The organism is Pseudomonas pisciculturae (assembly GCF_015461805.1).
GTDB classification, from domain to species: domain Bacteria; phylum Pseudomonadota; class Gammaproteobacteria; order Pseudomonadales; family Pseudomonadaceae; genus Aquipseudomonas; species Aquipseudomonas pisciculturae.
The window spans coordinates 1-112,259 of sequence record NZ_JACVZE010000004.1 but is presented as its reverse complement, the minus strand read 5'-3'; the positions used below and the strand labels follow the sequence as shown (position 1 = coordinate 112,259).

At 57.7% G+C, this 112,259-nt stretch carries 109 protein-coding genes, 9 tRNA genes, 1 pseudogene and 1 riboswitch (1 of these 120 running past the window's edge); of the genes and pseudogenes, 82 read left to right on the top strand and 37 right to left on the bottom strand.

Annotation, left to right across the window (positions count from 1 at the left end; genetic code table 11):
- Together ICY20_RS12460 and ICY20_RS12455 are read right to left on the bottom strand one after the other, a co-directional pair.
- Positions 1–935, bottom strand: the 5' portion of a protein-coding gene (locus ICY20_RS12460; protein ID WP_194937631.1) for a hypothetical protein. It extends 646 nt beyond the left edge of the window; only the first 935 of its 1,581 coding nucleotides appear in the window; the start codon lies at positions 933–935; the stop codon falls past the left edge of the window.
- A complete protein-coding gene (locus tag ICY20_RS12455) occupies positions 932–1,840 on the bottom strand; it encodes a helix-turn-helix transcriptional regulator (protein ID WP_194937630.1) in 909 nt (302 codons plus the stop codon). The genes ICY20_RS12460 and ICY20_RS12455 overlap by 4 nt, the downstream gene beginning before the upstream one ends.
- A 251-nt stretch (positions 1,841–2,091) precedes the next feature.
- Here ICY20_RS12455 and ICY20_RS12450 point away from each other — a divergent pair, with 251 nt between their 5' ends.
- The 3 genes from ICY20_RS12450 to ICY20_RS12440 all read left to right on the top strand — a co-directional run bounded on the left by ICY20_RS12450 (position 2,092) and on the right by ICY20_RS12440 (position 7,095).
- The gene (locus ICY20_RS12450; RefSeq protein ID WP_194937629.1) at positions 2,092–3,930 is read left to right on the top strand and encodes an ATP-binding protein; all 1,839 of its coding nucleotides are present in this window, start codon (positions 2,092–2,094) and stop codon (positions 3,928–3,930) included.
- 380 nt (positions 3,931–4,310) lie between these two features.
- Positions 4,311–6,119, top strand: a complete 1,809-nt coding sequence (locus ICY20_RS12445; RefSeq protein ID WP_194937628.1) for a deaminase — start codon at positions 4,311–4,313, stop codon at positions 6,117–6,119.
- Between the two features lie 274 nt (positions 6,120–6,393).
- Positions 6,394–7,095 (top strand): hypothetical protein, encoded by a 702-nt coding sequence (locus tag ICY20_RS12440; protein WP_194937627.1) that lies wholly within the window; start codon positions 6,394–6,396, stop codon positions 7,093–7,095.
- A 200-nt stretch (positions 7,096–7,295) separates the two neighbouring features.
- On the opposite strand, the gene ICY20_RS12435 is transcribed toward ICY20_RS12440, so the two are convergent.
- Both ICY20_RS12435 and ICY20_RS12430 read right to left on the bottom strand, forming a co-directional pair.
- A complete protein-coding gene (locus ICY20_RS12435; RefSeq protein WP_194937626.1) occupies positions 7,296–7,526 on the bottom strand; it encodes a DUF6124 family protein in 231 nt (76 codons plus the stop codon).
- 340 nt (positions 7,527–7,866) lie between these two features.
- Positions 7,867–8,856 (bottom strand): zinc-dependent alcohol dehydrogenase family protein, encoded by a 990-nt coding sequence (locus ICY20_RS12430; protein ID WP_194937625.1) that lies wholly within the window; start codon positions 8,854–8,856, stop codon positions 7,867–7,869.
- Between the two features lie 322 nt (positions 8,857–9,178).
- Here ICY20_RS12430 and ICY20_RS12425 point away from each other — a divergent pair, with 322 nt between their 5' ends.
- Positions 9,179–9,880 carry a hypothetical protein gene (locus ICY20_RS12425; protein ID WP_194937624.1) on the top strand — a complete coding sequence of 234 codons (702 nt, stop codon included), beginning with the start codon at positions 9,179–9,181 and terminating at the stop codon, positions 9,878–9,880.
- An 89-nt stretch (positions 9,881–9,969) separates the two neighbouring features.
- Here ICY20_RS12425 and ICY20_RS12420 read toward each other — a convergent pair whose 3' ends face one another.
- On the bottom strand, positions 9,970–10,704 hold the full coding sequence (locus ICY20_RS12420) for a hypothetical protein (RefSeq protein WP_228758414.1): 735 nt from the start codon (positions 10,702–10,704) through the stop codon (positions 9,970–9,972).
- Positions 10,705–10,949: 245 nt separating this feature from the next.
- Here ICY20_RS12420 and ICY20_RS12415 point away from each other — a divergent pair, with 245 nt between their 5' ends.
- The gene (locus ICY20_RS12415; RefSeq protein ID WP_194937623.1) at positions 10,950–11,177 is read left to right on the top strand and encodes a hypothetical protein; all 228 of its coding nucleotides are present in this window, start codon (positions 10,950–10,952) and stop codon (positions 11,175–11,177) included.
- A gap of 161 nt (positions 11,178–11,338) precedes the next feature.
- Here ICY20_RS12415 and ICY20_RS12410 read toward each other — a convergent pair whose 3' ends face one another.
- Together ICY20_RS12410 and ICY20_RS12405 are read right to left on the bottom strand one after the other, a co-directional pair.
- Entirely contained in the window at positions 11,339–11,953 is a 615-nt protein-coding gene (locus ICY20_RS12410) for a hypothetical protein (protein WP_194937622.1), read from the bottom strand.
- A gap of 24 nt (positions 11,954–11,977) precedes the next feature.
- The gene (locus ICY20_RS12405) at positions 11,978–13,237 is read right to left on the bottom strand and encodes a hypothetical protein (RefSeq protein WP_194937621.1); all 1,260 of its coding nucleotides are present in this window, start codon (positions 13,235–13,237) and stop codon (positions 11,978–11,980) included.
- A gap of 128 nt (positions 13,238–13,365) precedes the next feature.
- Here ICY20_RS12405 and ICY20_RS12400 point away from each other — a divergent pair, with 128 nt between their 5' ends.
- The 5 genes from ICY20_RS12400 to ICY20_RS12380 all read left to right on the top strand — a co-directional run bounded on the left by ICY20_RS12400 (position 13,366) and on the right by ICY20_RS12380 (position 16,610).
- Positions 13,366–13,929, top strand: coding sequence for a nucleotidyltransferase family protein (locus ICY20_RS12400; protein WP_194937620.1), 564 nt, complete (start codon positions 13,366–13,368; stop codon positions 13,927–13,929).
- 238 nt (positions 13,930–14,167) lie between these two features.
- Entirely contained in the window at positions 14,168–14,608 is a 441-nt protein-coding gene (gene tspO, locus ICY20_RS12395) for a tryptophan-rich sensory protein TspO (protein ID WP_159963346.1), read from the top strand.
- Positions 14,608–15,552, top strand: coding sequence for an alpha/beta hydrolase fold domain-containing protein (locus ICY20_RS12390; RefSeq protein WP_194937619.1), 945 nt, complete (start codon positions 14,608–14,610; stop codon positions 15,550–15,552). The genes tspO and ICY20_RS12390 overlap by 1 nt, the downstream gene beginning before the upstream one ends.
- A 36-nt stretch (positions 15,553–15,588) precedes the next feature.
- A complete protein-coding gene (locus tag ICY20_RS12385) occupies positions 15,589–16,128 on the top strand; it encodes a hypothetical protein (RefSeq protein WP_324187953.1) in 540 nt (179 codons plus the stop codon).
- Positions 16,125–16,610, top strand: coding sequence for a GNAT family N-acetyltransferase (locus ICY20_RS12380; protein ID WP_324187952.1), 486 nt, complete (start codon positions 16,125–16,127; stop codon positions 16,608–16,610). The genes ICY20_RS12385 and ICY20_RS12380 overlap by 4 nt, the downstream gene beginning before the upstream one ends.
- 341 nt (positions 16,611–16,951) lie before the next feature.
- Here the strand turns inward: ICY20_RS12380 and ICY20_RS12375 are convergent, their stop codons facing one another.
- Genes ICY20_RS12375 through ICY20_RS12365 form a run of 3 tightly spaced genes read right to left on the bottom strand, consistent with a single transcriptional unit; the run spans position 16,952 to position 19,724 of the window.
- Positions 16,952–17,716: an ABC transporter ATP-binding protein gene (locus ICY20_RS12375; RefSeq protein ID WP_159963429.1), complete on the bottom strand. Its 765-nt coding sequence runs from the start codon at positions 17,714–17,716 to the stop codon at positions 16,952–16,954.
- The gene (locus tag ICY20_RS12370) at positions 17,713–18,717 is read right to left on the bottom strand and encodes a FecCD family ABC transporter permease (RefSeq protein ID WP_159963430.1); all 1,005 of its coding nucleotides are present in this window, start codon (positions 18,715–18,717) and stop codon (positions 17,713–17,715) included. Before ICY20_RS12370 ends, ICY20_RS12375 begins: the two co-directional genes overlap by 4 nt.
- On the bottom strand, positions 18,714–19,724 hold the full coding sequence (locus ICY20_RS12365; protein WP_194937618.1) for an ABC transporter substrate-binding protein: 1,011 nt from the start codon (positions 19,722–19,724) through the stop codon (positions 18,714–18,716). The genes ICY20_RS12370 and ICY20_RS12365 overlap by 4 nt, the downstream gene beginning before the upstream one ends.
- Before the next feature lie 117 nt (positions 19,725–19,841).
- Positions 19,842–20,035, bottom strand: a riboswitch (cobalamin riboswitch).
- Between the two features lie 107 nt (positions 20,036–20,142).
- Here ICY20_RS12365 and ICY20_RS12360 point away from each other — a divergent pair.
- Positions 20,143–20,583: a hypothetical protein gene (locus ICY20_RS12360; RefSeq protein WP_194937617.1), complete on the top strand. Its 441-nt coding sequence runs from the start codon at positions 20,143–20,145 to the stop codon at positions 20,581–20,583.
- 158 nt (positions 20,584–20,741) lie between these two features.
- On the opposite strand, the gene ICY20_RS12355 is transcribed toward ICY20_RS12360, so the two are convergent.
- Positions 20,742–22,124, bottom strand: coding sequence for an aldehyde dehydrogenase family protein (locus ICY20_RS12355; protein WP_194937616.1), 1,383 nt, complete (start codon positions 22,122–22,124; stop codon positions 20,742–20,744).
- Positions 22,125–22,227: 103 nt separating this feature from the next.
- On the opposite strand from ICY20_RS12355, the gene ptrR reads away from it, so the two are divergent.
- On the top strand, positions 22,228–23,100 hold the full coding sequence (ptrR, locus tag ICY20_RS12350; RefSeq protein ID WP_159963434.1) for a putrescine utilization regulator PtrR: 873 nt from the start codon (positions 22,228–22,230) through the stop codon (positions 23,098–23,100).
- A 108-nt stretch (positions 23,101–23,208) separates the two neighbouring features.
- Here the strand turns inward: ptrR and ICY20_RS12345 are convergent, their stop codons facing one another.
- Both ICY20_RS12345 and ICY20_RS12340 read right to left on the bottom strand, forming a co-directional pair.
- Positions 23,209–23,403 carry a hypothetical protein gene (locus ICY20_RS12345; RefSeq protein ID WP_194937798.1) on the bottom strand — a complete coding sequence of 65 codons (195 nt, stop codon included), beginning with the start codon at positions 23,401–23,403 and terminating at the stop codon, positions 23,209–23,211.
- Between the two features lie 114 nt (positions 23,404–23,517).
- Positions 23,518–24,714: an amino acid aminotransferase gene (locus tag ICY20_RS12340; protein WP_194937615.1), complete on the bottom strand. Its 1,197-nt coding sequence runs from the start codon at positions 24,712–24,714 to the stop codon at positions 23,518–23,520.
- Positions 24,715–25,057: 343 nt separating this feature from the next.
- Here ICY20_RS12340 and uvrB point away from each other — a divergent pair, with 343 nt between their 5' ends.
- On the top strand, positions 25,058–27,073 hold the full coding sequence (gene uvrB, locus ICY20_RS12335) for an excinuclease ABC subunit UvrB (RefSeq protein WP_159958771.1): 2,016 nt from the start codon (positions 25,058–25,060) through the stop codon (positions 27,071–27,073).
- Positions 27,074–27,196: 123 nt separating this feature from the next.
- Here the strand turns inward: uvrB and ICY20_RS12330 are convergent, their stop codons facing one another.
- Both ICY20_RS12330 and ICY20_RS12325 read right to left on the bottom strand, forming a co-directional pair.
- Positions 27,197–28,747, bottom strand: a complete 1,551-nt coding sequence (locus tag ICY20_RS12330; RefSeq protein ID WP_194937614.1) for an MDR family MFS transporter — start codon at positions 28,745–28,747, stop codon at positions 27,197–27,199.
- Positions 28,737–29,783, bottom strand: coding sequence for an HlyD family secretion protein (locus ICY20_RS12325; RefSeq protein ID WP_159958767.1), 1,047 nt, complete (start codon positions 29,781–29,783; stop codon positions 28,737–28,739). Before ICY20_RS12325 ends, ICY20_RS12330 begins: the two co-directional genes overlap by 11 nt.
- 197 nt (positions 29,784–29,980) lie before the next feature.
- Between ICY20_RS12325 and gltX the strand changes: the two genes are divergently transcribed.
- The 10 genes from gltX (at position 29,981) to ICY20_RS12275 (ending at position 35,790) form a co-directional block, all read left to right on the top strand.
- Positions 29,981–31,462, top strand: a complete 1,482-nt coding sequence (gene gltX, locus ICY20_RS12320; RefSeq protein WP_159958765.1) for a glutamate--tRNA ligase — start codon at positions 29,981–29,983, stop codon at positions 31,460–31,462.
- A 147-nt stretch (positions 31,463–31,609) separates the two neighbouring features.
- A tRNA-Ala gene (locus tag ICY20_RS12315) sits at positions 31,610–31,685 on the top strand.
- 78 nt (positions 31,686–31,763) lie between these two features.
- Positions 31,764–31,839, top strand: a tRNA-Glu gene (locus ICY20_RS12310).
- A gap of 50 nt (positions 31,840–31,889) precedes the next feature.
- A tRNA-Ala gene (locus tag ICY20_RS12305) sits at positions 31,890–31,965 on the top strand.
- Positions 31,966–32,044: 79 nt separating this feature from the next.
- Positions 32,045–32,120, top strand: a tRNA-Glu gene (locus tag ICY20_RS12300).
- 181 nt (positions 32,121–32,301) lie between these two features.
- The gene (locus ICY20_RS12295; protein WP_122486854.1) at positions 32,302–32,841 is read left to right on the top strand and encodes a TetR/AcrR family transcriptional regulator; all 540 of its coding nucleotides are present in this window, start codon (positions 32,302–32,304) and stop codon (positions 32,839–32,841) included.
- Between the two features lie 15 nt (positions 32,842–32,856).
- The gene (locus ICY20_RS12290) at positions 32,857–33,690 is read left to right on the top strand and encodes an alpha/beta hydrolase (protein WP_194937613.1); all 834 of its coding nucleotides are present in this window, start codon (positions 32,857–32,859) and stop codon (positions 33,688–33,690) included.
- Positions 33,691–33,729: 39 nt separating this feature from the next.
- A complete protein-coding gene (locus ICY20_RS12285) occupies positions 33,730–34,164 on the top strand; it encodes an acyl-CoA thioesterase (RefSeq protein WP_159958761.1) in 435 nt (144 codons plus the stop codon).
- A 55-nt stretch (positions 34,165–34,219) separates the two neighbouring features.
- A complete protein-coding gene (locus tag ICY20_RS12280; RefSeq protein WP_159958759.1) occupies positions 34,220–35,179 on the top strand; it encodes a tRNA dihydrouridine synthase in 960 nt (319 codons plus the stop codon).
- Positions 35,180–35,343: 164 nt separating this feature from the next.
- Positions 35,344–35,790 carry a hypothetical protein gene (locus ICY20_RS12275; protein ID WP_194937612.1) on the top strand — a complete coding sequence of 149 codons (447 nt, stop codon included), beginning with the start codon at positions 35,344–35,346 and terminating at the stop codon, positions 35,788–35,790.
- Between the two features lie 76 nt (positions 35,791–35,866).
- Here ICY20_RS12275 and ICY20_RS12270 read toward each other — a convergent pair whose 3' ends face one another.
- Positions 35,867–39,145 (bottom strand): EAL domain-containing protein, encoded by a 3,279-nt coding sequence (locus ICY20_RS12270; protein WP_194937611.1) that lies wholly within the window; start codon positions 39,143–39,145, stop codon positions 35,867–35,869.
- Positions 39,146–39,211: 66 nt separating this feature from the next.
- A complete protein-coding gene (locus tag ICY20_RS12265) occupies positions 39,212–40,102 on the bottom strand; it encodes a LysR family transcriptional regulator (protein ID WP_159958753.1) in 891 nt (296 codons plus the stop codon).
- 139 nt (positions 40,103–40,241) lie between these two features.
- On the opposite strand from ICY20_RS12265, the gene leuC reads away from it, so the two are divergent.
- The 19 genes from leuC (at position 40,242) to ICY20_RS12170 (ending at position 59,258) form a co-directional block, all read left to right on the top strand.
- A complete protein-coding gene (gene leuC, locus ICY20_RS12260; RefSeq protein WP_159958751.1) occupies positions 40,242–41,660 on the top strand; it encodes a 3-isopropylmalate dehydratase large subunit in 1,419 nt (472 codons plus the stop codon).
- 10 nt (positions 41,661–41,670) lie between these two features.
- Positions 41,671–42,315: a 3-isopropylmalate dehydratase small subunit gene (leuD, locus tag ICY20_RS12255; protein WP_032888286.1), complete on the top strand. Its 645-nt coding sequence runs from the start codon at positions 41,671–41,673 to the stop codon at positions 42,313–42,315.
- A 146-nt stretch (positions 42,316–42,461) separates the two neighbouring features.
- Entirely contained in the window at positions 42,462–43,226 is a 765-nt protein-coding gene (locus tag ICY20_RS12250; RefSeq protein WP_194937610.1) for a class I SAM-dependent methyltransferase, read from the top strand.
- Between the two features lie 53 nt (positions 43,227–43,279).
- Positions 43,280–44,362: a 3-isopropylmalate dehydrogenase gene (gene leuB / locus ICY20_RS12245; protein ID WP_159958747.1), complete on the top strand. Its 1,083-nt coding sequence runs from the start codon at positions 43,280–43,282 to the stop codon at positions 44,360–44,362.
- A gap of 64 nt (positions 44,363–44,426) precedes the next feature.
- Positions 44,427–45,539: an aspartate-semialdehyde dehydrogenase gene (gene asd, locus ICY20_RS12240; protein WP_159958745.1), complete on the top strand. Its 1,113-nt coding sequence runs from the start codon at positions 44,427–44,429 to the stop codon at positions 45,537–45,539.
- 249 nt (positions 45,540–45,788) lie between these two features.
- Positions 45,789–46,799 (top strand): aspartate-semialdehyde dehydrogenase, encoded by a 1,011-nt coding sequence (locus ICY20_RS12235; RefSeq protein ID WP_194937609.1) that lies wholly within the window; start codon positions 45,789–45,791, stop codon positions 46,797–46,799.
- A 162-nt stretch (positions 46,800–46,961) separates the two neighbouring features.
- The gene (locus tag ICY20_RS12230) at positions 46,962–49,499 is read left to right on the top strand and encodes a FimV family protein (protein ID WP_194937608.1); all 2,538 of its coding nucleotides are present in this window, start codon (positions 46,962–46,964) and stop codon (positions 49,497–49,499) included.
- 230 nt (positions 49,500–49,729) lie between these two features.
- Positions 49,730–50,554, top strand: coding sequence for a tRNA pseudouridine(38-40) synthase TruA (truA, locus tag ICY20_RS12225; protein ID WP_159958783.1), 825 nt, complete (start codon positions 49,730–49,732; stop codon positions 50,552–50,554).
- 64 nt (positions 50,555–50,618) lie between these two features.
- A complete protein-coding gene (locus ICY20_RS12220; protein WP_194937607.1) occupies positions 50,619–51,239 on the top strand; it encodes a phosphoribosylanthranilate isomerase in 621 nt (206 codons plus the stop codon).
- A gap of 243 nt (positions 51,240–51,482) precedes the next feature.
- Positions 51,483–52,403: an acetyl-CoA carboxylase, carboxyltransferase subunit beta gene (accD, locus tag ICY20_RS12215; RefSeq protein WP_101272130.1), complete on the top strand. Its 921-nt coding sequence runs from the start codon at positions 51,483–51,485 to the stop codon at positions 52,401–52,403.
- Positions 52,400–53,707 carry a bifunctional tetrahydrofolate synthase/dihydrofolate synthase gene (gene folC, locus ICY20_RS12210; RefSeq protein WP_159958737.1) on the top strand — a complete coding sequence of 436 codons (1,308 nt, stop codon included), beginning with the start codon at positions 52,400–52,402 and terminating at the stop codon, positions 53,705–53,707. The genes accD and folC overlap by 4 nt, the downstream gene beginning before the upstream one ends.
- Positions 53,691–54,344 (top strand): SPOR domain-containing protein, encoded by a 654-nt coding sequence (locus ICY20_RS12205; RefSeq protein ID WP_159958735.1) that lies wholly within the window; start codon positions 53,691–53,693, stop codon positions 54,342–54,344. Before folC ends, ICY20_RS12205 begins: the two co-directional genes overlap by 17 nt.
- A 257-nt stretch (positions 54,345–54,601) precedes the next feature.
- Positions 54,602–55,159, top strand: coding sequence for a CvpA family protein (locus ICY20_RS12200; RefSeq protein WP_003192538.1), 558 nt, complete (start codon positions 54,602–54,604; stop codon positions 55,157–55,159).
- Positions 55,160–55,200: 41 nt separating this feature from the next.
- Positions 55,201–56,706, top strand: a complete 1,506-nt coding sequence (gene purF, locus ICY20_RS12195; RefSeq protein WP_032888260.1) for an amidophosphoribosyltransferase — start codon at positions 55,201–55,203, stop codon at positions 56,704–56,706.
- Positions 56,707–56,771: 65 nt separating this feature from the next.
- A complete protein-coding gene (locus tag ICY20_RS12190) occupies positions 56,772–57,983 on the top strand; it encodes an O-succinylhomoserine sulfhydrylase (RefSeq protein ID WP_159958733.1) in 1,212 nt (403 codons plus the stop codon).
- An 11-nt stretch (positions 57,984–57,994) separates the two neighbouring features.
- Positions 57,995–58,759 (top strand): SDR family oxidoreductase, encoded by a 765-nt coding sequence (locus ICY20_RS12185; protein ID WP_159958731.1) that lies wholly within the window; start codon positions 57,995–57,997, stop codon positions 58,757–58,759.
- Positions 58,760–58,866: 107 nt separating this feature from the next.
- Positions 58,867–58,942 (top strand) — tRNA-Val (locus ICY20_RS12180).
- A gap of 55 nt (positions 58,943–58,997) precedes the next feature.
- Positions 58,998–59,074 (top strand) — tRNA-Asp (locus tag ICY20_RS12175).
- Between the two features lie 107 nt (positions 59,075–59,181).
- A tRNA-Asp gene (locus tag ICY20_RS12170) sits at positions 59,182–59,258 on the top strand.
- Between the two features lie 169 nt (positions 59,259–59,427).
- Here ICY20_RS12170 and ICY20_RS12165 read toward each other — a convergent pair.
- The gene (locus ICY20_RS12165; RefSeq protein ID WP_194937606.1) at positions 59,428–60,711 is read right to left on the bottom strand and encodes an NAD(P)/FAD-dependent oxidoreductase; all 1,284 of its coding nucleotides are present in this window, start codon (positions 60,709–60,711) and stop codon (positions 59,428–59,430) included.
- A gap of 184 nt (positions 60,712–60,895) precedes the next feature.
- Here ICY20_RS12165 and ICY20_RS12160 point away from each other — a divergent pair.
- Positions 60,896–60,972, top strand: a tRNA-Val gene (locus ICY20_RS12160).
- A 184-nt stretch (positions 60,973–61,156) separates the two neighbouring features.
- Positions 61,157–61,606, top strand: coding sequence for a hypothetical protein (locus tag ICY20_RS12155; RefSeq protein ID WP_194937605.1), 450 nt, complete (start codon positions 61,157–61,159; stop codon positions 61,604–61,606).
- Positions 61,607–61,629: 23 nt separating this feature from the next.
- Here ICY20_RS12155 and ICY20_RS12150 read toward each other — a convergent pair whose 3' ends face one another.
- Complete coding sequence (locus ICY20_RS12150; protein WP_159958725.1) at positions 61,630–63,057, bottom strand: MFS transporter; 1,428 nt, start codon at positions 63,055–63,057, stop codon at positions 61,630–61,632.
- A 77-nt stretch (positions 63,058–63,134) separates the two neighbouring features.
- Entirely contained in the window at positions 63,135–63,680 is a 546-nt protein-coding gene (locus ICY20_RS12145; protein ID WP_159958723.1) for a DUF4410 domain-containing protein, read from the bottom strand.
- Positions 63,681–64,000: 320 nt separating this feature from the next.
- Between ICY20_RS12145 and ICY20_RS12140 the strand changes: the two genes are divergently transcribed.
- From ICY20_RS12140 to pcp, 3 genes are read left to right on the top strand one after another with little or no spacing between them, the layout of a single operon-like run.
- The gene (locus ICY20_RS12140) at positions 64,001–64,717 is read left to right on the top strand and encodes a DUF969 domain-containing protein (protein ID WP_159958721.1); all 717 of its coding nucleotides are present in this window, start codon (positions 64,001–64,003) and stop codon (positions 64,715–64,717) included.
- A complete protein-coding gene (locus ICY20_RS12135; RefSeq protein WP_159958719.1) occupies positions 64,714–65,664 on the top strand; it encodes a DUF979 domain-containing protein in 951 nt (316 codons plus the stop codon). Before ICY20_RS12140 ends, ICY20_RS12135 begins: the two co-directional genes overlap by 4 nt.
- A gap of 7 nt (positions 65,665–65,671) precedes the next feature.
- Positions 65,672–66,313, top strand: coding sequence for a pyroglutamyl-peptidase I (gene pcp, locus ICY20_RS12130; protein ID WP_194937604.1), 642 nt, complete (start codon positions 65,672–65,674; stop codon positions 66,311–66,313).
- Positions 66,314–66,328: 15 nt separating this feature from the next.
- Here the strand turns inward: pcp and ICY20_RS12125 are convergent, their stop codons facing one another.
- The 4 genes from ICY20_RS12125 to ICY20_RS12110 form a co-directional block, all read right to left on the bottom strand.
- Positions 66,329–66,646 carry a hypothetical protein gene (locus ICY20_RS12125; protein ID WP_228758413.1) on the bottom strand — a complete coding sequence of 106 codons (318 nt, stop codon included), beginning with the start codon at positions 66,644–66,646 and terminating at the stop codon, positions 66,329–66,331.
- 121 nt (positions 66,647–66,767) lie between these two features.
- The gene (locus tag ICY20_RS12120; RefSeq protein ID WP_159958713.1) at positions 66,768–68,165 is read right to left on the bottom strand and encodes a heavy metal sensor histidine kinase; all 1,398 of its coding nucleotides are present in this window, start codon (positions 68,163–68,165) and stop codon (positions 66,768–66,770) included.
- Positions 68,162–68,833, bottom strand: coding sequence for a heavy metal response regulator transcription factor (locus ICY20_RS12115; protein ID WP_159958711.1), 672 nt, complete (start codon positions 68,831–68,833; stop codon positions 68,162–68,164). The genes ICY20_RS12120 and ICY20_RS12115 overlap by 4 nt, the downstream gene beginning before the upstream one ends.
- A gap of 42 nt (positions 68,834–68,875) precedes the next feature.
- Positions 68,876–69,142 carry a DUF2790 domain-containing protein gene (locus ICY20_RS12110; protein ID WP_159958709.1) on the bottom strand — a complete coding sequence of 89 codons (267 nt, stop codon included), beginning with the start codon at positions 69,140–69,142 and terminating at the stop codon, positions 68,876–68,878.
- 213 nt (positions 69,143–69,355) lie between these two features.
- Here ICY20_RS12110 and ICY20_RS12105 point away from each other — a divergent pair, with 213 nt between their 5' ends.
- Positions 69,356–70,033, top strand: coding sequence for an HAD-IA family hydrolase (locus ICY20_RS12105; RefSeq protein ID WP_159958707.1), 678 nt, complete (start codon positions 69,356–69,358; stop codon positions 70,031–70,033).
- A gap of 19 nt (positions 70,034–70,052) precedes the next feature.
- On the opposite strand, the gene ICY20_RS12100 is transcribed toward ICY20_RS12105, so the two are convergent.
- The gene (locus ICY20_RS12100) at positions 70,053–70,343 is read right to left on the bottom strand and encodes a hypothetical protein (protein ID WP_159958705.1); all 291 of its coding nucleotides are present in this window, start codon (positions 70,341–70,343) and stop codon (positions 70,053–70,055) included.
- A gap of 137 nt (positions 70,344–70,480) precedes the next feature.
- Positions 70,481–70,675 carry a carbon storage regulator CsrA gene (gene csrA, locus ICY20_RS12095; RefSeq protein ID WP_003192511.1) on the bottom strand — a complete coding sequence of 65 codons (195 nt, stop codon included), beginning with the start codon at positions 70,673–70,675 and terminating at the stop codon, positions 70,481–70,483.
- 262 nt (positions 70,676–70,937) lie between these two features.
- Between csrA and ICY20_RS12090 the strand changes: the two genes are divergently transcribed.
- On the top strand, positions 70,938–71,303 hold the full coding sequence (locus ICY20_RS12090; protein ID WP_159958781.1) for an SPOR domain-containing protein: 366 nt from the start codon (positions 70,938–70,940) through the stop codon (positions 71,301–71,303).
- Between the two features lie 31 nt (positions 71,304–71,334).
- On the opposite strand, the gene ICY20_RS12085 is transcribed toward ICY20_RS12090, so the two are convergent.
- The 3 genes from ICY20_RS12085 to ICY20_RS12075 all read right to left on the bottom strand — a co-directional run bounded on the left by ICY20_RS12085 (position 71,335) and on the right by ICY20_RS12075 (position 73,562).
- A complete protein-coding gene (locus ICY20_RS12085; protein WP_159958703.1) occupies positions 71,335–72,024 on the bottom strand; it encodes an endonuclease in 690 nt (229 codons plus the stop codon).
- 4 nt (positions 72,025–72,028) lie between these two features.
- Positions 72,029–72,280 carry a DUF1654 domain-containing protein gene (locus ICY20_RS12080; RefSeq protein ID WP_194937603.1) on the bottom strand — a complete coding sequence of 84 codons (252 nt, stop codon included), beginning with the start codon at positions 72,278–72,280 and terminating at the stop codon, positions 72,029–72,031.
- A 193-nt stretch (positions 72,281–72,473) separates the two neighbouring features.
- Positions 72,474–73,562 (bottom strand): asparaginase, encoded by a 1,089-nt coding sequence (locus tag ICY20_RS12075; RefSeq protein WP_159958699.1) that lies wholly within the window; start codon positions 73,560–73,562, stop codon positions 72,474–72,476.
- A gap of 563 nt (positions 73,563–74,125) precedes the next feature.
- On the opposite strand from ICY20_RS12075, the gene ICY20_RS12070 reads away from it, so the two are divergent.
- Genes ICY20_RS12070 through ICY20_RS12040 form a run of 7 tightly spaced genes read left to right on the top strand, consistent with a single transcriptional unit; the run spans position 74,126 to position 81,090 of the window.
- Positions 74,126–75,082, top strand: a complete 957-nt coding sequence (locus ICY20_RS12070; RefSeq protein WP_159958697.1) for a sugar ABC transporter substrate-binding protein — start codon at positions 74,126–74,128, stop codon at positions 75,080–75,082.
- Between the two features lie 57 nt (positions 75,083–75,139).
- The gene (locus ICY20_RS12065) at positions 75,140–76,693 is read left to right on the top strand and encodes a sugar ABC transporter ATP-binding protein (protein WP_159958695.1); all 1,554 of its coding nucleotides are present in this window, start codon (positions 75,140–75,142) and stop codon (positions 76,691–76,693) included.
- Positions 76,690–77,667: an ABC transporter permease gene (locus ICY20_RS12060; protein WP_110622328.1), complete on the top strand. Its 978-nt coding sequence runs from the start codon at positions 76,690–76,692 to the stop codon at positions 77,665–77,667. Before ICY20_RS12065 ends, ICY20_RS12060 begins: the two co-directional genes overlap by 4 nt.
- A gap of 3 nt (positions 77,668–77,670) precedes the next feature.
- Positions 77,671–78,693: a LacI family DNA-binding transcriptional regulator gene (locus ICY20_RS12055; RefSeq protein WP_159958691.1), complete on the top strand. Its 1,023-nt coding sequence runs from the start codon at positions 77,671–77,673 to the stop codon at positions 78,691–78,693.
- Between the two features lie 23 nt (positions 78,694–78,716).
- A complete protein-coding gene (gene rbsK, locus ICY20_RS12050) occupies positions 78,717–79,634 on the top strand; it encodes a ribokinase (RefSeq protein WP_194937602.1) in 918 nt (305 codons plus the stop codon).
- Positions 79,631–80,035, top strand: coding sequence for a D-ribose pyranase (rbsD, locus tag ICY20_RS12045; RefSeq protein WP_122513260.1), 405 nt, complete (start codon positions 79,631–79,633; stop codon positions 80,033–80,035). Before rbsK ends, rbsD begins: the two co-directional genes overlap by 4 nt.
- Before the next feature lie 26 nt (positions 80,036–80,061).
- Positions 80,062–81,090, top strand: a complete 1,029-nt coding sequence (locus ICY20_RS12040) for a nucleoside hydrolase (RefSeq protein WP_194937601.1) — start codon at positions 80,062–80,064, stop codon at positions 81,088–81,090.
- Positions 81,091–81,123: 33 nt separating this feature from the next.
- Here the strand turns inward: ICY20_RS12040 and ICY20_RS12035 are convergent, their stop codons facing one another.
- Entirely contained in the window at positions 81,124–81,336 is a 213-nt protein-coding gene (locus tag ICY20_RS12035; RefSeq protein ID WP_159958685.1) for a hypothetical protein, read from the bottom strand.
- Positions 81,337–81,506: 170 nt separating this feature from the next.
- Here ICY20_RS12035 and ICY20_RS12030 point away from each other — a divergent pair, with 170 nt between their 5' ends.
- Together ICY20_RS12030 and ICY20_RS12025 are read left to right on the top strand one after the other, a co-directional pair.
- Positions 81,507–81,815, top strand: a complete 309-nt coding sequence (locus ICY20_RS12030; protein ID WP_159958683.1) for a hypothetical protein — start codon at positions 81,507–81,509, stop codon at positions 81,813–81,815.
- Between the two features lie 144 nt (positions 81,816–81,959).
- Entirely contained in the window at positions 81,960–82,280 is a 321-nt protein-coding gene (locus tag ICY20_RS12025; protein WP_159958681.1) for an I78 family peptidase inhibitor, read from the top strand.
- A 73-nt stretch (positions 82,281–82,353) separates the two neighbouring features.
- Here the strand turns inward: ICY20_RS12025 and ICY20_RS12020 are convergent, their stop codons facing one another.
- Positions 82,354–82,566 (bottom strand): cold-shock protein, encoded by a 213-nt coding sequence (locus ICY20_RS12020; protein ID WP_003234260.1) that lies wholly within the window; start codon positions 82,564–82,566, stop codon positions 82,354–82,356.
- Positions 82,567–82,855: 289 nt separating this feature from the next.
- A complete protein-coding gene (locus ICY20_RS12015) occupies positions 82,856–83,170 on the bottom strand; it encodes a hypothetical protein (RefSeq protein WP_159958679.1) in 315 nt (104 codons plus the stop codon).
- A gap of 366 nt (positions 83,171–83,536) precedes the next feature.
- Between ICY20_RS12015 and thrS the strand changes: the two genes are divergently transcribed.
- The 9 genes from thrS to ICY20_RS11970 all read left to right on the top strand — a co-directional run bounded on the left by thrS (position 83,537) and on the right by ICY20_RS11970 (position 90,993).
- Complete coding sequence (gene thrS / locus ICY20_RS12010) at positions 83,537–85,459, top strand: threonine--tRNA ligase (RefSeq protein WP_116626444.1); 1,923 nt, start codon at positions 83,537–83,539, stop codon at positions 85,457–85,459.
- The gene (infC, locus tag ICY20_RS12005; RefSeq protein ID WP_015884933.1) at positions 85,459–86,010 is read left to right on the top strand and encodes a translation initiation factor IF-3; all 552 of its coding nucleotides are present in this window, start codon (positions 85,459–85,461) and stop codon (positions 86,008–86,010) included. The genes thrS and infC overlap by 1 nt, the downstream gene beginning before the upstream one ends.
- Positions 86,011–86,070: 60 nt before the next feature.
- Positions 86,071–86,265, top strand: a complete 195-nt coding sequence (gene rpmI, locus ICY20_RS12000; protein WP_002553160.1) for a 50S ribosomal protein L35 — start codon at positions 86,071–86,073, stop codon at positions 86,263–86,265.
- A 30-nt stretch (positions 86,266–86,295) separates the two neighbouring features.
- Complete coding sequence (gene rplT, locus ICY20_RS11995; RefSeq protein WP_003174975.1) at positions 86,296–86,652, top strand: 50S ribosomal protein L20; 357 nt, start codon at positions 86,296–86,298, stop codon at positions 86,650–86,652.
- A 109-nt stretch (positions 86,653–86,761) separates the two neighbouring features.
- Entirely contained in the window at positions 86,762–87,778 is a 1,017-nt protein-coding gene (gene pheS / locus ICY20_RS11990; RefSeq protein ID WP_122486900.1) for a phenylalanine--tRNA ligase subunit alpha, read from the top strand.
- Positions 87,779–87,804: 26 nt separating this feature from the next.
- Positions 87,805–90,183, top strand: a complete 2,379-nt coding sequence (pheT, locus tag ICY20_RS11985) for a phenylalanine--tRNA ligase subunit beta (protein WP_159958677.1) — start codon at positions 87,805–87,807, stop codon at positions 90,181–90,183.
- Between the two features lie 3 nt (positions 90,184–90,186).
- Positions 90,187–90,489 carry an integration host factor subunit alpha gene (gene ihfA / locus ICY20_RS11980; RefSeq protein ID WP_002553164.1) on the top strand — a complete coding sequence of 101 codons (303 nt, stop codon included), beginning with the start codon at positions 90,187–90,189 and terminating at the stop codon, positions 90,487–90,489.
- Positions 90,470–90,826 carry a MerR family transcriptional regulator gene (locus ICY20_RS11975; protein WP_010209127.1) on the top strand — a complete coding sequence of 119 codons (357 nt, stop codon included), beginning with the start codon at positions 90,470–90,472 and terminating at the stop codon, positions 90,824–90,826. Before ihfA ends, ICY20_RS11975 begins: the two co-directional genes overlap by 20 nt.
- 90 nt (positions 90,827–90,916) lie before the next feature.
- Positions 90,917–90,993, top strand: a tRNA-Pro gene (locus tag ICY20_RS11970).
- A 183-nt stretch (positions 90,994–91,176) separates the two neighbouring features.
- Here the strand turns inward: ICY20_RS11970 and tnpC are convergent.
- Genes tnpC through tnpA form a run of 3 tightly spaced genes read right to left on the bottom strand, consistent with a single transcriptional unit; the run spans position 91,177 to position 93,423 of the window.
- Positions 91,177–92,724, bottom strand: coding sequence for an IS66 family transposase (gene tnpC, locus ICY20_RS11965; protein ID WP_194937600.1), 1,548 nt, complete (start codon positions 92,722–92,724; stop codon positions 91,177–91,179).
- 49 nt (positions 92,725–92,773) lie between these two features.
- Positions 92,774–93,109, bottom strand: a complete 336-nt coding sequence (tnpB, locus tag ICY20_RS11960; RefSeq protein ID WP_194937599.1) for an IS66 family insertion sequence element accessory protein TnpB — start codon at positions 93,107–93,109, stop codon at positions 92,774–92,776.
- Positions 93,106–93,423, bottom strand: a complete 318-nt coding sequence (gene tnpA / locus ICY20_RS11955; protein ID WP_194937598.1) for an IS66-like element accessory protein TnpA — start codon at positions 93,421–93,423, stop codon at positions 93,106–93,108. Before tnpA ends, tnpB begins: the two co-directional genes overlap by 4 nt.
- A 513-nt stretch (positions 93,424–93,936) precedes the next feature.
- On the opposite strand from tnpA, the gene ICY20_RS11950 reads away from it, so the two are divergent.
- From ICY20_RS11950 to ICY20_RS11920, 7 genes are all read left to right on the top strand, one after another.
- Positions 93,937–95,376, top strand: coding sequence for a hypothetical protein (locus ICY20_RS11950; RefSeq protein WP_194937597.1), 1,440 nt, complete (start codon positions 93,937–93,939; stop codon positions 95,374–95,376).
- Between the two features lie 9 nt (positions 95,377–95,385).
- On the top strand, positions 95,386–96,198 hold the full coding sequence (locus tag ICY20_RS11945) for a hypothetical protein (RefSeq protein WP_194937596.1): 813 nt from the start codon (positions 95,386–95,388) through the stop codon (positions 96,196–96,198).
- A complete protein-coding gene (locus ICY20_RS11940; protein ID WP_194937595.1) occupies positions 96,199–97,731 on the top strand; it encodes a coiled-coil domain-containing protein in 1,533 nt (510 codons plus the stop codon).
- A complete protein-coding gene (locus ICY20_RS11935; RefSeq protein ID WP_194937594.1) occupies positions 97,731–98,780 on the top strand; it encodes an AAA family ATPase in 1,050 nt (349 codons plus the stop codon). Before ICY20_RS11940 ends, ICY20_RS11935 begins: the two co-directional genes overlap by 1 nt.
- A gap of 138 nt (positions 98,781–98,918) precedes the next feature.
- Positions 98,919–100,082: a PDDEXK-like family protein gene (locus tag ICY20_RS11930; protein ID WP_194937593.1), complete on the top strand. Its 1,164-nt coding sequence runs from the start codon at positions 98,919–98,921 to the stop codon at positions 100,080–100,082.
- A gap of 128 nt (positions 100,083–100,210) precedes the next feature.
- Positions 100,211–101,317 (top strand): HNH endonuclease, encoded by a 1,107-nt coding sequence (locus ICY20_RS11925; protein ID WP_194937592.1) that lies wholly within the window; start codon positions 100,211–100,213, stop codon positions 101,315–101,317.
- Positions 101,318–101,450: 133 nt separating this feature from the next.
- Entirely contained in the window at positions 101,451–102,272 is an 822-nt protein-coding gene (locus ICY20_RS11920) for a GIY-YIG nuclease family protein (protein ID WP_194937591.1), read from the top strand.
- Between the two features lie 284 nt (positions 102,273–102,556).
- On the opposite strand, the gene ICY20_RS11915 is transcribed toward ICY20_RS11920, so the two are convergent.
- Complete coding sequence (locus tag ICY20_RS11915) at positions 102,557–102,973, bottom strand: hypothetical protein (RefSeq protein WP_194937590.1); 417 nt, start codon at positions 102,971–102,973, stop codon at positions 102,557–102,559.
- A 750-nt stretch (positions 102,974–103,723) separates the two neighbouring features.
- Here ICY20_RS11915 and ICY20_RS11910 point away from each other — a divergent pair.
- The 6 genes from ICY20_RS11910 (at position 103,724) to ICY20_RS11885 (ending at position 108,083) form a co-directional block, all read left to right on the top strand.
- On the top strand, positions 103,724–104,221 hold the full coding sequence (locus tag ICY20_RS11910) for a toll/interleukin-1 receptor domain-containing protein (RefSeq protein ID WP_194937589.1): 498 nt from the start codon (positions 103,724–103,726) through the stop codon (positions 104,219–104,221).
- A gap of 48 nt (positions 104,222–104,269) precedes the next feature.
- Complete coding sequence (locus tag ICY20_RS11905) at positions 104,270–104,713, top strand: TIR domain-containing protein (RefSeq protein WP_194937588.1); 444 nt, start codon at positions 104,270–104,272, stop codon at positions 104,711–104,713.
- Positions 104,714–105,149: 436 nt separating this feature from the next.
- The gene (locus ICY20_RS11900; RefSeq protein WP_194937587.1) at positions 105,150–105,626 is read left to right on the top strand and encodes a TIR domain-containing protein; all 477 of its coding nucleotides are present in this window, start codon (positions 105,150–105,152) and stop codon (positions 105,624–105,626) included.
- A gap of 104 nt (positions 105,627–105,730) precedes the next feature.
- The gene (locus tag ICY20_RS11895) at positions 105,731–106,333 is read left to right on the top strand and encodes a TIR domain-containing protein (RefSeq protein ID WP_194937586.1); all 603 of its coding nucleotides are present in this window, start codon (positions 105,731–105,733) and stop codon (positions 106,331–106,333) included.
- Positions 106,330–107,517 carry a toll/interleukin-1 receptor domain-containing protein gene (locus tag ICY20_RS11890; protein WP_194937585.1) on the top strand — a complete coding sequence of 396 codons (1,188 nt, stop codon included), beginning with the start codon at positions 106,330–106,332 and terminating at the stop codon, positions 107,515–107,517. Before ICY20_RS11895 ends, ICY20_RS11890 begins: the two co-directional genes overlap by 4 nt.
- On the top strand, positions 107,514–108,083 hold the full coding sequence (locus tag ICY20_RS11885; protein WP_194937584.1) for an SLOG domain-containing protein: 570 nt from the start codon (positions 107,514–107,516) through the stop codon (positions 108,081–108,083). Before ICY20_RS11890 ends, ICY20_RS11885 begins: the two co-directional genes overlap by 4 nt.
- A gap of 335 nt (positions 108,084–108,418) precedes the next feature.
- On the opposite strand, the gene ICY20_RS11880 is transcribed toward ICY20_RS11885, so the two are convergent.
- Complete coding sequence (locus ICY20_RS11880; RefSeq protein ID WP_194937583.1) at positions 108,419–109,873, bottom strand: tyrosine-type recombinase/integrase; 1,455 nt, start codon at positions 109,871–109,873, stop codon at positions 108,419–108,421.
- Between the two features lie 456 nt (positions 109,874–110,329).
- On the opposite strand from ICY20_RS11880, the pseudogene ICY20_RS11875 reads away from it, so the two are divergent.
- Positions 110,330–111,034 (top strand): annotated as a pseudogene (locus ICY20_RS11875) (IS66 family transposase); the annotation flags it as partial.
- A gap of 1,100 nt (positions 111,035–112,134) precedes the next feature.
- A partial coding sequence (locus tag ICY20_RS11870) for a transposase (RefSeq protein WP_194937326.1) occupies positions 112,135–112,259 on the top strand: 125 nt, incomplete at its 3' end.

The window sequence follows — 112,259 nt, the reverse complement described above, 5'->3', positions numbered from 1 at the left end:
TGCTTGCCCACATTGATGCGGTTGGTGTCGCTCCATTCATACTGGCGCGCCTCGGCTTCTTCGCGGGCCTTGCGCTGCCATTCCAACGCCTGTTCTTTGCTGAGCGGCTCGGAGTGCACGCCGTCGATCTCGACCACTTCGGTGCTGTTGGCGATATCTTTGCCCTGGCCCTCGGGCACCAGGCGTTTTTGCTCGCCGTATTCCCCGCGCTTGAACAACTGCTCGGTGGCCTTGGCGTCGCTGCCGTATTTGGACTGGTACTCATGCACCACGTTGCCCTGGCCGTCGACGATCACGATGTCGACCGAGTTGAGGCCGTTGGAGTTAACCACCTTGGCGCGGTATTCGCTGCCCTTGGTCACCGCATCGATATTGAAGGTGTCGACGTGATGCTGCTCGGCGATAAAGCCATCCAGGTTCGGCGAAAAACTGATATCGCCATTGTTGTTGGTGATCATCACCTTGGCGCCGGCCGTGGCTTCGGCCAGGGCCACATCAATGCGCGTGGCGTATTGGCCCACACCTAACGAGCCGCTGACGCCCGCGCCTTTCTCCAGCTCGCGTGCGATCCAGCTGGCCTCGCTTTGCCCACGCGCCAAGTGCCCTTGCAAAGAACTCGCCGAGTCATTGAAGCGTATGACTGACGTCACTACTTCCTTGGCCGTCGCCAACCGCTGTGCATCGCTTTGCCAGAGGGCAGGGTGCTTGCTGAATTCCTGCGCCAGCCACTCTTCGACGGGCATGTCTGCATGCTGCTCGCTGGAATGCACGAACTCGGACAGCAACCGGCCAGTGGCCTCGGTGTTATCCGCGCCACCCCACATCTGCGTCTCAATGACGTGTGCCTGTTGCTCCTGGTACTCGTCGCTGCTCAACAATGCGGCGTCCAGTGGGGCCAATGAGGTGGGCTCAGTCGTGTTTACCGGTGGGTTCATTGCTCGGTTCCTGTGATGGGCTGGGTTGCAGCGTGCAAGTAGTGTTCAAGTTCGCGGTACAACTGCGCCGCCAGCCAGGCCGGTTCCAGCACGCGTACGTGAGGAACCCAATACTGGATGATCGGCAAAATCTGGTTGGCATGGCTGATGGTGCTGCTGACGATCAACTCGCCGTTCTCCAGCGTGCGCAGCACCTGTTGCCCAGGCACCACCGGGCGGCGCAGAAAGTAGTAAGCGATGGCTGGCGCAACCGAGAGCTGCACCGTGGTTTTGGTTTTACTGAACCAGATATCGTCGTCGTCTTCGATCTGACGATGCACCGCCGGCTGCGCAACGAAAGGCTCGTGGGTGACGTGCAAGACGCTGATGCGCCCCAGGGTAAAAGCCTTCAGTTGGCCATTTTCAGTGGCCGCCAAATACCAGATGCCTTTGTTGTTCACCAGGCGATAAGGGCACAGCGTGCGCGGCTTGCCCGCATACATCAGGCGGCACTGGCGCTGTTGGCGAATGGCGTCGTTCAACTGGCGGAACGGCTGGTCGTGGGGCTCTACGTTTTCGTGATGGTTGGCCTTGACCAGAAAATGGCGTTGTTCATCCGGCGCCAGCAACGAACGCAGAAACCGATGGCCGTTGTTTGGAAACAGTCGGTTAACCCCCGTGACCTTCGCAAACGCCTCAAGGTCGCGCGGTTGCAGCTTGCCCTGATGTTCCTTGACCAGTTGGTAGCGCCCATCGGGCAGGCGCTCGACCACATCGGCGAGTCGGCTCAGGTCGCGGTAAATGGTGCGTTCACTCACGCCAAACTGCTGCGCCAAGTCATAGCGGCACAGGGATTCACCGTGATTGAGCTGCAAAAGGATATCCGCCAGCCGCATGGCCAGGGTGTCGTGTAGCGGTGTGGCCATGATGGGCTGCCCAAATCCGTTTGAAGATGCACCGACCTTAATGCTTGCCACTGACAGGTGATGTCAGTGGAAATAACTCCGGGGTGTCAATGTGCCATTAATTGAGAGTGAATCAAGCCTTTTTTGGGCGGGGGCGGCTTGTGGGGCCAGCGTTAAAAGTATTGATCAGCGCCGAACGTCTGCCGGCTACGCGTGGTCATAGCTTTGCTGATACGCTGGTAATAGCCGAATGCCATTCCCTTGGTAGCCCCATGAAAACCCTACGCACCGCCTTCCCGGCAGCCTTTCCCCGTGGCACCTCCCACGAGTCGGAAACCGCCCTGTCGGACATCGAATTCCTGCACCGCATCAGCCTTGACCTGATCGGTGAACAAGACCTGGAAGCCCTCTACGGCAAGATCGTCGACGCCGCCGTGTCCATCACCGGCTCGCAGTTCGGCACCATGCAGCTGCTCTGCCCCCAAGGCCACCCGTCCGGCCATGGCGGCGAGTTGCAACTCTTGTGTTCACGCGGCTTGCCGCCCGAGGCGGTAGGGTTCTGGCAATGGGTGAGCCCCATGGCCTACAGCAGCTGTACCCAGGCGCTCAAAGTAGGCCAACGCGCCATCATCCCCGACTTCGAAGAGTGGGCCGACATCGCCGGCACCGAAGACCTCAACGCCTTCCGCCGCACCGGCATCCGCTCGGCCCAGACCACCCCGTTGTTGTCCCGCGATGGCCGCTTGCTCGGCATGATCTCTACCCACTGGAGCCAGCCGCACCAACCGTCCGAACGTGACCTGCGCCTGCTCGACATCCTCGCCCGCCAAGCCGCCGACCTGCTGGAACGCACCCTCGCCGACGAAGCCCTGCGCGACGCGCAAATCCAACTGCGCGCCCTCAACGAAACCCTCGAACAACGCGTCGCCGAACGCACCGCCATGCTCATGCAGGCCGAAGAAAAACTGCGCCAATCCCAAAAAATGGAAGCCGTCGGCCAACTCACCGGCGGCCTGGCCCACGACTTCAACAACCTGCTCGCCGGCATCTCCGGCGCGCTCGAACTGATGAGCCGCCGCATCACCCAAGGCCGCCTCAGCGACGTCGACAAATACATGGTCGCCGCCCAAGGCTCAGCCAAACGCGCCGCCGTCCTCACCCAACGCCTGCTGGCCTTCTCCCGCCGCCAAACCCTGGAACCGCGCGCCACCAACGTCAACACTCTCATGTACGGCATGGCCGAACTCATCCAACGCACCGCCGGCCCCGCCATCCAGATCGAAACCGTAGGCGCTGCGGATGCCTGGGCCGCCTTCGTCGACGTCAGCCAACTGGAAAATGCCCTGCTCAACCTCTGCATCAACGCCCGCGACGCCATGCCCGAAGGCGGCCGCATCCAACTGCAAACCAGCAACCACTGGCTCGACCCCGACGCCGCCCGCGCCCACGACCTGGCTGAAGGCCCGTACCTGCGGCTGAGCGTCACCGACACCGGCACCGGCATGTCGCCTGATGTGATGGCGCACGTGTTTGAACCGTTCTTCACCACCAAACCCATCGGCCAAGGCACCGGCCTGGGCCTGTCGATGATCTACGGCTTTGCTCAACAGTCGGGTGGGCAGGTGCATATCCAGTCTGCTGTGGGTGAGGGCACTTGCGTGTCCCTCTACCTCCCACGCCATCACGGCGCCGCGCCGGGCGATGAACTGGCACCGGGGCAAACCGCGCTGGAAGTGGCGCAGCATGGCGAGACGGTGTTGTTGGTGGACGATGAATCCACCGTACGCATGTTGCTTGCTGATGTGCTGGGGGAGTTGGGTTACACGGTGATTGAAGCGGCGGACAGTGCGGCGGGGCTGAAGCTGTTGAGGTCGGATGTGCATATTGATTTGCTGGTGACGGATGTGGGGCTGCCGGGTGGGATGAATGGGCGGCAGATGGCGGAGGCGGGGATGGAATTGCGGCCTGGGTTGAAGACGTTGTTTATTACGGGGTATGCGGAGAATGCGGTGATGGGGTATGGGCAGTTGGGGGAGGGGATGGGGGTGTTGACGAAGCCGTTTGCGGTGGAGGTGCTTGGGGGGAGGGTTAGGGAGTTGTTGGGGAGGTAGGTGGGGAGGTTTTTTTGGGTCTTTACTCCTTTGGATTGAAGGGGGAACGTTCGCAGTTGACTTTGCTTGGACTCAAGGTGTTTTGGATGTCTACGTCTTCGAAAAGCGGTAAAAGCTCGATCATTTTAAGTTCTGCGTTCGCGCCGATGATGATGCTTCTTGAAGCCAGGTGCTCGGATAAACTGACTGAAGAAAGCCAGTCTTCATGCACGTAGTTTTTAGCCTGCCTATCCACTGAAATCACTTTGCCATATTCTTGAGACTAAGATTTTTCCATTTTTAAGCTCCAGCTCATAAATGAGAGCTTATTTGGGTGGGATGTAGTTGTAATGTCACTGAATTTTTAGGTGGTCAAATTGCGCTTTGTAGGGAGAGCTTAAATGCAAGAAACGTCAGCTGCCATTAATAGCGTGTATGAAGACGCAAAAGACTTTCTTATCATTGGGTTGACTGGGCGCACTGGTTCCGGATGTACTACCGCAGCTCAGAAATTATGTAAAGCTGAATTTGATGTTCCAGTCGATGGCTACGAGGGACTAAGTCGCAATGAATTGAAGAAGCACCAAATAATAAAAAAATATCTGGATGGTTCAGGATGGACTCCGTTCTATAAGATTGAAGCAAGTAGTTTAATAACTTATCAGTTGTTGCAGCTTTCAGTTTCAGATTTTGTTGCATACTTTACTAGTTTGACATTTAGTAATCCTCTCGATGAAGAAGAAGTAGAAAAGCTTTTGTCGGTCTTTGAGTCGATCAGAAGCAAGCAACCGATTGTAGAAAATAAAAATGCTATTCAGCCTCATGAAGTTGAAAGTTTGTTTGAGTTTTACTATGTTGGTCTTCCTGAGTTGACTGTTTGTGTTAAGAGGCAGTTGGGAGGGGCTAGTTTCACGCAGTTTTATCAGCGGGCGGGTGATAATATAAGGTCGTCGGGCAAGGCGAATGATTCAGCCTTTAATCCTGAGCAACCATTTAATTTTCCAAATAATTTAAATTATTTGATTAAGCTGGCCCATAAAAAAGCTCGACTGGATAATGTTCCTTGTAGGATTGTTATTGATGCGATAAGGAACCCGTATGAGGCGTTCTTTTTAAAGAGGCGTTATGCAAATTTTTATCTCGTTTCTATTAATACATCTAATGCTGAGCGCTTACGTAGCCTGAGAGAGTATAGGAAACTTACGGACGTTGAAATTAAAGCGCTAGATGACAAGGAGTATCCGGAGAAAATTTCTGGGACTAAAAAATTTGTTGCGCAAAATATTCAGGCTTGCATTGAGGTTTCTGATATACATATTCATAACTCAAAGCGAAGTGAGTATACACATAACGACTTAGTAAGCCAATTGGCTTGGTACGTAACACTCATGATGCACCCTGGGCTCATAATGCCCACGTCCATTGAAAATTGCATGCAAATAGCGTATACCGCCAAACAGAGTTCGGGTTGTATTTCAAGGCAAGTTGGTGCCGTTGTTACAGATGAGTCATATAGCGTAAAAGCAATAGGGTGGAATAGTACGCCACAAGGGCAGTTGCCGTGCTTGTTGCGAAGTGCGGATGATCTTATTAAGGGGCGAAATAAATCTGATTTTAGTGAGTATGAACTGGAAGATAAGGTTTTTAGGCAGGCATTAAGTTCTAAGTATTCCAATTTGATAGCGGTAAATAAAAACTCGAATAGGAATTTTTCATTTTGTTTCAAGGGTATTCAAAATGAAATTGAGGGCGAGAAAAATCAGGTTCATACAAGAGCTCTTCATGCCGAGGAAAACGCCTTTTTGCAGATATCTAAATACGGAGGGCAGAAATTATCTGGAGGTGTACTTTTTACAACTGCAAGTCCGTGCGAGTTATGTGCAAAAAAAGCCTATCAACTCGGCTTTAAAAAAATTGTATATATCGATCCTTACCCGGGTATTGCTACTCAGCACATATTGTCTGCTGGAAAAAATAAGCCGGAGCTTGAGCTTTTTCGTGGTTCAGTGGGGCGTGCTTTTTATCAGCTGTATCAACCATTAATGCCGCACAAAGATGAGATGGAGCTTGTTTTTGAAATTCCAAGCTTTAACAATCCCGAGCGCCCCTCTAAGTCTGTATTAAGGCGAGAGAATGATGATCTTTTAAAGGCTAATAAAAAGCTGCAAGCGGAAATCGATTCTTTGCGCTTAATTGTTTCTGGTAAATAATGTTTGGATGGTTGTGGGTTTTTCAGGCTGCCGAAATGAAGTTGTTACTTTGAATAATAATTATGGAAAATGGGGGTGGATTGATTTTTCTAGAAAACAGTCTGCTCCTTTTTCTCGGTTTGGAAACAATAAAATATTTTGTGTGAGCCAAAGTGTATAATGTAGATGAGGGGGGCTGATTAAGGTGGGAGGTGCTGAAAGTTGAATTTGTCCCGGTGTTTCTCGTGATTTCGTTGATTTGATAAGTATAATTTACAATTTTGGAGGTTGTTAGATGGACGCAAGTTTTATTCCGTCAACTGTTTTTGTAGCTTTTGGAGTCATTGTTGCTGCGCTCTTGACTGGCGTTTTTTCAATTATGAACTTGGTTGGCGCTAAAGAAAATAAAGTGTCAGAATTTCGGCTTGCCTGGATAGATGGGTTGCGAAATGAGATAGCTGAATATACGTCGGCAGCTCAAGAGCTATCACGAATATACAAGCCTGAAAGGTTTGCGCCGCTCAAAATTCATTCAGAAAAAGAAGCGCACGAGCTTAAAATTGAGTCTTATAAAGAGACAAGAGAGGCTTACGCCCGAGCCACAGAGAATTTGACGAAAATACAGCTAAGACTAAACCCTGTACAGATAGAAAAAGAGCCAGGTAGTCACGAGGCAAAGCTGATGGCGGCGGTTTTAAAAGCTCGGAAGTCCGGAAGTCAAGAGTTTTCAGAGGTCTTGAAAAATTGTAATGATATAAGGACAGCTGCTGCGCCAATATTAAAAAGTACATGGGATTCTGTTAAGCGAGGAGAGTCTGCCTATCGTAGATTTCGAGTTGTTGCAATTGTTATAGTGTTGGTGGGCTTCAATGCAGTAATAGTGTCTGGGATTTATATTGGACTCAGTATGTACAATGCTCATGAAAGAAATGCACAAAAGGAATTGGCGCTTAAGCTTTTCGACGCTGTGGGAAAACTCGATAAAAAACTAAACTGACTGAGGAGAGAAATCCGGCTAAGTGAGAGAGCTCTATCTCGAAGAATGTATTCTTTTGGCTCTAATGCGGAATCGGTTTGGATTTCAATGACGTTTGGTTGATAGATTCGTATTGTATGGCTATTAAAATTTGAATCATCGAGTTGTTGTGCTTTATTCACAATAACTCGGTGATCTGCATTATTTTAGTAGGTGCCTTGTCAGCTGAAACAAGGCATTTCACGGTCAAGAAGCTTGGCGATGAGCAGAACTCCTATTTCGCTAAGTTGGTGAATTGCCAGCGCAACATCACGTTGCTTTCCGCTCAAATCGTCAGACAGTTCAAGCAGCAGAACGCAAACAGATCTGAAGGTCTCGTAACTATTGATAATGAGGGCTTCATTGCTTGCGTCTGAAGCAACGCTAAAGAGAGTACTCGAATCGTTAATCATCGTTAAATTCCTTACCTTGATGCCACCACCCCATCGCTACTAAACAAAGAGGCGGTAGCTGTACGCAGGTTAGTAGACCGGTGGAACCTAACAAAACCGGCGCGCCCGAGGGCGCCCTGCGCACAGCCACCATCAAGCACAGACTGGGACGTCTGATAGATGAAGCTCATGCACTTGTTAGGTTAAATCGTGGGCTACTAAACCCGATCACCGAAAAATTCAGCGACCGCGCAACCTTAGATTCCACCACCCCAGCGCACAAGCCGGCGGATTCTGGCGCACGCGTAGGCAATCGGGCAAGCCGTTGCCTCGCTTTGGGAATTGTCCTAGGACGTTTCTCTTACACCGTCACCACCACCTTACCCACCTGCTGATTCGCCTCCAAAAACCGATGCGCATCCTGCACGTCATCCAATGCAAACGTCTTCGCAATCACCGGCGACAACGCCCCCGATGCCAGCCCGTCCAGAATGAACGCCTTGGCCCGTGCCAACACCACCGGGTCGGCGACGATCTCGGCGTACAAATACCCCTTGAGCGTCAAACATTTGCCCAGCACGGTAAACAATGGAAACGGCGTCGGCTCGGAGCTCAGTGCGCCGTATTCCAGCAATATCCCGCCCTTGGCCATGCTTTGGGTGAGGGCTGCAAAGCCCGGCCCGCCGATGGGGTCGAAGACTACGCGGGCGCCTTGGTCGTGGGTGAGTGCCATTACGCGTTCTACCAGGTCTTCTTCGTCGCTGACGATGACGTGGGCCGCGCCGGCATCGAGCAGGGCCTGTTTTTTCGCGGCGGTGCGGGTGACGGCGATGGCGGTGGCGCCGACGCTGCGGGCGATTTGGAAGGCGGCCAGGCCCACGCTGCTAGAGGCGGCGGTGACGATTACGACGTCGCCTGTGGTGAGTTTGGCTTGTTCCACCAGGGCGCCCCAGGCGGTGACGTATTGCATCCATGAGGCGGCGGCTTGGATGAAGCTGAGGTTTTGCGGGTGTTTGACGGTGAGGTGTGCGGGTACGTTGGCCACTTCGCCGTACGTGCCCCAGCGGGCGATGTCTAGCGGTGGGATGACGCTGACGGCGTCGCCTGCTTGCAGGTCGGTGACGTTGGCGCCGACTGCGATCACCACGCCGGCGGCTTCGTAGCCCAGGCGGCTGGGGAATTCGGCTTCTTGCAGGTAGGCGTGGTTGCGGAACATGACTTCGGCGCGGTTGAGGCCGAAGGCTTTGACGTCGATTTGTACTTCATCGGCGGCGGGGGCCGGTACGTCGATGTCTTCCAGTTTCAAGACGCTGGCGTCGCCGTATGCGTGAATTCTGACGATGCGTGCCATGGTGTTGAGCCTCGGGGTGATCAATGAGGTGTTCAATTTAGGCGCGAGGCGGCGTGGGATAAAGGCTTTTTAGGGGGCGGGTCGGTGAGTGACGCTGGCGACGGGGGACTTTGCCGTGGAGATGATTGGCGCCGATTGATGGGCATACCCTACGCGCTTGCGCTTTGCGCTTCGGATGAGTTCGAAAAACTTAATTTATGCCATGGCGGGCCGTTAATGTTTCAGCCTCCCTTGCGGTCTGATTTCGAGCGGTAAGGGGCGCAGTGCTTTCTGAGTGATGCAGAAAGTCTTGATAAGTCAATTTCAGGGAGTCTTTGGGTGTATGTGGGATGAAGTATCAGCGTGGGCCGCAGTGGCTAGCTTTTTGGTAAGTCTCGGCGCTTTGTGGGTCGCCTTGTCGGGCGCCAAATCGAGCTTAAGTGTCGCAACGGAAGCACTCACTACCGCCAGGCAGGCCAATGATATCGCCTTGGGGAAATTGCGAGAGCCTTCTATCGTTGAATTTGCGTTTTCTTATACCGCCGGGAAGGATACTTTTGATTTTACTGACCCGAAGGTGTTAATTGAGCCTCTTGAGCAATTTATAACGCTTCATAATGTTGGTAAAACCAACGTGGACGCGATCCATATTGAAGTCATTGGGTTGGCGCCGCTCACCTATTTGCTCGATGATCCGACGTTGGAAATTAGACCGCTACCGTCAATTGATATGGATGTTAAGTTTAAATCTGTTCTTCAGCCTAATGGCTTGGTCAATATCGATATTCGGAAAATGATATTGGAATATTTGGTTGCGCTGGAACCCAAGTTGGAAGAAAAGCACGGTGTATACACAACTGCAATCAATGTGGTGTTGGCGCCTAAATCTATTTCGGAAGACGTTGCTATAGGTGCTACATCCGATTTGACGAGAGACGATAGACGCTTGCTCGTTGTAAAGTTTTTCCCGGCTTTGATCGAAACACCTGAGGCAAGAGAGATTTTAAGTGGTGTAGAGGTGAAGACTCGCGTTCTTGCACCTTGAAAGTAGTCATTGCTCGGAGGGGGTTACAAGTTAAATAAGGTGAGTCGTTATATACAATATAAAGTATATGACGACGCCACCTCCCTCCTTCATTCTTCGTGTATTGAACCGTTGCTTATAAAGCGTTTCTGCCGCTCCCAGGCCAATTGTATTGCCTGCGTATTGGGCACAAACCGGGACATATGCCGTATCCCCACCACCGGCACCTTCCGCCCGCCGATGGTGGCGGTAAAACCATACGTCGCGTAGTAGGCAGACGTGTCCACATGGTCAAGCGGCTGCCCATTGCCGAATCTTTCCCAGAGTATTTTGGCCGCTGATGGGCTGCTTAGCCCATTGCTGTAAGCGATGATCAGCTCCGGTTCGGCGAGGCTCATGGTCACGTGTTCGAAAAAAATCATTGATCGGTGTGTTAGCAATTTCATGCAGGCCAGCGAAGATTTTTGTGCAGCCTTTGTTATCGATGCTGCATTGGCTGAGCAGAGCAATAAGGCGTTGGTATAGACAGTGGTGTTCGAGTCGAAACCCAGGTCATCGGGAAGTTTTATCAGTCGACTGGCGAGTGGCGTTCTTCCCCAATGCCTTTTTTTTAAACCGTAAACGACATTTGAAAACGTGGGTTGCTCGTAGCCCGTCCTCACGGCTCCGGCATTGGTGTCGTTGTCATCTGCCAGTGAACCGTTAAAGCCGATCATGATCAGGCGTTTGTGGCTTGGTGGTGCTGCGAGCAACTCGAACGAGCAGTCAAAGGGGCGAGCACGCAGATCACTGAGTTCAAGATCGTTCAGGGTTTTGAGGATAGCGTTACGGGTGTTGAGTGGCATGGGCGTGACCAGGCAATAGCGGCTTTTTAGGGGCAGCGGTTCGCTATGGTGGCTCCAACAGGCGAATCCGCTGGTGCTTCCTTTGAATGAGGCAGAGGGCATCGTTGCAGGGAATTTGAAGGGGGGCAACTTGCCATCTCGTGGGTGGCGGATGAAAACGCCCCGTTAGTGCCGATACCGGTCTACCATGCCCCCCCCGGCAGTGGTTCCACGCGCTACCGATCATTTTCTTAAAAGGTATCGCCATGTCCATTGACCAAATCAGCTTGCCAAAAGGTGTAGGCCCTCACGCTACCAAATTGCTGGACGCTATTACCGGCGCGTCCACCCACGAAGACCTCAACCGCGCGGGCGGTAAGGCTGAGGGGTTTGTGTTGGGGTTGGAGGCTGCGAAGGCGATCAAGAGCCAGGTCGCGGAGTCGTTGTATGTGGCGTATGACGATGCGGCGAGTCATCGGGCCAGTGAGCTCTAAGGCTGGTTACGCAGCGCACTTGTGGCGAGGGAGCTTGCTCCCGCTGGGCTGCGCAGCAGCCCCAAAACCTGCCGCTGCGGTGGGTCAGGTGATAAGCCGGGGCCGCTTCGCGCCCCAGCGGGAGCAAGCTCCCTCGCCACAGGGGGAGTGTTTGCCGGGGGTTAGAAGGCTTGGTTTACGCTGACGCCGCGCATGATCGAAAACCTCGGATCAATCAACTTCAACCCTTGCTCACCTTTGATGCGCCCCACTGTCACGCGGTAGGTCTTCGGCGCTTCGGAAAGGTTCTCCGCATGACGCGCCAGTTTTTCAATCGCCGGGGTTTTGGCCCAGGCGGCGATGGGTTTTTGGCGGATGTCGACGGTCACTAGCCAGGATTTTTCCACGGCAGGGCCCATCTGTTGGGTGTTGACCTCGGTGTTTTGGATCTTTGCGATTTCATAGCCCTGGGCGTAGCAGAACCCGCTGCGGGGTTGCACGTAGGCGGCCTGGCCGGGTTCGGTGAGGGTGTAGGTCTTGTCGTTTTTGGCCAGCAGGCCGGCGTCCACCAGGGCGTCGAAGGCCGGGGCGTTGGCGCTGGAGGTGCCGTTGCTGAAACCGCTGCTCAGGGTCACTGGGAAGTTTTTGAACATCGGTGCGCTGACGCAGGAGGCGCCTTGCAGTTGGGGTTGCAGGGCGGCTTGGATGTCGGCGTCCGAAGGCTTTTCGCTACAGGCGGTGAGCAGCAGGGCGCTGGTGGCGAGGGCGAGGGTGCTGGCGATTTTTTTCAGTGGCATGGTCATGTCCTTGATCCGTGAGTACTAGCGCACAACTTTCAGCGCGGTGTACTGGTACACCGAGGGCGTTGAGTCAGACACCGAGTCGAGGGTGAGTGTGATCCCCAGATCCTCGATAAACGCGCGGGTGGTTTTGTAGTAGCCCTGGTCGCATTGCAGTGGGATGGCGTCACCGGTCAGCTCGGCAAAGACTTGTTTGGCCGGGTAGCGCGTGCCCACCTTGCAGCTCATGACGGTTTCTTGGGGTTTAGCGTTGGCCTTGGCGGGCACATTGACCAGGCTCAGTCGGGCGCTGAGGGTTTGGCCGGGGGCCCAGCTTGACGGCACGCTGACTTCAGCCTGCTGGGTGAGGGCGACGGTTTCATCACCAATGCCGTGCATCCTGGCTTTGGCCTGGATGAGGTCGGCGACGGTCAGGCGTTCGACGTGGAAGGTCGGGCTGTAGATCTCGTTGCTCTTGAGCAGGCCACCGTCGGCGGTGTACTCGACCGTGATCGGCCGCACCTTGCCGGCCGGGCTGTTTTTGTCGACGTAGGTGTAGCTCAAGGTCTTGAACTTGGGCCGTAGCAGCGGCGCGTTGAGCTGGGTGAGCACGGCGGGCGGCACGGTCACGCTGTCGATAGGGGTTTCGGGCCGTTGAGTGGGGTAGTCGGCCGGGGCAATGTCGGGGCGCAGTTGCACCAGCATCGCGGCATTTACGGCGCCTTGCAGTGAGCAGCTGATTCGCGACTGTTTGCCCTGTTTGCCTTCGGGCTCCACCAGCAACACGCGTTCGACCTTTTTGGTGCCCGGCGCGGTGCCCGGTTGGGGCACGATCAGGTGCCAGCCATCGTCGAGTTTGAGTTCGCTGCGCACATAGGCGCCGCCTACGCTCAGCAGTGCGTTCGGTTGCGCCATCAGCGGGGCGAGGTGTTTGGCGACTTCGTCGACGCCGCCTTCAACGATAAAGCCCCAGTAATAGTAGTGGCCCAGTTGGCCGAGGTCGGTGCTCTCGTCGACGTACGACAGCAGTTTCAAGCCTGCAATCGGTGGGGCGCTGACGGGCACGGTATTCGCGTCGCTCTCGCTGCGGTTTTTTACCGCGATCCAACTGGTGGATTTGTCGTGCTGGAGCGGTGCGTAGGCTTTCCAGGTGTCGCGGTGGGTGTTGAGGCTGCTGAAAAAACTCGCATCGCACGCGGTGAATGCCTTGAGCGTGTCGGTCAGGGCGGCGTCGCTGGCGTGGGTGATGGCCGGTGCGCACAGGGCGCAGGCGAGCAGGGCGGCGGGGAACGGCAATTTCATGGGGGAGACTTCCTTATCCGAATGCGAGGGTGCGGCGGGGGCATTATCCAGAAGTGGGGCGTTGGGCTCCAGTTGCTTGCTGCGTGATGTGTCCTTAGGCTACTGGCACTGACCTCGAAGGAGCGCCCATGACATTGACCGTCGATAGCTTGCTTGAACTGGCGATGGCCAACCCCATCAATGCCGAAATCACTGCGCGGCTGCCTGAGTTGGGTGTGGACCAGTGTTTTTTGACGGCGGGCTGTCTGTTTCAAGCGGTGTGGAATCATCAGTCGAATTTGCCCGCTGACCAGGGGGTTAAGGACTACGACGTTTTTTACTTTGATACGGACCTGTCCTACGAGGCCGAGGATGCGGTGATCCGTGCGGCCGAGGTGCTGTTCCAGGATTTGGGGGTGAACGTCGAGGTGAAGAATCAGGCGCGGGTGCACCTTTGGTATGGGCAGCGGTTTGGGCGGCCTTATCCGCAATTGCACACGGCCAGGCAGGGGATTGATCGGTATTTGGTGGCGGGCACTTGCATCGGGTTGGAAGTGGCGACGGGCGAGGTGTATGCGCCGTATGGGTTGGATGATGTGGCGCAGGGGGTGCTGCGGATCAACCCGCTGCATCCGGAACCGGTGTTGTTTGAGCAGAAGGCACGGAGTTATCAGGCACGCTGGCCTTGGTTGAGGATTGTCGAACCTGGTTAGCATGAGTGGCGATGCGGGTAGGGGGCTAGGCAATGGGGGCGCGGCGATCCCTTCGCAGCCTCGCTAAAGCTCGACAGCTCCCACATTTGACCGCATTCGTTCAGGTGAAACGCGGTCAAAAGTGGGAGCTGGCTTGCCTGCGATGGCGGCAGCACTGGCAACATCGCAGCCAGATCGGCAGTGAACTTTTACCCATGCACCCCACCTCAAAGCTAAAACACCCAGCCAAGGACCGACCATGACCTTCTTCATCTTTCTGCTCGCCTGCGCCGCCGCTGCCAGCACTGGCATTATCTTCAAGCCCGGCGCCTGGTACGAATCCCTCGTCAAACCCAGCTTCACTCCGCCCAATTGGTTGTTCCCGGTGGCCTGGACAACTATCTATCTGCTGCTGGCCTGGGCCGGCTACCGCCTCAGCCTGATCCCCGGCAGCCAAACCGTGCTGGCGCTGTGGGCGGCGCAGATTGCGTTGAATACCTTGTGGACGCCGGTATTTTTCGGCGCCCATCGCATCCTGGCGGGGATGATTATTCTCGCGGTGTTGTGGCTCACTGTTGCCGCGATGGTGGTGTTGGCCGTGCGCCTGGACCTGATCACCGGCTTGATCCTGTTCCCTTATCTTGCGTGGCTGTGCGTGGCGGCGGCGTTGAATTTCTCGATCCTGCGGAATAACCGTTGATGGCTCACCAACCCTGGCCCGCCAGCGAGCCCGAACTGGCCCAGATGCGCCGCTTCAACAAGAAGCTGGCGTGGATGCCACGTTTCAAAATCCGCAATCGCGTGACGCCGCGTTTGATTCAGGCACTGTTGCGGGTCAGCCAGCGCCTCAAAAAGGCACCAGCCGCCGAGTGCACATTCGCAGGCTCGGTCCCCGTGCGCATCCTGCGCCCCAGCGGCAAGCCCAAGGGCGTGGTGCTGGATATCCACGGCGGCGGCTGGGTGATCGGCAATGCGCAGATGGACGACGACCTCAACCTGGGCATGGTCAACGCCTGCGACGTGGCGGTGGTCTCGGTGGATTATCGGCTGGCGGTCGACACGCCGGTCGAAGGCTTGATGGACGATTGCCTCACGGCCGCGCGTTGGTTGCTAAGCGCCGAGGAGTTCGCGGGCCTGCCAGTGATAATCGTCGGTGAATCGGCCGGTGGGCACTTGGCGGCGGCGACGTTGTTGGCGTTGAAGCAATGGCCGGAGCTGCTCGCACGGGTCAGCGGCGCGCTGTTGTATTACGGCGTCTACGACCTGACCGGTACCCCCAGCGTACGCGCCGCCGGGCCGGATACGTTATTGCTGGACGGGCCGGGCATGGTCGAGGCGTTGCGTATGCTCACGCCGGGCTTGAGCGACGCTGAGCGTCGGCAACCGCCGTTGTCGCCGCTGTATGGCGATTTCACCGGCTTACCGCCTGCGTTGATGTTTGTGGGCGAGTTGGACCCGCTCAAGGATGACACGCTGCTGATCGGCGAGCGTTGGCCAGGGGCGCAGGTGCATCTGGTGCCGGAGGCGGCGCATGGGTTTATACATTTTCCGGTGGGGGTGGCGCAGGCGGTGTTGGTGTATGGCCGCAGGTGGATAACCCAACAACTGAATGGCGCGGTTCTCAATCTTCAGGCGCCGGAGTAATCTCTCGCCTCCCAACGTTAAAGCCAAGGAAAGCATGTGAAGGTTCTTCAAGGACTCATCGGTCTATCAGCGCTCTACCTGCTGGCCGGTTGTGAACAAGTCACCGAAAAGACACTGCACTTCGACGTGCCCTACGGCTACTTCGAGACCGCGTTTCGCCAGGACGTCACCGGCAACGGCCAGTTGACCTGCAAGGTCACCACCGACAATCAGGACCGTGGCGAGAAGTGGATGCCGTCGGTGATCCTGGCGGCCGCCGAGGACAAGGCTGAGGACGATACGTTGTTTTTGTCCAGCTATACGCTTGCCGACAGTGACAAACGTTTATTCAAAATGCGCACCTTCAACAAGGCGCAGCCGGTCATCGACTCCCTCATTTTTAACGCGCCTGACCAGAACGGGGTGTATACCCTGCGCCTGACCTGGCAAGCGGATGGCGCTATCGGCTATCAGGTTGAAAACGCGGGCACTTGGGAGGAGAAACAGCTGCTACAGGACCCCGGCTTTACGGTGCGCCATGTGAGCGTGCATGCGTCGGGCATGAAGGGCAGTGCGGTGTGTGAGTTGCGTCAGTGATTATCCAGCCGGTTGAAGTCGCGGATATTCCTGAGGTGCTGGACTTCGTCTTGCAGGCCCGCGCCGAGTTGTTTCCCAAGCTGAGTGCTGCCGGCATGCCGGATGACCTCGCGCAATTCGAGGCCACTTACCTACAGGGTGATGGGCGATTTCTGCTGGCTCGCAATGACGGCCAGATCGTCGCGGCCATTGGTTACCTGCCCTATGACCAGCGTTTCCCCCAGCTCGATTACCAAGGCCGAAAGACGGTAGAGGTGGTGCGCCTGTTTGTGCTGCCGGCGTTTCGCCGGTTCGGCCTGGCGGGGCAGTTGTACCGAGCATTGGAAGCGCTGGCGCAGGGGGATGGGGTTGAAGTGATGTACCTGCATACCCACCCGTTTTTGCCGGGGGCGATTGATTTTTGGGTGAGGCAGGGGTTTGAAGTGGTGGATGTGGAGGCGGACCCGGTGTGGCAGACGACTCATATGCAACGGCTGCTGTGAATTCGAAGACACAGCAGGTCCAAATGTGGGAGGGGGCTTGCTCCCGATAGCAGTGTGTCAGCCAGAAAATGTACAGCTGACCCACCGCCATCGGGAGCAAGCCCCCTCCCACATTTGGACTGTGTATAGGCTTCAATTCGGGCGTAGGCGCAGGATTTGGGTGCCTTCGAATGCGGCTGTCAGCGGCTGTTGTAGTCCTTTGCCACACCACTAAACCCATGTGGGAGGGGGCTTGCTCCCGATAGCAGTGTGTCAGCCAGAAAATGTATAGCTGACCCACCGCCATCGGGAGCAAGCCCCCTCCCACATATGTTCCCGTGTGTTCTTGTGATCGTGGTCGTTCAGTTCGGGCGCAGTCGCAGGATCTGTGCGCCGTCGAACGGGTCTGTCAGGTAATGCGCCTGCACCCCGAACGTCTCTTGCAACCGCTGCGGCGTGAGCACTTCCAACGGCTTGCCCAACGCGACCAATTGCCCTCGATCCAGCACCGCCAAGCGATCACAGGTCAGCGCCTGGTTCAGGTCGTGCAGGGCAATCAAGGTGGTCACGGGCAACCCTTGAACACCTTTCAAAATGGCCAACTGATGCTGGATATCCAGATGATTGGTCGGCTCATCCAACAACAAAATCTGCGGCCGTTGCGCCAGGGCCCGGGCGATGTGTACGCGTTGGCGTTCGCCGCCCGAGAGGCTGCGCCAGGCGCGGTGGCTCAGGTGGGTGGCGTCTACGTCGTGCAGCGCCTGGCGCACGATGGCGTCGTCATCAATCGACCACGGGCTCAGCGCCGACAACCACGGCGTACGCCCCAACGCCACGGCGTCGAATACGCGGATGGCGTCGTCGGTGTCGGCCTGTTGTTCCACCACCGCCAACTGTTGCGCAATGGCGCGGCGGGATAACTGCCCCAGGCGTTGGCCGCCCAACAACACTTCGCCAGAGGCCGGCGCGCGCAGCCCGGCGAGCAGTTTGAGCAAGGTGGATTTGCCGGAGCCATTCGGCCCGACGATGCCGAGGGTTTCCCCCTGTTGCACTTCCAGATTGATAGCGCGCAGCAACTCGGCGTCACGCACTTTGAAGCCCAAGCCACTGCAACTGAGTACGCTCATCGTGCGTTCCTGCGGCCGATCAGGATCAGCGCAAACACCGGCGCCCCGACCAATGCCGTCACCACGCCCACCGGAATCACCTGGCCCTTGATCAGGGTGCGCGACAGCACGTCCGCCGCAATCAAAAACAGCGCGCCGCCCAATGCGCTGGCGGGCAGCAAGCGCGAGTGCCCGGTGCCCAGCAGCAGGCGCACTGCATGGGGGATCACCAGGCCCACAAAGCCGATGGAGCCGACAATCGACACCATCACCGCCGTCACCAACGCCGCGCAGCCTACCAACACGAACTGCACCCGGCGCACCGGGATACCCAGGGACGCCGCCGAGTCGGTGCCAAAGGTAAACGCATCCAGCGCCCGACGATGCCACAGGCACACGGCCAAGCCCACGAGCGCCACCGGCACCGCCAGCCACACCGATGGCCAGCGCACGCCGCTGAGGTTGCCCAGCAGCCAGAACATGATGCCGCGGGCCTGCTCGGAGCTGGCCGACTTGGTGATGAGGAACGCGGTCAGCGCATTGAACAACTGTGAACCGGCGATGCCCGCGAGGATGATCTGCCCGGTGCCGCTGGACGTACCGCTGGCCCGTGCGAGCAAAATCACCAAGGCGAACGCCGCCATGGCGCCCACAAACGCGCCGGCCGACAGCGATATCAAGCCGCCGCCCACGCCCATCAACGCCACCAATACCGCGCCGGTTGAGGCGCCGGCACTGATGCCCAGCAAGTACGGGTCGGCCAGCGGGTTACGCAGCAATGACTGCAAAATCACCCCGCAGGTCGCCAGCCCCGCACCGCAGGCGGCGGCGACCAGGGCGCGGGTCAGGCGGTAGTTCCACACCACGCCTTCATCGATGGGGTCGAGCACGTAACCGGCCCCCCACAGTTTGTTGGCCAGCACCTGGAGCACCACTTGCGGCGAGATGGCGGTTTCGCCGATGGCCACGCCAGCCAGTACAGCGGCCAACAGCAGGGCCAGGGCGAGTAGGGTTCGGGTCATTTGTGCAGGTCGTAGCCGTCGATGGCGGTGGCCAGTTGTTCAAGGCCGTCAAACATGCGGATGCTGGCCTGCAACGCGAGGGCGTCGAGGATGATGATGCGGTTGTGTTTCACCGCGTCCATGTTGCGGGTGACCGGGTCGCTGCGCAAAAAGGCGAGTTTCTTTTCATGGTCGTCAGCGGGGTAGCGGCGGCGATCCATGCGGGCGATCACCAAAAAGGTCGGGTTGGCCTTGGCGATGGTTTCCCAGCCGACGGTAGGCCACTCTTCATCGGACTTCACCACGTTGGCCAGGCCCAGGGTTTGCAGCATGAACTCGGGGATACCCTTGTGGCCGGCCACGTAGGGGTCGCTGGCCATTTCGGAACTGGAGAACCATACCAACGCGCTGGCCTGTTTGAGGCCTTTGCCCTGCGCCGTGGCGACAGACTTGGCCAGGCGTGCCTTGAGCTCGTCGTTCAACTGTTGGCCGCGATCTTGAACGTCGAAAATCTGTGCCAACTGGCTGATGCTTTTGTAGATGGTCTCGATGCGGAACGGCTCCAGACGCGTGCCGTCGGCGCCCACCAGGTTGTCTTTGCCTTCACAGTCGGAGGGCAACAGGTAGGTGGGGATGTTCAGTTCGTGGAATTGCTCGCGGGTGCCCACCACGCCTTGGGGGCCGACTACCCATTCCAGCTCGGCGGCCACCAGTTGCGGGCGTTTGGCGATCACTGCTTCAAAGCTGGGCTCGTTGTTGGCCAGGCGCTCGATGCGCTCGTTCTGGGCCTTGAACTGCGGCAGTACGTTGTTGAACCACAATGAAGTGCCCACCACGTTATCGCCCACGCCCAAGGCGTAGAGCATCTCGGTGGCGGCCTGGCCGATGGTCACGCTGCGCGCCGGTGCCTGCGCGAAGGTCACAGCGCTGCCGCAGTTCTGTACGGTCAGCGGGTAATGAGTCGGTGCGGCCTGGGCCAGGGCACAGAAGCCAAGGCTGGCGAGCAGGGCGGTAACGCGTGGCAGCATGGGGCAATCTCCGTTTGGACCGTACAGTGAGCTGGGGAGGTACGGTAGTGGAAATACAGCCATGAACGCTGCCGGTCTGGCAGGGCAAGGTTGTCCTTCCCGGACACCCCGCCGGTTGGTGATAACGCTGGGCCGGCAGGTCTCCTGACTGATGCGTCGTCGCCAGGCTCCGGCCTTCCCGAGCGAGGCTCAGTGGCAATGGGGAGCAGGCTCAGCACCTACAGTTGCGGGGGCAGTTCCGATTGACGCGGGTGGCCGCGTTTCGGATTCCCTATTAGTCCCGTTTGGGAACCGGCGCGGTATGGTAGTCGATTGAAGACGTGAGGGGGAGCACAGGATTGGATCACAGTGGTATCGCTGACGGGACACGTCTCTTATGATGCGCGCCCAAGGAATAGCCCTACACAAGGAATACACAGTGAAAGCTCTCGTCGCCCTATGCCTGATCGCCACACTTGCCGGTTGCGCCACCCAGGGTAAAACCGATCAGCAAATCTTTACCGAAGCGGCCAATGCCCATGTGGCGTCGTTGCCTTCGGGCGCCAAGGTGCGCTTGCACAGCGTGAAAATCCCCAGCCATGGCTTGCTTGGCGACACGTTGGCGACGGCCCTGGCCGGAGGCGCCAATGCCGCCCAGCTCAAGCAGGACCTGCTCAATGCCAAGCAACAGGGCGATAGCGGGTTTTTGATCATGGGCGCCAGCAGCTCAGTAGATGTGGCGATTGCCGACAAGGCCTTTGAAGGGCTGGATTTGAAGGGGATGGACATCTACTACTCGGGCAGTGATGCGCAGAAGGACAAAGTGCGCAGCGCGGTTGAGAAGACCCAGGCGCAGTTTCACTTTATTAGTGCGCAGTAACCGGGCCCTGAAAACACTGCAATTCTAATGTGGGAGGGGCGGTGCGACGATTCGACTTGCTCCCGATGGCAGTGTGTCAGCCAATACATCAGGTGACTGATACACCGCTATCGGGAGCAAGCCCCCTCCCACATTTTTACAGCGCTGTGTCAGTGGGGTTATTTACGGTCCAGCCACACAGTCTGCGCATTGCAGAACTCCCGCACACCAAAGTGCGACAGCTCACGACCAAAACCACTCTTTTTGATCCCCCCAAACGCCACCCGAGGGTCGGACACGCTGAAGGCGTTGACGAAGATCCCGCCGGTTTCCAACCGGTTGGCGATATCGCGAGCCTTGGCTGCATCAGTGGTGAAGATACTGGCGGTAAGACCGAACTCGCTGTCGTTGGCCAATTCCACCGCGTGGTCAGCATCGCGGGCAGTGATGATCGACGCCACTGGGCCGAACAGTTCCTGTTTGAACGAGGTCATCTGGTCGGTGACGTTGGCCAGTACGGTCGGCTCGTAGTAGTTGCCGGCACCTGCCACTTTATTACCGCCCAGCAGCAGGGTGGCGCCTTCTTCCAGTGTCGCCTGGACCTGGCCGTGCAGCTCGTCACGCAGGTCGAAACGGGCCATCGGGCCGATGTAGGTGGCGGTCGACGTTGGGTCGCCCATCACCAGGGCGCGGCTGGCCTCCAGAAATTTGGCGGTGAAAGCTTCGGCCACACCGGCTTCGATGATCAGGCGCTTGGCGGCAGCGCACACCTGGCCGCTGTTCTGGAAGCGGCCGATCAGCGCCGCTTGTACGGCGGCGTCGAGGTCGGCGTCGTTAAGCACGATGAACGGGTCGGAGCCGCCCAGTTCCAGTACGCACTTTTTAAGCGCGGCACCGGCTTGGGAGCCGATAGCCATGCCGGCGCGTACGCTGCCGGTGAGGGTGACGGCGGCGATGCGGGGGTCGGCGATGGCTTTGGACACGCCCTCGTTGGCGACGTTGATCACTTCGAACAGGCCTTCAGCAAAGCCAGCTTTTTGAAACGCGGCCTTCATCAGGTAGGCGCTGCCCATGACGTTCGGTGCGTGTTTAAGCACGTAGGTGTTGCCGGCGAGCATGGTGGGTACGGCGCCGCGCAGCACTTGCCAGACCGGGAAGTTCCACGGCATCACCGCGAGTATCGGGCCCAATGGGCGGTATTCGATCTGGGCGCTGCCGTTGTCTACCAAGGTCGCTTCCGGGGCGAGCATGGCGGGGCCGTGGGCGGCGTACCATTCGCTGAGCTGGGCGCATTTTTCGATTTCGGCGCGAGCCTGGGCGATGGGTTTGCCCATTTCCAGGGTGATCATTTGCGCCATGTCTTCGGCTTGCTCGCGCAGTGCGGCGGCCAGGGCCAGCAGCAGCTCGGCGCGCTGGCTGACGGGCTGGCGGCGCCAGGTGCGGAAGGCTGCGGTGGCGCGGTCGAGGGCGGCGTCCAGTTGCTGCGCAGTTTCGTACGGGTAGCTGCCGACGGTTTCGCCGGTGGCCGGGTTGGTCGAAATGGCGTGGGTGGTCGCGTTCATGGCACCGTCCTGCTGAATGAATAAGTTGAGTTCAGACTACGGGGTTGGTTGTTTTCTGGAAACTGAATAATATTAAGCAATACATTCACGAATGGAGAATGACTTGGACCTGGTGCAGCTGGAAATTTTCAAGGCCGTTGCCGAGCAAGGCAGCATCAGCGCCGCCGCGCAGTTGATTCATCGGGTGCCGTCGAACCTGACCACCCGTATCAAGCAACTGGAGCAAGACCTGGGCGTGGAATTGTTTATCCGCGAGAAAAGCCGCCTGCGCCTGTCACCGGCGGGCTGGAACTTCCTCGGTTACGCGCGGCGCATTCTCGATCTGGTCCAGGAAGCCCGCGCCACGGTGGCGGGGGAGGAGCCCCAGGGCGCATTTGCCCTGGGCTCGCTGGAGAGCACGGCGGCGGTGCGCATCCCGGCGTTGCTCGCGGCGTATAACCAGAAGCACACCAAGGTCGAGCTGGACCTGAGCACCGGGCCCTCGGGCACCATGATCGAAGGCGTGCTGTCGGGGCGCCTGACGGCAGCGTTTGTCGATGGGCCGGTGTTGCACAGCACTTTGGAGGGCGTGGCGGTGTTTGAGGAGGAAATGGTGGTGATCGCGCCGCTGCATCACGCGCCCATCACACGCGGGCAGGACGTGAATGGCGAGAACATCTACACCTTCCGTTCGAACTGCTCGTACCGGCATCACTTTGAGCGCTGGTTTTCACAGGATGGCGCGGTGCCGGGCAAGATCTTTGAGATCGAGTCGTACCACGGGATGTTGGCGTGCGTCAGCGCCGGGGCGGGTTTGGCGTTGATGCCACGCAGCATGCTGGAGAATATGGCGGGGTTTGCGGCGGTGAGTGTGTGGCCGTTGATGGACAGTTTTCGGATTCTGAACACGTGGCTGATCTGGCGGCGGGGCACGGTGTCGCAGAGTCTCAACAGCTTCGTAAAGCTGCTGGAAGAACGCAATCTGGTAGCGCCATAAATCCAATGTGGGAGGGGGCTTGCCCCCGATGAGGTCGTGTCAGTTGACATACCTATGACTGACACGCCGCCATCGGGGGCAAGCCCCCTCCCACATTTTTGACTTTCACTAGCCGCCGAATTGGAGGGTGCCCATGGCCAGTTTGGCCATCAGTGCTGTCGCGCCCAACTGCACCAACCACAATGCCAGGCCACCGAGGAATACGCCAAGCGCCACTTGCACTACCAAGCTTTTTTGACGCTTGGGTTGCGGCGCACGCGGCACATAGTCATCCAACTCATCGCGGTCGGCACGCAGGTCCAGGTCGTCGTTTCTCGTAAGGCTCTCACAGCAAAGGGACGGGCAAGGTTCAGTCTAGGGCCTGGCCACAAAAAAGGGGAAGCCATCGGCTTCCCCTCCTGTGCAACGGCTACAGGTTTACAGCACCTGAACGATTGCCTTTGTGACCGCGTCGATGTTGGACTGGTTCAACGCTGCCACGCAGATACGCCCGGTATCCAGCGCGTAGATGCCGAATTCAGTGCGCAGGCGGGTGACTTGCTCAACGCTCAGGCCGGAGTAGGAGAACATCCCACGCTGGCGGCCGACGAAGCTGAAGTCGTGGCCCGGTGCAGCCTTGGCCAGTTCCGACACCATTTGCTCACGCATGCCACGGATGCGCAGGCGCATTTCGGCCAGCTCGGCTTCCCATTGGGCGCGCAGCTCTGGGCTGTTGAGCACTGCGGCAACGATCGCTGCGCCGTGGGTAGGCGGGTTGGAGTAGTTGGTGCGGATCACACGCTTGACCTGGGACAGGATGCGCGCGCTTTCTTCCCTGGAGCCGCCGACGATGGACAGCGCGCCCACGCGTTCGCCGTACAGGGAGAACGACTTGGAGAACGAGCTGGACACAAAGAAGGTCAGGCCCGACTCAGCGAACAGGCGCACCGCAGCGGCGTCTTCGTGGATGCCGTCGCCAAAGCCCTGGTAGGCCATGTCGAGGAACGGCACCAGGTTCTTGGCCTTGACCACGTCGAGCACGTTCTGCCAGTCGGCCGGGCTCAGGTCGACGCCGGTCGGGTTGTGGCAGCAGGCGTGCAGCACCACGATGGACTGCGGCGGCAGGGCGTTGAGGTCTTCGAGCAGGCCGGCGCGGTTCACATCGTGGGTGGCGGCGTCGTAGTAGCGGTAGTTCTGCACCGGGAAACCGGCGGTTTCGAACAGGGCGCGGTGGTTTTCCCAGCTTGGGTCGCTGATGGCAACGACGGCGTCTGGCAGCAGTTGCTTGAGGAAGTCAGCGCCGATTTTCAGTGCGCCAGTGCCGCCGACCGCTTGCACGGTGGTGACGCGGCCAGCCGACAGCAGTGGCGACTCAGCGCCAAACAGCAGGGTTTGCACGGCCTTGTCGTACGCGGCAATACCGTCGATCGGCAAGTAGCCACGGGCGGCGTGTTGCGCCACGCGAATGGCTTCCGCTTCGGCAACGGCACGCAAGAGTGGAATCTTCCCCTCCTCGTTGCAGTAAACGCCTACGCCAAGGTTGACCTTGGTCGTACGTGTATCGGCGTTGAATGCTTCGTTGAGGCCCAGGATAGGATCGCGTGGTGCCATTTCGACAGCGGAGAACAGGCTCATTTTTGCGGCAGCTCTATGGGGGAATGGAGGGACGTGTAGCGCTCCAGCCGAATGCACTAGAGCGGTGCACAAACGGGGAGCTAGTATAGAGGCCATCACGGCGTGAGGCGACAACCGAAACGGCTTTTCGGCCAAGTTTTTCGGTTTATTTGCTGACCGTTAGTCTTATTGCAACCTTGATCGTAGACGGCTGGTCAGAGGATTGCCTTGAAAGCCGCCACCGTTGCCACCACTTATATGGCTATCATGCTTTTTTCCTACGGCCCGCTCTGAATCTTCGCGGGTGGTGGTCTTTTTCGTCCCCGACGGGTTTACAGTCCGGGGTGACTTCACGAGGTACGTCATGTCGGATTTCCAATTAGTCACCCGTTTTGAACCCGCCGGCGATCAGCCGGAAGCCATTCGCCTGATGGTCGAAGGCATCGAGGCCGGCCTGGCCCACCAGACGCTGCTGGGGGTGACCGGCTCAGGCAAGACCTTCAGCATTGCCAACGTGATCGCGCAGATCAACCGCCCCACCTTGGTATTGGCGCCGAACAAGACCCTGGCCGCGCAGCTGTACGGTGAGTTCAAGTCGTTCTTCCCGAACAACGCGGTGGAGTATTTCGTTTCCTACTACGACTACTACCAGCCCGAAGCCTACGTGCCGTCGTCCGACACCTTTATCGAGAAAGACGCCTCGATCAACGACCATATCGAGCAGATGCGGTTGTCGGCGACCAAGGCGTTGCTGGAGCGCAAGGACGCGATCATCGTCACCACGGTGTCGTGCATCTACGGCCTGGGCAGTCCGGAAGCCTATTTGAAGATGGTGCTGCACGTTGATCGCGGCGACAAACTCGACCAGCGCGAACTGCTGCGCCGCCTGACCAGCCTGCAATACACCCGCAACGACATGGATTTCGCCCGCGCCACCTTTCGTGTGCGCGGCGACGTGATCGACATCTACCCGGCCGAATCCGACCTGGAAGCGATCCGCATCGAGCTGTTCGACGATGAAGTCGAGAGCTTGTCGGCTTTCGACCCGCTGACCGGCGAGGTGATCCGCAAGCTGCCGCGCTTCACTTTTTACCCGAAGAGCCACTACGTCACGCCGCGTGAAACCCTGATGGACGCTATCGAGCACATCAAGGTGGAGTTGGTCGAGCGCCTGGACTACCTGCGCGCCAACAACAAACTGGTGGAAGCCCAGCGGCTGGAGCAGCGCACCCGCTTTGACCTGGAGATGATCCTGGAGCTGGGCTACTGCAACGGCATCGAAAACTACTCGCGCTACCTCTCGGGCCGCCCCTCCGGCGCGCCGCCGCCGACGCTGTTTGACTACCTGCCCGACGATGCGCTGCTGGTGATCGACGAGTCCCACGTCAGCGTGCCGCAAGTGGGTGCCATGTATAAGGGCGACCGTTCGCGTAAAGAGACCCTGGTGGAATACGGCTTTCGCCTGCCGTCGGCGCTGGATAACCGCCCGATGCGCTTCGATGAGTGGGAAGCCATCAGCCCGCAGACCATCTTTGTGTCCGCCACGCCCGGTAACTATGAGGCTGAACATGCGGGCCGCGTGATCGAGCAGCTGGTTCGCCCGACCGGTCTGGTAGACCCGCAAATCGAAATCCGCCCGGCGCTGACCCAGGTCGATGACTTGCTCTCGGAAATCAACAAACGTGTGGCCCTCGAAGAGCGGGTGCTGGTCACCACGCTGACCAAGCGCATGTCCGAAGACCTCACCGACTACCTGGCCGACCACGGCGTGCGCGTGCGCTACCTGCACTCGGACATCGACACTGTTGAGCGGGTGGAGATCATCCGCGACCTGCGCCTGGGCACGTTCGATGTGCTGGTGGGCATCAACCTGTTGCGTGAAGGGTTGGACATGCCGGAAGTGTCACTGGTGGCGATCCTCGATGCAGACAAGGAGGGCTTCCTGCGCTCCGAGCGTTCGCTGATCCAGACCATTGGCCGGGCGGCGCGCAACCTCAATGGCCGGGCGATTCTCTACGCCGACCGCATCACCGGCTCCATGGAGCGGGCGATTGGCGAGACCGAGCGCCGTCGCGACAAGCAGATTGCCTTTAACCTGGAGCATGGCATCACGCCCAAGGGCGTGTTCAAGGACGTTGCCGACATCATGGAAGGCGCCGTTGTGCCGGGCTCGCGCAGCAAGAAGCGCAAGGGCATGGCCAAGGCCGCCGAGGAAAGCGCCAAGTACGAGAACGAGCTGCGCTCGCCGAGTGAGATCACCAAGCGTATTCGCCAGTTGGAAGAGAAGATGTACCAGTTGGCGCGGGATCTGGAGTTTGAAGCGGCGGCGCAGATGCGCGATGAGATTGGCAAGTTGCGGGAGCGGCTTTTGGCGGTTTGATTTTGCGGTGACTGCACTGGCCTCATGGGGGGGCAAGCCCCCTCCCACAGTTGACTGCATTTCAATGTTGGAGCACGGTCAAACTGTGGGAGCTGGCTTGCCTGCGATGGCGGCAACGCGGTCTTAATGACTCTCCCCAGCCTTAAGCCCCGCCGGCAACGCCTTGGTCAACAACACCGCGACCATGCTCACCCCCAACGCCAACCCCACAAAGTGGAACGCATCGTTGTAGGCCATGATCTGCGCCTGCTGGTGCGCAATCTCACTGAGCTTGCCCAGCGCCGCCGTGTCGCTGCCGAACTTCTCCGCCAAGGTGGCCAGCCGTTCCGCCACCTGTGGGTTGGTCGGCACAAGCGCCTCACGCAAATAATCGAAGTAGGTCTTGGTGCGTGCATCCAGCAGCGTTGCCAGCAGCGCAATGCCAATCGCACCACCCAGGTTACGCAGGATATTGAACAGGCTCGACGCCGAACCCGCATCCTGCGGCAGGATGTAGGCAGTAGCGATCAACGAGATGGTCACCATGATCAGCGGTTGCCCCAGGGCGCGGATGATCTGGATCTGGTTGAACTGGCTGCCGGCAAAATCCGGGTTGAGTACCCCCGAGGAAAAACTCGCCAAGCCGAACAGGCCGAACCCTACGGTGCACAGCCATTTGGGCGACACGTACTTCATCAGCTTGGGCACCAGCGGGATCAGAAACAGCTGGGGCACGCCCATCCACATGATCACTTCGCCGATCTGTAGCGCGTTGTAGTTCTGGATCTGCGCCAGGTAGAGCGGCAGCAGGTAGATCGAGCCATATAGCCCAACGCCCATGCCGAGGCTGGCGATGCTCGACAGGCCGAAATTGCGGTTGGTCAATATGCCCAGGTTGATCAGCGGGTTGGGCTTGGACACCTGCACGATCACAAAGGTGATCAGGCTGAATAGGGCGATGCTGCCCAGGCTGACGATCAGGCTGGATTCGAGCCAATCCTTGCGGTGGCCTTCTTCCAAAAACACCTGCAAGCAGCCCAGGCCCACCGCCAGGGTGACGATGCCCAGATAGTCGGTACTTTTGAGCAGGCCCCAGTTCGACGCCTTTTTCTCCAGGCCGTAGAGCAGCCCGGCGATCATCAGCAGGCCAGGCGGCACGTTGATGTAGAAGATGTATTCCCAGCCCCAATTCTCAGTCAGCCAGCCGCCGATGGTCGGGCCAATGGACGGCGCGAAGGTGGCGGTCATGGCGAACATGGCCATGCCTTTGGCGCGGTGGTGTTCGGGCAGTTTGATCAGGGTGAGGGTGAACGCCAGCGGGATCAGCGCGCCGCCGGTAAAGCCTTGCAGGGCGCGGAACACGATCATGCTTTCCAGGCTCCAGGCCATGGAGCACATCAGGGAGGCAATCAGGAAGCCCACCGACACCCACACTGCCAGCCGCCGCGCCGAGAGCAACTGCACCAGCCAGGCGGTGAGGGGGATCATGATGATTTCGGCTACAAGGTAGGAGGTGGAAATCCACGAGCCTTCTTCCAGGGTGGCAGACAGCGCGCCTTGGATGTCCTTGAGGGATGAGTTGGTGATCTGGATGTCGAGCACGGCCATAAAGGCGCCGAGCATCACGCTCATTACCGCGATCCAGTCGCGCCGGGTCGGTTCGCCGACCGGGCGCAGCAGTTCATCACCGGCCATCGGGTTGGTCTTGGATGTTCACTTTGACGGTGACCGACATGCCGGGGCGGATCTTGCCTTTAAGCGGGTTATCGGCGGCGAAGGTCAGTTTGACCGGAATACGCTGTACGACTTTGGTGAAGTTACCCGTGGCATTGTCTGGCGGCAGCAGGCTGAACTGCGCACCGGAGGCAGCGAACAGGCTGTCGACCCGCGCTTCGATAGGCGTGTCGCCGTACGCATCGAAGGTCAGCTCGGCCTTTTGCCCTGGCTGCATGTGGCCGATCTGGGTTTCCTTGAAGTTGGCCTGGATCCAGATGTCTTGGTCGGGGACGATCGACAGCAGATAGGCGCCGGCCTGTACGTATTGGCCATTGCGCGCCGCACGCTGGCCCACCAGGCCGCTGATGGGGGCGTGGATGTCGCTGCGGGTGAGATTGAGTTCGGCCTGGGCCAGGTCGGTCTTGGCGTTGGCGATCAGCGCGTCGAGGCGTTTGATTTCGGCATTGAGGGCGTTGACCTGTTGGCGCTGGCCCTGCAAGTCGGCCTGGGCCATGGTCACTTGGGAGCGGGCGATATGGTTGTCGGCGGAGAGGGTGGTCACGCGCTCTTCCGAGACGTAGCCGGGCCCGCGCAGGGTTTGTGCGCGGGACAGGTCCAACTGCGAACGACCGAGGCTGGCCTGGCTCGATGACACTTTGGCCTCGCCAGCCGCGATCAGGCTGGCTTGTTGAGTGAGCTTGCTCTGGGCTTGGGTGCGCTCGGCCTCGCGCATGGCCAGGGCGGCGTTGGCGCGGTCGACGGCGAGGTGGAAGTCGTCGCCTTCGAGCCTCACCAATAATTGGCCTTTTTGCACATGCTCGTTATCGCCGACTTTCACGTCGAGGATGCGCGCACCGAGTTGGCTGGACACGCGGGTGATCTCGCCCTGTACGTAGGCGTTGTCGGTGCTTTCATAGAAACGGCCCTTGAAGAACCAGTGGGCGAAGAACCCCAGGCCGATCAGGGTCACGATAAACACGAAGATAAACAGGCGGCGCTTGAGTGGGGCTGGCATGAGGGCAGTGTCTGTAACAAGAGGTAATGGAATATAGCCAGCCAAGCATCTGTCCAATAGCCATGACCGGCGTTGAGACCGAAGCTTGGCTTAAATGCCATGCTCGATAGGGCGGGTGCTGGAGCCGGGGGGGCTGTGGCTGTTACCATTCGCCCCTTGTTTCAATTTTTAGCTTTATCGCCCATTCGAGACCCGCCATGACCACCGTCCGCACGCGCATCGCGCCATCGCCCACTGGGGATCCCCACGTCGGCACTGCCTACATCGCCTTGTTCAACTACTGCTTTGCCAAGCAGCACGGCGGTGAATTCATCCTGCGGATCGAAGACACCGACCAGGTGCGCTCCACCCGCGAGTCGGAGCAGCAGATTTTCGACGCCCTGCGCTGGTTGGGCATTACCTGGGCTGAAGGCCCGGACGTCGGCGGCCCCCACGGCCCGTATCGCCAAAGCGAGCGCAGCGACATCTACAAGCAGTACACCCAGCAATTGGTGGACATGGGTCATGCGTTCCCATGCTTCTGCACCAGCGAAGAGCTGGACCAGATGCGCGCCGAGCAACAGGCCCGTGGCGAAACCCCGCGCTACGACGGCCGCGCACTGTTGCTGTCCAAGGAAGAAGTGGCCCAGCGCCTGGCGGCCGGCGAGCCCCACGTGATCCGCATGAAAGTGCCGAGCGAAGGCGTGTGCGTGGTGCCGGACATGCTGCGCGGTGACGTTGAGATCCCGTGGGACCGCATGGACATGCAGGTGTTGATGAAGACCGACGGCCTGCCGACGTACTTCCTGGCCAACGTGGTCGACGATCACCTGATGGGCATCACCCACGTGCTGCGTGGCGAAGAATGGCTGCCGTCCGCACCGAAACTGATCCTGCTCTACGAGTACTTCGGCTGGGAGCAACCGCAACTGTGCTACATGCCGCTGCTGCGTAACCCGGACAAGAGCAAGCTGTCCAAGCGCAAGAACCCGACTTCGGTGACCTTCTACGAGCGCATGGGCTTTATGCCGGAAGCGATGCTCAACTACCTGGGCCGCATGGGCTGGTCGATGCCGGACGAGCGCGAGAAGTTCTCGTTGCAGGAAATGGTCGACAACTTTGACCTGTCCCGCGTCTCGCTGGGTGGGCCGATTTTCGACATCGAGAAGCTGTCGTGGCTCAACGGCCAGTGGCTGCGTGACCTGCCGGTGCAAGAGTTCGCCACGCGTGTGCAGCAGTGGGCGCTGAACCCTGAGTACATGATGAAGATCGCGCCGCTGGTGCAGGGCAGGGTGGAGACGTTCAGCCAGGTCGCGCCGTTGGCCAGCTTCTTCTTTGCCGGGGGCGTGAACCCGGATGCGAAGCTGTTCGAGTCCAAGAAGCTCTCGGGCGACCAGGTGCGTCAGTTGATGCAGTTGATCTTGTGGAAGCTCGAAAGCCTGCGCCAGTGGGAGAAGGACGCGATCACCGCGACGATCCAAGCGGTGGTGGAATCCCTGGAATTGAAATTGCGCGATGCCATGCCGCTGATGTTTGCCTCGATCACCGGGCAGGCGAGTTCAGTGTCGGTGCTGGATGCGATGGAAATACTCGGCCCGGACCTCACCCGTTTCCGTCTGCGCCAAGCCCTTGATTTGCTTGGTGGTGTGTCGAAGAAAGAAAACAAAGAGTGGGAAAAGCTGCTGGGCGCTATCGCTTAAGCAGGCTGCTGTAACGGCGAAACCCCGGTTTTCCGGGGTTTCGCCGGTAAGTGATTGTTATCCCGGCAAAAAAGTTTGGAAATTGTTGAAAATAAATTTGACACACTTCCAAACCGCCATTAAGATTCGCCCCGTCCTCACCGATGAGGGGCTATAGCTCAGCTGGGAGAGCGCTTGCATGGCATGCAAGAGGTCAACGGTTCGATCCCGTTTAGCTCCACCAATTTGCATGTTCAAGGTCTGGCCACACCGCCCTTGAATCGATCAGTTCTCAGCGCTGATCAGTTGTACAGAAGGTTTTGTCCCCTTCGTCTAGTGGCCTAGGACACCGCCCTTTCACGGCGGTAACAGGGGTTCGAGTCCCCTAGGGGACGCCAGTTTCAACAAGCAGCTCGAAAGGTCTGCTGCGCCGCGAGGCGAAAAATCCGGGGCTATAGCTCAGCTGGGAGAGCGCTTGCATGGCATGCAAGAGGTCAACGGTTCGATCCCGTTTAGCTCCACCAATTTACAGGTTCAAGGTCTGGCCACACCGTCCTTGAATCGATCAGTTCTCAGCGCTGATCAGTTGTACAGAAGGTTTGTGTCCCCTTCGTCTAGTGGCCTAGGACACCGCCCTTTCACGGCGGTAACAGGGGTTCGAGTCCCCTAGGGGACGCCACGATTACCCGCTCTGCGGGATTTTTAAGGGTCATTCAATTATTGAATGGCCCTTTTGTTTGTCTGGCGTTTGGCCAATCCTTTCCTCTCTTCCCTTCTAGCTTCTGACCAATGGTCGTGCTTGTCGCTTGCCAAATATTATTATGGTAATAATATTCAACCCATGAGAAACGGAGGCAATGATGAGCGATAAAAAAGCGCAAACCCGCGAACGCATTTTGCAGGCTGCCAGCGCCGCGTTGATCCAGCGTGGCCCGGCTGAGCCGAGTGTGGGCGAGGTCATGGGTGCGGCGGGGCTGACGGTCGGTGGTTTTTACGCGCATTTTGAAAGCAAGGATGCGCTGATGCTGGAGGCCTTCACGCAGTTGTTGGCCAAGCGTCGCGCCTCAATCGACGATATGGACGCCCAATTGACTGGCGAAGAGCGCCGCGGACTGGTGGCGGCGTTCTACCTGTCACGCAAGCACCGCGACTCTACGGCCCAGGCTTGCCCCATCCCGGCCACTGTCGGTGAGATGGCCCGCCTGCCGGATGAATTTCGCCAAGCGTTGAACGAGCACTGCGAGCTGATGGCCGCCCAACTCGCCGCCACCCCCGAAGACACCGACAAAGCCCTGGCTGACATGGCGTTGATGATCGGTGGCCTGGCCTTGGCCCGCGCCCTTGGCCCGGGAGAGTTGTCTGACCGCGTGTTGCGCGCCGCCAAGTCGGCCGTGCGCTAGTAGAGGGCTTTCATAATGGGCACGTTGACTTGGATTCGTCGTTTCAACGGCACGCTGGGGCATGTGGCGCCGCAAGCGGTAGCCAACAAGATGCGTCGTGCCTTCATGACCCCGCGCGACCTGCCGCCACGAGACTGGGAGCTGCCGCTGCTGGCCCAATCTGAGCGCATCACCCTGCGGTTCGGTTTGTCGGCCCTGCGCTGGGGTCAGGGACCTGCGGTATTGCTGATGCATGGCTGGGAAGGGCGCCCCACTCAATTTGCCAGCCTGATCACCGCGCTGGTCGACAATGGTTACTCCGTGATTGCGTTGGACGGCCCTGCCCACGGCCGCTCGCCGGGGCGTGAGGCCCATGTGCTGCTGTTCGCCCGCGCCATGCTGGAGGCCGCAGCCGAGTTGCCGCCGCTGCATGCCGTGATCGGCCACTCGATGGGCGGCGCAAGCGCGATGTTGGCGGTGCAGTTGGGGCTGCGCACCGAGGCCTTGGTCAGTATCGCTGCGCCGTCGCGCTTCCTCGACGTGCTGCGCGGTTTTACCAGGATGGTCGGTTTGCCCTCACGCGCACGCGCTGCGTTCATCCAGGAAGTCGAGTTGGCGATGGGCATGCCGCTCAAGCACTTGGACGTGGCCCATTACCAAATGAATATGCCCGGCCTGATCGTGCATGCCGAAGACGACACTTTCGTTCCGGTGAAAGCCTCCCAGGCCATCCATGAGGCCTGGTTCGACAGCCGCCTGCTGCGCTTGGAGCAGGGTGGCCACCAGAAAGTCCTGGCCGACCCACGGGTGATCGACGGTGTGCTCGCGTTGCTGGCAGGCCGTCGTCTACAGGAGCGGCAAACGGCCTGATACACTGCCCCGCCGACATTAATCGACTGGGAGCTAGGCATGGGCTGGGATTTGGCAACACCGTTTATCATCGACCTGCAGGTCGCCGCTGAGGATATCGACGGCCTGGGGCACGCCAATAACGCGGTGTATGTGTCCTGGCTCGAACGCTGCGCCTGGCGCCATTCCCAGCGCCTGGGGCTGGACCTTACCGAGTACCGCCGCCTGGACCGTGCCATGGCGGTGGTGCGCCACGAGATCGATTACCTGGCCGCTGGTTATGAAGGTGATGAACTGCAACTGGCCACCTGGATCGTCGATTGGGATCAGCGACTGAAAATGACCCGCCGCTTTCAGCTGTTGCGCCCTCGCGACGGCGCGACCCTGCTGAGGGCGCAAACCACTTTCGTCTGCATCGAGCTGTCCACCGGCAAGCCCAAGCGCATGCCTGCGGAGTTTATCGACGGTTACGGCCCCGCCCTGACAGGGGGTTAACGGTTGCTGTCGGAAAACCAGTAAACTGCGCCACGATTTTTGTTGAGTGTTTTCCATGCAAATTGCTTTGGCGCCCATGGAGGGGTTGGTCGACAACATCCTGCGGGATGTGTTGACCCGCGTGGGCGGTATTGACTGGTGCGTGACCGAATTTATCCGCGTCAACGACCGCTTGCTCACCCCTGCCTATTTTCACAAGCTCGCCCCGGAACTGCTGCACGGCGCCCACACCGCTGCGGGCGTACCCTTGCGCGTGCAGTTGCTCGGTTCCGACCCTGTGTGCCTGGCAGAAAACGCCGCCCTGGCCTGTGAGCTGGGCTCGCAAGTGATCGACCTCAATTTCGGGTGCCCGGCCAAGACGGTGAACAAATCCCGTGGCGGTGCGGTGCTGCTCAAAGAGCCGGAGCTGCTCAACCAGATCGTCGAGCACGTGCGCCGCGCTGTGCCGGCCCATATCCCGGTGACCGCCAAAATGCGCCTGGGCTTTGATAGCCCGGACGGCGCACTGGTCTGCGCCACGGCTTTGGCCGAAGGCGGTGCGGCACACATTGTGGTGCATGCGCGTACCAAGACCGACGGCTACAAGCCGCCAGCTCACTGGGAGTGGATTCCGCGCGTGCAGGACGTGGTCAAGGTGCCGGTGTTTGCCAATGGCGACATCTGGAGTGTCGAAGACTGGAAGCGCTGCCGTGAAGTCAGCGGTGCCGAAGACATCATGCTCGGTCGCGGGCTGGTGGCGCGCCCTGACCTGGCGCGGCAGATCGCCGCCGCACGTGCCGGCGAAGAGGTCGTGGAAATGACCTGGGCAGACATGCAGCCCATGCTTCAGGACTTCTGGGTTCAGTCGGTGGCGCAGTTGACTGAACGGCAAGCACCAGGACGCTTGAAACAGTGGCTAGCCATGTTGACGCGTAATTACCCTGAGGCCGTGGAGTTGTTTACTGCCCTGCGCCGGGAGACTGACTTACAGCAGGTTAGCCGCTTGCTGGGTATGACCCACCCTGTAATAAATTGAAGGGGCGTTAGGCGCAGGATTAATTCTGCGCATGGAACCTTTTAGTGCATGGGGAACACACAGGTAGGAGAAAACTTAATGAGGAATGTCTGGGTGCTGTAAATACCAGGCCCTCATTGTTTTCTTTTTTATCGGCGAGTTAATAATGCAGAGGGTTCCGCTAAATGAATATGTCTGATGTAACTAATCGACAGCATTACATGCCTACTATGAATCATCTTGCTAGTCCGGACGTGCCACTACCGCTCCAATTTCAATCCTCAAGCTTGGGGTTTGGCATTGACCCGCAGAGCGACACTCTGGGTTTTTCTGGCCGACCTTCCGCCAATATGCCCATGCTTGCCAGTGCTGCGGGCAGTGCGCCAGCAAAGAGTGGCGGTTTTTTTGGCAAGCTGTTCGGAGCGATCGGCAGTGTCTTTGGCGCGATCAGCAAAGCCGTAAGTTCGGTTACAAGCTTTTTGGCACCACTGGTTAGTATGGTCGCTCCGTTCTTTGGCCCTGTGGGTGTGGCGCTATCCGGTGCAGTAAATATGGCAGGGCAGGCGCTTCGTTTTGCAACTGATAAGGTCGATAGTACGATCAGTGCACTAAGAAACTTATTTAAATCGTAATGCTTTACCTGTCGAGGGTTAGTTAGGCCGGCCAGCAGCCACTCTTTTTAACAGAGTGGCTGTTTTGTCGGCGTGATTAAAGTAGCAACTGTTTGAACTCTTTCAGCGGCAACGGCCGACTGTAAATAAACCCCTGGTACAAATGACATCCCAGCGCTTGCAAAAACGCTAATTGCTCTGGGGTTTCTACCCCTTCTGCAATCACTTCCAAATTCAAACTGCGAGCCATGGCCACGATGGCACGTATAATCTCCGCGTCGTTGGGGTCGTGGGTGGCATCGCGTACAAATGACTGGTCGATCTTCAGCGCATCCACCGGCAAACGCTTGAGATAAGTCAGCGACGAGTAGCCCGTGCCGAAGTCATCCATGGCAAAGCTGATGCCGAGCTTTTTAAGGCGCCGCATTTTGCTGATGGTGTCGTCAAGGTTCTGGATCACGATGCCTTCGGTGATTTCCAGTTTCAGCAAGCTGTAGGGCAGCGAGTGCTGCTTGAGGCTGCGCTCCACCCGTTCGACGAAGTCGTTCTGGCGAAACTGGCGAGGGCTGATGTTTACGCACAGGCTGAAATTCAGCGGGTCCACCAGGCCATCGGCGATCAGTTGCTCGAAGGCCGCGCAGGCTTCATCGAGAATCCAGGTGCCCACTTCCAGGATCAGGCCGCTGTCTTCCAATACCTTGATAAATTCCGTCGGCGATTGAGCGCCCAGTTGCGGGTGCTGCCAGCGCACGAGGGCCTCGGCGCCTACGATTGTGTTGCCGCGGGCGTCCACTTGGGGCTGGTAATGCACGCTGAATTCGCCCCGAGCGAGGGCCAGACGCAAGTCGGTTTCCATGCGCAACCGTTCACTGGCGGTTTTTTGCATGCTGTTATGAAACATCTGCGTGGTGTTGCGCCCCGAGTCCTTGGCGCGGTACAGGGCGATATCGGCCCGCTTGAGCAGGTCCGCCGGGGTTGAGCCGTGATCGGGAATGAGCGCCACGCCGATGCTGGGCGTGACCTGCAAGCGATGACCGTCCAGAAACATCGGCTCCGAGAGCAGTTCACGCAGGGTGTCAGCCAGTTCCTGCACCTGGCTGCTGACCTCGGTGCGCGTGCCGTCGAGCCCGCTGAGCAGCACCACAAACTCATCGCCCCCCAGGCGCGCCACGGTGTCTTCCATGCGCACGCTGGCTTCCAGGCGTGCGGTGACGATTTTCAGCACGGTGTCGCCCACCGGGTGGCCGAGGGAGTCGTTGATGTGCTTGAAGTGGTCAAGGTCGAGAAACAACAGCGCGCCGCGCAGGTTATGACGCTTGAGCAGGGCGATCTGCTGGCTCAGGCGGTCCATCAGCAGGGCGCGGTTGGGCAGGTTGGTCAGCGGGTCGTGGTAGGCCAGGTGACGTATCTGCGCCTGGGCGTTTTTCAACAGGCTCACGTCCCGCGCGGTCAGTAGCAGGCAGGGTGTTTCATTGAGGGTAATGGGCTCTACCGAGACTTCCACCGCCAACAACTCGCCGCGTTTGTTGTGCCAGAGCATTTCCAGGTGATGGATGCGGCCCTTGATCTGTAATTCAGCCAGCAGCGCGGCGCGCTGGTTTTCATCGGCCCAAATGCCGATCTGGTACAGCGTGAGACCAATGGCTTCTTCCGCGCGGTAGCCGGTGAGGCGGCAGAAGCCGTCATTGACCTCCACATAGCGGCCGGTATCGCGCTCGGTGATAGAGATGGCGTCGGGGCTGGAATGAAAGGCCTTGGCGAACTTCTCTTCGCTGGCCTTAAGTGCCGCCTCCGAACGCTGCTGTTGGGTGATGTCCCGCAGCGTGGTCACGATGCAGGGCTGCTCGCCGACCTTGATCAAGCGGCTGGAAATCACACAGGTCAGGGCCTGGCCATCCTTGTGATGTGCCACGATTGCCACATTGCTCAAGGCCTGCTCGCGGATTACCCGTTCAATGCGTTGCAGGCGCTTGCTGGATTCGTCCCACAGGCCGATCTGCTCGGCGCTTTTGTCGATGACTTCGGCGGCGGTCCAGCCAAAGGTCTGGGTGAAGGCCGGGTTGATCTCGATAAAGGCGCCGCCGTCCAGGCGGGTGACGCAGATCGGGTCGGGGCTGGCCTGGAACAGGCTGGCGAATTTTTCTTCGGAGGCGGTGAGGCGTTGTTCGCGCTCAACCTGATCGGTGATGTCCAGCAGTGTGCCGGCCATGCGCAGGGGCGCGCCTTGCTCGTCGCGGTAGAGCCGCGCGCGGCTTTCGAGGTAGCGTGAACTGCCGTCTTCCATCGGCACGCGGTAAGTCAGTTGATAGTTACCCGCCGGGCCTTCGCGCAGGGTGCGATAGGCGTTGCGCATGCTGTCGCGTTCTTCGTTGGGCATGCCCTCGAAGAAGGCCTCGAAGGACTCATGGAACGGTTCGGCCGGCAAACCATGCAATTGCGCGGCACGGGCCGAGCCGTAGAGCATGCCGGTGGGGATGTGCCAATCCCAGGTGCCCAGTTGCGCAGAGTCCAGGGCCAGGTCGAGGCGCTCCTGGCTGTCCTTGAGGGCTTGCTCGGCATTTTTGCGGTCGGTGGTGTCGAGGAAGGTGCTGATCAGGTAGGCCTCGCCCTCCAATTCGACCTTTTGCGCGCTGAGGGTGCCGTCGTGGATCTGGCCGTTACTGGCGCAAAACTGCACCTCCATGGTGATGGGTTCGCCCTTGCGCTGGGTAGCCCTGACCAATTGCGCGCGTTGCTCGGGGTGGCGCCACAGGCCCAGGTCCAGGGTGGTGCGGCCGATGGCGTCGGCAACGGGCCAGCCGAAGTGGATCTCGAAATACTGGTTGGCCTCGCTGATCAGGCCGTCGGCCTGGCGGGTCAACAGCACCATGTTCGGGCACAGGTGAAACAGCGTGGCGAAGCGTTTTTCGGAGTGGCCGAGGGCGTTTTCTCGCTCGCGCTGTTGGGTTATCTCACGGATAACCCCGATCATTCGGCGCCTGCCGGACTTGTCCGGCGCCAGGCTGCCGCTGATTTCCAGCCAGTGAAAGGTGCCATCGGGCCATTGGATGCGATGGCGCATCGCCTGTTCGAACGGCTCACCGGCCAGTACCGCGTGAAAAGCTCGCACCACGCGGGCGCGATCAGCGGGGGCCAGCAAGTCGAGGTAGTCCACATCCTTGGGCAACGGGTGGCGAGGGTCAAAGCCGAACAGCGCCTGGGTGCCCCGTGACCAGCTGATGCTGCCGGTATCGATTTCCCAGCACCACGCACCCAGGCGGGCGGCGTTGAGGGCTGCCAGCAGCTGTGGGGCGCTGTCCCAGCTTTGTTCCGCCTCTTGGGGGTCCAAGGCGTAAATGCGGGGCAAAGGTGGTACGGAATCGACGGGGTTGCGCATTATCAAAGGGCCTTGGCTCGATGGGCGTAAGGCGCGGTTTTACTTAAACCCTGAGGCCACACAGCTTCATGCCGGTATCCCTGGCAGATCGACCTGTGCATCCAATAGGCTCATGAAAGCCCGCGCAGCGTTCGACAGCGTCCTTTCGGTGTGCACGATATAGCCTAGCTGGCGACTGAGCTGTATGCCCGGTAAAGCGATGCTTGCCACCTGATCATCGAGCATGGTGCGCGGCAAGACGCTCCAGGCCAGGCCGATAGACACCATCATCTTGATAGTTTCCAGGTAGTTAGTGCTCATCGCGATATTCGGCGTGAGGCCCTGGGCTTCGAACAGTCGGCTGACAATATGATGGGTAAAGGTGTTGCCGCCGGGGAAAACCGCCGGGTGGCCGGCAATATCGGCCAGTGTGATGGTGCCATTGAGGGTAAGGCTGTGTTCCGGCGCCACCACAAAATCCAGCGGGTCATCCCACACCGGAGTGGCGCGCACCAGGTGGTGAGGGTCGGGTGCCAGGGTGATCACCGCCACTTCGGCGCGGCCGTGGAGGATTTCTTCGTAGGCCACTTCCGAATCGAGGAACTGAATATCCAGCGCAACGTTGGGGTATTCCCGGGTAAAGGTGCGCAGAATCGGCGGCAAGCGGTGCAGGCCAATATGGTGACTGGTGGCCAGCGTCAGGCGCCCACTGACTTCGCCGGTGAGGTTGGTAAGGGCGCGGCGTGTGTCATCCAGTACGTTGAGAATCTGATAGGCCCGTGGCAGCAGAGCGCGCCCGGCTTCGGTCAGGCCGACTTCACGGCCCAGCCGATCAAACAAGCGCACCTTCAATTGTTGCTCCAGCCCGGCAATGCGTTTGCTGATGGCCGGTTGGGTCAGGTGCAGGCGCTCGCCCGCGCCTGAGAAGCTGCCGGTCTCGGCGATAGCAATAAAAGCATTAAGGTTGGCCAGGTCCATTGTGGTATTCCAGTTGGTAATCCAAAGCATAAAAAATATGAATTTGAGTTATTTAATGTAGCGCCATACCATCAGCCTCACAAGCCAAAGGGTTATTGAAAAGCCCGGCGTATGAAACACCGCTGATGAGGACCGACTGATGGCTGGCAAAACGCTTTACGACAAGCTTTGGGATTCCCATGAAGTGAAACGGCGCGACGATGGCTCGTCGCTGATCTATATCGACCGTCACATCATCCATGAAGTGACCTCGCCTCAAGCGTTTGAAGGCCTGCGACTGGCTGGGCGCAAGCCTTGGCGCGTCGATTCCATCATTGCCACCCCAGACCACAACGTGCCGACCACCCCTGAGCGCAAGGGCGGCATCGACGCCATCGTCGACACCGTATCGCGTCTGCAAGTACAGACCCTCGACGACTATTGCGACGAATATGGCATTACCGAATTCAAGATGAATGACGTGCGTCAAGGCATCGTTCACGTGATCGGCCCGGAGCAGGGTGCCACCTTGCCGGGCATGACCGTGGTCTGCGGCGACTCCCACACGTCGACCCACGGTGCCTTTGGTGCCCTGGCTCACGGCATCGGTACCTCTGAGGTGGAGCATGTGTTCGCCACCCAGTGCCTGGTCGCCAAGAAAATGAAAAACATGCTGGTGTCGGTTGAAGGCACCTTGCCATTTGGCGTGACCGCCAAAGACATCGTGCTCGCCGTGATCGGCAAGATTGGCACCGCCGGCGGTAACGGCCATGCCATCGAGTTCGCCGGCAGCGCCATTCGCGACCTGTCCATCGAAGGGCGCATGACCATCTGCAACATGTCCATCGAAGCCGGTGCCCGCGTGGGCATGGTGGCGGCGGACGAAAAGACCGTCGAGTACGTCAAAGGCCGTCCTTTCGCACCGGCTGGCGCCGATTGGGACGCAGCGGTAGAAGCCTGGAAAGACCTGGTCTCCGACGCCGACGCGGTGTTCGACACCGTGGTCGAGCTGGACGCTGCCCAGATCAAGCCGCAAGTCAGCTGGGGCACTTCGCCGGAGATGGTGTTGGCCGTTGACCAAAACGTGCCAGACCCGGCCAAAGAAACCGACCTGGTCAAGCGTGGTTCTATCGAGCGCGCCTTGAAGTACATGGGCTTGCAAGCCAACCAGGCAATCACCGACATCCAGTTGGACCGCGTATTCATCGGCTCCTGCACCAACTCGCGGATCGAAGACCTGCGCGCTGCGGCGGTGATTGCCAAAGGCCGCAAGGTGGCCTCGACCATCAAGCAAGCCATCGTGGTGCCGGGCTCGGGCCTGGTCAAAGCGCAAGCCGAAGCCGAAGGCCTGGACAAGATCTTCCTCGAAGCCGGTTTTGAATGGCGTGAGCCGGGTTGCTCGATGTGCCTGGCGATGAACCCGGACCGCTTGGAGTCGGGCGAGCATTGCGCGTCCACGTCCAACCGTAACTTCGAAGGGCGTCAGGGCGCAGGTGGGCGTACCCACCTGGTCAGCCCGGCCATGGCCGCTGCGGCTGCCGTCAACGGTCGTTTCATCGACGTTCGCGAATTGATCTGAGGAATACCCGATGCGTGCTTTTACACAACACACAGGTTTAGTCGCGCCGTTGGACCGTGCCAACGTGGACACTGACCAGATCATCCCCAAGCAGTTTTTGAAGTCGATCAAACGCACCGGTTTTGGCCCGAACCTGTTCGACGAGTGGCGCTACCTGGACGTGGGCTACGCCTACCAGGACAACTCCAAGCGCCCGCTGAACAAAGACTTCGTGCTCAACGCCGAACGTTATCAAGGCGCCAGCGTGCTGCTGGCCCGGGAAAACTTCGGTTGCGGCTCCAGCCGTGAACACGCGCCGTGGGCCCTGGAAGAATACGGCTTTCGCAGCATCATCGCGCCGAGCTATGCCGATATCTTCTTCAACAACAGCTTCAAGAACGGGCTGTTGCCGATCATCTTGACCGATGAAGAAGTGGACGAGTTGTTCAAGCAGGTGGAAGCCGATGTGGGCTACCAGCTGACTGTCGATTTGGCCGCGCAAACCGTGACCCGTCCGGATGGCAAGGTGTATCACTTTGAGGTTGATGCGTTCCGTAAGCATTGCTTGATCAATGGTTTGGATGACATCGGCCTGACTTTGCAGGACGGTGATGCGATTGCCGCGTTTGAAGCCAAGCACCGGGCTAGCCAGCCTTGGTTGTTTCGCGACGCGTAATTCTGGGTAGACCGGACTGGCCCCATCGCGGGCAAGCCCGGCTCCCACATTGATCGGTGTTCTCCTGAACGACTCGGTCAACTGTGGGAGCTGGCTTGCCTGCGATAGCGGCAGTACAGCCACCCCAAAACCCAAGGAAAGCCACCATGACCAACACCGCCCACACCCAAGTCGTGCAAAAACAATTCGGCGAGCAAGCCTCGGCCTACCTGAGCAGTGCCGTGCACGCCCAAGGCACCGAATTCGCGCTGTTGCAGGCCGAACTGGCCGGGCAGGGCAGTGCACGACTGCTGGACTTGGGCTGCGGTGCCGGTCACGTCAGCTTCCACGTAGCCCCATTGGTCAAAGAAGTGGTGGCCTACGACCTGTCCCAGCAGATGCTCGACGTGGTTGCCGCCGCTGCGGTTGATCGTGGCCTGGGCAACATTCGCACCGTGCACGGCGCCGCCGAACGCCTGCCGTTCGCCGATGGCGAGTTCGACTTCGTGTTCAGCCGCTACTCGGCCCACCACTGGAGCGACCTGGGCCTGGCCCTGCGCGAAGTGCGCCGTGTGCTCAAGCCGGGTGGCGTTGCCGCGTTTGTCGACGTCTTGTCTCCGGGCAGCCCGCTGTTGGACACTTACCTGCAAACCGTCGAAGTGCTGCGCGACACCAGTCACGTGCGCGATTACTCGGCCGCCGAATGGATGCAGCAGCTCAGCGAGTCCGGGTTGCATGTGCGCACCAGCAGCCGCCAACGCCTGCGCCTGGAATACACCTCCTGGGTCGAGCGCATGCGCACGCCAGAGGTGTTGCGCGCCGCAATCCTTGAGCTGCAAAAGGCGATGGGCCAGGAAGTACGCGACTATTACGAAATTCAAGCCGACGGCACCTTCAGCACCGACGTGCTGGTGGTCTTCGCCGAACGCTGATCAATTTTCCCCGACCTGCCTGCGGGCAGGTCGCTTGATGAAATGAGGAACCCATGAGCAAGCAGATTCTGATTCTCCCTGGCGACGGTATTGGTCCGGAAATCATGGCCGAGGCGGTCAAGGTCCTGGAAGTGGCCAACACCAAGTACAGCCTGGGCTTCGAACTGAGCCACGACGTGATCGGCGGCGCTGCCATCGACAAACACGGTGTGCCGCTGGCTGATGAGACCCTGGACCGCGCTCGCGCGGCCGACGCCGTACTGCTGGGCGCCGTGGGTGGCCCGAAATGGGACAAGATCGAGCGTGACATCCGCCCTGAGCGCGGCCTGCTGAAAATCCGTGCGCAATTGGGCTTGTTCGGCAACTTGCGCCCGGCGATCCTCTACCCGCAACTGGCGGACGCTTCGAGCCTCAAGCCGGAAGTGGTCGCGGGCCTGGATATTCTCATCGTGCGCGAGCTGACCGGCGGTATCTACTTCGGCTCGCCACGTGGCGTGCGCGAGCTGGAAAACGGCGAGCGCCAGGCCTACGACACCCTGCCGTACAGCGAGAGCGAAATCCGCCGCATCGCCCGTGTCGGCTTCGACATGGCCCGCGTGCGTGGCAAGAAGGTCTGCTCGGTAGACAAGGCCAACGTGCTGGCCTCCAGCCAACTGTGGCGTGAAATCGTCGAAGAAGTGGCCAAGGACTACCCGGACGTCGAACTGAGCCACATGTACGTCGACAACGCCGCCATGCAACTGGTGCGTGCGCCCAAGCAGTTCGACGTGATCGTCACCGACAACCTGTTCGGCGACATCCTGTCTGACCAGGCGTCGATGCTCACCGGCTCTATCGGCATGCTGCCGTCGGCGTCCCTGGACACCAATAACAAGGGCATGTACGAGCCTTGCCACGGCTCGGCGCCGGACATCGCGGGGCAGGGCATTGCCAACCCGCTGGCGACCATTTTGTCGGTGTCGATGATGCTGCGTTACAGCTTCAACCTGAGCGACGCTGCGGACGCCATCGAGAAGGCCGTGAGCCTGGTGCTCGACCAGGGTTTGCGCACCGGCGACATCTGGTCGCAGGGTTGCACCAAGGTTGGTACGCAAGAAATGGGCGACGCAGTAGTCGCCGCGTTGCAGAATCTGTAATCTCTCGGGCCCGCTTGCAGTTGTTGCTGCAAGGCGGCCCACTTTTTAACAAGGTGTAGTTGCGATGAAACGTGTAGGTCTGATCGGTTGGCGCGGTATGGTCGGTTCCGTGCTCATGCAGCGGATGCTGGAAGAGCAGGATTTCGATCTTATTGAGCCGGTGTTTTTCACCACTTCGAACGTTGGTGGCCAAGGGCCGTCCGTGGGCAAGGATATTGCCCCGCTCAAGGACGCCTACAGCATTGAAGAGTTGAAGACCCTCGACGTGATCGTGACCTGTCAGGGTGGCGACTACACCAGTGAAGTCTTCCCCAAGCTGCGTGAAGCGGGCTGGCAGGGCTACTGGATCGACGCGGCATCGAGCCTGCGTATGCAGGACGATGCGGTGATCATCCTCGACCCGGTGAACCGCAAGGTCATCGACCAGCAACTGGATGCCGGCACCAAGAACTACGTCGGCGGCAACTGCACCGTGAGCCTGATGCTGATGGGCCTGGGCGGCTTGTTCGAAGCCGGCCTGGTCGAGTGGATGAGCGCCATGACCTATCAGGCGGCCTCCGGTGCCGGCGCGCAGAACATGCGCGAGCTGATCAAACAGATGGGCGCAACCCATGCGGCCGTCGCCGATCAACTGGCCGACCCGGCCAGCGCGATCCTCGACATAGACCGCCGTGTGGCCGAAGCCATGCGCAGCGATGCCTATCCGACCGAGAACTTCGGCGTGCCATTGGCCGGTAGCTTGATCCCGTGGATCGACAAAGAGCTGCCGAACGGCCAAAGCCGCGAAGAGTGGAAGGCCCAGGCCGAGACCAACAAGATCCTCGGTCGCTTCAAGAGCCCGATCCCGGTTGATGGCATCTGCGTGCGCATCGGCGCCATGCGCTGCCACAGCCAGGCACTGACCATCAAGCTGAACAAAGACGTGCCGATCGCCGATATCGAGTCGTTGATCAGCTCGCACAACCCATGGGTCAAGCTGGTGCCGAACAACCGTGATATCAGCATGCAGGAGCTGAGCCCAACCAAGGTCACCGGCACTCTGAATGTACCGGTGGGTCGTCTGCGCAAGCTGAACATGGGCAGCCAGTTCCTGGGCGCGTTCACGGTTGGCGACCAGCTGCTGTGGGGCGCGGCTGAGCCGTTGCGTCGTATGCTGCGGATTCTGCTGGAGCGTTGATCGCTTGAGGCTGTAAGAAAAACCCGCGACTGGTGACAGGCGCGGGTTTTTTGTTGCCCTTGAGGCCGTCATCGCAGGCAAGCCAGCTCCCACACTTGACCGAGTTTCTCCAGTTGAAATGCAATCAAATGTGGGAGCGGGCTTGCTCGCGAAGAGGCCATTAGCCTCACCACAAAAACTGCCTTAATTGCCTCACCCTCAGCCACCCGGTAAAGTGCCGCTCCCCCCGCAATGCCCGAGGCAACCCCCATGACCCAGACCTTTGAAATCGCCGTGATCGGCGCCACCGGCACCGTTGGCGAAACCCTGGTGCAGATTCTCGAAGAGCTGGACTTCCCGGTGGGCACCCTGTATCTGCTGGCGGGCAGCAACTCTGCCGGCGCTTCGGTGCCGTTTCGCGGCAAGAACGTGCGGGTGAAGGAAGTCGACGAGTTCGATTTCAAAAAGGTGCAGCTGGCATTTTTTGCTGCGGGGCCAGCGGTGACCCTCAGTTTTGCCCCGCGCGCCACGGCCGCCGGTTGTGCGGTGATCGATCTGTCAGGCGCATTGCCGGCCGATCAGGCACCTCAAGTTGTACCAGAGGCAAATGCTCACGTCCTGAAGGGCCTGAAAAAGCCGTTCCAACTGAGCAGCCCAAGCCCGTCGGCAACTAATCTTGCGGTGGTGCTGGCACCGTTGCGCGGTTTGCTGGATATCCAGCGCGTCAGCGTCACTGCCAGCCTTGCCATGTCTGCACTGGGGCGCGAAGCCGTCAGCGAACTGGCCCGGCAAACCGCCGAGCTGTTGAACGTGCGCCCAATGGAGCCGCAGTTCTTTGATCGCCAGGTTGCCTTCAACCTGCTGGCCCAAGTCGGCACGCCAGACGCTCAAGGTCATACAGCCCTGGAGAAGCGTCTCGTACACGAACTGCGTGCTGTGCTGGAAACTCCTTTACTAAAGATTTCCGCAACCTGCATTCAAGCGCCGGTGTTTTTTGGCGATAGCTTGACTGTGTCGCTGCAACTGGGCGCACCGGTCAACCTCGCTGACGTAAACCGTGTACTCGATGCGGCGCCGGGAATAGAGCTGGTTGAAGAGGGGGATTATCCGACTGCTGTTGGCGATGCGGTAGGCCAGGACGTCGTGTATGTAGGGCGCGTTCGTGCAGGTGTGGATGATCCTTCGGAACTAAATCTGTGGCTGACGTCAGATAACGTGCGCAAAGGCGCCGCCCTTAATGCCGTACAGCTGGCGCAGTTGTTGATAAAAGACCTTGTGTAAAAGATACTTGGCGGCAATTTGTAGATTGATTCTATCCAGGCGCTATGCTTGGCCCGAAGCAGGAATAGAAGCGCGTCGGTAACCTATCGGCTCGCCATGCCTTATGGCAGCGGTTACCAACCTTCTCGCAGGCCGGGGAGTGTTCAAACAAAGGATGAGGCTATGGTTCAAGTTCGCAAACTGGTGTTAGCAATAGCGGCCGCCTCGGCGCTGTCCTCCGGTATGGCGCAGGCGCTGCAGCTGGGGGAGATGACCCTCAAGTCGAAGTTGAACCAGCCGTTGTCGGTGGAAATCGAATTGCTTGATGTGGGTGGCCTCACGGCTTCCGAGATCACGCCGAGCCTGGCCTCGTCCCAGGCGTTTGTGGACGCAGGCGTCGACCGTCAGGCGTTTCTCAATGACCTGACGTTTACCCCGGTGATCAACCCCAGCGGCCGCAGTGTGGTGCGCGTCACCTCCAGCAAGCCGCTGCCGGATTCCTACGTACGCTTCTTGTTGCAAGTGCAATGGCCCAATGGCCGCCTGATGCGCGACTACAGCGTATTGCTTGACCCAGCCAAGTTCGAACAGCCAGCACCGACCGCCGCCGCGCCCGCGCCGCGCCTGAGTGCACCGGCCATAAGCAAGGCCGCGCAACACACCACTACGTCTCACGACACCTTGTGGGAAATTGCCGAAAAGCATCGCAATGGCGCGTCAGTACAACAAACCATGTTGGCTATTCAGGCGTTGAACCCTGATGCCTTTCGCGATGGCAATATCAACCGCTTGAAAACCGGCCAGGTCCTACGCCTGCCCGATCGCGTGCAAGCGACCAGCTTGCCGCAGCCCCAGGCGATTGCCGAAGTGACCGCGCAAAACACGGCTTGGCGCCAGGGCCGTCGCTCCGCCGCCAACCCGGCAGCCGGCCAGCAGCAGCTGGACGCGACCAAGCGCACCCAGGCGGGCGGCGCGCCATCAAGCACCAACGCCAAGGACAACTTGAGCCTGGTCTCTGCCGAAGCCGCGAAGAAGGGCGCCAAGGGCAAGGCTGGCGACAGCTCGGGCCTGAGCGACAAACTGGCAATGACTCAGGAGCAGTTGGACACAACCCGCCGCGACAACGAAGAGTTGAAAAGCCGCGCGGCCGATTTGCAAAGCCAGTTGGACAAGCTGCAAAAGCTGATCCAGCTGAAAAACGATCAACTCGCCCGTTTGCAGGCCGAAAAGGCTGACCCAGCTACGCCGGCCACGGCCGTGATGCCAGCGCAATTGGCTGGCGAGCCTGCGCCGACTCCGGCACCGGCCGCCACGCCCGCTGCAGTACCTGTCGCGCCTGTGGCTGAGCCGATCAAGCCTGAGGCAGCGCCCGCTGCCACTACCGAAGGCAAATTCAACGACCTGCTGACCAACCCGATCGTCCTCGGTGTGATCGGCGGCGCGGCCGGCCTGTTGGTGCTGTTGCTCCTGCTGCTGTGGGCGCGTCATCGTAACGCCCGCCTTGAAGAAGAAAAGCACCTGCGCATGGCGCGCGCCTTGGCCGAAGAGCCGGAATTTACCTCGAACATTGACCACGACCTGCCGCCAGACAGCTTTGAGGGCCTTGAAGTGCCGCCGCCGAGCGTCAAGCTGGCAGCCGCTCCGGCGCCTGCGCCAGTGGTTGAGCCCGCCGTCGTAGTGCCAACCGTTGCGTCCGTGCTGGCACCGCTGGCAGTGGCTGTTGCGCCGCAAAACTCCAGCGATGCGCTGGCCCAGGCCCAGTCCCTTGTCGATCGCGGTCATCTGAACCAGGCCGCTGATGTGCTGGAGCAGGCGATCAAGCGCGAGCCCAAGCGCAGCGACCTGCGTTTGAAGCTGATGGAAGTCTACGGCCTGCAGAACGACAAAGACGGTTTTGTCACCCAGGAGCGTCAACTGGTGGCCAATGGTGAGAACCATGCCCAAGTCGAACAGCTCAAGTCGCGCTTCCCGGCCATGGCGGTTTTGGCGGCAGGCGTCAGCGCAGCCGTTGCGGCGGCGGCCCTTGATGCGCAATACGTCAAGGACCTGCTCGAAGACAAGCCGGCTGCGCCGGAGCCAGAGCCAGAGCCATTTGATACTGACTTCGACCTGAGCCTGGATGAGCTGGAGGCTGCGTCACCTGCCGACATCGGCGACGATCAGCAGACGTTCGAGTCGCTTCTAGAGCAACAGACTGAAGTCAAAGCCGGCCCAGACGACTTGTCGGACTTCGACCTGGACTTGTCGTTGGATGCGCCGGCTTCAACGCAAGCGGACGATGACTTCTTGTCAGGCCTGGAGGATCAGGTGAAGGGCGCTGCCGTCGAGCCTCCAACCTTGACCCCGGCAGCGCTGGACGATTTTGACCTGCCGGAAGATTTCGATCTTTCGCTGGCAGACGAGCCCGATGCCGCCGCCAAGCCTGACGCATTCGCGTCGGAACTGGATGACGTCAACGCCGAGCTGGATCGTCTGTCTCAGAGCCTGGAGCATCCGTCTATCGAGCCGTCGTTCACCGCAGATGACGCGGCGCTGGGCGATGACGAGCCGGAGTTCGACTTCCTCTCGGGTACCGATGAGGTTGCCACCAAGCTCGATTTGGCCCAGGCCTACATCGACATGGGCGATGCGGACGGCGCGCGGGACATCTTGTCCGAAGTGCTGGTTGAAGGTGATGAGTCCCAGCGCGGTGAGGCCAAGGAAATGCTCGGCAGGATCTAACCGGTAACGCAGTACAAGTGTGGGAGGGGGCTTGCTCCCGATGGCGGTGGTTCAGTCACAGGTGTGTTGACTGAGGCACCGCCATCGGGAGCAAGCCCCCTCCCACATTTGTACTGCGTCAATCCGCAACAAAACCGCCCGCCATGCTTCAGCCGCCCTTATAATGCCCGCCTTTGCGCAACTCATCAGGCTCTCAGTTCTTGGCAAATATAGATAACGCGGCTGCCGAAATGGCGGCCGCAGGCTTTTACCGCATCGCCCTGGGCGTTGAATACAAAGGCTCGCGCTATCGCGGCTGGCAGCGCCAGGCGTCCGGTGTGCTGACCGTGCAGGAAACCCTGGAAAAGGCCTTGTCGAAAGTCGCCGACTCGCCGGTGTCGCTGATGTGCGCCGGGCGTACCGATGCCGGCGTGCACGCGTGCGGTCAAGTGGTGCACTTCGACACCCAGGCCGAGCGCACCATGAAGGCGTGGGTGATGGGCGCAAATATCAACTTGCCCCATGACGTCAGCGTCAGTTGGGCCAAGGTCATGCCGGCGCATTTTCATGCGCGTTTCAAGGCCATCGCCCGGCGTTATCGGTATGTGATCTACAACGACCAGATCCGCCCGGCCCACCTTAACGAAGAAATCACCTGGAACCACCGCCCGCTGGACGCCGAGCGCATGGCTGAGGCGGCGCAGCACCTGGTGGGCGTGCATGACTTCAGTGCCTTCCGCGCCGGCCAGTGCCAGGCCAAGTCGCCGATCAAGGAAGTCCACCATCTGCGGGTGACGCGTCACGGCAAGATGATCGTGCTGGATATTCGCGCTGGCGCCTTCCTGCACCATATGGTGCGCAACATTGCCGGCGTGCTGATGACTATCGGCACCGGCGAGCGCCCGGTGGAATGGGCCAAGGAAGTGCTGGAAAGCCGCATTCGTCGTACGGGCGGTGTAACGGCGCATCCGTTCGGCCTGTACCTGGTGGATGTAGAGTACCGCGACGAGTTCGAGCTGCCGGATCGGTTCATCGGGCCACACTTCCTCACAGGTTTCAGCGAACTTGGCGGCTGACGCCCGGAAAAGCTTTTGTTACCATCCGGGACTTTCTCGGTCCAATCCCTGGGGTTTCCACGACATGTCAGCCGTTCGCAGCAAGATTTGCGGGATTACCCGCATAGAAGACGCGCTGGCGGCAGTCGAGGCGGGGGCGGACGCGATTGGTTTCGTGTTCTACGCCAAGAGCCCGCGGGCGGTGAATGTGCTGCAGGCGCGGGCGATCATCGCCGCATTGCCGCCCTTCGTGACCACCGTAGGCTTGTTCGTCAACGCCAGCCGGTGTGAGCTCAACGAGACCCTGGATGCGGTTGCGCTGGATATGCTGCAGTTTCACGGCGACGAAAGCCCCGAAGAGTGCGAGAGCTACCAGCGCCCCTATATCAAGGCGCTACGCGTCAAGGCCGGGGATGATATCGCCGCAGCCTGTGCTGCCTACGGCGGTGCTCGCGGGATTTTATTGGACACCTACGTCGAGGGTGTGCCCGGTGGCACCGGCGAGGCGTTCGATTGGTCGCTGATACCCGAAGGCCTGAGCAAGCCGATTATCCTGGCTGGCGGGCTTAACGCCACGAATGTCGCGGCAGCCATCGAGCAGGTTCGCCCTTATGCCGTGGATGTCAGCGGCGGTGTGGAGCAGGGCAAGGGCATCAAGGATCACAGCAAGATTCGCGCATTTATGCAGGCTGTGCGCGGGATGTGACGGCTGGCGGTCTGCCGCCGTCCATAACTACCACTGTGTAAAACAGCCCGGCGTCGCCTGTGGTGACCCGGAAATGAAGTGGCAAGCCTGCACGGGCAGGTTGTCTGGAAGGCTGAGGGCACATGCGGGAAAAGGCAGGTCGAACGTCTGACCCCGTCCAGCATGCACCATCGCCACATATGAATTTAGCTCAAGGGCATACGCGGGGCTGTGTTCAAGCCACCGGTACTGGAGAAAGAAAGCATGAGCAACTGGTTAGTAGACAAACTGATCCCTTCGATCATGCGTTCCGAGGTGAAAAAAAGCTCGGTTCCTGAAGGTCTGTGGCACAAGTGCCCTTCCTGCGACGCGGTGCTGTACCGCCCGGAGCTGGAAAAGACCCTGGATGTTTGCCCCAAGTGCAACCACCACATGCGTATCGGCGCCCGCGCCCGCATCGACATCTTCCTGGATGCCGAAGGCCGTAACGAGCTGGGTGCAGACCTGGAGCCGGTTGACCGTCTCAAGTTCCGCGACAGCAAGAAGTACAAGGACCGCCTGGTCGGCGCCCAGAAGCAGACCGGCGAGAAAGACGCGCTGATTTCCGTCAGCGGCAAGCTGTTGGGCATGCCAGTGGTGGTTTCGGCTTTCGAGTTCTCCTTCATGGGCGGCTCCATGGGTGCCATCGTCGGTGAGCGTTTTGTTCGCGCCGCCAACTACGCCCTGGAAAACCGTTGCCCGATGATCTGCTTCGCCGCCTCCGGTGGTGCGCGCATGCAGGAAGCCCTGATCTCCCTGATGCAAATGGCCAAGACCTCTGCGGTACTGGCGCGTCTGCGTGAAGAAGGCATTCCGTTCATCTCCGTGCTGACCGACCCGGTCTACGGCGGCGTGTCTGCCAGCCTGGCGATGCTGGGCGATGTGATCGTCGGCGAGCCTAAAGCTCTGATCGGCTTTGCCGGCCCACGTGTGATCGAACAGACCGTGCGTGAAAAGCTCCCGGAAGGTTTCCAGCGCAGCGAGTTCCTGCTGGAACACGGCGCCATCGACCTGATCGTGCCGCGCGGCGAATTGCGCCCGCGCCTGGGTAACCTGCTGGCGCAAATGATGGGCCTGCCGACGCCTGTGTACGTCGCGCCTAAAGTCGAGCCGATCGTCGTGCCGCCGGTGCCTGCAAACCTATGACCCAACGTACCCTGGGCGAATGGCTCGCCTACCTTGAGCAGTTGCATCCGTCCGCCATCGACATGGGCCTGGAGCGCTCGCAACAGGTAGCGGCCCGCCTCGGGTTGGGTCGCCCGGCACCGCGAGTGATCACGGTGACCGGCACCAACGGCAAAGGCTCTACTTGCGCCTTTGTCGCCGCGCTGCTGCAAGCCCAAGGGCTGAAGGTCGGCGTGTACAATTCCCCGCACCTGCTGCGTTACAACGAGCGGGTGCAGCTCAATGGCGTCGAAGCCACTGACGCGCAACTCTGCGAAGCCTTCGCCGCCCTCGATGCCGGGCGCGGCGAAACCTCCCTGACTTATTTCGAAATGGGCACCCTGGCGGCGTTCTGGCTGTTTGAGCGCGCGCAACTGGATGTGGTCGTTCTGGAAGTGGGCCTGGGCGGGCGTCTGGACACGGTCAACGTGGTGGATGCCGACCTGGCGTTGGTCACCAGCATTGGCGTGGATCACGCCGATTATTTGGGCGATACCCGCGAGTCCGTGGCCTATGAAAAGGCCGGCATCTTCCGTCCGGGCAAGCCTGCCTTGTGCGGCGATGTTGACCCGCCGCATACCTTGCTCGACAAGGTGCGCGAATTAGGTTGCCCGTTCTTCCTGCGGGGCCGCGAATTCAATCTGGAGATCGGTGCTCGGCATTGGCAGTGGCAGGGGCGAGATGCGCGTGGTCAGCTTGTAGAGCTACGCGACCTGCCGTTGCTGAACCTGCCGATGGAAAACGCCGCGCTCGCACTGCAAGCCTACTTGCTGCTTGATTTGCCGTGGAATGCCGAGCAGATCGCCGCGACATTGCAGGCGACCCGTGTTGTGGGTCGCCTGGATCGCCGAGCTTTCCAATGGCAGGGCAAATGCTTGAATCTGCTGTTGGATGTGGGCCATAACCCCCATGCGGCCGAGTATCTGGCGCAGCGCCTGGCCCGTACGCCGCCCGTCGGTCGTCGCCTTGCAGTGTTCGGTTTGCTGGCTGATAAGGACCTGGAGGGTGTGGTTGCGCCTTTGCAGGGCAGTGTCCAGGCTTGGGCGGTGGCGCCACTGGATTCGTCACGCACTCGCCCGGCCGTTGAGTTGGAAGTGGCCTTGCAGAACCTTGGTGCGCCGGTGGCGTCGTATGCAAGCGTCACCGCAGCCCTTGAAGCGCAGTGTGCCGTAGCCACGCCTGACGACGAGATTCTGTTGTTCGGATCATTTTATTGTGTTGCCGAGGCGCTTGAGTGGTTGGCCCGGCGCTCCACGGAGGAAGCTGCACATGGCATTACTGGATAGCGCATATAAGCAGCGAATGGTCGGAGCCCTGGTTCTGGTGGCGTTGGCGGTGATCTTTTTGCCGATGTTGTTTTCCCGTCAGGATGAAGAGCGCCAAGTCGTCGTAGAGGCTCCGGCTGCGCCACAGGCGCCGGCGGTGCCGCAGGTGCAGGTCGAGCCCGTAGTGGTGCCTGAGCCGCAGGCCTTGCCGGAAGAAGAACCGGTGCCGACCGAAGATGAGATCGCCGCTCAGCAGGCGCCGTCGATGCCGGTGCAGCCAAGCGTGCCAGTGGTCAAGCCGGCGCCTGTCGTGGCTGCCAAGCCTGTTGTGCCAGCGCCTGCGCCCAAACCGGTAGCGCCACAACCTGCCGCGCCAGGCAAGCCAGATGTGGGTCAGAGCCGCATCGACCCTAATGGGCTGCCGATCAGTTGGTCGATTCAAGTGGCCAGCCTGGGCAATCGCGAAGGTGCGGATGCCTTGCAGAAAAAGCTGCGTAGTCAGGGCTATAACGCCTATATCCGCAGCGCCGACGGTAAAAACCGTGTGTTTATCGGCCCGCTGATCGAGCGCGCCGAGGCGGATCGCCTACGGGACTTGCTGGATCGTCAGCAGAACCTGAAGGGGTTTGTCACCCGGTTCCAGCCTGAGCGCGGCTGAGTTCGTATCGATTCGAGCTTGAAATGCAGTCAGATGTGGGAGGGGGCTTGCCCCCGATAGCGGTGGACCAGTCAGCACATATATCGCTGAACTACCGCTATCGGGAGCAAGCCCCCTCCCACATTAGTTTTGCATGGGGGTTGAAATAGGGTTGGCCAGCCACAAACTACTGATTTGCAAAGCAGCCGCAATCACCGCTTACCCATAGCCCGGCGCTCTGCTAAAATGCGCCGCCTTATCTGTCCGTAGGCTCAAACGTGCCATTTACCTGGGTTGATTGGGCGATTGTTGCAATCGTCGCCATCTCCGCTTTGATCAGTCTTAGCCGCGGCTTCGTCAAAGAAGCACTGTCGTTGCTGACCTGGATCATCGCAGGAGTCGTAGCCTGGATGTTCGGTGGTTCACTGTCGGTCTACCTGGCCGGATACATCGAGACACCTTCGGCTCGCGTCATCGCGGGCTGCGCCATCATGTTCATCGCCACGCTGCTGGTGGGGGCAATGGTCAATTATCTTATTGGCGAGTTGATACGTGTCACCGGCCTCTCCGGGACCGATCGATTTCTCGGCATGGCCTTTGGCGCCGCGCGTGGCGCGTTGCTGGTGGTCGTGGCGGTCGGGCTGTTGAGCCTGGGGCCAGTACAGCAGGATTCGTGGTGGCAGGAGTCTGTACTCGTGCCAAAATTTCTATTGGTTGCAGATTGGTCCAAAAACCTCATTTTGGGGTGGAGCAGTCAGTGGCTGGCCAGCGGAATCAGCGTACCCGCTGATCTTCCGTTCAAGGAGCACCTCTTACCGGCCAAAACGCCGCAGTAAGTTGTGTTCAGTCAAGATTCATTAAGTAGGGGTTGCGTCGCATGTGTGGCATCGTCGGTATCGTCGGTAAGTCGAACGTCAATCAGGCGCTGTATGACGCGCTAACCGTCCTCCAGCACCGCGGCCAGGACGCTGCCGGTATTGTGACCAGCCACGACGGCCGGTTATTCCTGCGCAAGGACAACGGCCTGGTACGTGACGTGTTCCATCAGCGTCACATGCAGCGCCTGGTCGGGCACATGGGCATTGGCCATGTGCGTTACCCGACTGCGGGTAGCTCGACTTCGGCCGAAGCTCAGCCGTTTTACGTCAACTCGCCTTACGGCATCACCCTGGCGCACAACGGTAACCTGACCAACGTTGAACAGCTGGCCAAGGAGATTTACGAATCTGACCTGCGCCACGTCAACACCAGCTCCGACTCGGAAGTGCTGCTCAACGTGTTCGCTCACGAACTGGCCCAGCGTGGCAAGTTGCAGCCGACCGAAGAAGACGTGTTCGCGGCAGTGATCGACGTGCACAACCGTTGCGTTGGCGGTTACGCCGTCGTTGCGATGATCACCGGCTACGGCATCGTCGGCTTCCGTGACCCGCACGGCATTCGCCCGATCGTGTTCGGCCAGCGTCACACCGACGAAGGCGTCGAGTACATGATCGCCTCCGAAAGCGTCTCTCTGGACGTGCTGGGCTTTACCCTGATCCGCGACCTCGCGCCGGGCGAAGCGGTGTACATCACCGAAGACGGCAAGCTGCACACCCGTCAGTGCGCCGTGGCGCCGAAACTCACCCCGTGCATCTTCGAACACGTCTACCTGGCGCGTCCGGATTCGATCATCGACGGTGTTTCGGTCTACAAGGCACGCCTGCGCATGGGCGAGAAACTGGCTGACAAGATCCTGCGCGAGCGTCCTGAGCACGACATCGACGTGGTCATCCCGATTCCGGACACCAGCCGCACCGCTGCGCTGGAGCTGGCCAATCACTTGGGCGTGAAGTTCCGTGAAGGCTTCGTGAAGAACCGCTACATCGGCCGTACCTTCATCATGCCGGGTCAGGCGGCACGCAAGAAGTCGGTGCGCCAGAAGCTCAACGCCATCGAGCTGGAATTTCGCGGCAAGAACGTGATGCTGGTGGATGACTCCATCGTACGCGGCACCACGTGCAAGCAGATCATCCAGATGGCCCGTGAAGCCGGTGCGAAGAACGTGTACTTCTGTTCCGCGGCGCCTGCCGTGCGTTACCCGAACGTGTACGGTATCGACATGCCGAGCGCTCACGAGTTGATCGCTCATAACCGTACGACCCAGGACGTTGCTGACCTGATTGGCGCTGATTGGCTGATCTATCAGGACCTGCCAGACCTGATCGAGGCGGTTGGCGGCGGCAAGATCAAGATCGACCAGTTCGACTGCGCCGTCTTTGACGGCAAGTACGTGACCGGTGACGTCGACGAGGCCTACCTGAACAAGATCGAGCAGGCGCGTAACGACTCGTCGAAGATCAAGACCCAGGCGGTCAGCGCGATCATCGATCTGTACAACAACTGAGTAGACACCGGCCCTGAGGGGCCGGTTTTGTATCTTAAATAAAGAATTGAGTAAGGAGTGGCAGCATGAGTCAGGAATGGGATGCCGGTCGGTTGGACAGCGACCTCGATGGCGTAGCTTTCGATACCCTGGCTGTGCGTGCTGGCCAGCACCGTACGCCGGAAGGTGAGCACGGTGACCCGATGTTTTTCACCTCCAGCTATGTGTTCCGCACTGCTGCGGATGCTGCTGCACGCTTTGCCGGTGAAGTGCCAGGCAACGTGTACTCGCGCTATACCAACCCCACCGTGCGTGCGTTCGAAGAGCGTCTCGCGGCGCTGGAAGGGGCTGAACAGGCGGTGGCCACGGCAACCGGCATGGCGGCAATCCTGGCGGTGGTGATGAGCCTGTGCAGTGCTGGAGACCACGTGCTGGTGTCGCGCAGCGTGTTCGGGTCGACCATCAGCCTGTTCGAGAAGTACTTCAAGCGCTTTGGTATCGAAGTGGACTACGTGCCGCTGGCAGACCTGTCCGGTTGGGATGCGGCGATCAAGGCCAATACCAGGCTGCTGTTCGTCGAGTCGCCGTCCAACCCGTTGGCCGAGCTGGTGGATATCACCGCGTTGGCTGAAGTGGCTCACGCCAAGGGCGCGATGCTGGTAGTAGACAACTGCTTCTGTACGCCTGCCTTGCAGCAGCCGCTGAAGTTGGGTGCGGACATCGTGGTGCACTCGGCGACCAAGTTCATCGACGGCCAGGGCCGTTGCATGGGCGGTGTGGTCGCGGGTCGCAGCGAGCAGATGAAAGAAGTCGTCGGCTTCCTGCGTACCGCAGGCCCTACCTTGAGCCCGTTTAACGCGTGGATCTTCCTCAAGGGTCTGGAGACCCTCAACCTGCGGATGAAGGCCCATTGCGCCAACGCCCAGGCCTTGGCTGAGTGGTTGGAGCAGCAGGACGGTATCGAGAAGGTTCACTACGCCGGGCTCAAGAGCCATCCGCAGCACGAGTTGGCCCAGCGCCAGCAGCGTGGTTTTGGTGCCGTGGTGAGTTTTGAAGTGAAAGGTGGCAAAGAGGGCGCCTGGCGCTTCATCGACGCCACTCGACTGATCTCCATCACCGCCAACCTGGGTGACAGCAAGACCACCATCACGCACCCGAGCACCACCTCTCACGGGCGCCTGGCGCCGCAGGAGCGTGAGGCGGCCGGTATCCGTGACAGCCTGATCCGCATTGCGGTCGGCCTGGAAGATGTCGCGGACTTGCAAGCGGACCTGGCTCGCGGGCTGGCGGCCTTGTGATCGAGTGGTCCATGGAGGCTGCGACCGCCACTAACGGGCGCGTCGCGCTGGTGACGGGTGCGGCTCGGGGCATTGGTCTTGGTATCGCTGCATGGCTCATCAGTGAAGGCTGGCAGGTGGTGCTGACCGACCTGGATCGAGAGCGCGGTTCCAAGGTGTCCAAGGTGCTGGGCGAGAATGCCTGGTTTATCAGCATGGACGTGGCGGACGAGAAACAGGTCTCCCAGGGCGTTGCTGAGGTACTGGGTCAATTTGGGCGACTCGATGCGTTGGTCTGCAACGCTGCGGTCGCTGACCCGCGCAATATAACGCTCGAAAGCCTCGACCTGGCTTATTGGAACCGGGTAATGGCGGTGAATCTCAGTGGGCCGATGTTGTTGGCCAAGCACTGTGCGCCGTACCTGCGTGCCCATGGTGGTGCGATCGTTAATCTGGCCTCGACCCGGGCTCGCCAGTCCGAGCCGGATACCGAGGCCTATGCGGCGAGCAAGGGCGGCCTGTTGGCGCTGACTCACGCGCTGGCCATGAGTCTTGGGCCAGAGGTGCGGGTCAATGCTGTCAGCCCGGGCTGGATCGACGCACGTGATCCCGCAGCGCGCCGTGCCGAGCCTTTGACCGACGCCGACCATGCCCAGCATCCGGCGGGCAGGGTGGGCACCGTGGAGGATGTGGCGGCGATGGTTGCGTGGTTGCTGTCGCGTCAGGCTGGCTTTGTCACTGGGCAAGAGTTTGTCGTGGATGGCGGCATGAGCAAGAAGATGATTTACAGCGAGTAGGGCGGGTGGTTGTCTTGAAGTAATTTTGTCTTTTTCAGAAAAACTTCAAGCAGGCTATTGACTTAGGTCCGTTACCTGCGTAAATTTCGCGGCCTCAACGAAGCAAAGGGTGATTAGCTCAGCTGGGAGAGCATCTGCCTTACAAGCAGAGGGTCGGCGGTTCGATCCCGTCATCACCCACCACTTCTTGAGAGTTTTACCTTCGGGTAATACGCAACGTTAAAGGTTGCACCGACGCGCAGCGGTAGTTCAGTCGGTTAGAATACCGGCCTGTCACGCCGGGGGTCGCGGGTTCGAGTCCCGTCCGCTGCGCCATTATTTTCCAGGCCTGATTCGTCAGGTTTGAGATTGAACAGCCAAGGCTGATCAGTTAGACGTTTAAAGACGGTTGAGGGTTTTAGGCTCAACTGGTCAAGCGATACGCAGCGGTAGTTCAGTCGGTTAGAATACCGGCCTGTCACGCCGGGGGTCGCGGGTTCGAGTCCCGTCCGCTGCGCCATATCTGCCTCAAGGCCCACTGAACGCCTTGAAGCACAAAGAAAGCCATTGGCTACTTTGATCCGATAGCAAAGACCCTGGTCGAAAGGCCGGGGTTTTTTGTGTCTGCGATTTGGTGCGGTAGCCTGCAATGTTGTAGTGAGCGGGGCAAGCCCGCTCACTACAAATGTTTAGAAACCCAGTTTATCCCGTAGCCCGTAATACCAGGCCCCCAGCGCCGCAAACGGCGTACGCAGTAATTGCCCGCCCGGGAACGGGTAGTGCGGCAGGTCGGCAAACGCGTCAAAACGCTCTGCCTGGCCTCTCAGTGCCTCGGCCAGTACCTTGCCCGCCAGGTGTGTGTACGTCACGCCATGGCCGCTGCAGCCCTGGGAGTAATAGATGTTGTCGCCCAGGCGCCCTACCTGAGGCAAGCGCGACAGGGTTAGCAGGAAATTACCGGTCCAGGCGTAGTCGATCTTCACATCCTTGAGCTGGGGGAATGCCTTGAGCATTTTCGGGCGGATGATCGCCTCGATATTCGCTGGGTCGCGCGCACCATAGACCACGCCGCCGCCGAAGATCAGTCGCTTGTCACTGGTGAGGCGATAGTAGTCCAGCAGGTAGTTGCAGTCTTCGACGCAGTAATCCTGTGGCAGTAACGTCTTCGCCAGTTCATCGCCCAGTGGCGCGGTGGTAATAACTTGGGTGCCGCACGGCATCGACTTGGCTGCCAGCTCCGGAACCAGGTTGCCCAGGTAGGCATTGCCCGCGACGATGATGAACTTAGCCCGGACCTTGCCTTCAGCGGTATGCACCACGGGGTTGGCGCCGCGCTCAATGCGTATTGCGCCAGATTGCTCATAAATCGTGCCGCCCAACGACTCCACGGCCGCTGCTTCGCCAAGTGCCAGGTTAAGCGGGTGAATATGCCCGCCGCTCATATCCAGCAGGCCGCCGACGTAGTTGTCACAGGCCACCACTTCGCGGATGCGGCGCTCGTCCAGCAACTCCAGCTGCGTGTGGCCATAGCGCTCCCACAAGCGCTTCTGCGACTCCAGGTGGCCCATGTGCTTGCTGTTGAGTGCGGCGAACACGCCGCCGTCCTTCAGGTCGCATTGAATCTGATACTTGGCGACGCGCTCGCGAATGATGCGGCCACCTTCAAATGCCATCTCTCCCAGCAACTGTGCCTGCTTGGGGCCGACGCTGCGCTCGATCACATCGATGTCGCGGCTGTAGCTGTTGACGATCTGCCCGCCATTGCGGCCCGATGCACCAAAACCCACCTTGGCGGCTTCCAGTACGGTCACACGAAAACCGTTCTCCAGCAGGAATAGCGCACTCGAAAGGCCGGTATAGCCGGCACCAATCACGCAGACATCGGTTTCAACCTCGCCTTGAAGTGCCGGCCGAGGCGGTACCGAATTTGCCGAGGCGGCGTAATACGACTGGGGGTAGGGGGTGTTCGCCATCCTGGAACCTCTGTTTTATATTTTTTACGAGTGCCCCGATCCTACCTGAGTTGAAAATTGCCTGCCAGCCACCCGGAATTCAGGGGTGTACCCGGCGCAAATAAAAAATTCGCATATTCATAGGGTTAGCTGCAAAAAAGATGTTGACAGCCCTCCGGAATTCCGTAGAATGCCGCCTCACAGCAGGCACGTAGCTCAGTTGGTTAGAGCACCACCTTGACATGGTGGGGGTCGTTGGTTCGAGTCCAATCGCGCCTACCAAACAAAATCCGCTCTGCTGGGCGGTCTAGAAGGGCTCACCGAAAGGTGGGCCCTTTTTTGTTGTCTGCGATTTGCAAAACTTTTGCAAAACTCCCACCTCAGAACGCCAATTATTGTCGTTTGCCTAAAGTATTCAACTGCCAGGCCGATGGTGTTTGTACTTTCTCGTCATCGGATATTTGGCATGCTTGTCAACATCAGCAGTCCCGCCTCTGTCACCAGTACTCCAAGCGTTGCTGCCTCGGCTGATACCAATGCCGCCGACAGCACCGGAACAACCAGTACGAGTAACACAGGCGGTGCGACCGTTAATGCAAAGTCCGGCGCGCAAGGTGCTGGTGGCGTCGGTGGTAGCAGTGAAGCCTCATCGAGCTCATCAGAGTCCGATACGGTCAAAGAGTTGAAGAAGCAGATCGAGCAGTTGCAAAAGCAACTTCAAGAACAGCAACAGGCATTGCAGAAGATTCAGGCCAGCAAGCAGAGCGAGGACGCTAAAGCTGCAGCTGTGGCATCCGCTCAAACGCAGATTGCATCTACCAGCGCGGCGTTGCAGTCGGCGACTTCCGCTTTGTTGCAGGCGATCACTCAAGAGGGTGGAAGTACTTCGGGTTCAATGGTCAGCACCACTGCCTGAATGGCTGAAGGGTGTTGAGGTGCTCAGCCGCGCTTCAACACGCTTTCGCCAGCGCCTACCGGCAACCGATAAATATCCACCAGCGCCAGTATCCCCAACAGCGCGACCCCGATAAACGCCACTCGAAAATCCCCGACCTGGGCCTGGACCTCATGCCCCTGCACGGTCATCGACGCGCGCAGCAGTAGCGCAGCTACCGTCACGCCCATGCCCATGGCCAGTTGGAACGACAGGCTAAACAGCGCCGAGGCCTCGCTCATGCGCGCTTTGGGTATGTCTGCGAAGCCGATCGAGTTGTAGCAAGTGAACTGCATCGAGCGCGACAGCCCGCCCACAAACAGCACCGCCGCAATCACGGCAAACGGTGTTTGCGCGGTGAAAAACGCGCAGGCCGCAATCGACACTACGCCGATCACGCCATTCACCAACAGCACCTGGCGAAACCCATAGCGCCGCATGATCACCGTGGTAAACGGCTTCATCGCCAGGTTGCCCGCGAATACCGCCAACACCAGCAAACCAGCATCCACTGGGGATAAGCCAAAGGCAATTTGAAACAGCAGCGGCAGCAGGAATGGCAGTGCGCTGATGGCCACGCGAAACAGCGAGCCCCCGTAGATGCTCACGCGGAAGGTATTGATGGACAGGGTTTTCAGCGGCAACAGCGGGTCGGTGTAATGCCGGCAATGATGCACAGCCCATACGGTCAGCAGTAAACCTGCCGCGACCAACCCAGCGCCAGGGATTAGCATCTCGCCACTCTGACTGCCCAGCCACTCCAGCCCACCGAGCAGCGCCATGCAGGCGCCTGCCAGTAGCACAAAACCTTTTGCATCGAACTTGCGTACACACGCCTCGCGGCCTTCCGGCACCAGCCACAGCGCGGCGGCCAGCGCCAGGACGCCGAGGGGCAGGTTTACGTAGAAGATCCATGGCCACGACGCGTGGGTCACGATCAAGCCGCCGGCCAATGGCCCGAGAATCGGCGCCACCAGCCCAGGCCAAGTGATGATGGCGATCATCTTCACCAGGTCTTTTTTGTCGGTATTGCGCAACACCGCCAAGCGCCCCACGGGCACCATCAGCGCGCCGCCGATGCCCTGCAGCACGCGGGCGAAGACGAACATTTCAAGACTCTGGCTAAGCCCGCAGAGTAGCGACGCGAGCGTGAATACGATGATTGCGCCGGCAAACACTCGACGCGCACCGAATCGATCGGCGACCCAGCTGGACAGTGGTATGAAGATCGCCACGGCGAGGATATAAGCGGTGATGCCGATGTTCATGTCCACTGGGGTCACACCGAAGGCCGTGGCCATCGTCGGCAGGGCTGTGGCGATGACGGTGGCGTCGAGGTTCTCCATAAAGAAGGTCACGGCAACCACCAGCGCGATCAGGCGGGTTTGCAGGCTGAGGGCGTTATCTGGGCTGGGTGTGGCGGGAGACGTCACCGGTGCGGCCTCTTGATCGCTGAAGGTTGACCATACTCGGCGGTCGTCTCAGCGGCCACCGCCGTACCCTATGAGTTTTATTTAGCCTTAGCGTTCTTGATATCGCTAATCATCTGCTTGGCAATCGCCTGAACCTGTTTCTGCGTCATTGCCGATGCAATCCCTTCCCAGGCGGACGAGGAGGTGTCGTAAGTGCGCGAGCCGATAGGTGTGCCGGATTTCAGGTCGCTATAGTCGGCGCGGGAAAATACCCAGGCGTTACCGACCAGTGCGCCAGCAACGTAGCGCGACCCCGGCTCGATATAGCGGAATTTGCTCACATTGATGCTGATGCCAACGCCATCTTCACCGGTAGGCGCCACTGTTGAACTTTCGGTCACATTGAAGCCGGCTTGGCGAGCTTCGATCTGCAGTGCGTTATTCCAGTCGCGCTTGAGCAGGTTCCAGTCCGGGTTTTGTTCCACTTGTTCTGCGCCCTTGATAGCCACTACCAGGTTCTGTTTGGCGGGCTCCGGGATGGCCAGCGCGGCGCTGCCACCACTTTTGACTTTGGCAGCGCACCCGCCCAGCAGGGAGAGTGCTACGGCGCATGAGAGGGCAATCAGGACCTTTTGGGTTTTCATTGAATTTCCATATCCACAACAAGAAGAGAGAGGCGTGCGCCCGGTAAACGGGCGGCGTTACCATGCGCGAATCCCTTGGCGGCTGTCCACATCTTGTTACGCAGGGTGTTCAATCGCCCACAAAATTTATTGGTGTGCAGCAACAATTTTTCTTGTTGGACACCTCTCGCCCGAGGCAGCAAAGTTGCCGCCACTGATGCTCGACCTCCCAGGTCAACAATAAAAAACCGAGCCGACTGCACGCCACTTTCTTGCTGTGAGCCCTTTGTTCACATCCTGCTGTAATGGCGCCGCAGCGCGCACTAAAGGACCTCACCGCCATGCAAACTGTTGTGAATTTATGGCCGTTGATCGGCGTACTTGTCATCGTGGTTGGCTTTGTCTTGCGCTTCAACCCGCTATTGGTGGTCACGGCCGCCGCTATCGCCACCGGGCTTGCTGCCCATTTTCCGCTGGAGAAAATTCTCGCCACCATGGGGGATGGTTTCCTTCAGACCCGCGCCTTGCAGTTGATCCTGTTATTGCCCCTGGCGGTTATCGGCCTGCTGGAGCGTCATGGGTTGCGCTTGCATGCGCAGAACTGGATTGCTCGCTTCGAGCGTGCCACCGTCGGGCGCTTGTTGATTATCTATCTGTTTGTGCGCGAGTCCACCGCAGCCATGGGTTTGACCAGCCTGGGCGGGCACCCGCAGATGGTGCGCCCGCTGTTGGCGCCGATGGCCGAGGGTGCAGCGGAAAAACGCTACGGCAAATTGCCGGACAAATTGCGCCACAAGGTGCTTGCCATGTGTGCCGCGACTGATAATGTCGGGCTGTTTTTTGGCGAAGATATTTTTGTGGCCTTTGGTGCGATTGCCCTGATGCACACCTTTTTGCTGGGTTCGGGGATCGATGTAGAGCCGCTGCATATTGCGGTGTGGGGAATCCCGACAGCGATCTGCGCGTTTATCATTCATGCGATACGGCTCCATCGATTTGACCGAAGGCTCACCCGTGAGATGACGCCTGCCGCCACACCAGTGGAGGCCGCGCGATGATTATCTCCATTCAATATTTGTACTGGCTGGCCGGCGTTCTGCTGTTGATTACCGCAGGCATGATCGTGCTGGATCGAACCCATCCCAAGCGCTGGTCCAGTGCCTTGTTCTGGCTATTGTTTGCCATCCCGTTCCTGGTGGGCGAGCGGCTGCCCTCAGTTGTGATCGGTGTGGGCGTGGTGGTGATGGCGTTGATCGCCGGCATGGGAGGTGTGGGTCGAGGCAAGCATGTCGAGTTGCATGACAAGGCCTCCCGTGCCAGTGCCGGTCGCCTGGGGCACAAGTTGTTTATACCGGCATTGGCCATTCCCCTGACGACGGTGATCGGCTCAGTCTTGCTCAAACACACCGAGATTGGTGGCGTCCCGCTGCTTGACCCCAAAAACACCACCTTTGTTTCCCTGGGTATCGGCTGTCTGATCGCCCTCGGCTTGGCGTGTTGGCTGACCCGTGACACGCCCGTGCAAGCCTTGCGTGAATCGCGCCGTCTCACCGAAGCGCTCGGTTGGGCCATGGTGTTGCCACAGATGCTGGCGATGCTCGGGCTGCTGTTCAATGAAGCAGGTGTGGGTACGGCGGTTGCCCATGTCACCACCACTTATATCAACCTGGATTTCAAGTTGGTGGCGGTGATGGTTTATGTGCTGGGCATGGCGTTGTTCACGGTGATCATGGGCAATGGGTTTGCTGCCTTCCCGGTGATGACCGGCGGTGTTGGTGTGCCGGTGCTGGTGGGTATCTACGGCGGCAACCCTGCGGTGATGGCGGCAATCGGCATGTTCTCGGGCTACTGCGGTACCTTGATGACACCGATGGCTGCCAACTTTAATATCGTGCCGGCAGCGTTGCTGGAGCTCCCAGACAAGAACGCCGTGATCAAAGCACAATTACCCACTGCGCTGATGATGCTGGTGGTGAATATCGTGCTGCTTTATCTGTTGATGTGAGGCCAGTATGCGAACGGTATTGCTGATGGGGTTTGAACCCTTTGATCAAGACGTGGTGAACCCTTCCTGGGAGGCGGTGCGCCAATTGGACGGCGTGCTGCTGGAGGCCGATGTGCAGATTGTGGCGCGGCAACTGCCCTGTGCGTTTGCTACGGCGGGTGAGTGCCTGAGCCGATTGATCAGCGAGTTGCGCCCGGCGATGGTCATCGCTACCGGCCTTGGCCCCGGGCGTAGCGATATCTCCATCGAGCGGGTCGCGATTAACGTCAACGACGCACGCATCCCCGATAACCAGGGGGCACAGCCCATTGATACCGTGGTTGTAGAGGGTGGCCCGGCGGCCTACTTCTCGACGCTGCCTATCAAGGCGATGGTCAAGGCTGTGCGCGAGTCGGGTATTGCTGCTTCGGTGTCACAGACAGCGGGGACGTTCGTGTGCAATCAGGTGTTCTATCTGTTGCAGCATGCGCTGGCCGGTACGGCTGTACGCAGCGGTTTTATTCACGTGCCCTGGCTGCCTGAGCAGGTGACTGGTTCGGACCGACCTTCGATGGTGCTGGGCAGAATTGTCGAGGGTTTGCAGCGGGCGGTACTGACGGCCTGGCAAACATCTGTGGATGTGACTGAAGCTGGCGGCAAGGTCAGTTGACCACCCGGGCCTGCCTCAGCTTGCAAGCAGCCGGGTGAGCCCGAAGGTGATGGCGCAGGCCAGCCCGGTCATTGCGAATGCCGTGGCGACATACCATTTGATGAGGTTTAACTCCGTGGTCGCCAGGTCAGCCTTGGTGGCGAAGTGTTTTTCAATGGAGTCTGTCTTGCTTGAAACGGCAAATAGCTTCTCTTTCATTTCAGCCAGCCTCTTTTCCAGTAAACCCAAGCGTTTTTCCATACCTGAGCCTCCGTCATTACCGCCACCGCTTCTTCCTTGAACAGGAATGTTCAGCGTGCTCGCCCCGCCAAATCGATACTGTTTCTTCTCCAAAGCATGCCACCTGTTTCAAACACTGTGAGATTGTACTTGGGGAGCAAGAATAGTAGGTGTTTAGGCCAGCGGTGACAGGCAAACTTTTGCAAAATACCACCGAGTGTCTGGCGCGTGCTTTTCAGTCTTCTCGCCGTGGAAAGAACAATTCAAAACACGTCACTCCTGCCTCGCTGGTTACGCTGTAGCGTCCGCTATGCAGTTGCATGATGGTCGCCACAATCGAGAGGCCCAACCCATTGGACTGGGCCGAGCGCTCCCGCGACTCATCCACTCGGTAAAACCGTTCGAACAGTCGCGGTAGATGTTCGGCGGCAATGGTTTCACCCCTGTTGCTGACCCTCAGGTTGATACCCTCGGCGCTCGGCACGGCCTGGATCTGCAACCTGGAACCGTGCGCGCCGTATTTGATGGCATTGGCACACAGGTTTGCCAATGCCCGGCGCAGCAACATCGGCTCGGCCCAGATCACGCCTTCGCCCTTGGCAAGAATGCTGATATCTACATCTGCGGCCAAGCCTTCGAAATAGTCAGCGATGCGTGCCACCTCATCGGCGGCGCTTAATTCCTGGCGTTGGCGTAAGGCGCTGGCGGGGTCGGTGCGGGCCAGGAAGAGCATGTTGTCGAGCATCCGCGCCAGGCGCTCCAGCTCTTCGACGTTGGACGCCAGCAGTTGCTGATAACTCTCGATGCTACGGTGCTGCTGCAGGGCGACCTGGGTTTCGCCCAGCAGGTTATTGATCGGTGTACGCAGTTCGTGAGCCATGTCGGTGGACACCTGGCCCAACTGCACGAAGCCCTTGGCCAAGCGCTCAAGCATGGTGTTGAACGCGTCGATCATCGGCAGCAGTTCTTTGGGCGCACCGTGGCCGTCCAAACGCTCGGCAAGGTTGCCGACGCCTATTCCCTGGGCATGCAGGGCGAGGCGTCGCAAGGGCAAAAGGCCGCGATGCACCAGCAAGTAACCGACCAGCGCAAGGATGATCGCGGCAAGGCTTGCCAGGATGTACACGCTTAACCGGTAGTTGGCGAGCACGGCGGTGCGCTCGGCCATCAGGCGCCCGGTGGTGACTTGCAGGCTGCCCAGGTCGCCGGAGTCGATGGACGCCGCCACGCTGGCGTAGGGCACGCCATTCACGCCGGGGAAGTGGTGCACGTCGCCAAGGCCCAGTGCGTGGTTTTTCGGCACGGCAGGTACAAAAGGCACGTCGATATTGCCCGGGTTCACCAACAGCAGCGGTTTTTGCCCAGGCGCGCTGATGCTCAGCACCGATTCGCGGTTGCCCAGCATGTTCTGGAACAGCTCAGGCTTGGTCTTGATCAGTTCCAGGGTGTTGCTGTCGTTGAGCAGGTTGCGCAGTTGATCCACACGAGAGATCAACGCGGCGTCGTCACGCATGACGAGTTCCCTTTCCAGTTCGCGGTAGAGCGCTACGCCCAGGGTCGCCAGCAGGGCGAATGCGAGCAGGGCGAAGATCATCGCCAGGCGTAAGGTCAGGGAGTGATGGCGGTTACTCATGGCTGGGTATCGAAGCGGTAGCCGATGCCGCGCACGCTGTGGATCAGCTTGAGCTGGAACGGGTCGTCGATTTTCAGGCGCAGGCGCCGCACGGCGACATCGACCACGTTGGTGTCGCTGTCGAAGTTCATGTCCCATACCCGGGAGGCGATCAGCGAGCGGGACAGTACCTGGCCCTGGTGGGTGGCGAACAGGTGCAGCAGGGCAAATTCTTTGTTGGTCAGGGTAATGCGTGTGCCGGCACGCGTGACGCGGCGCTTCAAGACGTCGATGTGCAGGTCGGCGATCTGCAGTTGTTCTTCTTCACGACTCGGCCCTCGGCGGGTCAGGGTGCGCAGGCGCGCCACCAACTCGGCAAACGAAAAGGGCTTGATCAGGTAATCATCGGCGCCCAGCTCAAGGCCCTTAATACGGTCGGCAATATCGTCGCGGGCCGTGAGAAAAAGTACTGGGGTGTCGGCCTCTTTGCGCAGGCGGCGCAGCACTTCCCAGCCGTCCATTTTGGGCATCATTACGTCCAATACGATCACATCGAATGGGGTTTCCAACGCCTGGTGCAAACCGTCCACGCCGTCGCGGGCCAGGCTGACGGAGTAGCCCAGTTCCTGCAGGCCGTTGAGCAGGTAATTGCCAGCCTTGGGTTCGTCTTCAACGACGAGAATATTCATGGAAAGTGCCCTGTCTCAATGCTAGGCGCAAGTGTAGCCGGATCAGCTGTCACTGGGGCAGCCGATGGCTTGAACCTGATAATCCAGCACGTGTTCGCGGCCTTGGTGGTCCAGGTAGTCGAGGCGCTTGGGCACGATGCCGCATTGACCGTCGGTGTTGGTGCTCGACAGCACTTTGTCGACATCCAGGTGCAGGAAGAATCCGGTTTTGTCATGGATGACGGTTGGGGCGTCGGCTGCAAACACGGAGCCGGTGGCGAGCAGTGTCAAGCTGGCGGCGATCAGGCAGAGTCTGCTTACAGGCTTCATTAGGTGGACCCTCATTCATCAGTGGGAAATGGCGTCAACCGATGCGGCTGACTGACGACTCCACTGTATGAAGTGAGGGTGCTGGCAAGACTTACAGCTTCATTACAAAGCTGTAATGCAAGGGTGATGTTCGGGTGGCGTTTACAAGCTGCGAGGTGATCCGTAGATTGCATCGGGCCAATTATTTGTTACAGCCCACGAGGAAGCTACTCAGTGTCCATCCGAGGTTCAGCCGTATTTGCCCGACGTTATCGCGCCTTCCTGTTCGACATGGACGGCACTCTGCTCAACTCCATTGCCGCCGCTGAGCGGGTGTGGGCCATCTGGGCGCAACGCCATGGGCTGGATGTTCCGGCGTTCCTGGCCACTATCCATGGTGCGCGCGCCATCGATACCATCACGCGTCAGGCGTTACCGGGTGTTGATCCCGACGTCGAGGCGCAGTGGATTACCGAGGCAGAGATCAAGGATGTGGATGGCGTCGTGGCCATCCCTGGGGCCGTTGCATTTTTGAACAGTGTGCCGGGGGATCAGTGGGCGCTGGTCACATCGGCCCCCAAAGCGTTGGCGTTGCGTCGGCTGCAAGCGGCGGGCATCGTGCCGCCTGCGGTGCTGGTGACGGCCGAAGACGTGGCCATCGGTAAACCGAACCCGGCTTGTTATGCGCTCGGTGCTCAGCGTCTGGGCGTGCCGGTACAAGACTGCCTGGTGTTCGAGGATGCGACTGTGGGTATTCGAGCGGCAGAGGCGGCAGGGGCGGATGTGATGGTGGTGACGTCAACGCATCATGTGACGATGGAGACGGAACATCCTTCGATTGACGGTTACGAGCGATTACGAGTGCAGCGTGACGCGGACGGCTTGCTGTATTTGCAGAACGCAGCGCACTGATACAAAAAAACGCAGCCCGTCACGGGTCTTGATCGCTGGCGGCTTGGGCGGGTGGTGCGTGCAGCCGCGTGCTTCGAATTCCCTGGCGTGAGAGCACCATTTCCCTGAGCAATTCATTGGCTAGCCGCGCAATGGCGTTGGCGCCTCGATAGTGCGCACGCACGATTCCCGTAATTGCAAAGTGGTCGGTTTCCGGTCCACTGAGCACTGCCGAGAGTGTGCCATCGGTGTGCAGCGTGCAGGTGATGGTGTAGCTGGGCAAGCGGTCTGCCAGTGCAGATTCGATTTGGGACTTGCTCAGGGTGTCCATCTGCGTCTACGCCTTTGGTGACCATGCAAGCCAAAGCATAGGCCCTGTTACGCAGCTGTAAACACCGGCGATCAGGTCATCGAAGGGGTTTTCGCCAGCCGTTACAGTGAACGAAAGGGCTGGCTACTGAGGGCACTTCAAGGCGTCTGGTTTTTGTCCGGAGCAGTCAGGCCGGCCTGGATGCGCTGGTAAATTTCTTCGCGATGCACGGCAACGTCTTTGGGAGCATTGATGCCGATTCGTACTTGCTGGCCGCTGACGCCCAGGATGGTGATCGTGATGTCATCACCGATGTTTATGCTTTCACCAACTTTGCGGGTGAGTATAAGCATGGACTTCTCCTTGATTACTTTTAAGGACACATGTTTCAGGCAGGGCGGATGTCGTATGTGTATAGCTTACTGCTAAGCGCTTCCCTGTGACTGCCTCTTTTAGGACGCATAGAGGCGACATTAATTCCCATGGCGGCATCATACAGGTCTGCGATACATCATTCGCATTGTTTAAGCCAACGTTTATGACGGCCAGAATAGACAGTGAATGATAAAGTTGCCTCTTTATCCTTAAAGGAGCAGGGCAGTGCGTAAAGTAGCGATGGCAATTGCGGTGTTGGCATTGGCAGGTTGCGGTGAAGGTAAACCTGTCGAAGCCCCCAGGGCCAAGCCTGCCGTGACTGAAAGCCAGCCACAAACCGGCGCAATTGCTGCCCAGGAATGGGACGTATGGGTCGGCCCGCCAGACCACAAGTTGCAGGCAATCACCGACCTGACCGCCTGGTTGCTGGAACATGGTTTCAACTTTTATATCGTGAAAGTCGACGGCAAGGACGAAGTGTTGATGGGGCCGTTCGCAACCAAAGCAGAGGCCGAAGCCAAGCAGACTCTGCTCAACGAAAAAATGGCCCGTGCCAAGAAGACCGATACCGTGTCTGAGATCATCGAGCACAAGGCTGCGCAGTAACGAGAAGGTGGGGCGGGCACTCCGCCCATTTTCAACCGCAGGCCTTGAGGTTTACCGGGCCGACAAATTCATTGCCGCGTCCCATCACACAGGCCACGGTCTGGTTGCGCTGGCGCTCCCAGGTTTGTACCGGGTAGGTTTTGTTCCAGGCTTCGTATAGCTGACGATCCTGTTTCGATAGACGCAGGCCGTACTGTTTGCTCATGTAGAAATAGGTGCGCGCGATCATCCCGCGGATGGATGGGCGCGGCATGACCTTCTTGGCTTTGAAATCCACTTGGGTCAGGCAGGAACCGTACTGCCCGTTTTGCACGGGCAGCCAGCCAAAGCTGAAATTGTTACGGTCGCCGTTGACCTCTCCAATACTCGGTACCAGGTTGTGCAAGTCGGCTTCGGCCCGCTGGAATACCTTGTCATTGCGCGTGCAGTTCTTGCGCCCGCCGCTCTGCCAGCACTGGCGTTGATGCCCGATCTGCCAGGCGGGAACGATGTGCTCCCACTCAATACGTGCCGCACGATTGGCGTTTTTGCGCGGGATGTAGCCACAGGCTTTCAGGTCTACACGGTTGCCGGTGTACTTACAGCCGCAATAGAACTCTGTGGATTGCGGCGCGTAGAGCGTCCAGGCCACTTTCTTGGCTTCGCTGAAGGTTCGAGGCGCCTGGGCGTGGGCGGTTAGGGTAAAAAGCATGCAACACGCAGCAATAAAACGGGCACTCATTGGATCAGTCTTCCTTCGGCACAACCCAGAAAATCTGCACGCCGCCGTCATCCCGATAGGCGAGGGTGACATTGTCGTTCTCTGCGATTTCTTCCAGTAAACGTTGCCATTCATCCTCCGGTTCATCTGGCAAGCGGAAGATCAAGGCTGCCTTGGCTTTTTGGGCGTTGGTGGAGTTGATGATCTTTTGCACGCGAATGGCCAGACGTTCGTAGGCATTGGGTGGAGCAGGCACTGCGGAAGCGGACTTTGCCACGGTGTATTCCTCAATAAGCTGTACGCACATACAGTATTTAACTGTAAGCGATTTCGCAACTGCTTAAAATTCAAGGCGTTCATCTGACAGTCGGTTAAGCGGGTTGCTGTAGGGCTGGAATGGTTTTTAGCGGGGGATTTTGCGGGGGCGGCAGGGGCGATTAAATTCGCCCCTGCCGGTGTATCTCCGGGGATCAATATTCCCAGAAAATACGTTGCAGCTCTTTGCTGTCCTGAGTCTTGGTCAGGGCGACCATCGCCAGGATGCGGGCCTTCTGAGGGTTCAGGTCTAGGGCAGCGACCCAGTCGTACTTGTCGTCAGGCTGTTCGGCGTTACGCAGCACCATCCCGCCGGCGTTGACGTGGGAAGAACGAATGATTTGAACGCCTTGTTTACGCAATTCCACCAGTGCCGGTACAACTTTGGACGACACCGAGCCGTTGCCGGTACCCGCGTGGATGATGGCTTTGGCGCCAGCCTGGGCCAGGGCTTTGTAGGCGGTGTCGCTCACGTTGCCATAGCCATAGGCGATTTCAACATCGGGCAGGCTCTTGATGTTTTTGATATCGAACTCAGAGTCTGTGGTGTGACGCTTGGCCGGCAGGCGGAACCAATAGGATTTGCCTTCAACCACCATGCCCAGCGGGCCCCATGGGCTTTTGAACGCTTCGGTCTTGATGTTGATCATCTTGCTGACGTCGCGACCCGATTGAATCTCGTCGTTCATGGTCACCAGCACGCCTTTGCCGCGCGCATCTTTGCTGCTGGCCACGGCCACGGCGTTGTACAGGTTGAGCATGCCGTCTGCAGACATCGCGGTGCCTGGGCGCATAGAGCCGACTACGACGATTGGCTTGTCGGTTTTTTCCACCAGGTTGAGGAAGTAGGCGGTTTCTTCCAGGGTGTCGGTACCGTGGGTGATCACGATGCCATCTACGTCCTTGCTGTCGGCCAGTTCGGCGACGCGACGACCCAGTTGCAGAAGGTTTTCGTTATTGATGCTTTCGGACGCAATTTGCATCACTTGCTCGCCGCGCACATTGGCGATCTGGCTAAGCTCAGGAACACCGGCGATCAGTTGTTCGATGCCGACCTTGGCGGCCTGGTAGGTGGCGCTGTTGGCTGCGCTGGCGCCCGCGCCGGCGATGGTGCCGCCGGTGGCGAGGATCACCACGTTGGAGAGTTTGGTCTTGGTTTCAACTTCTTTTGCCTGTGCGGCAACGGGGAACAGCAGCATCAGGGCCAATGCGCCCGGGACAAAGTTCTTCAGTGCAGATTTCATTATTTTTCTCTCTGGTTTTTGATGAGTGCTGTAGCAGGTTCATCTAGAACACCCGGGCGGTTCTGAATGCCACGAGGTGCTGAGGTAGAGCAGGATCTATACCAGGCTGATTTGGTTAGCGAAAATAAAATAAGTAATTGTTTTATATGAGATTTTATTTTTGTTTTGACGGTTGTTGGTCACTGGTCGTCCGGCTTTCCGAACATCGGACGATGTTACGTTCGGTTGTCCGAAAAGTGCGTGGGCCACCTCAATCGATTGCGTGACAATGGCGTCAGGATCTGTCGTTTTAGAGAACGATCAAGGTATGACAATGTTTAACAATACCCATCGCAGGGCGCGAGGGCAGGGACTAGAGGGTTTGGATGAAAGGCTATTGTCTACCGTTGACAAATCTCGACAACTTTCTCATAGTTTGAATAACGCAAACGTTTGCGAGATGTTTCGCGGGGGCGCTCTTGAAGCCTTCTGACAACTCGTATCAGCCACCCGGGTGGGATGGCTGCCGAAGCATTCTTCGGTGCAAGCGTTGCTCACAATAATCATAAGATCGGAGTACACCCATGAAGCTGCCATTTGCAGGACGTCTTCTTGCTGTCGCTGTGCTTGCTGCCGCATCCGCTGTTCTACCTCTCTCTTCTGCATTTGCTGACTCCGCCGCCAAACCCAAGGTCGGCTTGGTCATGAAGTCCCTTGCCAATGAATTCTTCGTCACCATGCAGGATGGCGCGAAGGACTATCAGAAAGCCCATGCCGCCGACTTCGACATGATCACCAACGGCATCAAGAACGAAACCGATACCAGCGCCCAGATCGACATCGTCAAACAGATGATCCTGTCCAAGGTCGATGCCATCGTTATCGCGCCGGCTGACTCCAAGGCCTTGGTAAAAGTGCTTGAAGATGCCTCTAAAGCCGGGATCAAGATCGTCAACATCGACAACCGCCTGGACCCGGGCGTGCTGAAAAGCAAAAACCTCGATATCCCTTTCGTAGGCCCAGACAACCGCAAAGGCGCCAACCTGGTGGGCGACTACCTGGCCAAGCAACTGGCCTCGGGCGACAAAGTCGGCATCATCGAAGGCGTACCGACCACGACCAATGCCCAGCAGCGTACTGCTGGCTTTAAGGACGCGATGGACGCTGCCGGCCTGAAGATCGTTTCCACCCAGTCAGGTAATTGGGAAATCGACGAAGGTCGCAAAGTGGCTTCGGCGATGCTGAGCGAATACCCGGACCTCAAGGCTCTGTTGGCCGGTAACGACAACATGGCCCTGGGCGCTGTCTCTGCCGTCCGTGCGGCTGGCAAGGCTGGCAAGGTGCTGGTCGTAGGCTACGACAACATCGAAGCCATCAAGCCGATGTTGCAGGACGGCCGCGTACTGGCCACCGCCGACCAAGCCGCTGCCCAGCAAGCCGTGTTCGGTATCCAGAATGCGCTCAAGCTGGTCAAGGGTGAAAAAGTCGAGTCCAAAGACGGCGTGATCGAAACCCCGGTCGAACTCGTCCTCAAAAAGTAATCCTGGCAGTACCCAACAGCGTCCGCTCGTCCTGAGCGGGCGCCTGGAGATTTTCCTATGTCATCTTCCGCCCCGAACGCTGTCCTCTCGGTCAGCGGTATCGGCAAGACCTATGCCCAACCGGTTCTGTCCGACATCACCCTGACGCTCAATCGCGGGGAAGTACTGGCGCTGACCGGTGAAAACGGTGCAGGCAAAAGTACCTTGTCGAAAATTATCGGCGGGCTGGTTACACCGACCACCGGGCACATGCAATTCAACGGTCAAGACTACCAACCTGGCAGCCGCACCCAGGCCGAAGCGCTTGGCGTGCGTATGGTCATGCAGGAACTTAACCTGCTGCCGACGCTGACCGTGGCTGAAAACCTGTTCCTGGACAACCTGCCCAGCCACTGTGGTTGGATCAGCCGCAAGCAACTGCGCAAGGCCGCAATTGAAGCCATGGCTCAAGTCGGTCTGGACGCCATCGACCCAGACACCCTGGTCGGCAGCCTCGGGATCGGCCACCAGCAAATGGTCGAGATCGCCCGCAACCTGATCGGCGACTGCCACGTACTCATCCTCGACGAACCCACCGCCATGTTGACGGCTCGGGAAGTTGAAATGCTGTTTGAACAAATCACGCGCCTGCAGGCCCGGGGCGTGGCGATCATTTATATTTCGCACCGGCTCGAAGAACTGGCCCGCGTCGCCCAGCGCATCGCGGTACTGCGTGATGGCAAGCTGGTTTGCGTCGAGCCGATGGCCAACTACAACAGCGAGCAACTGGTGACCTTGATGGTCGGTCGCGAGCTGGGTGAACACATCGACTTGGGCCCGCGCACCATCGGCGGCCCGGCCCTGACAGTCAAAGGCCTGACTCGCTCGGACAAGGTCCGTGACGTGTCTTTTGAAGTGCGTGCCGGTGAGATCTACGGCATTTCCGGGCTTATCGGCGCAGGCCGCACCGAATTGCTACGCCTGATCTTCGGCGCCGACCTGGCCGACAGCGGCACCGTCGCGCTAGGTTCGCCGGCGCAAGTGGTGAGCATCCGGTCGCCGGTAGATGCGGTGGGTCACGGCATCGCCCTGATCACCGAGGACCGCAAGGGCGAGGGCCTGCTGCTGACCCAGTCCATCAGCGCCAATATAGCCTTGGGCAACATGCCTGAAATTTCCGGCGGCGGGGTGGTGAATGGTCGCGACGAAACGGCGCTGGCCAAGCGTCAGATTGATGCCATGCGCATCCGCAGTTCCAGCCCGGCGCAATTGGTCTCCGAGTTGTCTGGTGGTAACCAGCAGAAAGTGGTGATCGGCCGCTGGCTGGAGCGTGACTGCTCGGTAATGCTGTTCGATGAGCCTACTCGTGGCATCGACGTCGGTGCCAAGTTCGATATTTATGCCTTGCTCGGCGAATTGACGCGCCAGGGCAAAGCGCTGGTGGTGGTGTCCAGCGACCTGCGTGAACTCATGCTGATCTGCGATCGCATCGGCGTGTTGTCTGCCGGGCGCCTGATCGAGACCTTCGAGCGCGACAGCTGGACCCAGGACGAATTGCTTGCCGCCGCCTTTGCCGGCTATCAGAAACGTGACGCGCTGCTCAACGACGCAGCGCTTAGGGATACCCCATGAAAACCACAACTTCCCCCGGTAAAACTGGCGGCAACTTCTACGGCCTGGGTACCTATCTGGGCCTGGCGGGTGCCTTGCTGGCGATGATTGCGCTGTTTTCGGTGCTCAGCGACCACTTCCTGTCCTATGACACCTTCAGCACCCTGGCCAACCAGATTCCGGACTTGATGGTATTGGCGGTCGGCATGACCTTCATCCTGATCATCGGCGGCATCGACCTGTCGGTGGGCTCGGTGCTGGCGCTGGCGGCATCGGCGGTCAGCGTGGCCATTCTTGGCTGGGGCTGGAGCGTATTGCCAGCGGCTTTGCTCGGCATGGGGTGTGCGGCATTGGCCGGTACCATCACCGGCTCGATCACCGTGGCCTGGCGCATTCCGTCATTTATCGTGTCCCTCGGCGTACTGGAAATGGCCCGTGGCGTCGCGTACCAGATGACCGGTTCGCGTACAGCCTACATCGGCGATTCGTTTGCGTGGCTGTCCAACCCGGTGGCTTTCGGCATTTCGCCTTCATTTATCATTGCGCTGCTGGTGATCATCGCCGCCCAGTTGGTGTTGACCCGCACGGTGTTTGGTCGTTACCTGATCGGTATCGGCACCAATGAAGAGGCCGTACGCCTGGCGGGAATCAACCCCAAGCCATACAAGATCCTGGTCTTCAGCCTCATGGGCCTGCTGGCCGGGGTGGCGGCACTGTTCCAAATCTCGCGATTGGAGGCGGCAGACCCGAACGCGGGTTCCGGCCTGGAACTGCAAGTGATTGCAGCCGTGGTCATCGGCGGCACCAGCCTGATGGGCGGGCGCGGTTCGGTCATCAGTACGTTCTTTGGCGTGTTGATTATTTCGGTACTGGCCGCAGGCCTGGCGCAGATCGGTGCCACGGAACCCACGAAGCGCATCATTACCGGTGCTGTGATTGTGATTGCCGTGGTCCTCGATACTTACCGTAGCCAGCGCGCCAGTCGACGGGGCTGAATCATGGCAACGATCAAGGATGTGGCGGCGCTTGCAGGTATTTCCTACACCACGGTGTCCCATGTGGTGAACAAGTCGCGCCCGGTCAGCGAGCCGGTGCGGATCAAAGTCGAAGCGGCGATCAAGCAGCTCGACTATGTACCCAGCGCCGTTGCGCGCTCGCTCAAGGCCAAGACCACAGCCACCATTGGCTTGCTGGTGCCCAACAGTCTCAACCCGTACTTTGCCGAGCTAGCCCGTGGCATCGAGGACTACTGCGAGCGTAACGGTTATTGCGTGATCCTCTGCAATTCCGATGACAACGCCGAAAAGCAACGCAGCTACCTGCGGGTGTTGCTGGAGAAACGCATCGACGGCCTGATCGTAACCTCGGTGGGCGGCGATGACAGTGGCTTGGCCGCGGGTTTGAGCGCGGTGCGCACGCCCATGGTGATTGTCGACCGGGCGTTGGACGGTATAGATGTTGACCTTGTACGCATCGATCACGAGCAGGGCGCTTACCTGGCGACTCGGCATTTGCTTGAACTGGGTCACCGCGACATCGCCTGCATCGGTGGCCCGGCGCACACCCGTGTGGCGCAGATGCGTCTGGCGGGCTATCACCGTGCATTGCATGAGTCGGGCGTGGACGTGGCGGCCAACCGTACCCGGGAAAGCGATTTCACCAGCATCGGCGGGTACGCCGCCGCCGTGCAGTTGCTGGCAGAAAACCCGCCCAGCGCGATTTTTGCCAGCAACGACATGATCGGTTTCGGTGTGTTGCGCGCGGCGGCCGAGCGTAATATCCGTGTGCCCGGCGAGCTGTCGGTGATCGGCTTTGATGACATTCAAATGGGGCGTTACGTCTACCCAGCGTTGACCACGGTCGGGCAGTCGATCTTGCAATTGGGTGAGACCGCTGCTGAGCTTTTACTGAAACGAATTGCGACACCCCAACTGCCGATCGATCAACGCATCGTGACGCCGAGCATTGTGTTGCGTGAGTCGACGGCGCCCGTCGCCGGTGTGTTCGCGCAATACCGCTGAACTGAATTGATGAGTATTGATGTATGCCAGCAAAAGTAGTGGTAGTAGGCAGCTTGAACATGGACCTGGTCACCCGCGCCAGTCGGCTGCCCCGTGCCGGTGAAACCCTGATTGGCCAAACATTCTCCACGGTGCCTGGCGGCAAGGGCGCCAACCAGGCGGTGGCGTCGGCACGTTTGGGTGCGCAGGTTGCGATGATCGGTTGCGTGGGCAGCGATGCCTACGGCACTCAGTTGCGTGATGCGTTGCGAGTGGAAGGCATCGATTGTCAGGCCGTCAGCACCGTGGACGGCTCCAGCGGCGTGGCGCTGATTGTGGTGGATGACAGCAGTCAGAACGCGATTGTGATTGTCGCCGGGAGCAACGGTGAGCTGACCCCAGCCTCGCTGCAGGCATTCGATGCGGTATTACAGGCGGCCGATGTAGTCGTCTGCCAGTTGGAAGTGCCGATGGACACCGTAGGTTTCACGCTTAAGCGCGGTCGTGAATTGGGCAAGACGGTGATCCTCAACCCGGCTCCCGCCAGTGGGCCGCTGCCTGCCGAGTGGTACGCCTCGATTGATTATCTGATTCCGAATGAAAGCGAGGCGACTGCGCTGAGCGGCATCACGGTCGATTCCCTCGACAGCGCCAAACTCGCCGCGACCCAACTGATCAAGGCGGGAGCGGGTAAAGTCATCATCACCCTGGGCTCCCAGGGCACACTGTTTACTGATGGCCAGACCTTTGAGCATCTGCTGGCGCCAAAGGTCAAGGCGGTGGATACCACGGCAGCGGGTGACACGTTCGTCGGTGGCTTTGCCGCTGCGTTGGCTGGCGGCAAAAGCGAAGCCGACGCCATTCGCTTCGGTCAGGTCGCGGCGGCGTTGTCGGTCACCCGCGCCGGGGCGCAACCCTCCATTCCTGCACTGCACGACGTACAAGGTTTTGTGTCCCCATGAAAAAGACCCCTTTGCTCAATATCGCCCTGTCGCGCGTGATCGCGTCCCTTGGTCACGGCGATATCCTCGTGATCGGCGACGCTGGTTTGCCGGTGCCGCCGGGCGTTGAACTGATCGACCTGGCGTTGACCCAGGGCATTCCGGACTTCATCAGCACGTTGCGCATTGTGCTCAGCGAAATGCAGGTGGAGAGCCATGTGCTGGCGCAAGAAATCTTGCTCAAGCAGCCTCCTGCGCTGAGCGAGCTCAATACCCTCACGGAGCAGGCCGCCCTCGGTGAACGACGCCTGGTCAGTCATGAGGCGTTCAAACAGCTGAGCCGTCAGGCGCGTGCCGTGGTGCGCACTGGCGAGTGCCAGCCTTACTGCAATATCGCACTGGTGTCCGGCGTAACGTTCTAGCATTTCACAACAACAAGGAGTGTTTTATGCAACGTGGTCTTCCAATCCTGAGCAATCTGTTTCGGAGTGTCCTGCTTTTGTCCGCACTCACTGCCGCAAGCGCCCAAGCGGCGGAAAAAATCGACCTCATCATTGACACCGACCCGGGCGCCGACGACGTGGTAGCGCTGCTGTTTGCCATGGCCTCCCCGGAGGAACTGAGCATTCGCGCGTTGACCACCGTTGCTGGCAATGTGCGCCTGGACAAGACCTCTCGCAACGCACGCCTGGCCCGTGAATGGGCGGGGCGCGAAGACATCCCGGTCTACGCCGGTGCGCCAGCGCCGTTGCTGCGCAAACCGATTTACGCCGAGAATATCCACGGCAAGGAAGGTATCTCCGGCGTCACCGTGCATGAGCCCAAAAAAGGCTTGGCTGAAGGCAATGCCGTTGATTACCTGATCAAGACTTTGAGTACTGCCAAACCCCATAGCATCACGATTGCTATGTTGGGCCCGCAGACCAATCTGGCGCTGGCGCTCACTCAGGCGCCCGAGATCACTCAAGGCATCAAGGAAGTCGTGGTGATGGGCGGCGCGCACTTCAACGGCGGCAATATCACCCCGGTTGCAGAGTTCAACCTGTTTGCCGACCCGGTTGCGGCTGAGATTGTGCTCAAAAGTGGCGTCAAACTGACCTACCTGCCACTGGACGTGACCCACAAGGTGTTGACCAGTGACGCGCGTTTGAAAAAGATCGCCGACCTGAACAACAACGCCAGTAAAGTCGTGAGCAGTATTCTCAATGAGTACGTCAAAGGTGACATGGAGCACTACGGCATCCCTGGCGGCCCAGTGCACGACGCCACCGTTGTTGCCTACCTGCTCAAGCCTTCGCTGTTCAGCGGTCGCCAAGCCAATATGGTGGTGGACAGCCGCGAAGGCCCGACCTTCGGCCAGACCATCGTCGATTGGTACGACGGCCTGAAGCAGGACAAGAATGTGTTCTGGGTAGAGAGCGGCGACGCCCAGGGCTTCTTCGATCTGTTGACCGAACGCTTGGCGCGCCTGAAGTAAGCGGTTTGCCGGTCGGCGTTCGCTGGCCGGTTCTTATTCTCGCTCGGGGTTGTGTGCGCCCATGTGATTGGCCGGATACTTTTCAAATATCTGGCCGATGAACGCTTGCGCTGCTTGAGTCCCCAATTCCTTTACCAGCAAGTCGATGCCGATGATCGCCAATTCCTCAGGGCTACCGGGGCTGTATGAGCTTTGTCCTTGGGGCCATTTGGCTTTGATATCGGCTTGGAGCGTTACGGTGGTCATGGAGGTCTCACGGGGCTGAAAATACTGGGCAGTGCGCTGACACGCGGTTCTCACCGGCGCAGTTAACCATTTTGTATCGGGTTTGGCACTGATACTTAGGCATGAGACGTTTCGGGTTAAGACGGGCGCTGTGCGACACTGTGCCCCTGTTTAATGACCGGGGACACCACGTGCAGATCGATTTGAATAACCCCGAGGCGTTGACCCTGGCCGCCGTGCGCCAACTGATCGCCAGTGCCAGCGATGACGAACATACTCAGTTGCGGGTAACCAAGGCCGGCATCGCCTATATCTCGTCAGGAAGTGCTGTGGGCGGGGTGGGTATCGAGGGTTTGTTGTTTCGTCTGGAAACCTGGGCCAAGGGCTCTGGTTATGTCGGTAATGTGGCTGCCAGTGATGAGGTGTGGGTCACGCAGATTTTCAATGCGCTGAAACAGAATTGGCCGAAGCCGTCGCATGACTACATCGACATTTACTGATTACGTTCATATCTGGTCACGATTGAACGGGCGAATGCCTGTCGGGAGTCAGGCAGACTTGGCTATCAGCAGTTTACGTCTTGAAACCAATTCTCCTAACCGCTGTCGCACGAACTCTGTCCATTTTTTATCATAGGAGGCTTCATGCCTTGGAAGCTCGCTTCATTCGGTACTTTGTTGGCGGCACTCGCATTGGCGGGTTGCAGCACCCCGGGTGCCTCTGAGCCAGCCAAAGACGCCGCTGTGACTGATGCCGGTCATAGCCGCTGTGAGTCGAAGGCCGCCGAATTCGCCATTGGCCAGAAAGCTTCGCCACAACTGCTGGAGCAGGCGCGTACTCGCGCCGGCGCGCAGAATGCACGCATCCTCAAGCCCAACGATATGATCACGCTGGAATATCGTTCTGACCGTCTTAATCTGAACACCGACGACAACCTGGTGATCACGCGGGTCAATTGCGGCTAAGTCTTTTCAGGCTTTTGCAACGCCCATAAAAAACCCCGTCACATGGACGGGGTTTTTTTAGCTCAGCGGAGAATTACTCGCCGCGAACCTGTGCAGCTTGCATACCCTTTTGGCCTTTCTCAGCCACGAAGGAAACGGTTTGGCCTTCTTTCAGGCTTTTGAAACCGTCGCTTTCGATAGCTTTGAAGTGTACGAACAGGTCGTCACCGCCACCTTGAGGAGTGATGAAGCCGAAGCCTTTTTCATCGTTGAACCATTTAACGGTGCCGGTTTGGCGATTAGACATGGTGTATCTCCAAGAAACATATATTTTCAGTAGTGCTGTGCTGCTCAGGCCAACTGGGCACACCGGGCTATCATAGTCGAAATGTTCGGCTTGGGAGCCCCCCCAAGGCATTGTTTGCTAATCAATAGCGTTGCGTTTAATGCTTGGGTCGGCTGAAAGCCCCGATTTACGGGGCTTTGCTGCGAAATATCAGCTGGTAAAAAAAGCCGTAAAAGCTGCGTATTTTGTGAGAAATGGCAGTTTTAGGGCGTTTTTTCCAGCAAAACGGCCGTCTGATCAGAGGTCGTTCTTACTTTTTCTTCACGACTTTGCATGACGAAATAGCCGAGACGGCTTTGTTTTTCAGCTCGGGCTTGGCGTTCGGGTTGGTCATCAGTTCCTTGATTTCAGCCGTGGTCAGCTCGGCATTGATCTTGTCGGCGCCACATTCGCAGTGGGCTTTGGCTGTTTTGGCATCTACGTTCTGGCTGGCGGCTGCGCTGCAGTCTTGGACGAAGCTGTCGCGAGCACCGGCTGGCCAGTTCGACGGGGCGGCGGCTTGTGCGCCAAGAGAAAGGAAGGCCAGGGAGGCGGCGAGAGCGAGGGTCGAGGTAAAACGCATCATGGGATGCTCCTTTGGGTCGAGGACGAACGGCGATTCTCAGTGGGTTTGAGGCATTGCGTACAGCTCAAGTTCCGTTTCGCAGCTATAAAGCCTGGAATTTGTGTTTGCTTGGCCTGGCGTCGGCGCGATGACCGTTCATCTGTGCTAGCATCGCTTTCCTGGCTATTTCCAGGCGCGCCATTTGCCGCCTTGCCATGCTCTTTTTAGCTCACTCCAGTCACTCTGGTTCGATTATCGGTTGGCCGAAAGGCTCCTGCCGCTGTAAGGCAGGCGTTCATCACTGAACGGCCTGGTATTGGATCTTGTACTGGCTCATCCCAACCCACGTGACCTTTGGTAGGGGTCACCACTAGGAGAGGAGGCGCCATGCCAACTATTACTCTTCCCGACGGCAGTCAACGTTCATTCGATCATTCGGTTTCAGTAGCCGAGGTCGCCGCATCTATTGGTGCTGGCCTGGCCAAGGCCACCGTAGCCGGCAAGGTCGACGGCAAGCTGGTTGACGCCAGCGACCTGATCACCAGCGACGCCAGCCTGCAAATCATTACGCCCAAGGATCAAGAGGGGCTGGAGATCATTCGTCACTCTTGCGCTCACCTGATTGGCCACGCGGTCAAGCAGCTGTACCCGACGGCGAAAATGGTGATCGGCCCGGTCATCGACGAAGGCTTCTATTACGACATCGCCTATGAGCGTCCTTTCACCCCGGACGATCTGGCTGCGATCGAGCAGCGCATGCACGCACTGATCGAAAAAGATTACGACGTGATCAAGAAAGTCACGCCGCGCGCCGAAGTGATCGACGTGTTCACCGCTCGTGGCGAAGACTACAAGCTGCGTCTGGTGGAAGACATGCCGGACGAACAGGCCATGGGCCTGTACTACCACGAAGAATATGTCGACATGTGCCGCGGCCCGCACGTGCCGAACACGCGCTTCCTCAAGTCGTTCAAGCTGACCAAGCTGTCTGGCGCCTACTGGCGTGGCGACGCGAAGAACGAGCAACTGCAACGGATCTACGGCACCGCCTGGGCTGACAAGAAGCAGCTGGCGGCCTATATCCAACGCATCGAAGAAGCCGAGAAACGCGACCACCGCAAGATCGGCAAGCGCCTGAACCTGTTCCACCTCCAGGAAGAAGCGCCGGGCATGGTGTTCTGGCACCCGAACGGCTGGACCCTGTACCAGGTACTTGAGCAGTACATGCGCAAGGTTCAGCGCGATAACGGCTACCTGGAGATCAAGACTCCCCAGGTTGTTGACCGCAGCCTTTGGGAGAAATCCGGGCACTGGGCCAACTACGCCGACAACATGTTCACTACCCAGTCGGAAAACCGCGATTACGCCATCAAGCCGATGAACTGCCCTTGCCACGTGCAGGTGTTCAACCAAGGCCTGAAGAGCTACCGCGAGTTGCCGATGCGCTTGGCCGAGTTCGGTGCCTGCCACCGCAACGAGCCATCGGGTGCGCTGCACGGCATCATGCGTGTGCGTGGCTTTACTCAGGACGACGCGCACATCTTCTGCACTGAAGAGCAGATGCAAGCTGAGTCCGCAGCGTTCATCAAGCTGACCATGGACGTTTATCGCGATTTCGGTTTTACCGACGTTGAGATGAAACTGTCCACTCGTCCGGAAAAACGCGTCGGTTCCGACGAGTTGTGGGATCGCGCTGAAGCTGCACTGGCCGCAGCGCTGGACAGTGCGGGCCTTGCGTACGATCTACAGCCGGGGGAGGGCGCGTTCTACGGTCCGAAGATCGAGTTCTCGCTGAAAGATTGCCTTGGCCGTGTCTGGCAGTGTGGTACCCTGCAGCTCGATTTTAACCTGCCGATCCGTCTGGGAGCCGAATACGTCTCCGAAGACAACAGCCGTAAACACCCGGTTATGCTGCACCGGGCGATCCTCGGCTCGTTCGAACGGTTCGTCGGTATCCTGATCGAGCACTACGAGGGTGCATTCCCTGCGTGGCTGGCTCCGACTCAGGCAGTGATCATGAATATCACTGATAAACAGGCAGATTTTGCCGCTGAAGTTGAAAAAACACTCAACGAAAGCGGATTTCGTGCCAAGTCCGACTTGAGAAATGAAAAGATCGGCTTTAAAATCCGCGAGCATACTTTGCTCAAGGTTCCCTATCTTTTGGTTATCGGAGATCGGGAAGTCGAGATGCAGACTGTCGCTGTGCGTACTCGTGAAGGTGCTGACCTGGGCTCGATGCCCGTCGCCCAGTTCGCTGAGTTCCTCGCGCAAGCGGTTTCCCGGCGTGGTCGCCCAGATTCGGAGTAATTATTATTAAGCGTGAAATGAGACAAGATAAACGAGCTGCACCGAAAGCCCCGATCAACGAGAATATCTCGGCACGCGAGGTTCGGTTAATTGGCGCTGACGGCGAGCAGATTGGCATCGTCTCGATTGATGAAGCGCTTCGTATTGCAGAAGAGTCCAAGTTGGACCTGGTGGAAATCTCCGCCGATGCAATCCCACCCGTTTGCCGGGTGATGGACTACGGCAAGTCGATCTTCGAAAAGAAGAAACAGGTTGCCGCGGCGAAGAAGAACCAAAAGCAGATTCAAGTAAAAGAAATCAAGTTTCGTCCAGGGACGGAGGAAGGGGATTACCAGGTAAAACTGCGCAACCTGGTACGTTTCCTGAGTGATGGGGACAGGGCCAAGGTATCCTTGCGATTCCGCGGCCGTGAGATGGCCCACCAGGAGCTGGGGATGGAACTCCTCAAGCGGGTTGAAGCTGACCTGCTCGAGTACGGTTCGGTCGAACAGCATCCTAAGATGGAAGGACGCCAGCTGATCATGGTCATCGCCCCGAAAAAGAAGAAGTAATCAACAGGGCACGGCAGGCCTTCTGATTATGTTTATCAACTGAATGCGGAGTATCCGAACATGCCAAAGATGAAGACTAAAAGTGGTGCTGCTAAGCGGTTTCTGAAAACTGCTAACGGTATCAAGCACAAGCACGCTTTCAAGAGCCACATCCTGACCAAAATGTCGACCAAGCGTAAGCGTCAACTGCGCGGTAGCAGCTTGCTGCATCCGTCTGACGTGGCAAAAGTCGAGCGCATGCTGCGCCTTCGTTAATTTTTGGATCAAGAATAGAGGAAGTAACTCATGGCTCGTGTAAAGCGTGGCGTCATTGCCCGTAAACGTCACAAAAAAATTCTGAAACTTGCTAAAGGCTACTACGGCGCGCGTTCACGCGTATTCCGTGTTGCCAAGCAAGCGGTAATCAAGGCAGGCCAATACGCTTACCGTGACCGTCGTCAGAAAAAACGTCAGTTCCGCGCTCTGTGGATCGCTCGTATCAACGCTGGTGCACGTGTTAACGGTCTGTCCTACAGCCGTTTCATCGCTGGCCTGAAAAAAGCTTCCATCGAGATCGACCGTAAGGTTCTGGCCGAACTGGCAGTGAACGAAAAAGCGGTGTTTGCTGCGATTGTCGAGAAAGCTAAAGCCACCTTGGCTTAAGTACCCCCGACAATCACCCTGGGTTACTCCTGTAGCCCAAGGTGGTAAACGTCTTAAATAGGGGAAGAGCCTTCAAGCTCTTCCCCTATTTTGTATCTGGAGTCTGTACATGGAAAACCTGGACGCGCTCGTCGCTCAAGCTCTCGAGGCTGTGCAAAGCGCTGAAGATATCAATGCCCTGGAGCAAATCCGGGTTCACTACCTTGGCAAAAAAGGTGAATTGACTCAGGTGATGAAGACCCTGGGGAATTTGCCGGCTGAAGAGCGTCCGCAAGTCGGCGCGCTGATCAACGTCGCCAAGGAGCGTGTCACAGAGGTGCTCAATGCACGCAAGGCGACGATGGAGGAGGCCGATCTAGCGGCCAAACTCGCTGCCGAGTCCATTGACGTTACCTTGCCTGGTCGTGGCCAGGCCTCGGGCGGTCTGCACCCGATCACCCGGACTCTGGAACGTATCGAGCAGTTCTTCACCCATATTGGCTACGGCATTGCCGAAGGCCCTGAGGTCGAAGACGACTACCACAACTTCGAGGCGCTCAACATCCCAGGCCATCACCCGGCCCGGTCGATGCACGACACCTTCTATTTCAACGCGAACATGCTGTTGCGCACCCATACCTCGCCGGTACAGGTCCGCACCATGGAAGCGACCAAGCCGCCGATCCGCATCGTCTGCCCAGGCCGTGTGTACCGCAGCGACTCCGATATCACCCACTCGCCGATGTTCCACCAGGTCGAAGGCCTGCTGGTTGATCGCGATATCAACTTCGCCGACCTCAAGGGCACCATCGAAGAGTTCCTTCGCGTGTTCTTTGAGAAAGAGCTGGCGGTACGTTTCCGTCCATCGTTCTTCCCGTTCACCGAGCCTTCCGCTGAAGTAGACATGGAATGTGTGATGTGCAGCGGTAAAGGCTGTCGTGTCTGCAAACAGACCGGCTGGCTGGAAGTGATGGGCTGCGGCATGGTTCACCCTAACGTGCTGCGCATGTCCGGGATCGACCCGGAAGAGTTCTCGGGTTTTGCCTTCGGCATGGGCGTTGAGCGTCTGGCCATGCTGCGTTACGGCGTGAACGACTTGCGTCTGTTCTTCGACAACGACTTGCGGTTCCTCGCGCAATTTCGCTAGTCGTAACGAATCTTTAGGAGAGCAGGATGAAATTCAGTGAACAATGGCTGCGTGGCTGGGTAAGCCCGCAGGTAGGTCGCGACGAGCTGGTTGCTCGTCTGTCGATGGCCGGTCTTGAGGTCGATAGCGTTACGCCGGCCGCCGGTGTTTTCAGTGGTGTTGTCGTGGGCGAGGTGCTGAGCACCGAGCAACACCCTGACGCCGACAAGTTGCGTGTGTGCCAGGTCAGCAGTGGTACGGAAACCTTCCAGGTCGTGTGCGGAGCGCCTAACGTGCGCCCGGGCCTGAAGATCCCGTTCGCCATGATCGGCGCTGAGCTGCCAGGTGATTTCAAGATCAAGAAGGCCAAGCTGCGTGGCGTTGAGTCCAACGGCATGCTGTGCTCCCAGGCTGAGCTGCAAGTCGGCGAAGGCAACGATGGCCTGATGGAGCTGCCGGCCGACGCGCCAGTGGGCCAGGACATTCGCGTTTACCTGGAACTGGAAGACGCCAGCATCGAGGTCGACCTGACCCCGAACCGTGGCGACTGCCTGTCCCTGGCTGGTCTGGCCCGTGAAGTGGGTGCGCTCTATAACGCACCAGTCACCCGTCCAGTGGTCGCGTCTGTGCCTGCTGTGCACGACGAAGTGCGCCCGGTCGAAGTGCTGGCGCCCAACGCCTGCCCGCGTTACCTGGGTCGTGTGATCCGTAACGTCGACCTGTCCAAGCCAACGCCGCTGTGGATGGTTGAGCGTCTGCGCCGCGCTGACGTGCGCAGCATCGATGCTGCCGTCGATATCACCAACTACGTGATGCTCGAACTGGGCCAACCGCTGCATGCCTTCGATCTCGCCGAAATCAATGGCGGCATCCGCGTGCGCATGGCCGAAGCCGGCGAGAAGCTGGTGCTGCTCGACGGCCAGGAAGTCAGCCTGCGTGCCGACACCCTGGTCATCGCTGACCATTCCCGCGCCCTGGCGATTGCCGGCGTGATGGGCGGCGAGCATAGCGGTGTGTCCGCGACCACTCGCGATGTATTCCTTGAAAGCGCGTTCTTCGATCAAATCGCTATCGCTGGCAAGGCCCGCTCCTATGGCCTGCACACCGATGCATCGCACCGCTACGAGCGTGGTGTTGACTGGAAGCTGGCCCGTGAAGCCATGGAGCGTGCCACTGGCCTGCTGCTGGAAATCACCGGTGGCGAAGCCGGCCCGATTACTGAAACCGCCAACGAACAGTACCTGCCGTCCGTTGCGCCGATCACCCTGCGTGCCAAAAGCGTTGAGCAAATGCTTGGCCTGGTCATCGCGCCTGCTGAAATCGAGCAGCTGTTGTCAGCACTCGGTCTGGCCATCTCCGTCAGTGGGGAAGGGCAGTGGCATGTTGAAGTACCTAGCCATCGTTTCGATATCAGCCTGGAAGTCGACCTGATTGAAGAGCTGGCCCGCCTGTACGGTTACAACCGCCTACCGGTTCGTTACCCGCAAGCCCGTCTGGCGCCACAACCGAAGGCCGAGGCGCGTGCGCACTTGCCTGAGCTGCGTCGCCTGCTGGTTGCCCGTGGTTACCAAGAGGCGGTGACCTACAGCTTCATCGATCCTAAACAGTTCGAGCTGTTCAACCCAGGCGTCGAGCCGCTGCTGCTGGCCAACCCTATTTCAAACGACATGGCGGCGATGCGTTCGTCCCTGTGGCCAGGTTTGGTGAAAGCACTTTCCCACAACCTGAACCGTCAGCAAGACCGCGTACGCATGTTCGAAAGCGGCCTGCGTTTTGTTGGTCAATTGGACGGCTTGAAACAAGAACCGATGCTCGCTGGCGTTGTATGCGGTAGCCGTTTGCCAGAAGGTTGGGCGCAGGGCCGCGATGCTGTGGACTTCTTCGACGTCAAGGCTGACGTGGAAGCGGTACTGGGCTTCGCCGGCGCACTGGATGCCTTCACCTTCCTGCCAGGCAGCCACCCAGCGTTGCACCCCGGCCAGACTGCACGTATCGAGCGTGAAGGTCGTTTGGTTGGTTTTGTCGGCGCCATTCACCCGGAACTGTCGAAAACCCTCGGTCTTGACCGGCCTGTTTTTGTGTTCGAACTGGTCCTGGCTGAAGTGGCTTCGGGCAAGATGCCGAAGTTCAGCGAGCTGTCGCGCTTCCCGGAAGTACGCCGTGACCTGGCGCTGATCGCCGATCAAGACGTAGCCGCTACTGCAGTTCTGGATGTAATCCGTGAAAATGCAGGCGAATGGCTGACAGACCTCAGGCTATTTGACGTTTATCAGGGTAAAGGTATTGATCCGCATAGAAAAAGCCTTGCAGTTGGCTTGACCTGGCAGCATCCATCGCGCACTCTTAATGACGATGAGGTGAATACCACGACACAAAATATCCTCACCTCGCTCGAACAAAGGTTGAACGCCACGTTAAGGAAGTGACGTATGGGGGCTTTGACGAAAGCTGAGATGGCGGAACGTCTGTACGAAGAGTTGGGTCTGAACAAGCGCGAGGCCAAGGAATTGGTCGAGTTGTTCTTTGAAGAAATCAGACACGCTCTGGAAGACAACGAACAGGTCAAATTGTCCGGTTTCGGCAATTTTGACCTGCGGGACAAACGCCAGCGGCCTGGCCGCAATCCAAAAACGGGAGAAGAAATCCCGATCACGGCTCGCCGTGTGGTCACCTTTCGTCCAGGGCAGAAGTTGAAGGCCCGAGTTGAGGCTTATGCTGGAACCAAGTCATAACGACGAGCTACCCGTCATCCCAGGCAAACGCTACTTCACCATTGGTGAAGTCAGCGAGCTCTGTGCGGTAAAACCGCACGTGCTGCGCTATTGGGAGCAGGAGTTTCCTCAACTCAACCCCGTCAAACGCACCGGGAACCGTCGGTATTATCAGCGCCAGGACGTGCTGATGATCCGACAGATCCGCGCGTTGCTGTACGACCAGGGGTTCACCATCAGCGGTGCGCGCCAGCGTATGTCCGGTGATGAAGCCAAAGACGACACCACCCAATACAAGCAAATGATCCGCCAGATGATCGCTGAGCTTGAAGATGTGCTGGTGGTTTTGAAGAAGTGATACAGGCTTTTAAAATACTTCCACATTTCAAAAGCTTGCGGTATATTCCTGATCGCTTCGTTGCGAAGCAAACCCAGTAACACGCCTAGTCGGGGCGTAGCGCAGTCCGGTAGCGCACTAGCATGGGGTGCTAGGGGTCGAGTGTTCGAATCACTCCGTCCCGACCATATAATTCAAAGGGTTGCGAGATTTTATCTCGCGACCCTTTTTTGTTTTCAGGTGTTGTTACCCCCACAAAACGCCCGGCTCTTGATGGACATATCGATGTGATACCACTATCGGAGTTTGCCCAGTGGACTTCGATCCTTTTTCGATATTGAGTAAGCGAACGGGCATCCCGTCTTGCGCAGCTAAGCCGGTTGCCATCGATGCGGCAACAACTCCCCAATCTCACTCGCCCGCTGCGTCGGCACGCGAGTAAGAACGTCCTTCAGATAAGCATACGCATCGTAGCCGTTGAGCTTGGCCGACTGGATCAAACTCATTAGCGCAGCAGCGCGTTGGCCACTGCGTAGTGATCCGGCGAACAACCAGTTTTTTCTTCCAAGAGCCCAAGGTCGAATTTGCTGCTCGATATGGTTGTTGTCTATCGGCACCGTGCCGTCGTTCAGATAACGACTCAACGCAGCCCAGCGTTTTAGGCTGTAATCCAAGGCTTTGGTAATCCCCAAACCTTCATGCACAAGCTCGCGCTGGGCGATCATCCAGGCATGAAAAGCGTCCATCAGGGGCGCCGCTTTTTCCTGACGTATTCGTCGCCGGACATCCGGTTCCAAATCGCGGACTTCGCGTTCAATTTCATATAGGGCCGCGATGTACCGCAACGCTTGCTCGGCAAGCACGCTTTTATTGGTGATGTGCAGGTAGTAGAACTTGCGACGGGCGTGGGTCATGCAGCCGATTTCAGTGACGCCAAGTGCAAAACTGGCTTTGTAACCGCCGTAATCGTCGCAGACCAACTTGCCTTTCCAGTCGCCCAGAAAGTTGCGGGCATATTCGCCCGAGCGACCAGGGCTGAAGTCGTACACCACCGCGCTGATCTCAGCCAACGCCGTCGTGGCATAGCCCCAAACATAAGCTAGATGGGTTTTCTTCTCGACCGGCGCGAGCATCTGCACCGGCGTTTCATCGACATGCACCACGTTGTGCTCAAGCACGACTTCGCGCAGGGCATCCACCAGTGGCTGTAATTGCACGCCGCAAGCGCCGACCCAACTGGCCAGTGTTGATCGAGGAATTGCGAGACCGGCTCGTCCGAAGATTTGCTCCTGGCGGTACAGCGGCAAATGATCGGCGTATTTCGCGATCATCACCTGGGCCAACAGCCCGGCGGTCGGGATGCCTTTGTTGATCACCTGCGGCGGCACCGGCTCTTGAATCAGGGTCTCGCAGTTATTGCAGACCCATTTGCCACGAATATGCCGTTCGACGCTGAACACGCCCGGCGTGTAGTGGAGCTTCTCGCTGACGTCTTCGCCGATGCGTTTGAGGGCGCAGCCGCATTGGCACTGGGTGTATTCAAGCTCGTGATGAATCAGCGTGCGCGGAAATTCGGCAGGCAACGCAGTGCGTTTGGGTTGCTGGCGGGCTACTGATTGCGCTGGTTTTGGTGCCAGGATTTCAAGCTCTGCTTCAATGGCGGCCAGGTCGGTCTCAATTAGGTCGTCGAGCAAGCTGGCCTGATCAGGGCTGAACGACTCGGAGCGTTTGGCGAAGCGGTGGCGTTTGAGCTGGGCTATTTCGTGAATGAGTTGCTGGTTGCGGGTCTTCTGATGAAGCACCTCTTTGTCGAGGCTCGCCAGCTGCGTATCTAGATGCTCAACGCGTTTGGGCAACTGTGCAGCGAGGCTGCGCAGTTGTTCGGTGTCGAGCTGATCGAGAGGAGTAGTAGGAATCATGGTGATGACTCTGCCCGATATGCTGATCGATGTATGTCATCTATGTCTCTTAATGGTTACGGATGGCTCCGTCAGACCCGAGCCGTTGCCAGGGAAGACCGACCACCCGTGCCTGGAGCTGCTCAGAATTCAGCTCCATTTGGTCGCCATGCCGATTGCTCGGCCAGGAAAACTTCCCTTGGTGCAGGCGGCGTGCCGCCAACCAAACGCCCAGCCCATCGTGCACCAACACTTTCATGCGATTGCCTCGACGGTTGGCAAAGAGATAAGCACAGTGCGGCTGCGCCGCACCGAAGACAGACACGACTCGTGCGAGAGCTTTCTCGGTACCAGAGCGCATGTCCATCGGTTCGGTGGCCAGCCAAATTGCGTCGATGCGGATCACGAAGCAAGTCCACGGACAAAACGGACACACCCTTCAGGATCGGAAGACGGCCATTTCACCGTGATAGTTTGCTCGCCAAATGGCAGCTCAATGATCACCGATGGATCGACCTGCCTTTTCGGGGCGACCTTTACCGGAACAAACGCCGGCAGGGTTGCGGGTGGTTGATCTCGGAAAAGTGGCAGCCACTTACGGATCACGTTGGCATTGATGCCGTGACTGATGGCAACGCTGGAAATGGAGGCGCCGGGTTGCAGGCATTCCTGGACAACCTGGGCTTTGAACGACTTGGGGTAAGAGCTTCGTTGGCGCATTTAAGGGCTATCGCGTCCGCTTAAAAATAGGCGGACACCATCGCCCTTAATTTGGGAGATCGGTAGGCGTGTTCACCGTTCGCTTACGGTCAATGACTGGTTGCTGACGCTGCTGCGACTTTGACCCGGGCTCCTTATTTTGAGTGGTCCGCATGCTGTCTCCAAAATCGCCCGCGATGTCATTACTTTTTGGGTGGAGGGGTGGTCAATGAATTCCGGTAGCCAGGATGGAAAACGTGCATCAACAGGTGAAGGAGCTCCATCATCCAGTCTCTGAATTGCAGTTCACCACTCCTACTGTCGAACTACGCAATGCACATCTTGCTAAGAATCCTGACGAGCGTCATCATCCCGTTACATTTGATGGCCATTCGCCCGTGGTCGCGTGTCGCCCGTCAACCAAGTCGGCTATACAGATAATTCCTTCACTCCAGTTTTTGGCTCCGTGAAGCAGGAAACTGTTGCGTTTCGAGTTAGTGAGCCATTTAAAACAAAGACTTATGGATGTTAGTGATGTCGTTTCTAAGGAAGCTGTTGGCGGTGCTTAAGGCATTTTTGTTTGGGGAAAGGGTCGAAACCGACGAAGAAGGAAGCTTTCCTAAAATTGACCCTGAAAAGATCAAAGCTGACCTCAGAGTCCTGGAAAACGCTCGTGCTCATGGTGCGTCGGGTATCCCTGATGCTAGAGATACTCGTCTGACGGAAACTGAACTCCAGATTATGGGTACTGTGGGGAAGCTTCGCGCAGCCACTTTCAAAAGCGGCGAGCGTTGGCTCAAGCAAATCCAAGCCCGTCTGGACAGCATCGACCTGACTCAAGAGACGAACCATACCGTGCAACTCGGTGAGGAGTTCGTACGAAAAGCCGACTCTATTCTCTCCCAGGCAGACGCTGAACTTCAGGATGAAGCGCGCACGACTCGAGCCCAAAAGGAAATCCTCGATCGCTTCAGATCTGAGAACAAGCTGCCTGACACACCTGCGAAGCTGGCAGGCTGGACCGATCATGCAACAAAGGTTGGCGTGCTCGTGTTGTGTTGCGCGCTGGAAGCATTCGCGAACTCGACCTTCTTCGCAGGAGGAATGCAGGGCGGACTGCTAGCCGGTCTGATGCTGGCAGGGCTGTTAGCGGTCGCTAACATCGTTGGATGCTTTTTCGTTGGTCGTCTCTTTACTAACAAAAACCATGTGAACAGCGGTCGCAAAACCCTCGGATGGGTTTGCGGATTATTCGGTGTTACTTGGACACTTTTGGTTGGTTCCTTCGTGGCTTACTGCCGCCATGTGATGCCTCAGATTGATGACGAAACTGCCAATCAGCTGCAACTGGTTTGGGAAAGCGCCAGTTCGTTGGTGTCGCCTTTCAGCGACTTTGAAAGCATTGGTCTGTTTGTTGTGACTGTCATTTTCGGCTTGCTCGCATTGCACCATGGGTACGCCTGGCAAGATCGTTACCCGGGGTATTCGAATGTCTATGGGGCGTATGTTGATTCTTATCAGAGCATGGTCGAGGTTATCGAGCGCCTGCGTGAGGAGCTAGAACTGGAAAAACAGACGACGCTCGCGCAAATCGACGAGAACGTTAAAAAAGCCAAGCAGGCCATCAAACGCTTTAAATCCAACATGAATGAGAAGTCTGTCGCCGAGAAAAAGGTGACGGAACACCTCGTATTGGCTGACAACACCATATTGGCCCTGACACAGGCATACCGGTATGAGAACCAAATGGTTCGACCGGCTGATAGACCTCGTCCTGACTACTTCAACGATGACGTCGTACTGGAAAATCAGGGTTTTCCAGATTTTGGTACAGAGCGTGACGAGGACCGCTTGAGGGTTCAAGAGCAGATGTTGGGCGAAATGCTCGCCATTGAGCAGCCAACCCGGGCAAAGGTTCAGTCGTCATTCACGCAGAGGTTTGACCAGCTCAAACCCATTGAAAGCCAGATTTAAGGGCGCCCCATGTCGCTGTACAAAAAACGAAAACAAAAATCGGCTACGGTTGCCATTCTCTGGATTTTGTTGACGCTTGCCCTGGTGGTTGGTGTTGTCTACGGAATCTACTGGTCTTTCAACCAAGATAAAATTGACAAGGTGACGCTTTGCCCAAGCAGTGGTGCGAAGGGTGAATACGTCGTGTTGATCGACAATACGTCTCCCTTTCCCTTTACGCAGAAAGCGGCTTTGGCCAAGCGGCTTCAAAACATGATTCTGAAAGAGGTTCCGGAAGGTGCCCTGGTGACAGTGTTCCTGTTGGGGGAGGATTACCAGCACAACAGCGATCCTGTATTCGTTATGTGCAACCCAGGGCAGTGGGGGGACAAAAACAAGTTTACGAATACCCAGAAATTCGTCGACAAGGACTTTAACGAGAAATTTGCCAAGCCTCTCGATGCGGTCGTACGCAAGATTCCTTTGGATGTGCGAGCGAAAACCTCTCCCATTTTCGAGATGCTTCAGCTAGCCAGCCTCCACGGTTTCAATCATCTGAATGCCCAGGGTGAGAAGCATCTGATCATCTATTCGGACATGGCCGCGAACATGCCTCGGTTCAGCATGTACAAAAATGCTCAGCTCTCCTACAAAGATTTTGCACAAAGCGCCTACGGCCAAGAGGCGGTAGCGCCTGCGCTGATGGATGTCTCTGTCACCATCAATATGTTGGCCGCGGAGTCTTCGGTTACTCCCTACAACAAGCGCGCGGAATTTTGGGCGCAGTACTTTTCTGCCAATGGTGCGTCTCTGGACCAAGTAAACCCCATGGAGGGGCTGTAAATGAGCGTTGTAAAGCCACTGCACCGAGTACAAAACTGGTTTGTTTTCGCGCTCATTCTGAAGATTTTTTGTGCCGGAATCAGCCTCTACATTAACGACCCTAAATGGTTTGGCTTCTGGGTTCCGTTGACCATCATGCTGGCTTATTGGCTGGTGGGTTATCGCGTGCGAAAGCTGTACGACGTGAAGCTCACCTTGGCCAAGTTTGCTGACTCTGTTTACTACCTCGGCTTTCTGTTCACCGTGGGCAGTATCATCATCTGTCTATTCGACATCCAGAGTATCGGTGAAGACCTCAGCAACATGGCGATGCGCTTCGCTGCTGCGATGGTAAGCACTGCGATTGGCATGGTCGCCCGCACCCTGCACGTCGGCTTTAAGCACGACCAGGAAGACGCCATCTCAAGCGTCGAAGAGCGCGCGATCACAGCGGCTGAAAATCTCACCCTGATGTTTGATGACACCTTCCAGAAACTGACGGTGTTCCGAGATGAAGTGGTTGCCACGACCAAAGAAACCGTCACCGGTGCCAAGGATCAGATTGAGGCGCTTTCCAAGCACAGCATGGGTGCCATGGATGCGTACTTCGCCAATGCCACTCAGCGAAGTAATGAAGCGTTCGACGCCATGCTCAAGGACGCCAGGGCTGCCAGCGATGACTTGCTTTCGACCATCAATGGTCTTTCCGAGAAGAGCGAGAAAACCCTCGAGCGTATGGAAGCGCATGCGTTGGATTTCGGGAAGAAAGCAGAGGCACGCCTGGATCAGACGCTGTTCCCAGAGAATTTGTTCGCCAACAAGCTCAATCCTTCCATTGCCGTTTTGGCTGAGACAACTGATGGAGTCAACACGGGTATCACGACACTGGCAGAAGACATTAAATCTGCGGCTAAGGCTGTGGGCACTGCGATTCGTGGCTTGAACACCAAAACCCAGACTCTTGAAGAAACACTCACGGCCGTGGGGTCTATTGTTGAAAGTCAGCAGCGTCTCATGGACGCTATGAACAGCCAGGGCGCTAGCCTGGTAGGCGGAATCGAGCGGGTTCAAAAAGAATTTTTGGACACCCTGGATGACTATCAAAATGACTTCGAGGGAGAACTCAAGCAGAACCGCGCTGTGATCGCACAGGTCGTCGAAAAGCTCGAGGGGCTCCATACAAGGCTTGAGGGGGACGATTCTGTCGCAGTCCTAAGCCAGGGAATGGGCGAAGCGTTTAGGGCCGCGGGCGAGGCGAGTTTCCGTGCCAACGAAGCCTTTTCTGAGTCGATCAAGTCGACCCTGATGCCTCTCATTCAGGCCATCAACGAAAGCAACGAAACGCACAGGGATTTGGCCAGTCAGGTCATTCAGGGGAACAGTGCTATAGACACAGCCCATGCGCACCTTGACGAGCTCGTTCGCAAGATCGATCACGTGAATCAAATCGAGATTCGCCAACCTGCGGTTAATGAGCCTCTCATCGCATCCGAGGCCAGTTCTGTGGTCTTGCTCACATCTGATCGGATGTCCTCAGATGTGAGACCTGCCTAATGAGTCAGAAGAACGACCAGGTCTTCAACCTGTCGATTACTGAAATTTGGATGGTGCTGGCTTTCATTTTGCTACTTCTGAGCGGCTGGCAAGTGTGGAAACTCACCAATGCCAACAAGTTCTTGGAGCAAAAAGTCGCTGGCTATCAAAGCCTGGATGAGCGTGAAAAGGCGATCAATGAAGCGACTGCGGCGTTCAAGACCAAGCTCTCGAAAATGGGTTTGAAAAATCCTGATGAGCTTATCCGAAAGTTGACGGATGCTTCCCAGGCGCGGGAGGAGTCCGAGCGCCTGAAAGTACTGCTCACTCAGAAAGACGAAGAGTTGTCGACGCTTGCTGCGATAGACAAGGCGTTGGAGCAGTCGGGGAGTAAAGATAAAGGCAAAGAAGCCAAGCGCTTGATACTTGAAACGCTCATGACCTATGACCAGTTGAAACAGCTGGTCGCAGATCCCAACGCAGACGTTAAGCCTACCGAAATCGTGACGCGTATCGCCGATATGAAGGCTACGGAGCAGATGATTAAGGATGCTCTGAAAACCGAGGCCGATCCGAAGACTGATCAGGTTCAGAAGCTGATTCAGCATTCGCATGCTTACGCGGAAGCGGAGAAAGCGGGTCTGAATTCTGCTGTTCTGCAGAAGACGAACAGTGACCTGAAAGGGCAGGTGCAATTTCTACAGAACAAGATCAATCGGGGTAAGGGAGGCGATCTTCCTCCGTGCTGGGCTAACCCAGATACTGGCAAACCTGAGATGTTCCTCACGGTATACCTCAAGGAGAATAATCTGACGTTTGAGCCAGCCTGGCCTGTTACACGCCTTGCCGATGCTCAGGCGCTGCCAGGGTTTGATGCTCTCATGGCTAGCACAGACCGAGGCTATGAGGATTTCTTGCGTGCGACCCAAGCGATCAATGCGTTTGGCAATGCGAACGGGTGTAAGTACTACGTCCGTCTTGCGAGTCAGATTCAGGATGCACCGACATCTGACAGGCGCCGGATTCAGGTAGAAAGCAATTTCTACAAGATTGAAGTGAGGCGTTGGTAGAAGGGCTTTGTGGCGATGCCCTGAGCCTTCACTGCTTGAAGTTTAACGGTCGGTGCGCAGGAGTGGCTATGTGCCAGGCCTGTCCTCTAAGATGTCGATTCAACTTGACTATTTTTATCGTCCGCCAGGATTTTAGGTATGGAAGCCGCTGCACGATTAGAGACCCTACGCGTCAGTCCCGGTTTCAATGCGCTAGGCAAGTACACAGCGGCTTTTGACATGTTCAAAGTGATGGGGGTGAGCACAAAAGAGCTGATCCACTCGAACATCTTGGCCGCTCTTTTCAATGCAAACGGCTCTCACGGTTTAGATTCATTGTTCAGGGATGCTTACGTGGCGTCTTTGGCCAAACTGCCATGCAGTGGGGAGGCACTGCCGCTAGCTTTGCAGGTGTTGCAAAGCGTAAAGGGCATCAAAGCGAAAGTTGCTAGAGAGGTGGCACATATTGATGTGCTGCTCGAGTTCCCGGAAAAGCGTGTTGTCATTGCTATCGAGAACAAAATTTGGGCAGCTGATCAGCGCGACCAGGTCGCGCGCTATCAACAGGCGCTCTGCGAGCTATATCCACATCATGAATACCGGGCACTGGTCTATCTAACCCCGACTGGGCGGGCGTCGCCTACCCAGGACCTGCTATCCCCTGTGCCCGTTTATCACCAATCCTACGGTGAGGTCGCCGCGCTGCTTCGTCAGTATCAATTCCAAGCCACTTCATCGGCCGCTTTTTTCATCGATCAATTCTGTACGCACGTGGAAAAAACAATGTCAGGAAACTCCGACTTGAACGATCTTTGCTGGGACATCTTCCAGCAGAACGAAGATGCGTACGCTCATCTGGTGAAGCAGTACGAGTACTGCAAGACGCGGAAGATGACCGAGCTTTTTGATCGATTGGGTGAGCGTTTGGCCAGCGATCGGCTATTTGGAGATGTCGCCGACGAGATGCAGCTCAGACCAGCTTTTAGGACGGACAAGCAGCAGTATGACCTTGATGTTCGCCTTACCAGCTGGCCGGAAGGTGTTTGGATCAAAATCTACAAACATAATTGGTTTGGCGTGTTTCCGTTCTTCCGAGGCGAGTGTCGAGAGGCGCTGAGTGTTCGTTTGCCGACATTCACCCAGCCTGCGCACGCCGTACCCGACTGGGCAGATTTGTACTTCGCGTCGACTCGCTTTTTGGTCAAGGAGGATCGGTGTGTACTGGAGCAAGGGGATAAAGTCACGGACATTCATCTCGATCAGGCACTCACACGCGTCCGTGACTGCATGGCTGAAATCAATCTGGTGCTTGGTCGTCAGTGATCGGTATAGCGGCAGGAGGATGGATACCCGTTGAACTCTGTTCTCCGTCCACAAAAGTTGGTGTCTGCTTCAAGTCCTACACGGTGGGTAACGAAGCATAATTATCATTGGTCAGGGACGAGGTCTTCATGGCGCTGTTCATTCAGAAACCTATTTTTTGGAATACCAATAAGTATCAAGCACCATCCGGAGTTCGCGCGACAAGCGGATTTCCCAAGGCGACCGGATATGGTCATGAAGAGTGGAACAACTCGTCATGCATGCTCCTGAAACGTGGCAACGGCCATTTTCGCGTATTTCACACTGAAGGGCTGGGCGCTGCGCCTACTGACGAGAATGCGGGACAAACTTTTGTCTTTCTGACGGCGTCGCATGATGGTGTTCAGCAGTTGGTTGGAATCTCTGGAAATGCTTACAGCCTTCACGGCGACCATCATAAAAAGCAGCGTGAAGGCATGGCGAGTGAGCTTTCGCTCAACGAGCTATGGGAAGACGCTTGGAGCGTTGCCAATGTGCGGAAAAAGTACAACAACAACCAAAAGACTTTTTTGAAAGACTGGAAGAAAGATCTGCACTGGATTCCAAACTGGATCTGCCCGGAAGACTATTTCTGGTGGTTTGACACGCCAATCACCCTGGATCCGCAAGCCATCACTGGTAAGAACAGATTGCTAGGGATGTACAGCAGTTACACCGACCTGGATCTGCCAACGGTTAGCCGCATAATGGATGCCATCCCGGTTGCGCAGCGCAATGAACAGTGGGATCGCCTCGTGGATGCAATTCAGTGTGCGCCGACGGAGCCGCTAGCGGCTGAAGACGTATCGGACGGGGGTGAGCCTGTCACTGAAGTGCTCACCACGGTGAACGCACGTAGGGGGCAGGGAAAGTTTCGTGAGGACCTGATGAACGTTTGGGGGAGGGCTTGCTCGGTTACAGGCTTGGCGTGCAGTGAATTGCTTCGCGCCTCTCACGTGATACCTTGGCGAGCTTCCAATCCCAAGCAGCGTCTAGACAGCAATAACGGACTCCTTTTGTCAGCTAACTTGGATGCATTGTTCGATAAGGGATTGATCACCTTTGACAGCATGGGGCAGATGCAGATTTCAAAACGTATCGACCAGCGTCACAGAAAGGCTCTGGGCTTGCCTCAACCACTTCGATTTGTTCCCAAGGAGTTAGTGGTTTATCTGAAATACCATGAGGGCAAGGTGTTTCAAGACAACATAAGTTGACTCAACCGATAGTTTTGATGTGTGCTCATTCTGGTACGTGACTGGGAGGGGCGGGATGTCATGGGCTGGTAGCCGGTGCGGACTTCACTGACAAGCAATACACTCGCGGTCTTAATGGCTAGGGAGCGGCGCATTGAATCTGTTCGATCTTTTGAGGCTGTGGGAACCGACGTTTTCACCGGAAAGTGCCAAGGTCCACTTGGCGCGACGAAACGCCGACGAACACCCGCTTGACGTGTTCATTCAGGGAGGCTTCGATGAATGGCAGAGCCAACAAAGCAACCGCAACTTTAAGTTGCCTTTCGTGGTCTCGCTCATTCAAGCCGGTAGCCCAACCCGTTGGTTGTTTGCTGGGTTATTTCGGGTGAAAGCGTGTGTCCAAAAAGTCGGCCTCAAGCCTGAGTACGTTTACACCTTGGAGCGCGTGCCCGCGGCCGAAGAGTGGGTAGGGCGGCTGTATCTAAATAGCAGCTACACAAAACGCAATTCCTATCCGTACGGGGAGACTCTGGCGGGTGACCTAATCGTGATTGAACTGTTGGCCGAACGCCTCAGCATTGGACATTTTCCCGGCTTTAAGAAGGTTAATCTCACCAAGACCCAACTCGATGTGGTGGTGCAGCAAAACATTGACTCTTGGCGCTCTGCGCTTTCGAGTGTCAAAGGAATCTACCTCATCACCGATGCTCAAACCGGTAAGCTTTATGTCGGCAAGGCTGACGGGGAGGCAGGCATTTGGGGACGCTGGTGTACGTATTCGACAAGGAGTCATGGCCACAACGTGGCGCTCAAGCGTGAGTTTGGTATTGATGCTCCGCCGGAACGAGAAAAAGATCTGCGGTTCTCGTTGTTGGAGATTGCCGATCTTCATACGATGCCAGGCGATATAGATATCCGTGAGAGTCATTGGAAGGAAATTCTGTTGACCCGGTCGCATGGCTACAACCTCAACTAGTTACTTGATGGGAGTCTTGTGGCATCGGTACCAGGTTGGCGGCCGGGCCTTCTTGGACCATAGCCGCGCCCCCATTTCATGGAATGAAGTCCACTGCTAATGGCGCAGCAGTTCAATCACCGGTGCCAGCATTTGTTTTTGAGAGGGAATGGGGTCGCCTATTTGCTGTGGCTCAGTGGTGCCTTTCTGTGAGCGATCGCCGATAACGATGCTAATGCCATGAAGAGCTTGAGTTTCCGGCAGAGCATAGCCATGTAGCCTGACTTTTTCTGCCGAGCAGTCGGTTACGCTGCGGTACTAGACTTCACTACGTAAACCAAAACTACTGCAGTGACGGCCACCAAAGCCGCTCCGTGAAATACGATCAATGTCTTGGATAGGGTTGCTTTGAGCCAATTTTTCCAACCCTGACCTTTATCAATCACCATCAGAAAGTCGATGTCGTCTTTGTCAGTTGCTCGAACCTTGTCATAGAGCTTCCGGTAGCAGCGTTCGAGCGCCAAGAAATAGCCATCCAGGCCCCAGAAGGCAATACCCGGGATGTAGGCCAGAAACGCGAAACCTTTATCAGCATCCTTTGCAGACAGCGCAAACAGCGCTGAGATTAGGATGATTGACCAGCCCTTGAGCAGAAAAGAGTTGGTGGACAGGCGATTGACCACACCTTGAACAAACTCGAGGTGTTTGAGCTTTGCATCCATAAAGTGAGTCCGTTAAAAGTTTTTGTATAAGTGATCGATAGCTTTCGAGCTTTCGAGCCTGCAGCACCCAGGTTCTGGACAGACCAGCGTGAGTAGGGAAGAGTCGCTGTGGTCTATCACTCCCCCCACCGATGGGGCTCTTCATTTCTTGATTTCCTGTACCCGCTCGCTTGCTATATCTACGATCCGGTTGGCTTCCGCCATCGCAGGCTGGATTCTCCCCTCGGCCTTTCCGAGGCGATTATGAGCACCTTGCGTCAGGTGGCCCCGTTGTGTCTCGCGCTTAGAGTCAGCTTCGACGTCATGGATGGGCTTGAACGGTTGTAGCTCATAGATCGCAGCACAGTAATGCCCCCTCGCTAGCATCCATCTGGCGAATCTTGAGGCTGAACGCAAACTCAGAAATCTAGGCATTATCCTTGGTGTGCTTGACCAGCAAAAGGAAAGCCGCAGCTTCGACGATAACCAGCAAGAGTTCCATATCGTCGCCTTCCCCATTATTTCGCGCAATCATACACCGGCCATAGCGGCGCTAGGCCATCTCGCTCACTAGTAATTGACTTGACTCAAGAGATGGTGGCGTTCCTCTAGCTGCTGCTGTCAGCCAAAGGAAGTCATTAACTTCTGTGCAACAACGTCTATGTCAGATACTGCGGGTCGCGCAGGTATCTTGACCTAGGACAAGACAGCCGCCTTGAACAACGCGGTAAAAGATGGCACTTTGCCAAAAAGTGCTAGGGAAGCTCTCTTATGCCGATTCGCCAATCAGATCTCATTTATGCTGGTCAACGCCGCTCCATGCAGACACGCAACACCAAACGACTCGGGCAACCTACAGCCTTTCTAAGCCACAGCCACAAAGACTCAACTCTAGCACTGGGCTTACAGGAGTTGCTGAAGACCCAAGGGTGGGACGTCTATATCGACTGGCAAGATCAGACAATGCCTGACACCCCGGACGTTGAGACTGCTCTGACTATCAAAGCAGCCATAGTCCGTGCCGATTGGTTCCTCTTTCACGCGACGCAAAACTCAACAGCTTCACGTTGGTGTCCCTGGGAAATCGGTTTTGCTGATGGCAAAAAAAGCTATGACCGCATTGCGATTGTCCCCACACAAGACAACCTAGGGCATTTCTTCGGTAATGAGTATCTGAAGCTCTACAACAGAATCGATGTATCCACCGGAGTGCCCGGCCTTGCTCTCTTCGATACGCAGGACAATGGCAAGTGGGTGCGCGCGCTTTAACTCCTCCTCACCCTGTACCTTTTACCCCCTCGTTTAAAGGACAAAATCATGGCAAGAAAGGTTTTCTTCAGCTTCCAATACGAAGATGTACACCGCGCGATGAACGTGCGAAACAGTAACGTCATCGCTGCTGACACCAAGGTAGGCTTCATCGACAAAGCAGATTTCGAAGAGGTTGAGCGTAAGGGTGATGCTGCTATCAAGAAATGGATTAACGATCAACTGCATGGGACGAGTGTCACTGTCGTTCTGATTGGCGCTACAACCGAAAAGAGCAAATGGGTGAAATACGAGATTGAGCAAAGCATCGAGCGTGGAAATGGCATCCTGACCATTGATGTCAGCAAAATCGCCGACCTCAAAGGAACTACTACTGACTGCTGCTCGCTTCGGGTTCCTGGCTCTCCCCACTTTCTGTGGAATAAACAGGATGGCCGTGCCAATTTAGGCAAATGGGTAGAAGCCGCGGCGAAAGCAGCAGGCAAGCCCTGACACCAATGCCTCTAGCTCAAGGGTAGAGTTTTCTAAAGGATAGATTTCATGACCCTTCAACCCTGGGGCGGGTCCCCGGCCCGTTCTAGGCTGCGAAGCTTATGGCGAGTGAAGTATTTGTCGAGAGTACAGACTAATAGGGACAGATTTATTGAGTGACCAGACAGACTCTTCTGACTCCTAACAGGCCTCCGCTTTCGGCCAGGAGCGCCGAACGCGCCTGATGAATAAATCTGTTCCCTTTTCCCGCTAACCTGACGCAGCGCGGTTCGCGAAGCGGAGTCACCGATCCACACTTTCAGCTATCATCGTTAGGAACAATTTACTCAAAAAAATTATGGTGTGAAAATTAATTGCGACTTAAATTAAATGACTATCGTATTTCTCAATCCAACATTTGATTAATTGAAGCACAGACGACAAATGGAGATAAGTCATGGCGAAGAACTGCTTTTTGAGCTTTCACTATAAGCAGGATAGCTGGCGTGTATCGCAAGTTCGGCAGATCGGGGCAGTCGAAAAGCAGCCGCTGCTTGACTCGAACAAATGGGAAGAAATTAAGAAAGAAGGTGATGATGGCATCAAAAAATGGATTGCCGACAACATGAAGGGCAAAGAATGCCTTGTCGTGCTTGTGGGAGAGAAAACTGCCAGTCGCCGCTGGGTCAAACACGAGATCAAGAAAGCCTGGAAGGATGGGCTGGGTGTGCTCGCCATCCATGTCCACAATCTGAAAGACTCAGACGGCAATCAATCGTCGAAAGGCTCTAATCCTTTTACAGGCCTCACTGTTGACGGGGAAAATGTCACGGGAAAAGTCTACGATCCGCCATACGCCACCAGCACCAATGTGTATGACTACATCAAGTCGAATATTGAAACCTGGGTTAGCGACGCTATAAAGGCACGTTGAATCTTAATATCTGATTGCATTCTACCAAGTGCCATTCGCCGTGGAGAATGCAATCCACCTACAAAAAAATTCCTTCCGGATTAAGTGTAATAGATGGAGCCAAAATGCCACGCAGAACATTCTTTTCTTTTCACTATGTGCCTGATGTATGGCGCGCTTGGAATGTCCGCAACAGTTGGGTGGTGAGAGAGGCCGACGAGGACAGTCGGGGTTTCTTTGACCGCAGCGTATTTGAGGCTTCAAAAAAAGAGAGTGACGATGCGCTAAAGACCTTTCTGCGCAAGGGGTTGGAAAATACTTCGGTCACTTGCGTCCTTGCAGGAACCGACACTTGGTCACGGCGATGGGTACGCTACGAAATTGCTCGAAGCGTTATCAAAGGAAATGGCTTGCTAACCGTTTTCATTCATGGCGTCCAGAACAAAGACAAAGCAATATCTACAAAAGGTGCCGATCCATTGGCGCAGATGGGACTTTATAGAACCGATCGAGGTATATATCTCGCCGAGTGGAAGGATGGGAAGTGGGGGGCCTATGCAGATTACTCGCTTGCAATTCCGGAAGCTGATTTGTGGTTCCCCGCACCTAAAACAAACAGCGTAGTCCAACTTTCAACCCATTGCCTGAGTTACGACTTCACAGGCCAAGATGGCAGAAAGAATATTGGCGGATGGATTGAAACTGCTGCGGGAGTGGCTGGCCGATGAGCGAGAGTTTGAGTTCACAATCACCCTACCAGCTCATCCTACTGGGTGCTGCCTATGGGCGTGATGCTCGCCTCCGCCATAGCGTTGATCTGGCGCTTCAAGGGCTAGGGATTCCGACCAGCGCGATTACGTTTCTCAGTGATGCCAACGCACCTAGTCGCAGCTTAAAATCACCGGTGATGGCAGTATTTTTTGGCTCGCCGGAGCATACTGTCGATACCACACTTGTGGCAGATTTGATTGATGACTCGATCATTATAGCTCCCGTCGTCTCGGATCTGTCCCAGATTTACGCAGAACTTCCGCCTCAGCTCAGACATGTCAATGCAATTGTATTGGGCGCCAACGATGATGGTATCGCCCGCCTCGTCACACTAGTCCTTGAAACATTTCGGTTGTTGCGGCGTGAGCGACGACTGTTCATCAGTTACAAGCGAGCAGGGTCTCAGCCGCTGGCTGATCGTTTGTACGACGCCCTTGATGCTCGCGGTTTTGACGTTTTTATCGACGTGAGATCGGTGCCTCCGGCCGCAGATTTCCAATCACAGCTCTGGCACAGAATGTCGGATTCTGATGTCGTTGTGCTGATCGACACGCCTGGTTTTAGAGAAGGTCGCTGGACGGCCGAAGAATTGGCGCGCGCCAACGCGACTAATGTGCAAATCTTGCACCTACTTTGGCCGGGTCAAAAGGAAGATCCTGCATCATCCTTCAGCCACTTCATGCAGCTTAGGCGTCGGGATTTTTTTGGATTTATTCCAATGCGGGGACGTTGGGCCACGAAAGGCTTGGTGGCGAGGATTTGCGACGAGGTCGAAAGATTGCGCGCACCAGCAATTGCAGCCCGGTACCGATATTTAGTCGATAACTTTTGTGACGCCGCCCGCGACATGGGACTTGATCCAAGTGTTCAAATCGAAGGCTGGATTTCGCTCAAAATCGAGTCCAATCGAACGCTGGCGATCGTGCCAGCAGTGGGAATTCCAACCTCTGATCGCATCAACGAGGTGTTCGAAGCCATTACCGATCCGGCTGTTGAAGCGAGAGAAGTATGGGTGATTTATGACAATAGAGGTGTGCTGAGAACGTGGCTCTCTCATCTGGATTGGCTTGACTCATATTTGCCGATTCGGGCAGTGCAAATGTCGAAGGCACCACAACTTCTGAAGGAGTTCACCGCATGATAGACATATTTCTATCTGCCAGCGTGCCTTTGCCTGATCGCAATCGGGTATTTTTCGACACTGCCGATGTCCTAGCAATACGGGAAGCGATCAAGGCTTTGGTTGAGGTAGTGCTGCCGATTGGAAGAATCACGTGCGGCGGCCATCCAGCGATAACTCCGCTATTGGCCCTCTTTTCCCGCGAGGCAGGCCTTGACCACAACAGGGTCGCGATTTACCAAAGCAAACTCTTTGAGGGGCGATTGCCTCCTGAGTTGGCCGAGTTCGTCGACGTGCATATGGTGCCAGCAGTTGATAACAACAGAGAAGCCAGTTTGACGGCCATGAGGAAAGCAATGATCACAAGCCGAAAGTTCAGCGCAGCGGTGATCGTTGGCGGCATGGATGGCATCTATGAGGAGCATAAATTGTTCGTCGAACACCATTCCAACGCCGTAGTGCTCCCGCTCTCGACAACAGGAGCCGCAGCCAAAGTTGTTTATCAGCAGGGAGAATATGATCCAATTTTTGCGCGCGATCGAACCTATTCCAGCTTATTTCGCCGAAAACTCCTGCCCCTGGATTAGCCCGATAACCTTGAAGTAACCGCGTTTATTAAGCTTGACGGAGCGAAAAAGTGGGGCTGCCTATGCAGCCCCTTGGTTAAAAATAGCTTTCGTTGTGTGCGTTCGGATAACTGAAGCCGTTGGGTGTAGTCAGTTTGGATCGCAAGACTTAACCAGGCTGGCGTCCCGCTTGGACTGCCTAGAGATCGAAGCTAGTCGCTCCGTTACCAATCTGCCAAGCCAGTGTACTCATGGCTGTCGAGTGACCGCTTCTGGCCAATTTCGGCCGGTCATGAACCCGAAATAAAGCTGAAGAGCGTGCTCGGCGATGAGGGCTCAAGGCAAATGACGCCGACTTATGAAGGCGATAATGATCCAGTCGCTGCGTGTGCAGGGAAAGACATCATCGCCTCGGCCGGAGAATGTTCGTAGGTTGAGGACAACATGGCACTGAGTCGATCACCCAACAGGTCCCAAGCGCGCTTCTTTTCTTCGGCGTAGTCATGATGCAGGTAGTGCCGTCTCACCCGCGAGCCGGCCAGTACATGGTTTTGACAGCGGTCGATGACGTTCAGGCTGACCCCCAGGGCCTGCATCATGGTCGCGCCTGTGCGACGCAGGTCATGTGGCGTCCAGTCGCCGTTCTGGCCGTCGGCCAGGACCAGGGTGTTGTCGTGACGCCGTCTGGAGAGGGCCTTACGGTTTTTGAACCGGGTTTGGCGATCGCCGACCTGTTTGCTCACCACTTTCACGTCCACATGCCCATCATCCAGCTTGTTCGGAAAACACCATTGCGAGTCTCCAGTTAGGGTTTTGAGTTCCTGAAAGAAATGCAAGGCGAAGGGAGAGAGGAAGACATGGTGGTCTTGTTTCTTGGCGCGGGTGCCTTTGACGATTTCGCTGGGGAGGAACCAGGTCTGCTGGTCTAGATCGACATTTTTCCATTCGGCCTGCAGCAATTCACCAATTCGGCACAGCGTGCCCAGGCTAATCCAGAGCGCGAGCTGCGTTTCCTTCTTTAGCGGACGAATGCCGTCGTATTTTTGGCCCGCGGGGAGGGTGTCGTAATCGGCGGTCATTTGCTGGAAGCGGTTGTGCAGTTCCATCAGCTCAGCCGGGGCAAGGATGCGGCTTCTTTCCGCTTCATAGTCGGCCGGGATCAAGGGAGAGATGTCGACCAGTTCCGTCGGATCACCTTCAATCAGTAAGGCCCGCCAAGGTTGGCGCTTTCTCGCCCAGCTGAACATCTGGGTGAGGTCGGCGAAGAAGCTGATGGCTTGCCGGTGAGCGCCGCGGTTGACCACGGTGCGGATCAGCGCCCGAACATCGTGTTCGGACACATTGTTCACCGCGGTCCTACCGAGTGCTGGCAAAAGGTCCTTGTTAAAGCGTCGTTGCAATTCGGCATTGCCGTCTTTACGTGCGACGCCATCCAACAGCCAGGCCTTGGCCAGATCCTGGACGGTCAGCGTTTGCACCTTCGACGTGTTTACTTGTTCCGCCTCGACGTTGGCCGCGGTATAGGCCTGAGCCTTGGCGGTTTTTTTGTGTTCGTTGGGATTGATCTGCTCATCGATGAGCGCGCGGGCCAGGTTACGCGCCTTACGGATGTCTGTCAGGGATTTGCGCGGCCAAGTGCCGCAGGCATACTCTTTGTTCTGATCGCCCCAGCGATAGCGATAGAAAAAGCTGACCGACACGCCGTCCTTACGCATTGAGACTCGACCGGCCAGATTTCCATCTTCGCGGAGGATCCGACCGGCATCGTTGGCGGTCAGCGACTCGAGTTCTTTGATGGTGATTTTGGCCATAAAATGGGTTACCCCTACTTTTACCCCCACAAAAACATCGGCTCTTGATGGACGTTAATGGACTCTCGTGGAGCTGAACATCGCTGGAGCTTAAGTAAATACTAGCTTATAAAAATCCAGAGTAGAATTTCGGAGTCTTTCAAGAAGTATGAAAAAGTAGATGGGGTGCTAGGGGTCGAGTGTTCGAATCACTCCGTCCCGACCATTATTCCTGAGTAAAATCAGACACTTGAGCCGATCAGATAGATCGGTTTTTTTGTGTCTGCGCAAAACCCGCGCACAACTGGCGCAAACAGGGTGGCTTTGTCTGGCCGCAGCAACCAGCGGCAGCGTTTCACTGACGACGACGCAGTTATCGATGCTGTTGGAAGGCATTGATCGGCGCAAGACAATTCGTACAATACCCGTCCTCGCGGTCTGACTTTACGCGCTGAAAATCCTTAGTAACATTCGGCTATGACTCATATGACCGACGTCTTGCCGCATGATCTTCAAGCCCGAAAGGTCTTGGTCTCTACCCTGCGGGCAGAGATTGAGCGGCCGAAAATGATGATCGCCAAGTTGCGGCGCACTCAGTTCGGGCGCAGTCCCGTGTACTTGGACGCGATGATCGATCAGCTCCAACTGAGCCTTTTAGAGTTGGAGGTCAGCCAGGCTGCAGTTACATCAGTCACTGAGTCAGCAATGCGCACCGTTTCCCGTCGCAAGCCTTTGCCCGAGCATCCCCCCCGCGAAATTTATGTCCATCAACCCGATACACAATGCTCCGGTTGTGGTGGGACGATTCGCCGATTGGGGGAGGACGTATCAGAGGTTCTGGAATACGTTCCGGTACGTTCCAAGGTGATTCGCCACGTTCGATCCAAGCTGGCTTGTCGCTGCTGGGAGCACATCGCTCACGTACCTGCGCCGAGCCGCCCTATAGCTCGGGGCCTTGCAGGCCCAGGGTTATTGGCCCATGTATTGATTTCCAAGTTCGTTGACCACCTTCCTTTGTATCGGCAGTCAGAAATCTACGCCCGCGAGGGCGTAGATCTGGAGCGCTCGACCTTGGCCGACTGGGTCGGCCAAAGCAGCCAATTGCTCAGACCGTTGGTCAACGCACTCAAGTCCCGCGTCATGAGCGGCCACAAAGTCCACGCCGACGACACTAATATAGCCAAATGCCACCATCGAGGCCCAATCAAACCCGATATTGATCGGTTTTTTTGCCTACAGGAAGGAGTTACAACCGTGGCCGTAAACACTGTCGATAGCATTGCCAAGTTCGTGACGAATGGGCTCATCACTCACTACCCGGTTCCTTTCAAGTTCTTGGCGAATGAGGACTTGCTCGTCACCTACATTGACCCCACGGGAGCTTCAGTCACACTGACTCTTGGTACGCACTACGCAGTCAACGGGGCCGGGAGTGAGCAGGGTGGTAGCGTCGTTACCGAGCCCGTCTTGGCTGGGCCTGGGCAGCTGACGGTGGGCAATCTTGTTGCGTTCGACGACCCCAATGTCGGCTCAAGCCAGATAGCGATCAGCCGGCTCTTGCGCGAGGAGTCAACTAACGGACCGCGAGATAGGCTTGTTTGGGATGACGCCCAGGCCATATCTCTATCTGGTAAGGACTGGGCAATGGGTGGCTTTCGCGTTTTTGGGAAGTACTTGAAATCGCGAGCTCCCGTTTTCAAGAGCATCGATTTTCAAAGAAGGCTATCTATCCTTGGCGATCTTGCCCACGGAATGACATCCGTGAAGTCAGAAAACTGGTATGCGGCATTCGCGGTTGCAAATGAAGGCGACGATTCCCCTACGTTCAAGATTGCACCCTTTCTTTTCGTAAAATCGGTTGTTGGAAATGTGTGCACTCTGGGCAAATGCGGTGAAGTTTCTGACGTAAACGTCATCGATAATGCAATTTACAGTTGGCCGCCGAACTCTCTGGCCGGGGCAGACGTGCTCGTGGTGAATGAAGTGTTCTTGAGTGGTGTGCCGACCTGGTCCATGCGTATTGCCAAGGCCACCGGCAACACTGCTAGCACCCTATCTCTGGATAACATCGGTTCGGTTGGACCAAAGTGCTTTCTGCTGCCCGCGCCAAGTGGCTGGGAGCATTACCGATACTGCACATCGTTTTACTTCGACACAGCTGAAGTACGAAACATTTTCGATTGTGGAGGAGGGCCGGTTAGGTGCCGAATTGATCTGGCCTAATGATTTTGGACACTTTAATCGGGCGCTATGATGGCGCCTAAATTTGAGGTGTTTTGGATATGCGCAAATCTTATTCCAGTGAATTCAAACTCAAGGCAGCCAGTATGGTGCTCGATGAGGAGCAGCCAGTTCCTGAAGTCTGTGCCAGCTTGGATATTGGTCCCACGGCCCTGCGCCGCTGGGT

Coding starts and splice junctions, on each gene's coding strand:
- ICY20_RS11940 (WP_194937595.1), top strand. CDS start 96,199: ATGAGCGTTGTAAAGCCACTGCACCGAGTACAAAACTGGTTTGTTTTC.
- ICY20_RS12145 (WP_159958723.1), bottom strand. CDS start 63,680: ATGAAAACCCAAAAGGTCCTGATTGCCCTCTCATGCGCCGTAGCACTC.
- ICY20_RS12055 (WP_159958691.1), top strand. CDS start 77,671: ATGGCAACGATCAAGGATGTGGCGGCGCTTGCAGGTATTTCCTACACC.
- tnpC (WP_194937600.1), bottom strand. CDS start 92,724: ATGATTCCTACTACTCCTCTCGATCAGCTCGACACCGAACAACTGCGC.
- ICY20_RS12295 (WP_122486854.1), top strand. CDS start 32,302: ATGAGCGATAAAAAAGCGCAAACCCGCGAACGCATTTTGCAGGCTGCC.
- ICY20_RS12110 (WP_159958709.1), bottom strand. CDS start 69,142: ATGAAGCCTGTAAGCAGACTCTGCCTGATCGCCGCCAGCTTGACACTG.
- leuC (WP_159958751.1), top strand. CDS start 40,242: ATGGCTGGCAAAACGCTTTACGACAAGCTTTGGGATTCCCATGAAGTG.
- ICY20_RS12065 (WP_159958695.1), top strand. CDS start 75,140: ATGTCATCTTCCGCCCCGAACGCTGTCCTCTCGGTCAGCGGTATCGGC.
- ICY20_RS12265 (WP_159958753.1), bottom strand. CDS start 40,102: ATGGACCTGGCCAACCTTAATGCTTTTATTGCTATCGCCGAGACCGGC.
- ICY20_RS12190 (WP_159958733.1), top strand. CDS start 56,772: ATGAGTCAGGAATGGGATGCCGGTCGGTTGGACAGCGACCTCGATGGC.
- ICY20_RS12370 (WP_159963430.1), bottom strand. CDS start 18,717: ATGACCCGAACCCTACTCGCCCTGGCCCTGCTGTTGGCCGCTGTACTG.
- ICY20_RS12185 (WP_159958731.1), top strand. CDS start 57,995: ATGGAGGCTGCGACCGCCACTAACGGGCGCGTCGCGCTGGTGACGGGT.
- ICY20_RS12070 (WP_159958697.1), top strand. CDS start 74,126: ATGAAGCTGCCATTTGCAGGACGTCTTCTTGCTGTCGCTGTGCTTGCT.
- ICY20_RS12285 (WP_159958761.1), top strand. CDS start 33,730: ATGGGCTGGGATTTGGCAACACCGTTTATCATCGACCTGCAGGTCGCC.
- ICY20_RS12390 (WP_194937619.1), top strand. CDS start 14,608: ATGGCTCACCAACCCTGGCCCGCCAGCGAGCCCGAACTGGCCCAGATG.
- ICY20_RS12075 (WP_159958699.1), bottom strand. CDS start 73,562: ATGAAATCTGCACTGAAGAACTTTGTCCCGGGCGCATTGGCCCTGATG.
- ICY20_RS11950 (WP_194937597.1), top strand. CDS start 93,937: ATGTCGTTTCTAAGGAAGCTGTTGGCGGTGCTTAAGGCATTTTTGTTT.
- rbsD (WP_122513260.1), top strand. CDS start 79,631: ATGAAAAAGACCCCTTTGCTCAATATCGCCCTGTCGCGCGTGATCGCG.
- ICY20_RS12040 (WP_194937601.1), top strand. CDS start 80,062: ATGCAACGTGGTCTTCCAATCCTGAGCAATCTGTTTCGGAGTGTCCTG.
- ICY20_RS11900 (WP_194937587.1), top strand. CDS start 105,150: ATGGCGAAGAACTGCTTTTTGAGCTTTCACTATAAGCAGGATAGCTGG.
- rpmI (WP_002553160.1), top strand. CDS start 86,071: ATGCCAAAGATGAAGACTAAAAGTGGTGCTGCTAAGCGGTTTCTGAAA.
- ICY20_RS12330 (WP_194937614.1), bottom strand. CDS start 28,747: ATGGCCGGTGATGAACTGCTGCGCCCGGTCGGCGAACCGACCCGGCGC.
- ICY20_RS12270 (WP_194937611.1), bottom strand. CDS start 39,145: ATGCGCAACCCCGTCGATTCCGTACCACCTTTGCCCCGCATTTACGCC.
- ICY20_RS12280 (WP_159958759.1), top strand. CDS start 34,220: ATGCAAATTGCTTTGGCGCCCATGGAGGGGTTGGTCGACAACATCCTG.
- ICY20_RS12120 (WP_159958713.1), bottom strand. CDS start 68,165: ATGAGTAACCGCCATCACTCCCTGACCTTACGCCTGGCGATGATCTTC.
- thrS (WP_116626444.1), top strand. CDS start 83,537: ATGCCAACTATTACTCTTCCCGACGGCAGTCAACGTTCATTCGATCAT.
- pheS (WP_122486900.1), top strand. CDS start 86,762: ATGGAAAACCTGGACGCGCTCGTCGCTCAAGCTCTCGAGGCTGTGCAA.
- ICY20_RS12020 (WP_003234260.1), bottom strand. CDS start 82,566: ATGTCTAATCGCCAAACCGGCACCGTTAAATGGTTCAACGATGAAAAA.
- ICY20_RS11935 (WP_194937594.1), top strand. CDS start 97,731: ATGAGTCAGAAGAACGACCAGGTCTTCAACCTGTCGATTACTGAAATT.
- ICY20_RS12435 (WP_194937626.1), bottom strand. CDS start 7,526: ATGATTAACGATTCGAGTACTCTCTTTAGCGTTGCTTCAGACGCAAGC.
- ICY20_RS12085 (WP_159958703.1), bottom strand. CDS start 72,024: ATGAGTGCCCGTTTTATTGCTGCGTGTTGCATGCTTTTTACCCTAACC.
- ICY20_RS12405 (WP_194937621.1), bottom strand. CDS start 13,237: ATGAAATTGCCGTTCCCCGCCGCCCTGCTCGCCTGCGCCCTGTGCGCA.
- ICY20_RS12400 (WP_194937620.1), top strand. CDS start 13,366: ATGACATTGACCGTCGATAGCTTGCTTGAACTGGCGATGGCCAACCCC.
- ICY20_RS12430 (WP_194937625.1), bottom strand. CDS start 8,856: ATGGCACGCATCGTCAGAATTCACGCATACGGCGACGCCAGCGTCTTG.
- ICY20_RS12365 (WP_194937618.1), bottom strand. CDS start 19,724: ATGCTGCCACGCGTTACCGCCCTGCTCGCCAGCCTTGGCTTCTGTGCC.
- tnpA (WP_194937598.1), bottom strand. CDS start 93,423: ATGCGCCAACGAAGCTCTTACCCCAAGTCGTTCAAAGCCCAGGTTGTC.
- ICY20_RS12220 (WP_194937607.1), top strand. CDS start 50,619: ATGTCAGCCGTTCGCAGCAAGATTTGCGGGATTACCCGCATAGAAGAC.
- ICY20_RS12450 (WP_194937629.1), top strand. CDS start 2,092: ATGAAAACCCTACGCACCGCCTTCCCGGCAGCCTTTCCCCGTGGCACC.
- ICY20_RS12425 (WP_194937624.1), top strand. CDS start 9,179: ATGTGGGATGAAGTATCAGCGTGGGCCGCAGTGGCTAGCTTTTTGGTA.
- ICY20_RS12115 (WP_159958711.1), bottom strand. CDS start 68,833: ATGAATATTCTCGTCGTTGAAGACGAACCCAAGGCTGGCAATTACCTG.
- ICY20_RS12340 (WP_194937615.1), bottom strand. CDS start 24,714: ATGAGCCTGTTCTCCGCTGTCGAAATGGCACCACGCGATCCTATCCTG.
- folC (WP_159958737.1), top strand. CDS start 52,400: ATGACCCAACGTACCCTGGGCGAATGGCTCGCCTACCTTGAGCAGTTG.
- ICY20_RS11975 (WP_010209127.1), top strand. CDS start 90,470: ATGCTGGAACCAAGTCATAACGACGAGCTACCCGTCATCCCAGGCAAA.
- ICY20_RS12445 (WP_194937628.1), top strand. CDS start 4,311: ATGCAAGAAACGTCAGCTGCCATTAATAGCGTGTATGAAGACGCAAAA.
- tspO (WP_159963346.1), top strand. CDS start 14,168: ATGACCTTCTTCATCTTTCTGCTCGCCTGCGCCGCCGCTGCCAGCACT.
- ICY20_RS12165 (WP_194937606.1), bottom strand. CDS start 60,711: ATGGCGAACACCCCCTACCCCCAGTCGTATTACGCCGCCTCGGCAAAT.
- ICY20_RS12205 (WP_159958735.1), top strand. CDS start 53,691: ATGGCATTACTGGATAGCGCATATAAGCAGCGAATGGTCGGAGCCCTG.
- ICY20_RS11945 (WP_194937596.1), top strand. CDS start 95,386: ATGTCGCTGTACAAAAAACGAAAACAAAAATCGGCTACGGTTGCCATT.
- ICY20_RS12275 (WP_194937612.1), top strand. CDS start 35,344: ATGAATATGTCTGATGTAACTAATCGACAGCATTACATGCCTACTATG.
- ICY20_RS12375 (WP_159963429.1), bottom strand. CDS start 17,716: ATGAGCGTACTCAGTTGCAGTGGCTTGGGCTTCAAAGTGCGTGACGCC.
- asd (WP_159958745.1), top strand. CDS start 44,427: ATGAAACGTGTAGGTCTGATCGGTTGGCGCGGTATGGTCGGTTCCGTG.
- ICY20_RS11930 (WP_194937593.1), top strand. CDS start 98,919: ATGGAAGCCGCTGCACGATTAGAGACCCTACGCGTCAGTCCCGGTTTC.
- ICY20_RS12060 (WP_110622328.1), top strand. CDS start 76,690: ATGAAAACCACAACTTCCCCCGGTAAAACTGGCGGCAACTTCTACGGC.
- ICY20_RS12250 (WP_194937610.1), top strand. CDS start 42,462: ATGACCAACACCGCCCACACCCAAGTCGTGCAAAAACAATTCGGCGAG.
- ICY20_RS12420 (WP_228758414.1), bottom strand. CDS start 10,704: ATGCCACTCAACACCCGTAACGCTATCCTCAAAACCCTGAACGATCTT.
- ICY20_RS11910 (WP_194937589.1), top strand. CDS start 103,724: ATGCCGATTCGCCAATCAGATCTCATTTATGCTGGTCAACGCCGCTCC.
- ICY20_RS12325 (WP_159958767.1), bottom strand. CDS start 29,783: ATGCCAGCCCCACTCAAGCGCCGCCTGTTTATCTTCGTGTTTATCGTG.
- pcp (WP_194937604.1), top strand. CDS start 65,672: ATGCGAACGGTATTGCTGATGGGGTTTGAACCCTTTGATCAAGACGTG.
- ICY20_RS12035 (WP_159958685.1), bottom strand. CDS start 81,336: ATGACCACCGTAACGCTCCAAGCCGATATCAAAGCCAAATGGCCCCAA.
- ICY20_RS11895 (WP_194937586.1), top strand. CDS start 105,731: ATGCCACGCAGAACATTCTTTTCTTTTCACTATGTGCCTGATGTATGG.
- csrA (WP_003192511.1), bottom strand. CDS start 70,675: ATGCTTATACTCACCCGCAAAGTTGGTGAAAGCATAAACATCGGTGAT.
- ICY20_RS11885 (WP_194937584.1), top strand. CDS start 107,514: ATGATAGACATATTTCTATCTGCCAGCGTGCCTTTGCCTGATCGCAAT.
- ICY20_RS11905 (WP_194937588.1), top strand. CDS start 104,270: ATGGCAAGAAAGGTTTTCTTCAGCTTCCAATACGAAGATGTACACCGC.
- ICY20_RS11915 (WP_194937590.1), bottom strand. CDS start 102,973: ATGGATGCAAAGCTCAAACACCTCGAGTTTGTTCAAGGTGTGGTCAAT.
- ICY20_RS11925 (WP_194937592.1), top strand. CDS start 100,211: ATGGCGCTGTTCATTCAGAAACCTATTTTTTGGAATACCAATAAGTAT.
- ihfA (WP_002553164.1), top strand. CDS start 90,187: ATGGGGGCTTTGACGAAAGCTGAGATGGCGGAACGTCTGTACGAAGAG.
- rbsK (WP_194937602.1), top strand. CDS start 78,717: ATGCCAGCAAAAGTAGTGGTAGTAGGCAGCTTGAACATGGACCTGGTC.
- leuB (WP_159958747.1), top strand. CDS start 43,280: ATGAGCAAGCAGATTCTGATTCTCCCTGGCGACGGTATTGGTCCGGAA.
- purF (WP_032888260.1), top strand. CDS start 55,201: ATGTGTGGCATCGTCGGTATCGTCGGTAAGTCGAACGTCAATCAGGCG.
- truA (WP_159958783.1), top strand. CDS start 49,730: ATGGCGGCCGCAGGCTTTTACCGCATCGCCCTGGGCGTTGAATACAAA.
- gltX (WP_159958765.1), top strand. CDS start 29,981: ATGACCACCGTCCGCACGCGCATCGCGCCATCGCCCACTGGGGATCCC.
- ICY20_RS12410 (WP_194937622.1), bottom strand. CDS start 11,953: ATGCCACTGAAAAAAATCGCCAGCACCCTCGCCCTCGCCACCAGCGCC.
- ICY20_RS12140 (WP_159958721.1), top strand. CDS start 64,001: ATGCAAACTGTTGTGAATTTATGGCCGTTGATCGGCGTACTTGTCATC.
- leuD (WP_032888286.1), top strand. CDS start 41,671: ATGCGTGCTTTTACACAACACACAGGTTTAGTCGCGCCGTTGGACCGT.
- ICY20_RS12235 (WP_194937609.1), top strand. CDS start 45,789: ATGACCCAGACCTTTGAAATCGCCGTGATCGGCGCCACCGGCACCGTT.
- ICY20_RS12090 (WP_159958781.1), top strand. CDS start 70,938: ATGGCAATTGCGGTGTTGGCATTGGCAGGTTGCGGTGAAGGTAAACCT.
- ICY20_RS11890 (WP_194937585.1), top strand. CDS start 106,330: ATGAGCGAGAGTTTGAGTTCACAATCACCCTACCAGCTCATCCTACTG.
- ICY20_RS12135 (WP_159958719.1), top strand. CDS start 64,714: ATGATTATCTCCATTCAATATTTGTACTGGCTGGCCGGCGTTCTGCTG.
- ICY20_RS12455 (WP_194937630.1), bottom strand. CDS start 1,840: ATGGCCACACCGCTACACGACACCCTGGCCATGCGGCTGGCGGATATC.
- pheT (WP_159958677.1), top strand. CDS start 87,805: ATGAAATTCAGTGAACAATGGCTGCGTGGCTGGGTAAGCCCGCAGGTA.
- uvrB (WP_159958771.1), top strand. CDS start 25,058: ATGTCGGATTTCCAATTAGTCACCCGTTTTGAACCCGCCGGCGATCAG.
- ICY20_RS12015 (WP_159958679.1), bottom strand. CDS start 83,170: ATGATGCGTTTTACCTCGACCCTCGCTCTCGCCGCCTCCCTGGCCTTC.
- accD (WP_101272130.1), top strand. CDS start 51,483: ATGAGCAACTGGTTAGTAGACAAACTGATCCCTTCGATCATGCGTTCC.
- ICY20_RS11880 (WP_194937583.1), bottom strand. CDS start 109,873: ATGGCCAAAATCACCATCAAAGAACTCGAGTCGCTGACCGCCAACGAT.
- ICY20_RS12025 (WP_159958681.1), top strand. CDS start 81,960: ATGCCTTGGAAGCTCGCTTCATTCGGTACTTTGTTGGCGGCACTCGCA.
- ICY20_RS12100 (WP_159958705.1), bottom strand. CDS start 70,343: ATGGACACCCTGAGCAAGTCCCAAATCGAATCTGCACTGGCAGACCGC.
- ICY20_RS12415 (WP_194937623.1), top strand. CDS start 10,950: ATGTCCATTGACCAAATCAGCTTGCCAAAAGGTGTAGGCCCTCACGCT.
- ICY20_RS12440 (WP_194937627.1), top strand. CDS start 6,394: ATGGACGCAAGTTTTATTCCGTCAACTGTTTTTGTAGCTTTTGGAGTC.
- ICY20_RS12290 (WP_194937613.1), top strand. CDS start 32,857: ATGGGCACGTTGACTTGGATTCGTCGTTTCAACGGCACGCTGGGGCAT.
- ICY20_RS12230 (WP_194937608.1), top strand. CDS start 46,962: ATGGTTCAAGTTCGCAAACTGGTGTTAGCAATAGCGGCCGCCTCGGCG.
- rplT (WP_003174975.1), top strand. CDS start 86,296: ATGGCTCGTGTAAAGCGTGGCGTCATTGCCCGTAAACGTCACAAAAAA.
- ICY20_RS12355 (WP_194937616.1), bottom strand. CDS start 22,124: ATGAACGCGACCACCCACGCCATTTCGACCAACCCGGCCACCGGCGAA.
- ICY20_RS12155 (WP_194937605.1), top strand. CDS start 61,157: ATGCTTGTCAACATCAGCAGTCCCGCCTCTGTCACCAGTACTCCAAGC.